The sequence below is a fragment of the Pedobacter rhodius genome (genome assembly GCF_027213645.1).
Taxonomy (GTDB): domain Bacteria; phylum Bacteroidota; class Bacteroidia; order Sphingobacteriales; family Sphingobacteriaceae; genus Pedobacter; species Pedobacter rhodius.
This window is the reverse complement of sequence record NZ_JAPWGL010000002.1, coordinates 980,415-1,090,554: the sequence shown is the minus strand read 5'-3', so window position 1 is coordinate 1,090,554 and position 110,140 is coordinate 980,415. Positions and strand designations below refer to the sequence as shown.

Below are 110,140 nucleotides of genomic sequence, written 5' to 3'. Positions count from 1 at the left end.
AGGAAAGAGGTAGTATCTATCGGTCAATATACTTCATGAGTTATTTAGCCATCGGTCTACTCTCAATCCTTTTCACTTTATATTCACTAAATTAATAATTGTAAACATAGGAGCTATCGGATCGAAAGGACGACTTTTCTTCTGATCTGTTAATGATAGCCAGCTTGCACTGAGCTAAGTCGAAGTGAAGGACTTATATAAATTGTGTTTTAAGCGTTTCGATGCTTCTACAAGCTCAGTACAGGCTGAATTCAACATGACAACAGTCAAAAAAATTGCTTTATGAGACAGTCTCTTTAAATTTATATTTTATTAAATGCCTGGGAACATAGTCTGCGCTTTTTCACCGATTAAAGGCATTGGTTTTTTCTCACCGTTAATGGCACCAATTAAACCGATCAGCCAGATTATAAAAAGCGCAATCTGAAGAATGTATGCAATATAAATCAAGGCACCCACACCTGTTGAAACGATTAGAATTCCTAACACGAAACCCAATCCCCAACCTATAACAGTTGAAACAATTGCAAATAATAAAGTTTGTCTTAATTGATAACTTCCCAACTCGGTTTTATTATCCTTATGCATTGCAAAATAGGCAATTAACCAACCAATTATGGTGAAGTAACTAATAATGCCCGCAGTTTTACCGTTATCGGTTGCTGTGAAATTGTTGTTTGTTTCCATTCTGATTTTTTTTAAGTTTAATTTGCTTAACAAATAAGTTTGAAAACTGTTGTAATTAATGAAAAATAAATTATGGCGTGGTAACGGCGACGGGCAAAATCTTGCCATTAAAGAATTTATGAGCTGTTTTTGCAAAGTCAGCTACATATTTACCCATTTCGAAAGCCAAAACCGGACTCTGATAACCCGGAAAAGCAGCTTCCAGCATTTCTGTTTGTGCTGAACCCAGGGCGAGGCAATTGACTTTAATTCCGGTTTCTGCTAACTCAAAAGCTAAACATTCTGTTAATGTATGTAATGCAGCTTTACTGGCAGAATATGCAGCTAAACCGGGAAATTTCACACTGCCTTGAAAACCTCCCATACTGCCAATGTTTACAATATGGCTACCTGCTTGCATGAGTGGTATAGTGTTTTGAATCATCCTGAAATGGGCGATAACATTGCTTTGCAACATTTCACCCAAATCTTCTTCAGTTGTCTCTAAAAATGGTTTATTTATTAAAGCGCCTGCATTATTAATCAATATATCTATTATGCCTGCGCGTTCTTTTAAAAAGTGAATTAATGCTGCATAGTCGTCATTTACAATGTCAAACTCCACGGGAAGTAGTGTACAATCGGGATTAATGGCTTTTGCAATTTCTAAAAGTTTACGCAGTTTATCGGCAGAGCGGGCAATCGCTACAATTTTATTTTCGTTTTGTAAGCTTAATTCTAAAGCGGTTTCAAAACCAATCCCACTACTTGCACCTGTTATTATAATGTTCATTAAAATGTTAAGATTGTTTTAAAGTTAAAAGGCCGATAGGATAATAATCAGTTGTTTTCATATATTTAATGGGTTTAAAAGCTCAACATTTCCACTTACGTTTTCAAAATCAGCAATGTTATTTGTGAAAAGCTTTCCATTCATTACTTTTGCCGTAGCATAAATAATGGCATCCGGGAGTTTTATTTTATTGTTTTTTCTTATCTCAATCGTCGTATCCACTATAGTATCATTCAGAGGAACAATATTTAACGAATTGATTAATTCAATAATATACAACTCTTCCAATCTGTTTTTAAATGCATATCCAAGCAGTTCCATTTTTGAAATTATGGAAATAGAATAAGTCATGTTTTCTGCAAATACTTCCTCGGGTGTTAAAAGTTTTTTAGATAAATAGATAATAATATTTGTGTCAAATATTATGTTACCACTCATCTCTTAAATCACTTTGCCACTTAGATGGGTCTTTAATATCCTTAAACATTAAATTACCTTCAGTTTTATCAATTGCCTTTTTTAATTTCTGATAAGATCCCCGTGGCTCTTCAGCCATATTCGGCTCCTGATTCTTGATGTCAACATCCTCTACAAAAGATAGAGCCTTAAGCATCTTTTCAAGAAGCGCAGCATTTTGTTCGTTATCTACTTGTACTGTGATGGTTGTCATGAAGTAAAGTTAATAAAATTAAGGGTGTAAATCAATTTTCTATGACCAACTGACTAACCGGATTTTTAATTACATGTAAGCCATCATTAATTAACTTAGTATGTTCTGGTTCCCTGCCGGCTTTAAGTTCTAAATAAATCTGGATTTCCTTTTCCAGCTGGTAATAGATTTTTTTATGATAAATTAATTCTAAAATTTCTAAAGCACAAAGCCAATCTTTTCTATGGTTTAATTTAAGCTGTTCAAAAATATTTTCGAGTTGTTCTAATCCTGTTCCGTTTTCCCTTATCGCTCTAACGCTTTTATATAATTCATGTAATTCGATCGTTTTATTATCGTAAGTAATCTTTTGTGTTTTTGCAGTACTGATAAGAGTAATTTCTTCATAGGCATCTTTATCAGCAGCCCCATTAAAAACAGAAATTACTTTTTCACCAACGGCCATATCATACACGCCCCATTCAGGTTTAAATAAGATATTTCCATTGTTTTCCGTCACGGTACAATCTGTAAATGCAATTAAAAGAATTTTTTCGTTTTCAGTAACTACATCTTTAACCAAACCTTTAACTTGAATTCCGCTTTCAAAAAGTAAATTCGCCTGCGCACCGGTTTTAATGCCTGAAGCTTCAAGTTCATCAGTTGTATAGTCTTCTAAAGGTTTTGCAGCGTTTTTTAATTTACCAACCGGTGATGAAAATCCATCTTTGTGGTAATCTTTTCCATGCCCTGGTAATTGTTTCGCATTAAATGCCAAAGCCGATGGACCAGTCGTTTTTATGAAGGTAAGTTCATCCTTTTCATTAACGCCGATGTCGGTAAAAATGCCACTTACCTGTAAACCAGAACTATAAAGGGCTGTTGCAACATTTTTACAATCAATTGCTTTCATGATGCTTTCCGTTCCACCCCGCCTGAAAGCCATAGTATCTGCAAATTGTTCCAGAACATCAATCAGATTCTGGAAGGTTTCCGTTACAAAAAGCTGAGGTTGGGTTTTAGTAATATCGTAAGGATAATTTACGGTGTCTATATTATACCAAAGCTTCTGTACATCTTTTTGCATACATGATGCACTTTCGCCAATGGAAGAAAGTAAACCGGCACCATAAATTTTTGGATTTTCCAATGTGCCAATTAAGCCGTACTCTACCGTCCACCAATGTAAGCGACCTAATAATGCCATTTCCGATGGCTCGCCCATATTTTCGCTGATGTAACGAAGTTCTTTTTCTGCTTTAGCAATTTGAACTTCATCGCTATCTGCAGTTTCCTTTAATATGGAGAGCTTTCTAATCGCCTCGTAAAGCTCAAAATCTTTTGCGGAAAACATGGCTTTAGCGCCAATTGAACCGAAATAACTCAGGTAGCTGTTATAATCTTTATCGGCTATTATGGGTGCGTGACCTGCGCTTTCATGAATAATATCGGGCGCAGGTGTATATTCAATATGATTAATCTGACGGATATCTGCTGCAATAACCAAAACCCGGTAGGCCTGGTATTCCATAAAAGCGGCTGGCGGTATAAAACCATCAACTGTAACGGCGCCCCAACCTATTTTGCCCAAATTATCATTCATGGTTTGCAAATCGGGAATGTATTCGATACTTAAACCCGCACTTTGCAAACCTTTTATATAAGGATAATACGCAACGTTTTTAAGATAGCTATAATTTTGACGCATTACATAACGCCAAACTGCCTGATCTATAGCGGTGTATTTCTCATAGTTTTGTGCAACAATAAATTGCTTTAAATGCCTAGGTAATCTGGCTACCTGCGCATTATTAAAATCATTAAAATCGCTCATTAAGAATTATAATAAAGTTAGTTGGAGGCTAAGTTAAGTTGTTGATTTAAGCTAAGCAAGAAAGCCAATAGATAAATTAAACAGACAGCCGTAAATAAAGTTTTATTCCTTTTTTGAAAAGCAGAGGATTTGGAATTTTATTTGAAAAGCTGAGTCCGTATTTCACCTGAATGTTCAGTCGGGCTGTTCGCTAAATCTTTTTCGCATAAAAAATGCTTAAAAGGATATCGATGCCATCCCGTTTATTAACCTAAGCTTGTGCAGTGAAAAACCGTTATTTAGTAATTCGCGATGTAAATAGCATTTCATTTCAGTCTCTTAAAGCCGGCCCGCGAACCGATAAAGCAAGCAACGTGGCCGCGAACGGAATAAGCTTAACAGCTGAGCTGGATTTTCAAGATTATTTTGTTTTGATTTTTTTTACACTAAAAGTGAAATAGTGTTGATAAAGATAGCTAAAACCTGCAATAAGCACGGATACAACAACTTTGGAAATGGTTGGATATATATTAAGTATTTCAATAAAAAATTTCTGCAAGGCAAAAGTTAAAAGGATGTTAACCAGGTTCAGATTTAAAAACCGAAGGAGTTGAATATGTGCTTTAACCTCACTGTGTGTAAAAATAACATATCGGTTTAGCAAAAAGCTATAAGGAATGACGATTAAAAAATCTACTGCCAATGCTGCTGTTTCTCTTTTCAAAATGAATAAGGTAAAATCTACATCTTCAGTATGAAATAAATAATGGAAAGAAAGATAGTAAACAATATTGCCTAAAAGCCATGTGCTGCCACCAGTCGCCAGGTAACGAAAGTTATGCTGAGAGATAAACCCTTTAAATGGCGGGTAAAAAAAATCGATAAAAGCTAGAATGAGTTTACGCATTATTGTACTTAAGCCTGCAAAGGTAATTTTTTAAAATATTATTTAGGCGAGGAAATGAATTGATGTTTGATTTTGAAATTAACGGCTGTTTAAAGTTGATTGCTGTGCAACAAAATCAATCACCGCACACCAGCTGTATGATGGATGAGGCTGGATGCTCACGCCAACTGTATTTAATTTATATTTCTGATCCAGCAGATTGAACCGATGGCCTAAAGAAGGAACGCCACAATCCAGCAAGAGATGACAAACAATATCCAGGCTATTCGAATAACCGAAGTCGATATTTTCGCTCATTGTCTTATTCGGGAAATATTTAGACATACGCTGGTTAAATTTATCGCCGTTACTGCTTTCATGCGTATCTAAATTGTTTTTATTTAAATCTATTGCATGGCTGCGGCTTAAATAACTTAATTTTTCATCAGGATAAAACATGGCCAGGTTTTTAGCAACCTTAATGTGCTTAAGCAATGATAAATAATATGGGTTGTTCCTTGCTAATTTTAACTCGTTGTAATTCCTGTACTTTTTAACTTTTGCGTTATAGTTGTTTATATAATCTTCTAAAAAAGTGTAATAAAATTTCTCGCCGTTTATGCGGATGAGGTTCATGTAAAGAATAATATTTTTTTCTTCGCTGGTTAGATAATCGGCATTTACTGCGGTATTTGCCTTTTTAAATTCGGCATCTGTCCAGGTTTGCGCAAAGACTTTACTGCTCAGAATGAAGAAGAAGAAGATTAAACTATAAAAAGGGCGATTCATGCTTGGTGTTTCATGGATAACGCCGATTAAATTTATTTATTTTCAATATAGGCTCATAAAAAAGCCACAGGCGAAAAGACCTGTGGCGCTGCATTCCAATATTTTTCTTTAACCCTTCGTATATTTTAACTCGAATGTACCTTCTGTAATCGTCTTTTTTGTTTTAATACTTGAATCCTGGTTCGGGGCAACAAATTCAAAAGTTCCTTTTATGGTTGTAGACGTAGCAGCTGTAATTGTGATTTTACCGTTCTCCGAATCAGTGAACGAGCCTGTAGGTGTTTTATCCTGTATATAGTCGCCCTGACCCATGCCTTTCTTAAATTCATAAACACCAACACCTTTATAGTCAAAGATGGCCAAAGTCAAAAATTTGTCGCCATTTAAACCAATAATAGTCATTACATTTCCCATGATAGGCACAGAAATTAAATTTGCCTGCGCGGTAAAACCTATTGGTGTTCCATCTACCTTAGCATTCAAATTATTTGTACTGTTCGTGGTTTCCGGGATTTTAACAGGCACTAAACTTATAGTGAACTGCCCTTCTGTAATGTTCTTTGTTTTTGAAATTGCAGTATTTTCCCCTTCAAATTCAAAAGTACCTTTGATTAATTTATCTGCTGAATAGCTGGTGATTTTTATAGTTCCTTTTGAAAGGGCCATATAGGCATCCTGCATGCCGGAATTACCTTCAAGATAAGTTGCAATATTACTATCAGCGATACTGTAAGTACCAATGCCTTTGAAATTATTAATCATTAAAGTAAAACCAATATTTCCTTTGCTGCCGGAGATTTGAATCATGGTTGTTGAGCCTATTGTGTAAGTCTGGGCTGAAGCTAATGTACATTTTAATAAAACACCATCAATTTTTCCGCTCATGGTAGATACTTCCCATTCCGGATGATAGTTTATTTCTTTTTTACAGGATGAAAAGGAAATACAGAACAGGATTAACGAAATAATAGTAGAATTTACTTTTTGCATGAGCGTATTTAATTGTGGTTTTAAAATGACTAAATATAATTGAAAATTTGTGAATATAAAAAGTCGCAGGATAAACCTGCGACTAATATAATAAATCAACTTTGGGTGTTGAAGGTTGTCGAACTTTAGGCTAATAAATTTTTCCAGCTCACGGCCTTACCAACAATATCACCTAAATCTGCAATGGCAACACGTTGTTGCTCCATGCTATCGCGATGACGAATCGTTACCGTATTGTCCTCCAAACTCTGGTGGTCAACCGTGATACAGAATGGGGTACCCACAGCGTCCTGACGGCGGTAGCGTTTACCAATGGCATCTTTCTCTTCATAAATACAGTTGAAATCAAATTTCAACTCCTCCATAATCTCGCGTGCTTTTTCTGGTAAACCATCTTTTTTAGTTAAAGGAAAAACTGCGACTTTATATGGTGCCAAAGCCGGGTGGAGGCGTAATAATGTACGGCTATCCTGTTTATCTTCAGTGCTTAAATCCTGTTCTTCGAAAGCATTAATCATGGTTAACAAGAACATGCGATCTAAACCGATTGAGGTTTCAATTACGTAAGGAACGTAATTTCCGTAAGGCTTTCCTTCTTCATTTAGATCATTGTCGAAGTATTGCATTTTCTTGCCGGAATATTCCTGGTGCTGCGTTAAATCAAAATCGGTACGGCTGTGGATACCTTCAACTTCTTTAAATCCGAATGGAAATTCAAATTCAATATCCGTTGCGGCGTTTGCGTAGTGCGCCAGTTTAACATGGTCATGGTAACGGTATTTTTCGGGCTTAGTGCCCAAAGCTTTGTGCCATTTCAAACGGGCTTCTTTCCAGTATTCGAACCATTTTTTGTCTTCGCCCGGGCGAACGAAAAATTGCATTTCCATTTGTTCAAATTCACGCATACGCATAATAAACTGGCGGGCAATTACTTCGTTTCTGAATGCCTTACCAATTTGCGCAATACCAAATGGGATTTTCATCCTTCCTGATTTTTGAACATTCAAAAAGTTAACGAAAATACCCTGAGCCGTTTCGGGGCGAAGATATACTTCATCACTGCCTTCTGCCATTGCACCAAACTGCGTGCTGAACATGAGGTTAAACTGGCGGACATCCGTCCAGTTTGAGGTTTTAGAAATCGGGCAAATTACTTTGTAATCAACAATTAAATCTTTCAGCTGAGCCAGGTTTTCCGATTTTAAAGCCAGGTTCATTTCCACCTCCAACGCTAAACCTTTTTTTACAAATCTCCAGCTTGCCTCATCAACGAAAGGATATTTAGCATTGTCTAAAATTCCGTTTTCATCTTTAAAACTCGGAATCCAGGCGGCCTGTCCTTCATCGCTTAAACCTAATATTTCCTGTTGAAATGACTCGAATTTAGCTTTGTTCTCAGCAGAGAAATTAGCTAATTCAGCATACAGCTCATCAATTTTATTCTCTAACAACTGGTCGGCACGGTAGCGTTTTTTCGAATCCTTGTTGTCAATCATCGGGTCATTAAAACCGTCAACATGTCCGCTGGCTTTCCAAACTTTGGGGTGCATAAAAATTGCAGAATCAATGCCTACAATGTTTTCATGCATCTGTACCATGGCTTTCCACCAGTATGTTTTAATATTATTTTTCAACTCGGCACCTAACTGGCCGTAGTCGTAAACGGCACTTAAGCCATCATATATTTCGCTGCTTTGAAATACGAAACCGTATTCTTTGGCGTGTGATATTACATTTTTAAATTGTTCGTCGTTATTCTTTTGAGCCATAATGGAGGCAAAGATAATAAAAAGGAGGAGGGTTTAAAGGTATAAGGCTGAAGGTTTTTAACCAGGATTTATGGATTATCGAATTTTAAGATTTTGGTGAAGGACGATGAACTTATATGTTCTTAAATACCTTACAGGTTTAAAATTTTAGAAAAGCAATCGCAGTGCTTATTGGTTTCGTCAATGCTGCTACGTTATGCTTCCTGAAGCGTTCCCTGTATACTGCAATTGCTCTAGTTTGGAAAATGTATTTGCAGATTTTATAACTTTCCTTCACAGCGTCGATAAAGTTGTCAAACGCTTAAAGGTGATTTCCATTGTTATCTCTGGTTTAGATATGCAAAAATCGATGCAGCAAAATACTACACCGATTTTTACAGGTAATGATTTAGTTATTTCTGGCTTAAATGCTGAGGTCCCTTTCCTCTTCAACATTTAATACGCCATCGATTTTTTTGAGATCTGTTATTTTGTAATCGCCGTGAGCAATAATAATTACACCTATTGAGTCTAATTTTTCCGCATTTTTAATGCCCATTTTACCCAACTCTTCAGTAACCCGCTCCATCATGCCGTCTTTAACAGATATTAACCATTTCATTTTCATCTTATTATTTTTTCGATTGGACCAATTGGATCGATAGGGAATTTTGGATTAACCAGAATCGGGGTTCTGTCAATCGGAAACTTTATCAATCTGGTTTTTGTGGGAGCTTGTACCAATCCGGCGCCTACATCTCTTCCCGGTAAAGGTAATGCTTTTGCTGTCGATGTTAATTTTTTCCAGAGGTTGATACCTCTAAGTCCCGTTGCCTGCGCCCATAGTGCGGCAATACCCGCAACGTGTGGTGTAGCCATACTGGTGCCATTCCAGCTGGCATATTTGGTTGGCAGTTTGGTAGAAGAATATACGTTAACACCCGGAGCTACAATGTCTACAGCGCCATAAGTTGGGTAAAGGCCGCCATTAGAAAAACTTGCGATGTTCAAATTTACATCAACCGCACCAACAGCCATTATCGATGGGCAATTTGCCGGATGCATCACTTGTTTCACAACGCCTGGCCTTGCTGAATCGTTTCCTGCAGCAGCGATAATTAAGGTGCCTTGTGCTAAAGCTCTTGCTGCGGCAGTTTCAAAAACAGCTGAATAACCTGTTCCGCTTACCAAGCCCCTTAACGACATGCTCACCACATCGCAACGGTTTGCAATTGCCCAGTTAATACCGGCAAGAATGCCGCCGTCTCCGCCGGAGCCGCCATTGCTTAACACTTTTCCGATGTAAATGCTTGCTGCATAAGCAATTCCGTATCTCTCCGTTGCTGATGGCGAACTTATAGGGCCGCAGGCGGTACCGGTACAGTGCGTGCCATGGCCGTGGCCATCTTGTGTGCTTTCGCCGGTGATAAAGCTTTGATGAACAACGGGGCGACCGGCGAAATCGGGATGATTAAAATCAAAACCAGTATCCAATATTGCAACTTTAATTCCTGCGCCATTGTAAGGATTATACCTTAAAAAACTCGTTGGTACCACATTGGTTGCCTTTAAACCCCAGGTGGCGCCAACCGACTCCACTTCAGATTGTTGTTCTTCATAATTATAATCTTCAACTTCGGTTCCGACTAATACATTTGTCATTTGGTTTACGGCGTCCCGGTAGCCCTCAACATAATTTTGAGTGCTTTCGTCCAGCATACCAATAGCGTAAACTACCCTTTCTTTTTCTACAATCATATCATTGTCTCCAAAGCTGCTGATAGACATTTTTATTTCGGGTTTTTCGTTTACAATGGCAATACCCAATTTATCCAACACGATACCGTCGGTTTTAGCCAGGTCTTTATCTGTGAAAAACTCATTTTCAAATGCTAAAGAACTTGTTAGGTTTAGGCCGCTAATAGAACTAATCTGATCAATAGAATCGGATGTGTTTGACCCTTCAGGTAGTAACACAAGATATCTTCCTGTGTATTCTACCTTTTCTTCTTTTTTTAAATTTTTTGACATGTTTTAAGGTTTTAAATTTTGCCTACTCTATTCCGGATTTTGGGCTTGCTCCTTTCTGTAATTCATTCGGTAAACATTAACCCAAAATTGCGCTACTTGAAACGGAAAAACCTTAGGTAAAACACTAAAAATCAGTCGTAAAACCAACAAAATAAAAAGCCGTAAAAACAACGGTAAAATATGGGGAAAACCCCATCTGTTCTTGATAAAAGTTTTATCAGTTTTGAGAATAAAATTTAACTTTAATTAAAATCTAAAAATTATGAAAATGGAAGGTTTACTTATTTATACAATTGCATTTTTATCCGGGGCAATTGCACTTTACCTACTGCAAAAATTAATCGGGTTGATTGGAAAAGAAAACAAAGGTTATCCGAACACAATGGATGTAAGAACTATTCATGAGCTGGTTGATAATTATCGCAATAACCAATTAGCTGCAATTAATAAGGTATTGGGATTGGATGATGCTTATTCCGTTTCTTTCGGTCTAAGCACCTTGAAAAAATTTATCACGGATATCGAATCTTATAGTAAAAAAGTAGATCCGCGTATTACAGATAGTGTACTTGGCGTACGTTTCTATTATGCAGCATATCCGAAAGATACGGAATGGGATAATTTTGAAGGTGAAAAATTGGTCGGGAAAGATTATGCACAGAAACATACACTGATTATGATACCGACTTTAAAAAAGAAAATCAGCAGCGGAAATCATTTAGATTATGATTTTAACCCTTTAGACAGAAAAACTTTTTCAGCAAATGACCGGGATGAAAATAAACAGGTTGAGATGATGGTTATGTACGCCGAAAGCAGCGATAAACCATCCCGGCAGGTTATGGCGCAAAACCACGGGCAACTTATTCCTCCGGCTGAGGCAGGACAACAAGCTTACTAGTCTTCGGCGATGTCTGATTTTCAAAATTTTTTAAGTAATACACTGCTAGGGGTAGAAGCATTAGCGGCAATTATTGCCCTGTTCTTCTACTATAAAAATGCCGTTCATGATTTTTGGAAATGCTTTGCCCTTTACCTGGTATTCATTTTTTTGTGCGAACTCTTTGGTAAATACGGTAGCAACTGGATTAGTTTTTCGAAGGCCCTGTTTTACAATTACTTTGTAATTCCGTTGCAATTCCTGTTTTTTTATTGGTTATATGCCGTAAAATCGTTGAGAAGAAAAAACCTGTTTATTATTTTTTCGCTTTTATACTTGATTTCATTTATCCCGAGCGAGCTTTACTTTAAAGGCAGCAAAATCATCTTTTCATTTAATTACACTTTTGGCGCTTTTATTTTAATGACTTTAGTTGTAATGGAATATTATAAGCAAATTACATCATCTGATATCCTGAATTTTAACCGGAACAGGATGTTTTATATTAACCTGGGGGTAACCTTATTTTATATCGGTACGTTACCTTTCTGGACATTCTATTATCTGCTGTTAAAATATACCCAAATCTGGACCATTTACTTTGATTATTTCCTGATTTCGGCTATCGTAATGTATATATTATTCTCAATTTCATTTATATGGGAAAAACAGAACTCTTAATTACGATTATACTTTTTAATCTCTTTTTTGTGCTTTTTGTCGTTGCAGTTATGGTTTATATAAAAAAATATAAACTGCGGAAGCGGGAATACCTGAATGAAATTAAAGTCACAAACGAAATACATCAAAGAGAACTTTTAACCACCCAAATGGAAATACAGCAGGCAACCATGCAGCATATTGGCCGTGAACTACATGATAATATCGGACAAAAATTAACGCTCGTAAGTCTTTATACACAACAGCTTGTATATGAAAACAAGGTGCCACAGGAAAATGAAAAAATAGAACAGATTTATCAAATCATTAATTCATCGTTGCAGGATTTAAGGAGTTTGTCGAAAAACCTAACCAACGACAAAATAAGTGAAAATGAAATTGTAACTTTAATACAAGAGGAGGTTGATAATATAAATGCTTTAAAAAAGTGTATGGTAACCTTCGAACATAATTTCAACGCGATAAACCTGGAATTTGTGAAGAAGAATGTGCTGTTAAGAATTACACAGGAATTTCTTCAGAACAGCTTAAAACATGCCCGCTGTAACAACATAAAAATACAGCTTAATTCAAGCCCCGATTTTTTTTTAATGTTACAGATTGAAGACGATGGAACAGGTTTTAATTATGAGGAAACAGCTTCTGATGGTATAGGATTAAAAAATATAAAAAGAAGGGCCGAAATTATCGGGGGACAATTTAGTTTACAGAGCAGTGTTAATTTCGGAACCAAGCTTACGATTATTTTAAATGGCTCAGTATGAAAAAAACAATAGTTATTGTTGATGATCATATTCTCATTGCAAAAGCACTGCAAGGCATTATCGATAACTTTGCAGCCTTTGAGGTGATTTTCGTATGCGAAAACGGAAGAGATCTGATTCAGAAATTAGAAAACAAAAAAAATATTCCTGATATCGTACTTCTGGATATCAGTATGCCCATTATGGATGGTTTTGAAACCGTAAGCTGGTTAAAAGAACATTACCCGGATGTAAAAGTAATGGCGCTGAGTATGCAAGGCGAAGAAAAGAGTGTTATAAAAATGGTTAGCAATGGTGCAAAAGCTTACCTGTTAAAAAATGCACATCCGGTTGAGCTGGAAAATGCGCTCACAAAATTAAATAATGACGGTTTCTTTTACCCTGACTGGGCCTCGAAAATTATTTTTTCCAGCTTAAATAAAAATAAGGATGCTGAAATTAAAATTTCTGAAAGAGAAAAGGAATTTTTAAAATACACGGTTACAGAACTTAATTACAAGGAAATAGCTGATAAGATGTTCTGCAGTCCGAGAACAGTTGAAAGTTACCGAGACCAGTTATGCGAAAAGCTTGAACTTAAAACACGTGTCGGACTGGCCGTGTTCGCAATAAAGAATGGATTTGCATAGAAATGTTTAATTGTTTAACTGTATAAACCGGTTAACTGCTTTTAAAGGATTTAATTGTTAAAATTGTTTAATTGTTAAACTGTATAAATTGCTTACCGTTTAAACTGTATATTGGTTAATTTAAGCCGATTTAAACAAATAACCAATCAATAATTCATCAATTCTGCATTTAACAATTAACCCCCTTGAACAATTAACCAGCTAACTACTTCAACAATTAAGCAATTCAACGATAACTTCAACAATTAACCGGTTAACCAACTTACCATTTAATATTCCATTTTATCTCTTCCATCTTTCATTTTTTCCTACTTTTGAACCATGAAATTTCATCATTTATTTCTGTTGGCTTTTATTGCAATTTTTATCTCCTGCAAACAAGAAGAAAAAGTTCATCATTACATCAAATTTAATAATACAAAAGACCTATATCAGTTTTTAAAATGGTCACCCGGAAATCGTTTTCCACTAATCAGTGCGCATCGCGGCGGACCGATGCCTGGTTTTCCCGAAAATTGTATCGAAACTTTTGCTAATGCAACCACATATAATCCGGTAATTATCGAATTTGATATTGCCTACAGTAAAGATTCGGTGATGGTTATTATGCATGATGATAAATTAGACCGGACATCAACAGGAAAAGGGGCGATCGGTAATTATACCTACGAAGCGCTGAAAACATTCAATTTAAAAGACGATGAAGGCAAGGAAACAAAATTTAAAATCCCAACTTTAGATAGTGTTTTAAGCTGGAGCAAAGGAAAGGCTTTGCTTACCATTGATTTGAAAAAAGGTGTTTCTTATGCAAAAGTGATTGAAAAGGTGAGGCAATATAAAGTAGAAAGCAATTCGATCATTATTACCTATACGGCAAATCAGGCAAAGGAAGTTCATCAGCTGGCACCAGATTTAATGATTTCTGCTTCCGTTCAGAAAAAATCTGAATTAAAAAGATTGAATAATTTAGGTGTACCGAACAATAGAATTGTGGCATTTGTTGGTGTAAGTGCGCCGGATAAAGACTTGTACAAGTTTCTTCATGACAAAGGAATTACAACGATTTTAGGTACGATGGGTAATATTGACAAAAGCGCAATGGCAAGCCCCGCTAAAAATGTATATTACCACCTGGTCAATAATGGCGCGGATATTTTATCAGGAGATAATTTGCCACAGGCATCAGAAGAACTGGATAAGTTTAGGTATAATAAGAAATTAAGTTCTGAGTTTATTAATTAATTTTTAGGCAGTAAAATTAGCCACAACGTCATTGCGAGGCACGAAGCAATCTTAATGCGTTAGATATTATAGCGATAGTTGTAGGATTGCTTCGTGCCTCGCAAGGACGACTTACTTAAAAAACTTTGCGGTCTTTGCGAAAAACATTGTGTTCTTCGCGGTTAAATAAAACAAAATGGGCATTTCAGTAAAAAATCTCTCCAGGCACTACGATAACCAAAAGGCGGTTGATTCGATTAGTTTTGATGCAAAGCCTGGTCGTATTTTAGGTTTTTTAGGTCCGAACGGCGCCGGGAAATCCACAACAATGCGTATGCTCACGGGTTATTTAAAGCCCACATCAGGCGAGGCTGAAATTGCTGATAAAAGCATATTAACCCAAGCCATCGAAGCAAAAAAGCATATTGGCTATTTGCCTGAAAATACACCGCTTTATACCGATATGTATGTTAAGGAATTTCTCAACTTCGTTGGGCAAACTTACGAATTGAAAAATTTAGCTCACCGTGTGGATGAAGTAATCAACATGGTTGGTTTAACGCCCGAGCAACATAAAAAAATCGGAATGCTTTCAAAGGGTTATCGGCAGAGAGTAGGTTTAGCCCAGGCCATTATACATAATCCCGACGTTTTAATTTTAGATGAACCGACATCAGGTTTAGATCCAAACCAATTGATTGGCATCAGGGCTTTAATTAAAGAACTTGGTAAAAATAAAACGGTTATTATTTCAACTCATATTATGCAGGAAGTTGAAGCCATTTGTGACGATATCATCATCATTAACAAAGGTAAAATTGTAGCAAACGATTCACTCGATGGTATAAAAAAAGCGAATAATCAAGATTCATTAGAGGTTATTTTCAGAAAACTTACAGCATAATGTTCAAATCATCTTTAATTTTATCAGGGGCAATTTTATTTTTATCCTTTGCTGCAAAAGCACAGCATGCTAAAATCGGTATCGGAGCCGAAGCTGGTTTTCCATCGGGCAACTTTTCAGGCCTTTCTTCAGTCGGTGCAGGTGCATCTTTAAAAGCCGAATTTCCGCTTTCTAAGGCATTTTCAATTATAGTAAACGGAGGCATCATGAATTTCTTTGGCAGAAACAATCAATTGTTATCCGTTCAGGATTTAACTTACGCACCTTTAAAAGCGGGTTTAAAATATCAGCTAAGTGAAACATTTTATGCTGAAGGACAACTGGGTGCCGCGTTGCCATTAAATAACGGACAAAAAACCCTTTTTGCCTGGTCGCCGGGCTTAGGGAATTTATTTAATCTGCCAGGCAAGCATATGCTTGATTTGGGCATCAGGTATGAGGGCTGGACCGGAAAAAATGAAAGCCTTAGTTTTTTGAATCGTTCGAACACTAAAGGATTTATTGGAATAAGATTCGCCTATATTTTTGGATTGTAGATAAGAAATAAGTCTATGAAATTATAAAATTTTTATTATTCAAATATGATTATCTTCGACATTTAAATCGTATGTACGCAGTATTTAAACGCGAATTATTTAGTTTTTTGAGTTCGATGGTCGCCTATATAACCATCGGCATTTTTCTTTTAGTTTCCGGCCTTTTACTTTGGTTCTTCCCGGATACTTCGGTACTGGATTACGGTTATGCTGAACTTAGCGGTTTTTTTAGTCTGGTACCTTATCTTTTTATGTTTCTTATTCCGGCAGTTACCATGCGTTCTTTTGCTGAAGAACGGAGAGAAGGAACTTATGAACTTTTAATTACGAAACCCATAACACTCTGGCAAATTGTTTCAGCAAAATATTTAGCCTGTTTAGCGCTTGTACTTTTTTCACTTATTCCAACCTCAGTTTACTACTATTCAATTTCTAAGTTAGGTTTGCCGGAGGGTAATATAGACTCCGGCGCGGTCATAGGCTCATATGTGGGATTGTTTTTGCTGGGTTCTGCATTTACCGCAATCGGAATTTTTGCTTCAGCCCTAACCAAAAATCAAATTATTGCTTTTGCCGTTTCTGCGGCGCTATGTGGATTTGCATTTCTGGGTTTTGATTACAGCAGCCAAATCTTTGCTATGCAGAATTTCGAAACCATAATTTCTTCACTGGGCATTAATCAGCATTATCAATCGATTAGTCGTGGCGTTTTGGATACCCGCGACCTGATTTATTTTATAAGCTTTTCTGTACTATTTCTATTTTTAACGAAACTGGTGATTGAGGGGAAGAAATGATGAAAAATAAATGGGTTAGAATTGTTATGGTTTTATTGGCCTTGGTATTATTAAATATTGGCGGGCAATATTTTTTTCATCGGTTTGATTTTACGGCTGATAGGCGTTTTACATTGAATGATAAAACAAAAAAACTTCTTGAAAATACGCAAAACCCCGTAACCATAACTGTTTTTTTGAATGGTGCGCTTCCGTCGGCATTTAAACGTTTACAAGCATCAGTTAAGGATTTATTGTCGGATTACAAAGCTTACGCTAAAGCGGATTTAAAAGTGGTTTTTGTTGACCCGCTGGATGGATTAAGTGCTGCCGATCAGGATACAGTGATTAATAATCTTTATCAGCAGGGTATAGAAGCCACAAACCTGAGTGTGAAAACGGAAAGTGGTTTAACACAAAAATTGGTTTATCCAATGGCCATGATTGAAAGTAATGGTAAACAAATGCCGGTTAAGCTTTTACAGAATCTGGATGCCGGGGGCAGTTATGAAGACAACATAAACCGTTCAATCGAAAATCTGGAATATACTTTTACCGCTGGCCTGAAAAAAGTAATTACCGGAAATAATCCAAGAATTGGTTTTACCGAATCCAATGGGGAACCAACCGATTTGCAACTTTACGATGCCATGCACACGCTTGCAAATAGCTACGAAGTGGGGCGGGTAGATTTGAATACGATAGATAAAGCAGGGTTAGATAAGTTGAAAATAATGATAATCGTAAAACCTCAAACCGCTTTTTCCGAAACAGAAAAATATAAAATTAACTATTTCGTGATGAATGGGGGACGGGTGCTTTGGAGCATAGATCAGGTTTCTGCAGAATTAGATAGTTTGAGCGGGAAGGGCAGTCAAATGGCTTTTAATAAAAGCCTGAATCTTGATGACATGCTTTTTATGTATGGTGCCCGGATTAATTACAATATCATTGCCGATAAAAATGCTGCTGACATTCCCATTTCAACAGGAACAGTTGGCGGTCAGCCCCAGCTTCAATTGGTGCCATGGATTTATTATCCGATTTTACTGCCAGATACTGCTGCAAGCCTGGTTAAAAATCTAGATGGAATTAAGGCGGAATTTGCAAGTACAGTAGATACGATAGGCTCAAAAGGCGTAAAGAAAACATACATTCTGACAACGTCTAATTTCAATAAAGTATTTAACGTGCCGAAATTGTTTTCCTTACAAATGGTTGCAGAACAGCCTGATCCAAAAACTTTTCAAAACCCCTTGCAAAGTGCGGGCGTTTTGCTGGAAGGTAGTTTTCCTTCCGTATTTGCCGGCCGGCCTTTACCTGCCGGTATTTCCCTGCCGTTTACAACAGTGCTAACCAGTAAGCCTGCAAAAATGGTGGTCATCGGCGATGGCGATATTTTCAAAAACCAGGTTGTTGCAAAAGATAATTCACCATTGCCATTGGGTTTTGACCGGTATACACAACGTACCTATGGAAACAAATCTTTGCTGTTAAATATTGCTGATTATTTTGCAGATGATGATAATTTAATTGTTTTGCGTAATAAGGAGCTAAAAATCAGATTGTTAGATAAGGCAAAAATTAAAATGGAGAAAACGAAGTGGCAAATTGTAAATATTGTTGTACCCTTGCTATTGTTAATATTCTTTGCGATTTTTCAACATTATTACCGCAAGTACAAGTACGCTAAATAATTTTTATATTTTTGAAGAAGACTAAATGATATCATGAGATTTATTGTATCCACATCAACTTTATTAAAACACCTGCAAACGGTAAATGGTGCATCCAGCAGCAGTACCGTTTTACCTATATTAGAAAATTTTCTTTTCGAAATTAAAGATGGTAATTTAACCATCTCTGCTACAGACTTGCAAACCAGCATGACTACGGCGCTTGCTGTAGAATCGAAAGAAGAGGGTAAAGTAGCCGTTCCATCAAAAATTTTATTAGATACGCTTAAAACTTTACCAGACCAGCCAATTGCCTTTAACATTGATGATACAACTTTCGCAATAGAAATTAGCGCCGGTGATGGTAAATATAAATTAAGTGGCGAAAACGGTGATGATTTTCCTAAAATCCCTGTTGTAGAAAATGCTTCATCTGTAAATCTTCCGGCTTCAGTTTTAACAGAAGCCATTACAAAAACAATTTTTGCTGTTAGTAATGATGAACTACGCCCGGCAATGACAGGTGTTTTTTGTCAGCTATCGCCTCAGCACATCACTTTCGTTGCCACTGATGCGCACAAATTGGTTCGTTACCGCCGTATGGATAGCAAAGCCGATAAAGCAACTTCTTTTATTTTACCTAAAAAAGCTTTAACACTTTTAAAGGCTGCGCTGCCATCGAATGATATTAATGTTTCCGTTGATTATAACGCAACCAGTGCCTTCTTCAAATTTGAAAACATAAATTTAGTGTGTCGTTTAATAGACGAACGCTATCCTGATTATGAAGCAGTAATTCCTCAAAATAACCCAAACAAACTGGTAATTGACAGAGGTTTATTCTTAAATACACTACGCCGGGTGGTCATTTTTGCCAATAAAACGACACATCAGGTTCGGTTAAAAATTAACGGCAGCGAATTGAATATTTCATCAGAAGATTTAGATTTTGCAAACGAAGCACATGAGCGTTTGAGCTGCCAATATGATGGCGAAGACCTGGAAATTGGCTTTAATGCACGTTTTTTAATCGAAATGCTAAGTAATTTAAGTGGTGATGAAATAACTTTAGAACTTTCTACGCCAAACAGAGCTGGGCTTTTAATTCCTCAAACTAATGATGAGAATGAAGATGTTTTAATGTTGGTTATGCCTGTAATGCTAAATAACAGTTATTAATCTACTGGTTTTTTAGTTTGTTTATAAAAAATGGCTTGGTTTTTGACCGAGCCATTTTTGTTTTACGCCAAATACAACTATCTATGAAAACCTCTACAACTGCTGTCTTAAAATTTTATATATTATTGTTAACTTTTTCTGTTGGTTTCTTATCCTGTAAAAAAAACGATCCCGATGTGGTCGTTAAAGGACAGGCTAAAATTAAGGTAATTAATGCCATACAAACTGATATTAAGCAAGATGTTTATGTTGATAATGAGAAATTAACCAGCATGGCATTAGCCTTTGGAGAAACAAGTGAATACGTAAAGATTCCTTCAGGTACCAGAAACCTGACTTTTACAGGTACAAATAGCTTAAATACCGATACAAATTTGAATTTTACTCCAGCGCTCACTTATAGTACATTTTTGGTTTCAGACAGAAATGGAAACAGGGAAATCGTAAATTACGAAGATAATTTAAGTGTATCAGACATGGCTAATCCTAAAATAAGGTTTATAAACTTAACACCATATTTTAATACAGGCATTAATGTAAGCATACAAACAGGTTCTCCATTTGTAAATGCTTTACTTTTTAAAGAGGCTTCTAATTATTTTACTTTGGAAGCCGGGGCCGATTTAAAATACAATGTTGTTGGTTCAGGCAATATAAAAACCATATTGGCAAGTGAGTTATTACCCGGAAAAATATATTCAATCTGGTTTAGCGGATTAACATCAGCAACTTTACAAGCACACTTAATTGTAGATAATTAGATATTAAGATTTTCGTTAATCATTTAAAATACAAAGGCTATCTTTGTTGATACCTATTATAATTCCGTATGAAAATTAAACCAATTCTGCTGCTCAAAATGTCCGTTTTATTAGTAGCTGTTTGTTTAATTCTATCATGCGTTAAAACCAATAATCTAGACTTTGATACCAAAGTAAGGTTTGTAAACACAATAGATGAGAAACCTCAGGATTTCTATCTAAATGAAGTCAAATCAGCAACAGGCATATCCTATAGTGCGAACAGCGATTACGTGGTTGCAGCAGGCGATAAAGAATACAATATTTTTGCTAAAAACACAACTACCCAGTCGGTAAGCAGTTCTGTAAAATATTCTTTAAAGGTTGGGAGAAACTATTCTGTTTATTACCTGAAAAAATCTGCAATGGACTCTGTGCTTAATGTTATGGAAGATGATTTAACACCTGATACAGCAAATGCAAGGCTTTTTTTTATTAACCTTGGCTATACGCTTGGTTCAAGAGTAAGCATCAGAAATGAAACGTCAAATCCAGTAAACATTACTTTGGGAAACGGCGAAAACTCAGGTTATATTAAAATACCTACCGGAAAAAATTCCAGGCTCTATTTCAATCTTATTGATTCCGCTCAGGTTATCGATACCATTTCTTACACCAACTTTTTTAAAGGTAAAACATACACCATTATAATTGATGGTGTTAATAAAGGTGCTAGCAAGGGAAAGCTTAAGGAGCGATTGATAGCCAACAATTAACTAATTTCATTAATAAATTCAGAATAGTCTTCTAATCAATTTGATATTCCTATTTTTGCCCAAAATCATATAAATGGAATTACTACAACAGCTTTGGGATTTTATTGCCCACATAGATGTTCATTTAGCAGAAATCATTCGCGATTACCAAACTTGGACCTACCTTATATTGTTCTTAATCATTTTTGCTGAAACAGGTTTTGTAGTTACACCATTTTTGCCGGGCGATTCGTTGCTTTTTGCCGCGGGCGCATTAATAGCAGGAGGCAATACCGGTTTAAACATCTGGTTGATGCTTTTAATTTTAATTGTGGCCGCTATTGCAGGAAATAGCTTAAATTATAAGTTAGGGACAGTTTTAGGCTCCGGCGTTTTCAAAGAAGAAAATAAAATATTAAAACTTAAATATTACCATCAATCGCATGATTTTTTTGAGAAACATGGCGGTAAAGCCATCATGCTAAGTAGATTTTTGCCGATTTTCAGAACAATTGCACCGTTCGTAGCGGGTATTGCAAAAATGCCTTTTGGCCGTTTTACTTACTACAACATTATTGGCGGGGTGGCCTGGATTGTTGCTTTATTACTGGGTGGTTATCTGCTGGGGCAAATTCCTATTATCAAAAATAATTTTGAAATTGTTATTCTAACCATCGCAATTGTAACATTTGTTCCGGCAATATGGGCGGCTATTAAAAGTAGAATGCAACCAAAAAAAATTGAAGAGATTATTGAGGGCGATGATTCTAAATAGAAAGCATATTAAGGCGAGATTTATTCTCGCCTTTTTTATTACAATTCTCTTCCAATCGGTAGTCCTTTTTGATACTTCTTTTCCGCATCATTTTCCATTTTCTTTTCTTCAGGCTCTAAATCTATTTTAATAAGGTTTTTTAGTTCAGGCTGGCCTGCATCTACCCAGGCTGAATACCAAAATGAACCAATTTCTAAAATAGCGGAGCGCATTTGTTTTTCCACCATATTATTCATTTTATCGTGATAAGCTTTTGAATAAGCGATGGAGTATTGTTTTAAGATAGCGTGATTCCTTTCACTAAAACTATATTTCTTATCAGAAGGGAAAGAAGCTGCCAGTTGCGCCTCAAATATAAAAACGGTATCAACCAAGCTATGGGTATGCTTAAGTGTTTTCCAGGCTTCTTTCAGTGGGTTTTCGATGTAAATAGCCTTGCCTACAACAAAATTGTAATTGGCAGAAAAGAGTTCTGGTAATCTGCTTTCCCAAAAGGCGTGGATACCAACCTGATTTGTTAATTGTCCGTTATGGTTTGAGGTGGTATGCAAAGGCACGTGTGCATCACCTATATAGTGTCCCAAATCTGCAGAGTATTTCAAAATTCTAATGGAATCCCTGGTTTTAAAAGCCTTTACCAGACTAAAATACGTACGCTGAATTTGCCAGGGAATAATACCGTTCTTGTTTAAATGCTTTTGCCCATATTTAGCTAAGGCATCTTTCCATTTTTCAGGAATACTGTCGATATCTTTTTCATAGTTTTCTACATCCAGATAATGTCTTGGTGCTTCTAAAGTATCTGCATACCGGCGCTTATCCGGGTCAACAGCATGTTCGGTGATGTATTTTATATTCTTTTTGTAGAAGCCAATCATGCCTGTAGGCAAGGTGAAAGTAGCCAGGTTGTTTATTCTCCGGTGGGCAAAGAAACCCCAGGCGGTACAAAGAAAAAGCGGGATGATTAACGCAATTATAATCGTTAATCTTTTCATATTGAAAGATAGCTAAAATGCTTTAATTTTTTGCATGTAGGTTATTTTTCTTCTACTGGTGCATAAGTTACAATATCGATGCCTACGCCATTTGGATCTTCAATTGCAAAATGCCTGTCTCCCCATGGTTCATTTCTTATATCGATCTTAATCTCCACCTTTTTCTTTTTCATGATTTTATAAATCTTGTCCACATCATCAACTTCTAAGGTTAAATACATGCCTTCGCCTTTAAAAGGTTTGTGAAAAAACGGCTGCTGAGTCGGATGGTTTGGTAACAGAAAACTAATTTCAGAACTTTTATCTGGTGTATGCAACAGAAGGTAAAACTCGTTTTCAAATGTTACTCCAAAATTTAACAAACTTGTATAAAAGACTTTGCTTTCCGCGATTTTGGATGTTATTATACCGGCATTTAATTTCATGATGTAATTTTTTTTAGGATTTAACTTATTTTGTGAAAGTACATTGCCTGCAAAAAGCAATATAATTGATAAACTTAAAATCTGCTTTTTCATCTTTATTAAATAATTTAAATGGGCTAAAGCATTCCTGATTTTACCGAAGCTTTAATGCCGTCTTGTTATCCAAAGTTGAATAAAAGCAGCACATTAGGATTGTAAAAATCGGACAAAATTATCTTCCAAAAGCTTTGTTTGGTGTTACACCATAAAGGTTTTTAAAATTTTTGATAAAATGTGCCTGATCATAGTAGCCGTTATCTAAAAAAAGCTTGTTTTGTTTTAAACTCTGCGAAGATGGTTTCGCTTTAAGGATATTTTGAAATCTAACTACCTGGCTGAAAGTTTTTTGAGTATCGCCGATGTAAAATTCGAATAATCTGCGGAGTTGCCTGGTACTTAAACCAACATCTAAATCTTTTTCAATATTAAGTACACCAAAATTTTTCAAAATAATGTCTATGGCATGGTAAAGCCGGTTATCGTATTCTAAATTAATTTCTTTAATATGATTTAAGAAGTATTTATCTAATCGTAATTTTACCTGATATTCAGTTTGATGGGCAGAAAAATTATTATAAATGAATTTGGCAATCTGGGGTACCACTGCATCCAGGTTTTGCGAACGGTTGCTCAAATCAATGGCATTGATTTTAAATAGTGCAGGAAACATTGTCGGTAAAAACCTGATGCCAACATAATGAAATCTGTCTTCCAGCTCGAATTCGGTATATTTTTTGCAAAAACCCATCACAAAGCTTTCTTCCGGTTGATTTAAATCGAAGAAAATATCTATGCATCCATCGGCAACAACCTTATAATTAAATGGTTCATTTAGTTTATGATTGGTTTTTAGTTCCCAGTAACAATAAATGTAAGGTTGTAATTGAATGTCGGGCAAACGCTCTGCATAACTAACCGATTTAGCCGATTGACTTACAGTAGGCTGGATTGGTGTGTAAAGATTACGAATGTCAATAAGGTTTTTCAAACTGGTTCTTATGAAAAAATAATCAAATAATTACTAAAATTAATGAAACATATACTATTCTTTTAAAGCTGCTCTAACTTTTGGCGCAATCTGAGTCCCGAAAATTTCTATCGATTTCATCATAGCTGCGTGCGATGGTCCACCAACGTCCATGTGTGCCGAGAAACGGGTTAAACCAAAGGTTTCTTCCATTGCCAGAATTTTATCAACAGATTCGTTTGCATCTCCGATGATAAGTGCACCTTTACTGTTTCTTCCAGCTTCAAACTGGTTTCTTTGGAACGGTGCCCAACCACGACTTTTGCCAATTCTATTCATTTGTGCCGAGTATAACGGGAAATAATAATCAGAAACTTCCTGGCTGTTTTCGCCAAATAATGAGTGCATGTGAACGCCAACTTCGAATTTATTCATATCATGACCATAAGCCTGATAAACTTTTTTATAGTAGTCGAAAAGGGGTTTAAATTGTATAGGTTGTCCACCGATGATGGCAAACATCACAGGTAAACCCAATCTTCCGGCACGTTCTACCGATTCTGGTGTTCCGCCAACAGCTACCCAGATTTTTAAATTACCGTTAACTGCACGAGGCAAAACCTCCTGATTAACCAATTCAGGGCGGAATCTTCCTTTCCAGGTTATTTTTGGTTCTTTATTTATTTTTAAGAGCAGCTCTAATTTTTCTTCGTAAAGTTCATCGTAATCCTGAAGATTGTACCCAAATAAAGGAAAGGATTCGATGAAACTCCCGCGACCAGCCATTAATTCGGCTCTGCCATTGGAGATTAAATCTATCGTTGCAAAATTTTGATACAGTTTTACAGGGTCTGATGAACTTAAAACTGATACTGCACTGCTTAATTTAATGTTTTTAGTAACAGTTGCTGCGGCTGCCAAAATAATTTCAGGACTCGAAACGGCATAATCCGGACGATGGTGCTCACCAATTCCGTAGAAATCTAATCCTACTTCATCCATTAATTTAATTTCTTCTATAATTTCCTGAAGTCTTTGCTGAGCGGGCTGAATTTCTCCTTTTGCATTAATCTGCAAATCGCCGAACATACCGATACCTAATTCCATAACTGATAAATTATTTAACAAAGTTAACAGGTCAGGGACGGAGGAGTTTTGATGTATGGTAAGAAAAATTTTAACAAAAGAGTACAAGAGCTCAATGAGAATAAAGTTAATAATCTCAAGTGACATGATTTTATGTAATTCGTTTAACGCTGGTCATCGCAAGGCACGAAGCAATCTTAATGCTTTAAGTTTATTCATTTCTATAGCTATAAAATTGATTCACATCTTGCAACAGAGTTGAAACGTCAAATCACCGGACTTCTGACTTTTAACCCCCGACTTACTCTATCTTCTTCCCTTTCATTGCAGTAGAAATCGCTGCATCCATTACACGTTCTGCAAACGGACGTGTAAACTCATTCAGCTCATCGGCTTTTTTAAGAATTGTATCTTTTTCCTGAGAAGATAATGCTGTTTTCAGTGACTCGATATGAACTTTGGTTTCCGAAATTTCTTTCTCAGTTAAATGTTCAGCATGTTTTTCGATGAAACGCTCTGCGGTGTAAAGCAACTGTTCGCCCTCGCTGCGAGCCTCAATTAACATGCGTTGTTCCACATCACTTTTAGCATGTTCAATGCTATCTAACAGCATTTTCTCTACCGTGTCATCGCTTAAACCATAGCTCGGTGTAATTTCGATTTCCTGTTTCACGCCCGAACGTAGTTCGATGGCCTGAACCGTTAAAATTCCATCTGCATTAAGCAAGAAATTGATATCTACTTTTGGCAAGCCCGCAGGCATAGCCGGAATTCCCTTTAAATCAAACTCGGCTAGTTTACGGTTCTCTTTTACCAAATCACGTTCGCCCTGATAAACTGAAATTTTCATGTTCACCTGTCCATCGATAGATGTGGTATATTGGCGACCGGCTTTAGTTGGAACTTTACTGTTCCGGGCAATAATGACATCCATTAAACCACCCATGGTTTCGATACCCAGCGAAAGGGGCGTAACATCAAGCAGCAAAATATCTGAACGGTTTCCCGCTAAAACATCTGCCTGAATCGCAGCACCAAGGGCTACAACCTCATCTGGATTAATATTATCCTGGGGTTTTTTACCGAAGAAATTTTCTACAGCCTGCTTTACAAAGGGCGTACGGGTAGAACCGCCCACTAAAATCACTTCATCAATTTCAGCCGTGGTTAAATCGGCATCTTTTAAGGCATTTTTACAGGCAGTAATGGTTTCCTCAACTTTTGCAGCAATCAATTGCTCGAAAGTCTGCTTATCTAAAGTACACCAGATTTCGCCAACTTGCTCGTTGTATAGATTTTGGGTAGATAGGGCTTTTTTAGCCGCTTCGGCCTGTAAGCGCAGCGTTTGCATCAGGATATTATCCTCCGCAACAACAGTTAAATCCAGGTTATTTTTTTCAATCCAGTAATTTAAAATAGCACGATCGAAGTCGTCGCCGCCTAAATAAGTATTTCCGTTTGTAGCCAAAACTTCGAAAATTCCATTTTGAATCTGAAGAATGGAAACATCAAAGGTTCCGCCGCCTAAATCGTAAACGGCAATGGTTTTTTGCTCGCTTGGATCTAAACCGATTCCATAAGCCAAGCTCGCTGCGGTAGGTTCATTTACAATACGCATTACATCCAGTCCGGCAAGTTTTCCTGCATCACGTGTTGCCTGGCGCTGACTGTCGTTAAAATAGGCCGGAACGGTAATCACAGCCCTGTTAACAGGTGTTTTTAAAGCATGTTCAGCTCTGGCTTTTAGTTCTTTTAAAATTTCGGCAGATAATTCAATAGGTGTATAAAAACGGTCGCCAGCCTGAATTTTTACCAACGCATCAGTATCATCATCAATAATTTTGTAAGAGAAAATAGCTGCATGATCGGCTACATCTTTGTAAGAACGACCTAATAATCTTTTTACGGAGAAAATTGTATTTGCCGGGTCGGTCGTTAAGAATTCTTTCGCCTCGTTACCTACAACAGCTTCGTTCTGATGATTGAAATGTACGATTGATGGTACCAATATTCCTTTTCCAGAATCGTTTATTACCTGCGGATTTTTTTCAGGATTGATAAACGCCACCAAACTATTGGTGGTGCCTAAATCGATTCCGACTATAATTTCTTCCTTTTGAAACGAACCTGTAGCAAGGTTAATTGATATTTTTGCCATGCGGCGAATTTACGGAGATTGTTGCAATGTTTTCGGGTTGAAATGTTTTAATGTTGTAAAGAAAGTCTCAAAGTCCGAAGTCTCAAAGTTTGAAGGCGATACGTTAAAAATCCTGGTTAATCTTATAATCCCAGAATCCTGGTTTAAATCCTGTCTTATCCTGAAAATCCTTAAATCCTGTTTGGAAATGAGCGGTTCGGTAAATCTTCGGTAGCTGTAGTCCTGCTTTTGGTACAAGCCAAACCGAAAAAGTTTGGGCTTTTCCCGTCAATCAGGTTTATAAACAAAGAGAAGATGCTTTTTGGGAAATAAACCACCCCCGACCCCTCCTTATTTCAAGGAGGGGAGCTTGGCAGTGCTATTTTTTGTTGAGTGGGGTACTAACATTAATGATTGATAAAAACTTGCTAAGTACGCATTCGGCATCAGAAGATTTGGCAGCAAAAACTAATAAATTTTGGAGTAACACCACTTCTTTTTTCCACTGAAGTAAGAAATCCTACGAGTGAAGCACTACCTTGAATATCGCACAATCATTCACACGGCTTAGGATTACGGATAAAAATTTGTTGAGTATTTGCAACAAATATTCGCAAGCCTTGATTTATTCATTAGTATTTATTGTTTTTATTTGTGTTCATGAACTCGCAGAAATGCTCGGTCTTGTTTCTTTTTATCAAGAAAAAGAAAAAAGCCTGTCTGGCTAAGACAAAACTACTTCCTATTCTTCTCCTCAATCCACAACGACATATACTTTGTGCTTTGCACTGTATGATGATTTAGAATCTGCCCTATAAAATTATGCTGGCGATGCACCGATAAATTTATTTTTTTAACCAAAGAAATGAAGTCATCAGCAAATTTCATGGCAGCATATCGTTCATTAATAATTCGAACACCATTGTGCTGAGCAGAAAGCCAGCTCGTTTTATCTTCATATAAGACAACTGCTTTTTCAATGAAAACTTCCAGGTCGTCTTCAATAAATCCATTCCAGTCTAAAGCGCCTTTCATCGCTTCGGCACCGATAGATGTTGTTACAGATGGTGTTCCGGCCTGCATAGCGTCAATAAATTTCCCCTTTACGCCGGCGCCAAACTGAATAGGGGCAAGCAAAATCCTGTGCTTTGAAATTGTTTGCTGCGCATCGGCCGCTCTTCCCCGAATAAAAAATCTTTCGTTTTTATTCTCCAATTGCAGCACTTTCTGTGAGGGGTAAGCGCCATAAATATTCATATTGACACCAGGCAATTTCTTCCTTAATGCTGGCCAAATTTTAGTCTTTAAAACCTGAACAGTATTCCAATTTGGTTCATGTAAGAAGTTGCCAATAAAAACAAAATCAGCTCGTTCTTCAATAGGAATCCATTTTTTTATCGTTTCTTCGGTGATTTCATTTTCCAGAAAGGGCAAATAGTAGAGCAGCGAGGAATCAATTTTAAAAGCCTCTGTTAATATTTTCATTTCTACTTCCGAAATGATTAAAGATAAATCGCAACGCAGAATAGAAGCGATTTCCCGCTTTGCGGTATCAGAAAACAAATCAATCTCGGTTTGCTTTTTGTCGCTCTGCTGACGGGCACTTCGCAGGCAATGTAAATCTTCCGTGTCTAAAATCCTGAGCGCAGCAGGACATTCCTGCTGCACGCGCCAGCCATATTGTTCCTCAACCATAAAGCGGTCGAATAGTACAATTTCCGGCATTAAGTTTTTTAAAAATGAATTGAAACTTTCGTCGTTGAGTTTTATTTCCTGCTCTATAACGCGGCTCGAAGAAAAATCATAGCTAAAATCGCTTTTTGATGCTGCCGATGCAAAAGTAACTTCGTAACCCTTGCGCAAAAATAAATCGACCAGTTGAATCATCCGTGTTCCAGCTGCCGATGAAGCAGGTTCAGGCCAGACCAATCCAATAATCAATATTTTTTTTGCGTTCATATGTTTCACTGCAAAATAAGTGCTTTTTTTTGGCTCCCGCAGATAAATGTGATTTTCGCTGATTAAATCAAAATCTGCGCTCATGTTCTAAATCTGCGGGAGGTATTAAACGTATGTTAAATATTCTTAATTTTGCAGCTCAATTACACCACCACATGTTAGGATTAAAATTATTGACAGACCCACGTTGGGCGAATATTGCGGAATCGAATTTAGAAGAAATTTTATCTGATCATGCCTGGTGCGAACAAAAAGCGGCATCTAATGCGATTACTTTAATCACTCAAAATTCTGAACACCAGGATTTAGTTGATGAATTAACGGCCATCGCAATAGAAGAAATGCAGCATTTCCAAATGGTTATTGACATCATCAAAAAACGTGGCTACACGTTGAGTCGTGAGCGTAAGGATGATTACGTTGGTCGGCTGGTAAAGTTTAGTAAAAAAGATGGTAGCCGTAACCAGGCTTTTATCGACCGGCTTTTGTTTGCTGCAATGATTGAAGCCAGAAGCTGTGAACGTTTTCGGGTACTTTCTTTAAGTATCAAGGATGAGGAATTGGCTAAATTTTACCATGAATTGATGGTTTCAGAAGCTGGTCATTACACTACTTTCCTGAACTTCGCCCGTAAATACAGTACTGATGTTGATGTAGAAAAACGCTGGGCGGCATGGTTAGAATTTGAAGGGGAGTTAATCCAAAGTTTCGGAACGAAAGAGGCCATACATGGGTAAGTTGCAGGTTACGGGTTAAAGGTTTTGGGCGTCAAAACCCGTAACTTTTAAACTTTAACTTTTAACCCATTTTTATGGATATTCCACAGCCAAATCACAATATCCTGATAGCTGTCGATTCCTTTTTTCTGGTTGTTGAGTTTTAAGAAACTATCGAAAGCGGCGTCCATATAGCCGAACATTTCGCCGTTATATTTGCGCCAGAATTCCTTTTCAGTTTTAAAATCGGCGAGTACGCCGGCTGATAGTTTATCGTGAAGTCTTTTATAATCATCAGGCGATTTCATTCTGATTTCGAACAAAATATACCTCAGCATTTCGTAATTGGCAGAATATTGATAATTTATATCAGGACTGTTGCTCGCAGTTAAGTAGCCTAAAAGGTTGGCCTCGTCTTCATAAGAAATGCCTAACTGATGTGCAATTTCATGGCAGGAAACATAAGGCTTCACAAAATCGGGGAGATTCATATTCATATTTGCCTCGCCTGTTAAGGGCGCATAGTAACCCTCAATGCCAACTTTGCTAATTATCCACGAATTTAAAACCGCTTTTAAGCAAGGGTTTGCGTAACGAAATAACGAATTTCTTTTTTCCATTAAATCGTAGGCTTTCGCTGAATTGATTTCTAAATCGTTAACGGAGTAAGCCGGGATTTTGGTTTGTTCGATTTTTAAATTATTAGTTTTTTGTACGAAGTAATCGCCCAGTAGGACCAATTCTTTTACGCTATATTTTTCGTTTCCAATGCCTAATTCCGCACTCACACTTGGCCGGCTATAATTTAAACCCCAAACAATTTTAAATATGATGTATAAAATCAAAAAGAAATTTAAAACTTGCAGCGGAACGATAATTCTATCCGCTTTCTTGAAAGTTTTTCTTCTTTTGAAAAATCTGATGATTTTATAAAAAACAAAACCGATTAGTAAAGCATAAACAATATCGCCAATTGCGAAGGGAAAAATGGAGGATATAAACCTTAGTGAAGACGAAATATAAGGATAAATGCCTGTTGAATAATATTTTTGGACAAGGGCAGGGAACAGGCCGAAAAGGAAAATCAGAATTGTTAAACTGATTAAAACCAAAAGTTTTTTATATACCGAATGCTTAAACACTACTAATAGTGGCCTTTTAAAGATTAAATTTCCAAGATAATAATGATGCCATCATCATGGATTTCGTAAACAATTCGGTGCTCATCATTTATTCTGTGAGACCAGGAACCGGATAACTCATATTTGAGTGGTTCAGGTTTTCCGATACCCTCAAAAGGAATTTCTGGCTGGCTTCGTTGCCTGATTTTTTCCAGTATTTTAAATGCTCAACAGCCTTTTGATCATATATTATTTCCATAAATCTTCAACCGCAATTTTTACACCCTTACCGTTTTTGATGTCTTCTCGTGCTAGCAAAATATCCTTTACAAACTCTGGGTTATAAGGGCTTTATTCAGTCTCAAAATCAATTTTCAAAGCTTTCATAACCGCTTTTAGAGCGGTGGCTTGTTCTTCGTTTTTCGGATGTGCAATTAAAGTTTCCATTTTGATATTGCGTATTAAACAAATATAACAAAACTATCTAGCAAAAGTTAGTCGCCTGCCAATCTGGTCAGTTGTGAATTTGCCTTTTTGATAAGCCAGATTTCCCGATACAAAAGTGTGTGTAACACTGGCCTGGAAAGTATCACCATCAAAAGGGCTCCAGCCACATTTGTAGAAATTATTCAGCTTGGTTACTGTCCACGCATCTTTTAAATCAACGAGAACTAAATCTGCCCAATATCCCTCACGGATGAAACCGCGTTTTTCGATGTCGAAACAGATGGCCAGGTTATGAGCCGTTTTTTCAACGATTTTCTCCAATGAAATTTTGCCTTGCAAATGCATTTCCAGTAGAGCAGGCAACGCATGTTGAACCAATGGTCCGCCTGATGGTGCTTGTGTGTAAGGCTGGTTCTTTTCCTCTAAAGTATGTGGCGCATGGTCGGTTGCAATAACATCTATGTTGTCATTTAAGACGCCCTGAAGAATGCCGTTTTGGTCTTCCGCCGTTTTAACCGCTGGATTCCATTTTATAAAATTTCCTTTGGTTGCATAATCCTTATCATTAAACCAAAGGTGATGAACGCAGGCTTCTGCCGTGATTTTTTTATACTTTAGTGGAATGGTATTATCAAACAAAGCAATTTCTTTTGCCGTTGAAATATGTAAAATGTGCAGGCGGGTTTGATAACTTTTTGCCAGTTCAACCGCTAACGAAGAAGATTTATAACAAGCCTCTGCGCTGCGTATCAGCGGATGCATATCGATCGTTAAATCATCGCCGTATTTTGCCTTAAATTCTGCTAAATTATGGCGAATAGTTGCCTCATCTTCGCAATGCGTAGCAACTAAGATTGGCGCTTTGCTAAAAATGTTTTCCAAAGTTTTTTCATTATCAACCAGCATATTTCCTGTTGATGAACCCATGAAAACCTTAATGCCGCAAACGTTTTTCGGGTCGGTTTTTAAAACTTCTTCGATGTTATCGTTACTGGCACCCATGTAAAAGGAATAATTGGCCAGCGAAGTTTCTGCAGCAATGGCATATTTATCGGCCAGTAATTCTTGTGTTAAAGTATTCGGAACGGTGTTGGGCATTTCCATGAAAGAAGTGATTCCACCGGCAACAGCAGCCATACTTTCGGTGAAAATATCGGCCTTGTGTGTTAAGCCTGGCTCGCGGAAATGGACCTGGTCATCGATCATTCCCGGTAAAAGGTATTGGCCTTCGGCATTAATTTCTATTGCATCTGGTGCGGATAAATTTTGACCGATTTTCTCTATAAATCCATCTTTAATTAATACGTCGGCAACAATCTTCTGTCCCTCGTTTACAATTGTGGCGGCTTTTATCAGGTAAGCATTCATGGTTTCAAAGGTAGTATTTTACTATAAAGTATAAAGTAAAAAGTAGTGAGTATCAAGTATCAACTAATGAGTATCAAGTATCAAGTGAAAAGTATCAGGTAGTGAGTTTCAAGTGTGATTGGAACTGAATTGTTTTAAGTGCCGACAACTTTCTGTCCGCATTGCTGTTAAAGTTGTCAACGATCAGCCAGAATTCCGGCCAGATGTAAACCCATCTACCTTACGCCTTCAAACCCTCAACCTTAATCACTATCTTTGTGCGCTATGGCAAAATCGTTCGAAGAATTTAAGTTAAACAGGCAAATTTTAAATGCAGTTGCCGATGCAGGTTACACCGTTGCCACACCGATACAGGAAAAAGCAATTGCACCGGTGTTATCCGGGCAGGACATTTTCGGTATTGCTGAGACCGGAACAGGGAAAACTGCGGCTTTTGTTCTGCCGATTTTAATGCAATTAAAATATGCTCAAGGGGAAAACCCAAGGGCTTTGATTTTATCGCCAACACGAGAACTGGCTATGCAAATTGCTGAACAGGTAAAATTATTTTCGACCTATACCGATTTACGGTCGCTGGTTATTTTCGGTGGAATTGGTCCGAAAACACAGAAAGAACAAATTGCTAAAGGGATAGATATTTTAATTGCTACACCAGGAAGATTTTTAGATTTATATTTAGCCGGCGATATTAATACACAAAGCCTGAAGTTTTTAGTATTGGATGAGGCGGATAAGATGATGGATATGGGTTTTATAGGCTCAATTCACAGAATTTTGGAAATCGTTCCCCGTAAACGCCAAAACCTGTTATTCTCGGCAACGATGAGTGATTTGGTTCAAAAAATTGCCGGGGATTTCTTGAATAATCCACTGGTAATTGAAGCCTCAGCACAGGCTACTCCGGCAGCGAATGTTACACAAACTTTATACTACGTTCCGAATTTTAAAACGAAAATTAACTTACTGCAACATTTACTGAAGAATGATGAGACTTTTAACCGTCTGATTATCTTCTGTAAAACGAAAACGGTTGCCGACAATATTTTCAGTTTTATTGAACGAAGATATGGTGCTGAAAATGTTCGTGTAATCCATGCCAATAAAGGACAAAATACAAGAATCAATTCGATAAATAGTTTTAAGGAGGGTAATATTCGTGTTTTGGTAGCAACCGATGTGGCGAGCAGAGGGATTGATGTAAGTGATGTAAGCCATGTGATTAATTTCGATGTGCCGATTATTATTGAAGATTATGTGCACCGGATTGGACGTACAGGCCGGGCTTTCGCCAAAGGCGATGCAATTACGTTCGCTACCGATGCCGAGAAATATTACATACGTAAAATTGAAAAGCTAATCCGGCAGTATATTCCGGTGGCCGAAATTCCGGAGAGTGTTTATATAGATGAAACGCCATATGAGGAGCGCCAGCATATTGCAAAAGAAATCGACATGCAGAAACGTAAGGAAGACCCCGACTTTCAGGGTGCTTTCCATGAGAAAAAACATGCGGCGGCAATAGAGAAAAAGGTAAGGGAAAAGGCAAAAGCAAAGGCCGGAAAACAAATTAAATCGTTTAAAAAAGGTAAAAAATTCGATAAGAAAAAATAAATTAGTTAATGAACTTCAGGATTACGCCTTTAAATATCATTGGAGCCGTCGGATTAGGATTAGCGGCTTTTAATATTTTAAGTCCGAAAGATAATACACCGCGACATATAGACATGAGTGGTTTTTATTTGCTCATTTTAGGATGCCTGATTCTGGTTACATTTATTACCGATTTGATTTTCCGTTTCACACTAAAGGATTTGAAAAAAATCTGGATTGTAGAGTCAGTTTTCATTATCATTACTGCGATACTGACATTGATAATCCAAAAAATAGCGTAATTCAAGGGTAAAAAAATATGTGTAATTCGTTCATCTGTGTAATCAAACCAAAAATTAAGCATCTTTGCAGCCGAAAAACCGATAATTGCTTGATTAGTTAATCGGTGTAATCAATTTTAAACATGAAAACAGCAGAAATAAAATTAACAGTCGAGTTGGATGAGGCCAATAATCCGGATAACATCCTTTGGGAAAGTACAGATTCCGGAAATGCTGATAAAGTGCCGGCAAAAGCAATGTTTTTATCGGTTTGGGACCATAACTATAAAAATACATTAAAAATAGACCTTTGGACAAAGGATATGCCTGTTGATGAAATGAAACGTTTCTTCTACGAAACTTTGCAAACCATGGGCGATAGCTTTTTAAAAGCTACGAATGAAACTTTAATTGTGGAAGATTTACGCGATTATTGTGCACACTTCGCGGAGAAGATGGGTATTGTTGAGGGACAGTAGGTTAGTTCATTGGTCATTAGTAATTGGTTCATTGAACATAGCCCGAAGAAAATACCAGACAAGTTAATGATAAACCGATGTTATTAAATGTAATTCGTAAATCTAAAATCTTAAATCAAAATGTTAGTTTTAAATAAATTCAGGGCTTGGTTAGGTATCTTATTATGTACTGTAGCAGGGTTTTGTCCGATGTTAAAAGTGCCGATTAAAGGCAACTGGAACTTATATCAATCTGATGCACGTTTGTTTTTGATTACTTATGCGCTACTCGCGTTATCTGTTTTAATCCTATTTATCAGGAAAGCAGGGGCATTTCGTTTTATAAGTTCTGTGATGGCCATCTGGTACGTATTGGCCGTTATTGCCGTTTATTTTACAGCTAACAATTATACAAAATATGGTTTTGCTAATAAACTCATCGGCAGAGTTGTTCATTTCCAATGGGGGTGGATTGTGCTTTTAGTTGGCGTAATTTTTATGCTTTTCAGCACTAAACGCGGCGAAAAAATCATGGCTAAAACTAGCCTTTAAACTGAGCAGTAAGTTTGTTTACCTCATATCCTTTCGCCTTGCAACGGGCAACAATTTCATCATGGGTTTTCTTCGGCATGGTTTGATTACGGCTCATGATGAATAAAAATTTATGGTCGGGGTGGCCGACAACCACGTAAGAATAATCTTCCGCCAGCTCGATAATCCAGTAGTCTACCTTTATCGGCCAAACAAATTGCGCTTGTAATTCGCCATTGTTTCCTTCATCTGATGGAAACATTTTTGAATTTCTTGAATACACTTTCTCATCATTAGGCTTTTTATACGTGGTTAACACATTATAATAACCTTCTTTATTTAAAGTATACTTTGTAGTTGTTTCTCTGCTGCCTTTATCGAAAATTGTTGGTATGGAATACAACGAATACCAGGTTCCCGAATATTTTTTTAAATCTAATTTCGCCACAGGAGCATTTTTTTCCATCGGCAGGTAACTTAAAATTATTAAAAGGACTGAGCAAATCGTTTTCATAACATCAATAGGTTTTGATATTACATACGATACGATTAAATAAATAGTTTTTTAAAATTGGTTTTTTGCTTTCCAAATAAAGCCATCGAGAACATAATGAGTAGCTTGCGGTAGCGCTAAAAGCGGTATTAATAAAGATAATAACTCGTTACCTGTTACTTTGGGTAATGATGAGAAAGGTTTAAAAACAGATTGATGCTCTTTCCAAATAAAACCGTCCCAAAGCCCTTCTTCGAGGTAAGCAAAAGCAATCAGAATGGTAATAAAATAAAATATTCCAAACTTTCCAAAACACAGTTTCATCAATCTGGTTTTAAGCGCATTTTTTTTGAGTTTCTTTTTCTCAAAGAACCATATCAGCGCCATGTAAGGAATACCATGTGAAATAACATTGAGCGTTGTAAAAGCCATATCACCATTGAAGTAAATAATACCAAAATACCAGGATAGAAACGTTCCGATTACAATTAAATTTCTGGGAATATTTAACTTTCTTTCGCTAATAATAATTGTCAATTCTTTAAAAGCATAAATTCCAATTATTAAAATATATGTGAAGCCCGATGCTTTAAGGATACTTTCATTTTTGTATGTTAAAAAATCACCATCTATAAACCAGTTAAAATTTCTTGTGCCACTAAGGTGCCAGAAAATTAGTGGGTATAATGTTGCAGTATAAATTGCGATTTTATCAATTGACGTTAATAAATCGTTATATTTTTCATTTCTGGAATACAGGCGCATAAAGCCGTATTGTTGCCTTATGAAATGATAAACAGCTAAGTAAGCCAGTAACCGCCAAAACCATTGGCCATCAAATTGATAAATTATAACACCGGTAATATAACATAGTACTGGAATTGTAACTAGTAATGCGCTTTGTCTTCTTAAATTATCAGTATTAAAATATGTTCTGTAAAGTGTACTGTAAACATGAGCAACATCGATAAAAACGATTAAAAATACCCAATAAGCCAGTGGGAAATCTTTGGAATTTTGAAATTTTTCAGGGAAAATAAACACCAACAAAAGGGAAAAAAACGCAGGTGATAAAATGAAAATAATATCATTTAGGGCGGAATTTAACCAAGGTTGATTTTCTTTATCTGTTTGCATCTAAAACTTGCTTTGCTGCTTTTATGCCCTGATGAAAAGCTTCCTCAAAGATAGAGATTCCACTTAAATCACTATGCGCAAAGAAAATTTTCTCCTCGATTGGTGTGCGTGCCTTTTCCAGGTTCTCACTCCATATAAAGTTTTTAGTTGGCGCAATCATGCCGTGTCCCCATATCCAAAAATCTATGTTTTCAATTGCCTGGGTTATTCCTGGATGTATAATTTCTAGTTCAGGAACAACAATATCGAGCCATTGCTCATAATTCCTTGAATATGCTGCTAACCTTGACACTGCCGGTTCAAAGTTGCACAATGGTAAGTAATATGTAATTACTTTTTTATCCTCCGAAATTTTTAAGTGTTGTTGCGCTGAATTTACATAACCAACTGATGCCGTATTGTAGGCTACGTTATCCCAGCACAAACCTCTGCCTTTCGATTGTGGTAATTCATTAATGGTAATATTTGCAATTAGCCATGGTGAATAACTGAAATAACTGTATTCAATTGGTCTATGCAAGTTTTTTAGTAGGCGATTATTTACATATTGAGGTGATGATAAAATGATTTTTTCAGTTTCAATCTTTTCGGTAATATTAGTTTCCGGATTAAAAACTGTTGCCAGCATATTTCCATTTGCAGTCAGATTTATATCGTAACACATTGTTGATGTTTTAATGTGGTCCTTAAGTTTGCCTGTAAGTTGTTTCATAATCCAGCCATTTCCTTCCGGCCAGGTTAATATAGCATTTTGTTCTGCGTTTGCTGCTTCTCCTCTACGAGATGCAAAGTAATGCAATCCAGCCCAGGCAGATATTTTATCTAACTTTTGCCCATAATCATCCTTACAGGCATAATTTAAGTACCAAAGCAAATATTTTGAAGTGTATCCTTTTTCTTCGAGATAATCTTTGAATGTAATTTTATCTAGCTCCCGGTAATCCTTGTCGGCGGAAGAAGAACTTATGGGGATATTAAACAAAAATTTTCCATCGCTGCCTTTCGTATTTTTCAGCTTGCTTACTAGATACAGGAAATCTTTAATTTGCAGTTTGTCATTTGCTGGTACGCCAAAATCTGGAATTAAACCATCTTGCCATTCACCGTTTATCAATAACCTTTCTTCTGGCTCGAATGTCAAAAAGTAATCGTTGTAATAAGGGATTTTGTTTTCGAAATGAGTAATTACATTTATTTCTTTTAAAAAATCAATAAGCAAATCGTCATCATTGTTGGCAACTGTAATATAATGGGCACCTAAAGGGTAGGAGGAAGTTTTGTTAGTTCCAAAATGTGAATTTCCACCTGGATGGTTTTCTAATTCGAGAATTTCGAAATCCTTTTCACCATTTTTCTGGAGCCACCTTGCGGCCGATAGTCCGGAAATTCCACTTCCAATAATTAAAGTTTTTACTTTTCTAGAACTACTAGGTTTGGGTAGCTTAATTTTATCACGTAATATATGACCAGCTTTTGAGTCAGGACCATTCAGGGCTCCTTTAATGTTGTATTTAGATTTAATTTTCTTTAAACAGCCATTTAGGAAAATCCCACCTGTAATTAAACCAACCCTCAGTAAAAAAGAGCGCCTTTTTAAATAGGTGGTTAAGTCACCTTTATAAAACGTTTGCCCACTCATCTTCAAAGTATTTTACCAGAATCTGGTTGTTTAATTTGTTAACTTCTGTTTCTACTTTACCCATATCCTTTGGAAAAAAAAGCATTAGGTTAACACTTTCCCTTGAAACAAATTTTAGTCCCGGAATATAATTTTGAGGTTTTTTGTATGGGTTTTCAGGTTCAGTTGCTAAAATATAACCCCATTCTCCGAAGGATGGAACATAGTTATGGTATGGAATGGTTTTTAATCCCACACTTTCTAAAGTTTTATTAACTGTCCAGAAAGATTTTGGTGCAACATAGGGTGAAGTTGATTGCACTACCATCAATCCTTTTGGTGCAAGAATGCCTTTAACCAATTTATAAAAAGCATTTGTGTATAGTTTTCCTACGGCATAATTTGACGGGTCTGGAAAATCGATTACAATAAAATCAAACTTTTTTTGCTGAGCCTTAATCCAGCTAAAGGCATCAGCGTTAATAACTTTTACTTTTGGAGATAATAATGAGTTTTTGTTGATATCCAAAAGTATTTTGTTTGACTGAAAAAGGCTGGTCATGCCTTTATCCAAGTCAACTAAGGTTACAGAATCGATATTCTGATATTTAAGAATTTCTCGTACTGCAAGTCCATCGCCACCGCCCATCACCAAAACACGTTTGGCAAAAGGCAATGCCTGAAGTCCTGGATGAACTAAAGCTTCATGGTATCGGTATTCATCATCAGAACTGAACTGCAAATTCCCATTCAAGAAAAGTCTTAAAACCTTATTTTTCTTAGTTAGAATTATTCGCTGATAAAGCGTACTCTTGGAATAAATAATGGTATCGCTATAAGTTTGGCTTTCTGAAAAACTTGTTATTTTATCTGCATAAACAAAGCCAATAAGTAGCGTAATTATACTCAACATGGAGGCGCTCTGCAGGTATTTGGAGGCTCTAATTTCTTTTTTGAAACTGACACAAACGATTAGCGCTACAACGACATTTAGCACGCCAAACATAAACGCTGTTTTTACCAGGCCCAAATGCGGAATTAGTAAAAGCGGGAAAATTAAAGAAGCTAGCAGAGCACCGATATAGTCGAATGTAAAAACTTTTGAAACTAAATCTCTAAACTCATATCGGTCTTTCAAAATTCGCATCAGTAATGGGATTTCTAATCCAACAAGAATGCCGGTAAGACTTACAAAACCATAGAGTACAATCCGAAATGATGCGATGCTTTCAAAAACCAAGAATAGAACTGTTGAGCTGAAACCCCCTATCAAACCAACCAAAATTTCAATTTGGATGAACCAGGAAAGAATATTTTTTTCGAAATACTTTGAAATCCAGGAGCCTATACCCATTGAGAAAAGGTATACGCCAATTATTGTAGAAAATTGTGTTACTGAGTCACCAAGTAAATAACTGGCAAGTGTGCCTGCAATTAACTCGTAGATTAAGCCGCAGGTTGCTACAACAAATACAGAAATTAATAAAAGTGCCGGTAGCTTTTTATTCATGCTAACTGTGTATGGCAGAGCTAATAATAAGCGCTATTGCAATAATAAATGCTGCAAAAACCACCGCTAAAGCCATGTTTTGCTTTTCTAAAATTTCTTTCCAAATATTTTCTGGCGTAATTTTTTCTATAATCCAGAACGCTAGAAAAAGTACAATTATTCCGATAATGGAATAAACCAAAGATGCAATAATGTACTTCATGTTGATTAATTCATTTAAACTCATACTGTTTTCTATTTATGATAAAATCTATTTATGTGACCAGAGTTAGATTTATTTCCGGTAAACTCTGTATTTTTTTCAACATCATCTTTGTAAAAGGCTAAGCCTGTTAAGCCACTATAGCTATAAAAACCGATTAGGATTAGAATAGCTAAAAGATAATATTTAATGGGTTTTAGATTCATTTATTCTTCATTTACAAAAGGTGAATAGTCGCTATTATTCCATCTGTTTTTTTCAAAATTTCTCATCATGTACCAGCAAACAGCAGGGTAAATACACAGAAGAAATATTGTGATAAGGGTATTACGCCACATAGTAACATTACTTGTGGCTTTAATATAAAGGTTGTTTCTATCTATATCTCCTGATGAAGGATAAACGTTTAAATGATATTTCCCTTTGGGTATTTCTGATAAAAGAATAGATTCTTTTGTTGAACCTTCGCTCCAACTCTCGCCTTCTTCATAGCCATGGTAATATTCAATACTTTTACTTACTTCCCAAGTTCGGTTATCACTTTCGTTAACCAAAACTATTGTTGTTTCGAGCCAATTGTTATCAACGGCAGATGCAATTTCAAATGATATGTTAGATGATTCATCATCTATAGTAAAGGCAGGCGTAACAAATGATTTAAATTCATTAACATCTTGTGTATTATTGTGACTAATTAAGAAATCATCATTTAAAAGTTCTTTTTCAGGTTTTACTATTCCGAGTAATAAGTGTATCAGGAGAACGAGTACAATGGCTATTCCTGTTATTTGTAATGATGAAGTCCATCTGTCATAGTGTTTAGATGGCTGGTTCGCGCCAATTCCAATTCTTTCTGGTATTAATTTTTTGTCAATGCTGAATGTTTCTGCAATAATTGCCGGCTCCAGATATTCGGCAATGTAATAATCTTTAATCCTTTTACCGTTAGACGTTTCTTCTGCAACAACCATGTATGGCGGCGCAATATATTCCATCGCTTTTACCTTCTCATTAACGACATCCCAGTCAACTTCGCCAAGCATGGCCGTTACAATGGGCGTGTATTTATTGAAGAGTGCATATTCAACATCCTTATAGCCCAAACTCGTTCCGTATGAAATCGGGTCTTGATAGTCGGCAATAAAATCTTTGCCACCAATTAAGTTCCAATGGCCATCAAATTCTGATAAAGTAATATATCCTTTATCTATACTTGTTAATATATATTCACGCCAATGATAAATTGTTCCAACCTCTCTTTTTTCGAGGTAAGCAATTACTTTAAAATCAGTATTGTGGATGTTGGCCGTGCTGCCAAGTTTTAGTAGAGGGGTTTTTTCAGGTTTACTGAGTTGCTTATTTAAACGCGAAAAACCTTTTGCAATAATGTGCAGGTATGAAAAACAAAAAGTACATACTGTGTACTCGCTTTTTGGCAAATCATATAGAATAATACTTTGTTTGCAAACAGGACAATCAATAGTTTCTGATAATTTGAAAAATGATTTTGTTGGTTTATCCATCAGCGAACAATTTCAGTTTTCTTTAATTCTTTACCGTCAAAAAAACTTAGCACTGATTGATAGATTACTTTAACTTTTTGAGTATTATCTTTTTGGTAATTCGATAAAAAAATATCAAATGTTGCCAGATTAAATTCGGGCCAGGTATGTATTGATAAATGAGATTCTGTCAGACAAATTACTGCCGTGAAGCCGCCATTTGGGAAATCGTGATAAACTTCGCCAACTTTTTCCAAACCGTTTTCAGTTATTAATTTATTGAAGAGATTTTTACAATCATCAAAAGAAGAGAGTTGTTCGGTGTTATCAGATTTAAATTCTGATAAAATATGTAACCCTGGATTATAGTTCATTTGAGCGTTTAGTATAATCAAAATTATAAATTTTTTTAACCTGCAAAAAACTTATAAAAATAATTTTTTAATTAATCAGCAACAAAACAATCATCAGCATCGCCTTCCAAAGGGATGTAAATCCGTTCCCATTCAATACCATCCAAAATTTCCCAGGTGTGCCCATCGCCCAGCGTATCATTGGCGATTAAAATTATTCCCGGTTCCAGAATAAAAGTTTTTCCGCTGGTTACTGTAAACTTCAATTTGCCTTTAATGGTGATAACAAACTGTCGCCGTGGCGCAGCATGTGGAGTTTTTTGCAGGGAAATGTCTGTTTGAGCGAAAAAATAATTGGCTTTAATATGCTGTCTGATGGGAATACTTCCTGTTTCAAAGTCGCATTTGCCATCTTCGATATTAATTAAGCGAATGGCTTTTAAGTAATTTGTGGTATCGGCTTTATCTGATGGTGTATTCATGCTAAAATTTTAATTCTGTTTGTCCTTTTTGGGCAATTTCCCGTTCGTGTTGCAATAACCACTGTTTTCGCCACAGGCCACCCGCATATCCAACCAGTTTGCCATTGCTGCCAATTACCCTGTGGCATGGCACCGCTATTGCAATATTGTTCTTTCCGTTTGCTGCAGCAATTGCTCGAATGGCCAAAGGGTTATGTGATGAAAATTTGGCATAAGAAATTGTTTCTCCGTAAGGAATGGATAATAAGTTTTGCCAAACAGCTTGCTGAAATTCGGTGCCTTTCTGTTTAATCGGGAAGTTGAAATTTTTTAAGTTGCCATTGAAATAGTCTTGTAATTGCTTGGAGACATTTTTGGTCAGTTCGTTTTCCGTTAATCCATCTATATCTTGCTCGGCAAAAGTAACGGCATACACAAAGTCATCATCGGCAAGGATGGTTATTTTGCCAACAGGCGATTCGATGATTGATGCATAGTGATTTTCCATTGGTAAGCCACAGATTTTGTATTTGATAACCTAATCCAATAATAAAAAATAATCTGCGAATCTGCGGCTTAAAATTATTTTCTGTGGAAGTTTAAATCTAAAATTGTAATTCTAAAATCGTAAATCTGATTGCAATATTACAACAATCCAACAATTTACCCTCGCAATATTTATCAATAAAAGTATCTTTGCGGTTATGCAACTGGCCAGAGAGGTTAAATATTTAATCCACAAGGAAGTACTGTTAGAGTGGCGCTCCAAATATACCATCAATGGTGTATTGTTATATGTGGTTTCAACGATTTTTACCTGTTATCTTTCTTTTGTAAGTCTGAGTGAGCGGGAAAGATTAACCTGGAATGCACTCTTCTGGATTATCATGCTTTTCGCATCAATCAACGGTGTGTCTAAAAGCTTTCTCCAAGAAACCAAAGGGCAACAACTATACAGCTATTTATTAGCCAGCCCTGCTGCGGTACTCATTTCGAAAACAATTTATAACACCTTATTGATGCTGGTCCTTACCACTGTGGCACTGTGTTTCTATACATTGGTTTTCAATGACTATACACCACCCGATTTACTATTGTATTACGTTGCTGTGGTGTTAGGAAGCATCAGTTTTTCAACGGTTTTTACCATGGTTTCGGCCATCGCGAGTAAAGCCGGGAACGGCGGGATGTTAATGGCGATTTTAAGTTTTCCAATCATCATTCCGGTACTTATACTTTTAATAAAATTGGCCAAAAATGCTGTTGACGGCTTGCCTTGGGAGAATAGTTACGATGAAATCGGAATGCTGCTGGTTGTAAATGTACTCACGGTAGCAACCTCTTTATTGTTATTTCCTTACCTTTGGCGGGATTAAAAATAGAAAATGTAAAATGGATGATGGAATGGAAAACAATCCTTGATTCGCTCATTCAAAATTAATATATATGAATAAAGTTTGGTGGAAAATTTTAGGTTCAGTGCTGGTCATTTATACCGCAATTGCAGGTTTATTGCTTGGCGTGCCTCGTTTACCTATTTTAAATGAATCAATCCGGAATTTATATTTTCATGTTCCGATGTGGTTTGCCATGATTGTATTGTTTTCGATTTCTGTTTTTTACAGCGTTAAATCCTTAAGCTCTAAAAGTGAAATTGATGATATCAAAGCCGTAGAAAGCGTAAATGCAGGCATTATTTTTGGCTTGCTGGGCTTGGTAACCGGAGCCATCTGGGCAAAATATACCTGGGGGCAGTTCTGGAGTTTCGATCCGAAACAAAACTTCGCTGCCATTTCCGTTTTACTCTATTTTGCATATTTAATTCTTCGAAATGCGATAGATGAGGAACAAAAAAGAGCCAAAATTTCGGCCATTTATAACATTTTCGCTTTTCCGATGATGGTGGTTTTACTCTTCGTTTTACCACGGTTAAAAGATTCTTTACACCCAGGCAATGGCGGTAACCCGGGCTTCAACAGTTACGATTTAGATAGCCGCATGCGCATGGTGTTTTACCCGGCATGTTTGGGCTGGATTTTAATCGGTTACTGGGTTTATACCATCCGTTTCAGAATACGCTCAATAGAAGTTAAACAACAAGCAAATTAGATTAAGGCGCGAGGGTATATGATTAAAGGCAATTTGCAGAATCTTTACACTTTGTACTTTATCATTCGAACATACAACTTTCAAACATTACAATAAAAACAAAATGAAAAAGATATTATTTTCACTACTATTAACGCTTGCCACCGTTCAATTATTTGCTCAGGATAACGGTGTAGAAATGGCCGATAAGTTGCGCAGCGATGGTAAAATTTACGTTGTTGTGCTGTGTATAGTCATCATTTTGTTTGGTTTGCTGGCTTACCTTTTCTCGATCGATAAAAGATTAAAAAAAATCGAAAAAGAAAACTTTCCTAAAAACTAAGTTTAAACAGTTTAAACCTATTTTTCCTGTTAAAATTGATAGGTGTTGGCTTTACACTAAGTATTTTTTCATTTGGATATATGCGGTTTTTTTAGGCAATTTTGCGCCATACTTAATTCATAAAAAATAAATAATGGCTAATCTAGCAGACGAGAACAAGTTTTTTGCTGATGTATGCAAGAACTTTGACAGTGCGGCTCAATTCACCAATCATCCGGAAGGTTTATTGAACCAGATTAAAGCGTGTAACAGTGTGTATCGTTTCCAATTTCCTATTCGTCGTGGAAACGGTTTCGAAGTAATTGATGCGTGGCGTGTAGAACACTCGCATCACATGAGCCCAACCAAAGGTGGTATTCGTTACAGCGAAATGGTTAACGAAGATGAGGTTATGGCGCTTGCAGCTCTGATGACATACAAATGTGCCATCGTAAATGTTCCCTTTGGCGGTGCAAAAGGTGGTATCAAAATTAACACCAAACAATATAGCGTTGCCGAGTTAGAAACCATCACCCGCCGTTATACTACAGAATTAATTAAGAAAAACTTTATCGGTCCTGGTATCGACGTTCCTGCACCGGATTATGGTTCAGGTGAACGCGAAATGAGCTGGATTGCAGATACTTATATGACCATGAATCCGGGTCAGCTGGATGCTTTAGGTTGCGTAACGGGTAAGCCGATCGCTTTACACGGTATCCGCGGACGTAAGGAAGCTACCGGTCGTGGAGTTGCGTATGCCGTTCGTGAATGCGTAGATGTTGCTGAAGATATGGCTAAAATCGGTTTTAAGGCTGGTTTAGGAGATAAAAGGGTGATTGTTCAGGGGTTGGGTAATGTAGGTTACCACTCTGCTAAATTCCTGGCTGAATTTGGTGCAACGATTGTTGGTTTGTGCGAATATGAAGGTGCAATTTATAATCCTAATGGTTTAAATGTTGATGAGGTTTTTGCCCACCGCAAAAATACCGGTTCAATTTTAGGTTTCCCAGGTGCTACTGACTTCAAAAACTCAATGGAAGGCCTGGAGCAGGATTGCGATATCATTGTTCCTGCAGCTTTAGAAAACCAGTTTACTGAACTTAATATCCGTAACATTAAAGCAAAAATTATTGCTGAGGGTGCAAACGGGCCAACTACGCCGGAGGCGGAAGCCATCTTTACCGAAATGGGTGGTATCATTATTCCGGATATGTATTGTAATGCCGGTGGTGTTACGGTTTCTTACTTTGAATGGTTGAAAAATCTTTCGCACGTTGCTTTTGGTCGTATGGAAAATCGTTATGCGGCTAATTCAAATGCAAATTTGATCGCTACCTTGGAAAATTTAACGGGTAAAACTATTCTTCCTGAACATCGCCTAATGATTGTTAAAGGTGCCTCAGAAATGGAATTGGTAAACTCCGGTTTGGAAGATACCATGATCCACTCTTACCATGAAATCCGCGAAACATTGAAAAATAAACCGGGTACTCAAACTTTGAGAACTGCAGCTTTTGTGAATTCAATCGATAAAATTGCAGTTTCCTATATGAATTTAGGCGTTTGGCCTTAATTAGCTGAAAGCTTAAAGACCAAAGCTTAAAGCGAAAAAACCTTACAGATGTATACATCTGTAAGGTTTTTTATTTTGGAAAAGTACGGTTATGTACATTGCAGTGGAAATTCAGTCGGCTTTCGTTCCAATCTTTTTAAGCCTTATAGATTTTTGCTGGCAAATTTCTTTAGAAAACGAATTTTACAAACCTTTAAATAACTGATACAATGAATTGATATCTTTATTCTTCATTTCCAGCTTTCCATTCATGCTTATTTTTCCGTTGCCAATCGCTTTGCCCTTAATTTCAAGAAAGGTTAAACTGCTGAAATATCGCGTTAAAATGGGTAATGTAATTTGTTTATTCAACCGCTCAAAATTAACGTTTAAGGAAAAGAAATCCCTGGTAGCCACTTTAGTTGTATCGAATTTATGGTATTTACCGGTACTTAAAATAAGCTGTTTATCATCACCGCCAACAAAAACATTATACAAAGGAAATACCGATTTATTAATAACGTTGCTGTCCAAATTGATAATGTTCTTACGGTTTAAGTAGTTTTTCAAACCCCTGGCATCAGCAGAAACATTAACAACAATATTTGGTATTTCCCTTTTTTGCAGCGCTACTTTTTCAACTTTTTCAAAATCATCATTATAATCATAAGTAATTACAGAATCAGTTTGCTGAACGGTATTTATCCATTCGAAATCAGCATATCCTTTATAATACCTAATTAAACTATCTCGCTCCAAGCTTAGATTTTTAAGTTTTAATGTCCGCTTTGGCATCGCTCTGAAATCTGCGTTTAGCCAGAAACTAATTGCGCTTTGGTTACTGATTTGCCTATACAAGGGTTTTTCAGCAGGAATAATTATTTTAGAAAAGAACTCGTCATTAAAGTTAATCTTTCCGTTGTCGAAATTTAAAACGGCAAAGTGTTCGCCATCTGACATAGCAAGGTGATCAGTCGATTTTTTAACTGCATTAAAATTGCTTTTATTCAATTCTATAAAGTTCTTCTGATTCAAAATATCAGTCAGTATCAATTCAAAATCTGCGGATTCATTTGATACAACAAATGCAGCGTGCTTACTGTTATAGTAAATCGCAATATTTCCGGGCTTTGATTTTGCACAATTCAAACCCTCTGATTTCTTCTCGATTTTAAATTGAAGTACATTTCTCAGAAAATTCTCGAATGTGTTGAGGTTTTTTATTTCCAGTCGCGAAAATAATGCTGTTTTTGGTTGGTTTTGAATGGTGTATAAATAGATACTTGCGGGGATTTTTAAGCCATGTTCAAGACCATCAAACTTTGATTTCGCATCTTTTTTTAAATCAGATTTAAAATAAAAACCAGGATTAGAAATCATATTACCAACAAGGCTTTTATAAATATCATCAATACCAACTTTTATTATGGAATTGGTATTCTTCGGAATTGAAACCTGGTTTGCACGGTATTGCCTGTATTTAAAAGTTCCTGCGAAAAAAATAAGCAGTGATAGTAGTATCACTGCTGTTATTTTTAAAAATTTCTTCATGAGCTTATTCCAATAAAAGATTTTGCCACGGAAACACGGATGACCATAGAATTTTTTTCTTTTTATTCAGTGATTTCTGTGTTTCCGTGGCATTGTTATTTAGCTGCATTTTCAATCAACGAGAACAAATACTTTAACGCATTTTCATGCCCGTTTGGAATTTCAGCACTGATATCAGCGGAAACCACATTCCCCTTAACTGGATTTGATTTCATGTAAACATTGCCCATTTTACCCAAGGTTTCATTAAACTTCTTTGCCGTTTCTTCACCACCAATTTCTTCAGTGGGTACTTTGCCCACTAAATTTTTTGCATTAAATAAAAAGCTGAAGTTATTTTTGGCCAGCAGGTTTTTATGTGTTTTGCTAATTGCTGAATTAAAACTATTGTTACTGATGCTTTGCAATTCGGCAAAAGAATTACCAAAAAACACAATACCATCTTTTATCATAAAGTAAATATCAACCGGACTTTTCTTCTCTTCAATTTTATAAATGTTATCGTTTACAGTAACATAATTTTTATTTATGCCGTATTTAATCAATTTATTCATCAGGCGATTATCTTCCGAAGAAAACATAAATAAGAAATCGGGCAAGGTTTCTTTTTTGGTTTTGGTTACTTCCTTTCTGTTGTAATCATCATCATAATCGTAAGTGGTATAAGTAACATCTTTTGTACTTAAACCATTAATTACAAATAAAGCATCGCCTTTAATAACTTGGCTTACAGCCTCTTCATCTAATAAAAGCGAGAATAAATCCGTACCTAATTCAATTTCCTCTTCCATGTTTTTTCCAAGAAACGAGCCGTAAGTTTGCTTCATCAGTTTCGGAAATTCTTCCAGATAGGCCTTGGTATCGATAGAATAACCCATAAAGCCAATTGCTTTGTCGCTGTTTACATATTTCAGGAATTTCTTATTTAATTTCCTGTTCATTATTTTCTTGTAAGCATCGGCTTGTTCTTTAGCCAGTTCTAAACCTGTAGAAATGCGGAAACTGGTTTTATCCATATAAAGTTTCGCATTTAAACTGCCATAACCTTTTAAAATCCCTGACCTTCCATAAGTGCCAAATTCTGGTGCAATTGAGTTATATGCATCTTGTATACTGGAAACCCAAAGTTCAGCAATGGCTTTGTTGTCTAAACTCGCTGAATAAGATTTGTTATTTTCAATAGATTCGTAATTTGAATTGAAAATTTTATCGGCCTGGGCGCTCATCCACACAAAAGCTAATTGCTTTTTCCTGGCATCTTGTTCTGCTCTTTCTTTTTGATATTCATCGTATTGGTCGTCGGCACTTATTGCTGTGGCAACGCTATCAGCCTCACTGCCGGTCGTTGTAAAATTATCATCGGCAGGAACATTAATGTCTGATTTCCGTGTACGTGTTGTTTTTTTAGGTTTAACAGCAGATTTTTTCTTCGCTGTACTTTTTTTCGCAGCTTTCTTTTTCGGATTTTTTTTTGTACCAGCCTTGCTTTTATTAATTGTTTGCTTATTTATTGGCGGATAAACCGTCCAGCCCTCAGCGGCGGGCGGAGCAATAACTTCCACCATGGGCTCGGCTGTACTGACCATAGCAGAATCTGTTGTAACAGTTGCAACGCCATCAACCATTGCGGTCTCATCATAATTATTTTGATACCTGATTTCCTTAATTCCATACTTTGCAGATTTCGCAGAATCGGCAAAAAAAGAACTTCTGATGCTACCGGTAACGAAATACATCATGCGGTTATTCCATTTGATGAGGCCAGTACTATCAGGCAAAATCATCGTTTTCACATCGCCATCAGTTCTAATTTTTTTATCTTTATCGTTAACCAGGTTTTCAAATTTTGTGGCATCTTTTATTGGAATAAGAAAGCAGTTGTAAGTTATACTATCGCTCAACTGATTAAAATAGTACATATTATTTTCCAGGTTTATCCCAAAATCTTCAATGCTGGTAAAGTTTTTATCAAGTGATTTAGAGGTCTCTGTTAATAGCTTTTTGCCTACAAAAGACTCGTTAAAATCTTTTACAAACATTAGTTTGAAAACATTATCACCTTTTATAGTGGCAACCGTGAAAGCATTTGCCGGAATTTTCTTAACCAAATCCTGAGCGTAATTTAGCTTGGCGAGAAATAGGAGGGGGATTGCAATTAGAATTTTCTTCATGTTATTTAGATAGCTGTATTTGATTGGAAACGTTAATTTTTCCATTTATTAAATCCATAATGCTGCTTTTCAGCATCACGGCTTTTTTAGATTTTGACAGATTGGATGCTGAATTTGTTGTACTTATTACAGGAGATTCGAAACGATAAATGCTGGTATAGTTTGCACCGTTGAAAACCGCCTTATCCTTACTTTTTAGTTTATTGAATTCTGTTTTCGCGGTGGCCACAGCCTGGTATTTTCTGGTAAAAGTTTTCGTTGCTTTATTAAAACTGTAAGATGAAGTGTTCGCAGCCTTTATTTTCTGCTGTGCCAAGATGTTTTTTGTGATGTTGTTAATATTTGAGACATCTTTGAAAGTAAAACTAATGGTGGCGATATAGTTATTAAAATCGCTTGTACTTTTTACATTCGAAATCCCTTCCGATTTTTTGAGATAAGCTACAGCTTCACCCAACTCCTGCTGAATTTTTTGTTTACTGGGTACTTTATAACCTTGAACACTGTCCAGAAGCATAACAGATGCTACTTTAGTTTTGCTCTGGCTTAGGTTTATTGTTAAAATAACGTCGCCAGTTCCATTGTTGCGCATGGTAATTTCTTCAATTACCTCGAAGCAAGAACTTAGCATTGGTATTAAAAAAATAAATAGTAAAAGTTTGTAGAACTGTTTAGGGTTCATTTTATCCGATTTAAGTTATCAAAATTGTACAAGGAATTATTATCTGATGCCTCAAACTTAATAATTAAACTTTTAACTTTTGTTTATAGTTGCCTGATAATTCACAATATATTTAGAACAATTATAAATAAACATTTAAAGTATTTTTATAAGCTTAAATCTATCAGCTAATTGTCAATATAAAGACAAGAAAAATGTAAAAGAATGTTCGCTAAGCCTATTTTTCTATCTTTGTTGCCGGCTTTTAGAACAATACATTAAAATGAAAAAAAGTGCAATAATCGGATTAATTACCATTGCGATTTCTGTTGGAATCTTATTTAGCTTAAATGCCAATACAGATACCTATTCTAATTTCAGCGAAGCTGCAAGCTCTGATAAAGAAGAGCACGTGATGGGCTATTGGGATAAATCTCAAGGTACCTATTATGATGCAGTTAAAGATGCCAATCATTTCTCTTTTTATATGAAGGATGAAAAAGGCGTAATTCGTGAAGTGATTTATAGTGGTACAAAACCTCAGGATTTTGAAAAGTCTGAAAAGCTGGTTCTAATCGGTAAAATGGATAAGGACAAGTTCTATGCGTCGAAAATTTTAATGAAATGCCCTTCAAAATATAATGATAACCTTGTTGAAATCAATAAAGATGGTAAGGTTGATGAAGCAGGGAAGTACGGCGAGAAAAAATATAATTAATTAATGGATATTCAATTTATAGGCGAAAACCTGTTGCCGGGTAAAATCGGACAGTTTTTCATTGTGTTGGCGTTTAGTGCATCGTTACTTTCAACAATTGCATACTTTTATGCCAGTCGCGAGAAAAATTTAGAAGATAAATCCTGGAGAAACCTTGGTAGAATTGGATTTTTGGTTAACTGGGCAAGTATTATAGGTATTGGTGTAACTTTATTTTACCTCATTTTAGGTCACTACAATGAGTATAGTTACGTTTACTGGCATTCGTCAAAACAACTTCCAATCTATTATATTGTTTCTGCTTTTTGGGAAGGACAAGAAGGAAGTTTTTGGTTATGGGCTTTCTGGCAATCATTTTTGGGTGGCCTTTTAATTTGGAGAGCTAAAACATGGGAACGCCCGGTAATGACGGTTGTTGCCTTTTCGCAGGTGTTTTTAACATCAATGATGTTAGGGGTTGAGATTTTTGGCGAACGCATAGGAAGCTCTCCGTTTATTCTTTTAAGGGAATCCCTCGATCTAAAATCGATGGCGCCAGTAGTTTTCGCTAATCCTGAAAACTTTGCCAATTATCTAAAATTTATTACTGACGGCAGAGGTTTAAATCCATTATTGCAAAACTATTGGATGGTTATTCACCCACCAACCTTGTTTTTAGGTTTTGCAAGTATGGTAGTGCCTTTCGCTTATGGTATTGCTGCCCTTTGGCAAAAACGATATAATGAGTGGATTAAACCTGCAATGCCATGGACGCTTTTTGCGGTTATGGTTTTAGGAACGGGTATCATTATGGGTTCTTTCTGGGCTTATGAGGCCTTAAACTTTGGTGGTTTCTGGGCCTGGGACCCGGTTGAAAATGCCTCACTAATTCCATGGTTAACCTTAATTGGTGCAGTACACGTAATGATTGCCTATAAAAATACAGGTCATGCTTACTTTACGGCAATTGCCTTGGTTTTCTTAAGTTTCCTGTTGGTGCTTTATGCATCTTTCTTAACCCGAAGCGGAATTTTAGGTGATACTTCAGTGCACTCCTTTACCGATATGGGTATGTTCGGACACCTGATATTGTACAACGTTGTATTTGCTGTTATGGCTATTGTACTTATCGTTTTACGATGGAAAGAATTGCCGATTACAACTAAGGATGAAGAAACGTATTCCCGCGAATTCTGGATGTTTATTGGCGCATTGGTTGTTACCGTGGCCTGTATTCAGGTGATATTTTCTACGTCTGTTCCTGTATTTAATAAGGCTTTTGGAACCAAGTTTTCTCCGCCTATTGATGCCGTTAAATATTATAACCAATGGCAGGCCCCATTTGCGGTTTTAATTACATTAATTTCGGGTTTCTCACAGTATTTAAAATATAAAAGAACCGACCCCCGTAAATTTTACAGCAGTTTAGTTTCTGCTATTTTATTCGCAATTGTTTTAACAGGTGCTTTGGTATATGTGGCAGGTATCTATACCAATACCATGTATATTTTAATCACTTTCAGCTGTTTGTTTGCCATTTTATCTAATGCAACTATATTATACACTGCATTTGGTGGAAAGGCAAAATTAGCAGGTTCTGCAATTGCACATATCGGTTTTGCATTCTTAATTTTAGGTGCCCTGATTTCAGCGGCTACAAACAAGCCATTATCTATAAATACCAATAATTTTATACCTGTTAAGGATTTCGAAAAGACTGAAAAGCCGGGTGAAAACATCATGTTATACAAAAACGAGCCTAAAAAAATGGGTAAGTATACGGTAACATATGTTAGTGATACTACTGAAGCGCCTAATACAATTTATGAACTTAATTTTAAAGTTTATAATGATGAAGGTAAGCTGAAAGAAGATTTCAACCTGCACCCGCATGTTCAGGATAATGAAAAAATGGGTTTGATTGCTTCGCCTGATACAAAACATTATTTAACTTACGATGTGTATACCCATATCACGAGTGCTGCAATTAAGAAAACTTCGCATGATGACCACGAAGGGCATTCTGATGATGAAAATTATAAGGCACCACGTATCGTAAAGGTTTCTGCAGGCGATACCATTCATACTTCAAGTGGTATTGTAACCGTGAAGGCACTGAATAATCAGCCAAAAGCTAAAGATTTAGCTTTAGCTAAAGGCGATTTTGCAGTTGGCTTACCATTAGAAATTAATGCAAGTGGTAAAATTTACAATACCGAACCAATCTTTTTAATTAAAGGAAATAATACCTTCGATTTTGCACGTAAGCTTGATGAACTGGATTTAAAATTCCGTTTCTCAAGGGTGTTACCTGATGAGAAAAAAGTAGAATTGCAGATTTTTGAAAAACCGCAACAGGCTAAAGATTGGGTTGTATTTAAAGCGATTGAATTCCCTTACATTAACCTTTACTGGGCCGGTACAATTATAATGGTTATTGGTTTCTTATTGTCGATTTTTAGAAGACGAAAAGAAGCTAAAACGGCATAGGAAATGAATATTGTTTTATTAGGTTCCGGAAATGTTGCTACACATTTAGCCATTGCATTAAAAGCAGCGGGTGAAAATATTGTGCAGGTTTTTAGCCGGGATTTAACAAATGCCATTACACTTGCCGAAAAGGTAAATGCCGAACCGATAAGCAGCTTTTCGGATATTAACCATAAAGCAGATTTATACATTATTGCGGTTAAGGATGATGCAATCAGCGAGGTGGCCAGCCATTTGGCAGCTGCAGAAGGCTTAGTTGTTCATACATCGGGTACAACAGATGTAAAGGTTCTTTCTGAATTTATTAAAAATACAGGTGTTTTTTATCCTTTGCAAACCTTTTCAAAAAGTAAGGAAGTTAATTTTAAAACGATTCCACTTTGTTTAGAGGCTTCTGACGATAGTCAACTTGAAGTTTTAAACCGATTAGCAAAAAAGCTCAGCAGTAATGTACATGAAGTAGATGGGGCGAAAAGAAAAGTATTACACCTTGCTGCGGTTTTTGCCTGTAACTTTACCAATCACTTATATGCTTTATCAAATCAAATCCTGACAAAAAATGATTTGAATTTCGATATCATCAGACCTTTAATAGCCGAAACTGCCGATAAGGCAATGGTCGATTTGCCGGAAAATGTGCAAACCGGCCCTGCGTTCAGGAATGATGAAAGTACCATAAATAAGCATTTAACAATGCTTGCAGACCTGCCTGAATTGCAGGAAATTTATCAAACATTAAGCAACAGCATTAAATTAGTACATAAATAGTACAATTGCCGCTTTTGCTTATTACTTTTGCAGAATATTATGAGCATTTTTAAACTTAAAATAAATTTTGAAGAAGCAGATCACGAATCAGTAGAATTGCCTATTGCTGCCGGAGAATCTGTTTTAGATGTTTGTCTTGATAACGGAATCGAATTACAACACAACTGCGGTGGTGTTTGCGGCTGCAGTACCTGCCATGTTTACGTAACTAAGGGTATGGATAATATCGAAGAAATTTCTGATAAAGAAGAAGATTTTATCGATAGGGCAGTACGCCCAAGAATTACATCCCGGTTAGGTTGTCAGTGTGTGGTTATCAATGGCGATATCGAAGTAACCATTCCTGATCAATCAGATTTTATGGGCCATTAAAAGTCAGGAGTCTTTAGTCGGGAGTTCGAAGAAATAGAGGCATTAATTAAGCCTTTAACTCAAAAGTCTTTATCCGATTAACCGATTTAACAATTAACCAATTCAACAGTTTAACAATAACAAAAACATGAATAACGATAAATTTGCCTTACCCTTTTACTGGAACGATTACGAAGATATTGCAATGTCATTGTATGAAAAGTTTGGCGATGAATTTGGTGAAACTAAAATATACCGTATCCGTTTTACGGATTTATTAGAGTGGGTGTTGGAGTTGCCGAACTTTAAAGGAACCCGCGAAGAAAGTAGCGAAGGGCATTTGGAACAAATTCAATCTGCCTGGGTGTATGAATGGAGAGATAATCAATAACCCCCAACCCCTAAATGGGAGTTTACATAAGAAAACATGGAGCATGCTAGCACAAGCTATGGTTGGAAAAAGTCCCCTTTAGGGGATTTAGGGATAATAACTACCTTCATTTTTGATGTCGACGGTGTTTTAACAGATGGTTCTGTTCAGGTAACTGATAACGGACAATCGCTTCGTACTTTTAATATCAAAGATGGTTATGCGATGCAATTAGCCGTAAAACGTGGCTATAACGTATGTATAATTTCGGGAGGAGATGGCATAGCAATGCGAAAAAGATTCTTTAATCTCGGCATTAAAGATGTTTTTTTAGCTGCGGGAGATAAAGTAGAGATTTTTAATAAATTCCTTTCTGATAAAAGCATTACCGCAGAAGAAGTACTTTACATGGGCGATGACATTCCTGATTTAAAAGTAATGAAACTGGTTGGTTTACCAACTTGCCCCGCCGATGCCGTTGAGGAGATTAAAGCTATCTCTAAATTCATTTCCCCTTATAATGGCGGTAAAACAGCCGTTCGAGATGTCATTGAGAAAGTGATGAAAATTCAGGGCAAATGGCATGATGAAAATCCAATCGCTGCCGATTCCGGCAAATAAGCTATAAATTTTTGAATAATTTGCTTTTACTTAACAGGTTGTAATGATTATACTGATTGCAACGGTTAAGTTACATAGCGTAATTAAACTTTTAACTTTTTTTGTATTCAAACCAGTCTAAAATTCAACCAAAAATTGAGCATTTAATTGTTCGAAACAAAAAAACAAAAAACATGAAAAAATTAATGATGATTTGTGCTTTGTTATTCTCAGTAATAACTTATGCAAATGCGCAGCAAGGTGGCGGACGTATGGGCGGTACGCCAGAGGAAAGAGCAAAAAGAAGTACCGATATGCTGGCTGAAAAATTAAAGCTTAGCGATGAACAAAAAACAAAAGTTTTGGCTATTTACACGGCTCAGGGTGCTGAAATGGCTAAAGCAAGAGAAGCAGCTGGTGGCGATATGTCGGGCATGAGAGAGAAAATGACAAAAATGAACGATGAAACCAACACTAAAATTGATGCTGTTTTAACTGCTGAACAAAAACCAGCTTTCAAGGCTTTACTTGAAGAACGTAAAAAAGCAATGGAAGCCCGTATGCAGGGTGGTGGCCAATAATTCATTTTTTAAAATAAATAAAATAACAAAAGCGGCTTCAAGCCGCTTTTGTTATTTTAGCGGAAAATTATATTTAAATGCTTCAGAATACCCCAATTATACTTGCCTCTAAATCTCCCCGCCGCCAGGAACTTTTACAATTGATGGGCTTAAATTTTAAAGTTGAATTAAAAGACATTGATGAAAGTTATCCCGAAGGATTAAGTCCTGCAGAAATTGCGGTTTACATCTCCGAAAAAAAAGCTAAAGCATTTAAAGCTGAAGATGAAATTGTAATTACAGCCGACACAATAGTTGCCTTAAATGGAGAAATTTTAGGTAAACCTGAACACAGGGGCCATGCACAGGAGATGTTAAAGAAATTATCGGGTTCTAAACATGAAGTTTATACAGGGGTGACCCTTGTTAAGGGCGATAAAATTCATTCATTCTATGACGTTACCGAAGTAACCTGCAAATCAGTTACGTCCGCTGAAATTGACTTTTACATCGATAATTACAAGCCCTATGATAAAGCAGGCAGCTATGGCGTACAGGATTGGTGGGGAATTGTAGTGGTTGAGAAGATTAATGGTTCTTATACAAACGTAATGGGTTTGCCTACGGAAAAACTTTATAAGGAACTATTGAGACTGACTAAGGCTTAGAAATAACCTGATTTTGATTATTAAATTGGTATGTTATAAAATAGATTGCTTCACTCCAACGCAGGCGCAATGTAATTAAGTTAAGGAGATAACAAAAAAAATAATTATCATCCTAAGCTTGTCGAAGGACAAATATTTTTTGTTTTTGATTACAAAAAGGTCTTCACAGGCTATCATTGACAGATCCAAAAAAAGTCGTCATCTCGACTGAAGCGCAGCGAAATGGAGAGATCTTTGAATTTGATTTTTTTACATACAAAGATTTCCCGGCTTCGCTCGAAATGACGATGTCATTTATATTGATTTTTATGAAATAAATTAGTTCTTAGACTGACATAAAGATAAGTAACTCAATGACATTGACCGCAGGCGGGCTTCACTCCAATGCACAATCCTATACTTCAGTTTGCAATACGTTCTCGAAAGGTCGTCCTTGCGAGGAGGAACGACGAAGCAATCTTATTCAATTAACTTATATATTACAATAAAGCCGATAACACTCCCATTTTTAAATCGTAAGTAGATAGAATTAATTTATTGATTTTCAGTCTGCCCATTATATAGTTCGTGATAAGGGCAGCTATCACACTCATATCAATGCGCAAAGGAATCATTCCGGGCATTTCGGCTCTTTCATCATGCGTAGCATTAATTAATTTTAAGGTCGTTTCAATATATTCATTAAAATTAAACGAATAAGTTTTTGCTAAAGCAATATCTATAGATTGATGCTTCTTCTTTATAATTAATTCTGCAAAAGTTTCAAAGGCACCTGCAGAACCTATCAATACTTCAGGCTGATGCTGCTCACAAATCTCAAATAAATCTGTAAGCTGGTTTTGAATGTGGTTTAGGATAGCATGTTTTTCATCATCTGCAATTGGGTCTGATTTAAAAAATTGCTGCATTAAACGTGCTGCCCCGATATTATAGCTTTTCTTCCAGATTAATTTTTCTGTATCACATAGAATAAATTCGACACTTCCCCCGCCAATATCCATAATCAGCGATAAATCGTTGATGGCGCCACTTAACTTAACACCTTCGTAAATTGAAGAAGCTTCTTCATCGCCGGTTATAATTTCAATCTGAATGTTTGCCTGTTCTTTAGCTGCCAAAACAAAATCTTTTCCATTTTCTGCACTTCGAACTGCAGAGGTAGCAGTTGCCCGCACTTTATCAACCTGATACTCTTCAATTGTTTTCCTGAAGTCCTTTAAAGTAGAAATGCCTCTTTCGAAAGCTACGGGAATAATTAAATTATCGTTTATCCGCCCTTCCCCAAGTTTTACCGGAACATTTGTTTTATAAAGGATTTCAAAATCTTTACCCTTCGGTTCAGCAATAAGCAGATGAAAAGTATTTGTGCCTAAATCGATAACAGCAACACGCATATTGATTTTTTTGAATAAATATCGGGGTAAATTTTAAATGGCCTACAGATTTTATCAATCTATTTGAATTAGCCTTTATACCAAAACCATTTCACCATTTCTTTAAAACTAGCCTTTTTACCATACATTAAGATACCTACACGATAAATTCTTGCGGCAAACCAAACCGTTCCGATAAAACCTATAATTAAGATGGCCATTGATAAGGCCAGTTCCCAGCCCGGTACGCCATAAGGCAAACGAACTACCATGGCGATAGGCGCAGTAAAGGGAATCATCGAAAGCCAGAATGCCACGTTACCATAAGGATCGTTGGTAACAACGCTTAACGATAGCGCATAACCTAAAAGCAACGGCATCATTACGGGCATCATAAATTGCTGGGTTTCCGTTTCACTGTCTACCGCAGAGCCAATAGCGGCGTACAATGCACTATAGAAAAGGTAGCCACCTAAAAAGTAAAACACAAAAACCGCTATAATTTTACCTAAATCGAGGTTTTCAAGACTTTTTTGTACGTTTCCAAAAGGGCTATCACTCCTGGCGGCTGCCTGAAATTGCTGGGTCCCCGGATTTGTACCGGTAACCTGCGAACTTGATGCAACAATTTTCTTTGCATCTTCTTTACTCACGAAAATGCTGACGGCTAACGCTGAAATCGAAAATGTGAGTATAATCCACAATAAAAACTGTGTTAAACCAACCATTGCAATACCAATAATTTTTCCCATCATCAGCTGGAATGGCTTAACTGATGAAATCATAATTTCTATAATCCTGCTCGTTTTTTCTTCGATTACACCACGCATTACCTGTACGCCATAAAGCATTATAAACATAAACATGAGTACGCCCGCTACAAAAGCAATAATGGTACTTGCGCCTGCACTGCTGTTTTCCTCCTTGCCTGTATTGCCTATTTTTTTCGTGAGAATACTTACCTTACTTTTAAGGTTATCCAAATCTGTTTGCGAGATGCCCGATTTCTTAAGTTTATAATCGCGGATTAAATCTTCAATCGAGTCGGAAATTCTTCCATCCAGCGTTAAGCCGGCTTGTTTTGTGCCAATTAGTTCGATGCCTTCTGGTTTGTCTATATTAAAATCAGGCAGGTATAAAATGTAGTCATAATCACTCTTATTTAAATTTTTCTTTAAATTTTCGAATGATTTATCGACATATTCATAGGTTACATTTTTGTTCGATGCCAGTTTTTCTGTTAAGGTTTTATTTTCATTGATAACGGCAACTTTATCGGTTTTGTCATTAATGCCCTTAATGGAAAAGTAAATTATCAATCCATAAAATCCGGCGATAATTAAGGGGGTTAAAAAAGTCATAATCAGGAATGATTTCTTCTTAACCCTTGATAAATATTCTCTTTTTATGATTAGTAAAATCTTATTCATAACCTATCTTTTAACATGTTCAATAAAAATATCATTCATGCTTGGAATTACTTCGGCAAAGTGATTTATGTTAACTTTAGAAATCATGTATGCCAATGCATCGTTCGCCGTATAATTTCCTTTGAGCTTAAACTTTATACATTTACCATCCTTTACGTCGCTTTTCTCCAATACATCAAATAAATTACTGTTATCAAAATTATCATCACCATTAAATTCAATACGATAGGTGTTATTTCGGTATGATGCTTTTATATCAACGACAGCACCATCCAAAATCTTTTTAGATTTATCTATCAGTGCAATATTATCACAAAGTTCTTCAACGCTTTCCATTCTGTGCGTAGAAAAAATAAAGGTTGTGCCTTTTGCATTTAATTCCAGGATTTCATTTTTAATTAAATCTGCATTTACCGGGTCAAATCCAGAGAATGGTTCATCAAGGATAATTAATTCGGGATTGTGAATTATAGTGGCTAGAAATTGTACTTTTTGCTGCATTCCTTTACTTAAATCTTCTACCTTCTTATTCCACCAGCTGCCGATATTGAGTTTATCAAACCAATATTTTATCCGTTTTGTGGCTTCTGCAGTACTCAATCCTTTAAGCTTAGCTAAATACAAAACCTGTTCGCCAATTTCCATTTTTTTATATAAGCCGCGTTCCTCAGGTAAGTAGCCAATCTGATTGATGTGATTAGAATTAAGTTTTTGACCATTAAAAATAACTTCTCCGCTATCGGGCGCAGTAATTTGCGTTATAATTCTGATTAGTGAGGTTTTGCCTGCGCCATTAGGCCCGAGAAGACCAAAAATCTTTCCCTGTTCAACTTCGAGGCTAACGTCATCGAGTGCACGATGACCTGCATATTGTTTCACAATATTTCTTACACTTAGCATAGTTAAAGTTTTGTTTATTAGTACACAAAATACAGAAAAGGTTACATAAATTTTAAAAGAATCCCATGCACATGGCTATGAGTTAAGCCGTTTTCAAAACAGTAATCTGTTGTTTTTTACAGGCAAATAGCTTGCAGTCAGTCTATTATTTTAATTTCCAAACCATTTTCCTTTAATCTTGTTACAAGCTTATTTGTTTTGCATTTGAATCAGCTATTATTAACGTAAAATTAAAAGATGAAACTATCAATTAAATTAATCGCCATAGCTTTTGCTATAGCTTTCGCCTCTTGTAAACACAAGGATAAAAAGGATGATGAATCTGCAACTGAATATGCGGAAGCCAATAAAGAGGAAGCTAATGATATTATTGAATACAATAATGTACTGGTTAAGTATTCAGATAACAATAACAGTTATTTAAAAAGTATGGAGCGTAGTTTAAATATCATTGATAAAGGACTTGAAAATCCAACAGACCCTTTTGCTTTCGCATCTGCTACAACACCGTTTATGACACCAACTTTTAACCTGTCTAAGATTAAACCGGAAACACCGCCATCGGCATTAAACAGTGATGACCAGAAGTTTTTTAAAGAAAATGTGATTGGATTAAAAGAGACTATTGAAAAGATCCAGAAAACTTACGAATCGCTGGATAGTTATATAAGAGCAGAAGATTTTAAAGATGATAAAAGTGTTAAGGGGAAACAGTTGGTTGATTCTATTTATAACATGAGTAAAAAATACTATACCTATGATGATAAAATTTTAATTCGTTTGGAAGCGATTGGTGATGATGCCGAGCGTATTATCTTAAAATCGCATCCCTTAAAAGATTACATCTTTGCATTGAAAGATGACAGGAAAGCTGTACAGGAATTTAATAAATTAATTACGGGCAGTGCAGATGACTACAAAGCTGCTGAATCTAAGATTAAAACTGCGTATGATAAGCTTGTTGAGCAAAATAAAAAACATACTGAAATGGATGCGCCTGATGCCAAAGATTATCCTGGTAAGGACTCTGCTTTCAAAAGGTTTAACGACAGCTTTAATGAATATTTAATTGAAGCCCGTAAAATCATGAGGAATGCATCGGCCTCAGGTAAAATTTCAAAAGATGATGAAGAAAATTTGTTTAGAAATCAGGATTACATGCGTAGTGCCTATAATACTTTTGTTAATTAGTCAGCTTATTTTCATCACATTCTTTCGCGTGAAAATAATAATGGGCTTAATTAAAATTCTATAGCAGAAACAGAAAAACCGATGCTTTCACATCGGTTTTTATTTTAAATATTTATTCGAAATACTCTTTCATTCTATCGAAAAAGCTTTTTTCATTTTTACCCGGTTGTGGCTTAAAGTTTGCCGAATCCCGTAATTTTTCTAAAATGCTGCGTTCTTCGCTGCTTAAGGCCTTAGGCGTCCAAACATTTAAATGAATAATTTCATCCCCTCTGTGATAGGAATTTACTTCAGGTAAGCCTTTTCCTTTTAAGCGCAAAAGTTTTCCGCTTTGTGTACCCGGATCGATTTTAATTTTTGCCTTTCCGTCAATTGTTGGTACTTCAATGCTCATGCCTAAAGCCGCATCAACGAAACTTAAATGCAAATCGTAAACAATATTGTTGCCTTCGCGTTTTAAAGTTTCGTGAGGTATCTCTTCTATGAGAATGATTAAATCTCCCGGAACGCCACCATTTGGAGCCGAATTTCCCTTACCGCTCATGCTTAGCTGCATACCTTCACTTACGCCTGCAGGAATATTTATGGTAATTGTTTCTTCGCCGCGAACAACACCGTCGCCATGGCAAATGGTACACTTAGCCGTAATTTGTTGTCCGCTACCGTTACAGGTAGGGCAGGTAGATGCCGTTTGCATCTGACCTAAAATGGTATTTGTAACCCGGCGAACCTGTCCGCTGCCACCACAGGTACCACAAGTGCTTACCGATGATTTATCTTTAGCACCGGTTCCATCACAGGTTTTACAGGAAATAAGTTTATTAACCTTAATCTTTTTTTCCGCCCCGTGCGCAATTTCTTCCAGTGTTAATTTAACTTTTATACGAAGGTTAGAACCTTTAGCTACACGGCGTCCGCCGCGTTGCTGACCGCCGCCGCCACCAAAAAAGCTTTCGAAAGGATTATGACCACCAAAAATATCTCCGAAATTGCTGAAGATATCATCCATGTTCATATTTCCGCCGTAACCGCCTGAAGCACTACTACCTACACCTGCATGACCAAACTGATCGTAACGCTGTTTTTTTTCAGGATTACTTAATACTTCATAAGCTTCGGCAGCCTCTTTAAACTTGTCTTCGGCAACTTTGTCTCCAGGATTTTTATCCGGGTGATATTTAATAGCCATCTTACGATAAGCTTTCTTTATCTCGTCGGCAGGGGCGCTTTTGGTAACGCCTAACACATCATAATAGTCTCTTTTACTCATCTTTGTTTATAAACATTGAAATGTTTGAAAATCGGAACGTTTTAAAGTTCAAAGGCAAAACAAACACTCAGTTCTTATTATTGCTATAAAATCAGCATCAGTTTGGAAGTTCCAACATTTTAAATTTATAGCCTTTCAACTCTTAAGCGCCCACTACAACCTTCGCGAAACGGATAACATTATCGTTTAAGGTGTAACCTTTTTCTACTTCATCGATTACTTTTCCCTTAAGTTCATCACTTGGGGCAGGAATATTAGTAATGGCTTCGTGAAAATCTGTATCGAAATCTTTATTGATACTCTCTACATCTTTAAGCCCTTTTTGAGCAAGGGTATTTTTTAATTTCGTGCTAACCAATAAAATACCTTCTTTAACCGGTGTAACATCAGTAGCCGTTTCCATTGCTTTTAATGCCCTGTCGAAATCATCTAAAACAGGTAATAAGGAAACAATTACATCTTTACCGGCCGTTTGTAATAATTCTACACGTTCTTTCTGGGTACGGCGTTTGTAATTATCAAACTCTGCATATAAACGCAAATATTTATCGTTAAGTTGTTGAACTTCAGCCTGCAATTTCTCTTCTGCAGTTTGCGTTTCAACTTGTTCGGTCGCTTCTTGAGCATCAGCATTTTCTACATTTTCCGGTGTAGCATTTTCTGATGGATTTTCAGTACTCATTATATTTTCTTCTGTATCGTTATTTTTCTTCTTATTAAACATAATATTATGCTGATTTTTGGGTGGTCATCTCAACTATTTTGCCATAAATTTAAATCAGCCAAGCTGGCAGATTTAACTAACATAATCTGAACAGTTTGACAGCGGATGTATGATTGTCGATTGTTGATTTACGATTTTGGCAGAAATGGAGGAAGTTAGATTAGGTATATTGAAATTTAAAATCGTAAGTCTAAAATCGTAATTCGTTATATGATTTGTGCATCCTCGTGTACAATGCCACTTTCGCATTTGATGATACGTGATGGGAATGTCCGGATGATGTGGTAATCGTGCGTGGCCATCAAAACTGCAGTACCATTCTGGCTGATTTGTTTTAGCAGCGTTACAATTTCTTCTGATGTTTCCGGGTCTAAATTTCCTGTTGGTTCATCTGCAAGAATAATTTCAGGGTCGTTAAGCAGGGCCCTTGCTATAACAATACGCTGCTGTTCGCCACCCGATATTTCGTGGGGCATTTTCTTGATTTTGGAACGTAAGCCAACTTTATCCAGCACATCTTTAATGCGTTCGTTAATCAGATTTTCATCTTTCCAGCCCGTTGCTTTTAAAACGAACTCCAGGTTTTTTTCAATTGTACGGTCGGTAAGTAACTGGAAATCCTGAAAAACAACCCCCAGTTTACGACGTAAGAAAGGAACCTGGGTTTCTTTTAAATCTTTTAAATCGAAGCCGGCTATGTTTCCGTTACCACTTCCAATATGTAAATCGCCATATAAAATTTTAAGCAAACTGCTTTTACCTGAACCGGTTTGACCAATTAAAAAAACAAACTCACCTTTTTCTATATGTAGTTTTACATTTGAGAGTACGAGGTGTTTTTGTTGAAAAACATCAACATTGCTTAAATGAATTACTGCGTTTTCTGCCATTTTATATTTCTAATTTAGCAATCTGCCCGAAAGGCAAATCTTTTACCATTTGCATTATATAGTCAAGCTTATCGCCCAAACCCAATTTATCAAGAGATTTATCTGGTCTGTCTACTCTGAAATAGGCAAGTAGTGTAAACTTGTCATCTCTAAGCTGAACATAATCGGGAATTTTGGCGATGCCTTTTACTTTAATGATGTACATTGTGCCCAAAAATAGCTATTTAAGCTGAAAGCTGAAAGGCAAAAGATTATCGCGTTAAGAAAACCCATCCGGAAAACACTTCAAAATCTTCGTTAAAATAAATCGTATAATAATAAGTGCCAACGGGTAAATCCTTTCCTTCAAATTTTCCATCCCATGGATTATAAATGCCATTGCTTTGATACAGCAAACTGCCGGTTCTGTTTACGATTCTGACTTTTGTATTTGGAAAGGCATCCGTAGCCGGAATAATCCAGGTGTCGTTAACACCGTCGCCATTCGGTGTAAAAGAATTTGGGATAACGATTTTTGGATATACTTTTACAAAAACATCATCAGTACTGCTTAAGCAACCTGAATTTGATTCAGCATGTAAAGTATACGTAATATCAAAAGGCGGATTAGCTATCGGATTTAGTTTTGTCGGGTCATCTAAATAATCGACAGGTGTCCAGAAATAGGTAACATTATCTCCGGTAACTTTTCCATTTAGCGTAACAGATCGTCCATTTAAAATTTTAAAATCTGTACCGGCATCTGCTACGGCATTTTTTATAATGTTAACAGCTACTGTAGCTGTTGCTGAACAGGCACCATTAGATACGGTCACTGTATAGGTAGTCGACTCTTTTGGCGAAGCAAGCGGGTTTGATATATTTGGGTCCGACAGACCATCAACCGGTAACCATTTATAAGTGGTTCCGCCAGAAGCAAATAATTGAACGGGACTGCTCTCGCAAGTACTAACCGAATTGAAACTTGTTGAGGCCTCAACCGGATCTAATACCTGCACCGTTGTAGAAGCCGTATTTGTGCAGCCATTTAGCGTTGCTGTTACGGTATATACACCTGACATATTTAACTGCGCATTGTTAATTAAGGGTGATTTATCAGTAGAGGTGAAGCCATTCGGACCAGTCCAGGTGAATGTTGTACCTTCATTTGCTGAAAGCTGAATATTTGCGCCTATACAAACCGGTCCGTTATTGCTGGCCAGGGTATTTGGCTTTGCGTTTACCGTGATTATTAAAGGGCTGGATGCAACTCTGCAATTTATCGAACCGATATTTTGCTTTTCTGCCGCAACTAAGCGGTATTGATAAGTTCCTTTCGCTGCATTGTTTAAGTTTACTGTCGTTTGCTTTGAATTTTGGCCGGGTATATCCGTCCAGCTTGTTCCTGTATATACCTGCCATTGAAAAACCGGATCGGCATAACCGGCAGAAACATCAGCGCTTAAATTGTAACTGCCTGTTGTGCCTTCACAAACAGAAATGTTTGCAGACCCATTATTTATTGAGGGCGTAATGATTGGCCCGCATGCCCTGAAAGTAATGTCATCTAGGGCGATGTCATTGCCATTTCCGCCCGGACCATTGTTTGTTATTTTTAAAATTAAATCTGTTTGCCCGGTTGTTGTAAAGGTTGTTGCATATTGCACCCAATTCGGCGATGATCCATCAGGGATATCGCCTGTGTTGTATGTTTTTAAAACAGTACCGGCACTGGTTTCTATAGAGAACGTAATATTGGGTTTTATACCTGAATAATTTAGCAGGTTAATAATCCATGCTGCAAATTCGTAGGTTGTTCCGGGACATAAGTTAGGAATAGCAGTTTGGTAAAAAATACCAGGCGTATTTGATGCATTAACAACCATCATGTAACCATTCAGTTCGCCCGAAGTATGGTTTGTAACCTGATGCCAACCTGGTCGCATGCCATTAGTGTTTTTGGCAATTGTATAATCACCATCGCCCGGCGTACCGGCAATAAACCTGTAATTTGTTGTATTAGCGCTCAGGGGTGTACTGAAATTGGTATTTCCTGAGCCGAAATCAATATTGATTACCGGATCGCCCAATGCGCCTGTGCAAACCTGCTGTGCCGATAAAGTAATTGATGTTAGTAATAAAAGTAAAAGCTGTAAAGCCTTAATTTGATGGCGCATCCGGATGAAACAATTTAATGCAATATCTCAATAAAAAACTGAATTGCGTAATGCGCCTGATTAAGTTATAAACTATTTAAAAACTCTATAGTATTTACATTATCCGCATAATCCCAAAGTTTCGGATGCTGGCTTTCGCCAAATTTAAATGTTTTAATTTTTAAAGGAATTTTTGTTATCACACACTGGATCTGATCCGCCTTTTCATTTAGCTTTTCTTCAACATGGGTTATGTTTGCATATTCTTCGTAAAAAAGAACGGCCAGGGGTGATGTCAGGCTTTCGTCTTGTTTGAGTAATAAAAATCCGTTATCAAAATGCTTTGCCGCATTTACCAGATAAATTGACTTGTTGTAATCGTAATTATTGTTGTATTTAAAATGGTTGATTATTGGCTGATAAGTTTCAATCCCTTCATAAAATTCAGCAATGTCATAACCCTCAGGAAAGTAAATTTTAGATACATTTCTACAGCCTAAACCAAAATAATCAAAAATATCAGCGCCTAAATTCTGTATATCTTCAAATGATTCTGAACCATCTAAAACGGCCACGCTATTTCTATTTTTCCGGATGATGTTCGGTACTTTGCTGAAGTAATAGTCAAAATATCTTGATGAGTTATTACTTCCGGTAGCGATAACAGCGTCGAAATCTTTTAAACGCTCCACATATTCTATCCGATCTTGAAAGGTTGGCTCGATAACAATTAGTTGTGCAAGTATTGTTTTAATCAGTTTGTCATCAGATGAAGATAACTTTATCAGCGCTATATTTCCTGTTGCAAGTACACTTAAAACATCGTGCAAGCCAACCATGGGGATGTTTCCGGCCAATATTAATCCGATTTTCTTTGGTGATGAACTAAAATTAATGGTTTGAAACCAGGTATCAATATCAGTTTCATTAAGCATCTCCGAAAAAGAGGTGATAGACTTTTTTATATTTTCCGGTGTGAACCATGCATTGGCGTTTTGTGCCGCATATATGGTGCTTTCTAAAGTATCAGTAGCGCCGGCAAGAAATTTTCCTAAATTTTTAAAGGCAATAATTACTTTTTCCTGAGTTAAAACTGACATATTTAGAATTATTATTAATTGATTATATCTTATATTTGCAGCTGCAAAGGTAAACTAAGCAAAAGAATTAGACGAAGACATGGCAATTAAAATAACAGATGAGTGTATAAATTGTGGGGCTTGCGAACCAGAATGCCCGAATAATGCAATTTATGATGCCGGTACTGCATGGCGTTTTTCTGATGGTACAAATTTAGAAGGCGTTATAGATTTTGGTAATCAACAAATTGAAGCTGATGCAGCGCAGGAAGCAGTTTCTGACGAGGTTTATTACATTGTATCCGATAAGTGTACAGAGTGTAAAGGATTTCATGATGAGCCTCAGTGTGCTGCGGTTTGTCCGGTAGATTGTTGCGTAGATGACGAAGATATCCGCGAAACCGAAGAAGAATTATTGGCGAAGAAAGCCTGGTTACACCAGGAGAATTAGATTTTAGAATTACGGTTTTAAATTTATAAAATATAAGTTCCATAGAAATATGGAACTTTTTTATTTAACGGCATTATAGATTATTGATTTAAACTTATCAGCGATTTCGCCATGTGAAAAAGGCCATTGCTGAACATATATCTGTGCAACAATTTTCTTTTTTGGATCGACCCAATAATTAGAACCAAAAAAACCGCCCCAGCTATATGTACCGATACTTTGCCCGGATTTTTTACTTCCCTTTTCAGTAACAACTTCAAAACCCAATCCGAAAGTATTATCAGTAAAAGCTATGCTGCCAATTTGATTGCTGGTCATTAGTGATACACTTTCTTCAGAAAGTATTCGTTTTCCCTTGTAAATGCCACCGTTTAAAAGCATTTGTAAAAAAATCCCATAATCTTTCGATGTAGAGACCAATCCCGCTCCACCAGCGAAATAACCATTGCCATTTGTAGGATAATTTATAGTTGCACCGGGAAATGTACCATCTTTCCAGGGTTTAACGATGTGTGATTTTGGGTCTTCAGTATAAACAGTTGCCAGTCTACTCACCTTCTCCTTTGGAAGTGCAAAATAGGTATCATTCATACCCAAAGGTTGAAAAATCCTTTCCTTAAAAAAATTATTTAAATCTAAACCCGAAGTAACTTCAACAAGCCTTCCTAAAACATCCATACCTAAACTATATTGCCATCGTTCGCCTGGCTGAGTTGCCAATGGTAATTTAGCTAATTTGTTTATTTCAGTTTCTAATAGTTTCTTATGGGTAACAAAGCCAGCTTCAATGCCCGCTTTGGCATATATTGCATTCATTTCGGGTGAGCCGATTTGAGCATAGCCTAAACCAGAGGTATGGGTTAACAACTCGCGAATCGTTACTTCATGATTTGCAGGTTTTGTGGTGTAGCTCGAATCTGCAGGATTAAACTTATCTAATACCTTCGGGTTTTTAAAAGCCTGGATGTATTTTGAAATTGGATCATCAAGTTTGAATTTTCCTTCATCAAACAAAATCATTACTGCAGTACAGGTCACCGCTTTGGTTTGCGAGGCAATTCTTAAAATATCATCTGTTTTGAATGGCCGGTTTAAATTATTGCCAAATGCTTTGTTGTAAACTGTTTTTCCATCTACGGCAATATTTGCAGTAATTCCTTTTATCCAACCTTTACTAATGTACTGCTTAAATAAATTGTCAATTTTTGATAATTCAACAGTAGAAACCTGTTGTATCCTGGATTGCGCAGCTACAGAATTTGAAATAAATAAAACAACAAAGAGCGAAACGTAGATTATTCTTTTCATCTAAAACAAAAATTATTAATCAATATCGCTTTTGTTCGGTATAATTAAGACAGGACAAGCTGATTTACGCGCAACATGTTCTGCAACACTTCCCATTAAAAAGTGATACAAACCGGTTCTGCCATAAGTTCCGATTACGATGAGGTCAGAACCCCACTCGTCAGATTGTTGAATAATTCCGTGGGCGGCGGTATCAACAACACTTAAATAGACTGTTGTAATGCCGTTAGAAAACTTACTTTCCATTTCTTTTAACAGAATGTGGCTGTTTTCTTCACTGTTATCATAGGTTTCTAAGAATACCGGCGCTAAGGTTAAATCAGGATTAACATTTGCGGGAATCGGTTCGATGATATTTACCAACGCTACCTCAGCACCAAATTTTCCGGCAATTTCATAACCTGCTTTAGCAGCTTTTTCGGAACAGGTGCTGTTATCAACAGCAATTAATATTTTCTTAAAGTTCATGGTGAGCAGATTTAAATGTTATCATCATAAAAATAACAAATTTGCATGCAAAATGTTAGTGGCCCAATGTAATTTATTAGTTTTATAGCATAATTCAATCGAGTAAAAGAATGGAAAATCAATATGGTATTTGCAGGGTAGCTATTGCGCCGTTAAGAGCTGATGCATCGGATAAGGCAGAAATCGTGTCGCAGTTATTATTTGGAGACCATGTTGAAATTATTCAGAAAGAAGAGCGCTGGTGGCTGGTACAAAATGGCTATGACGGTTATGAAGGGTGGATGGATTATAAGCAGTTGGCACCGATTTCCCAGAATGAGTTTGCTGATATGCACGATTGCAGGTTATTTGCACCCTTAAGTTATAACAATGTTTTAAAGGCTGCTGATGGTAGTTTGTATCATTTAAGTGCCGGCAGTAACCTTCCTTTTTATAAGGCTGGTTTTTGCTTTACCGGTGATGAAAAGTTTGAAGTAACTTTTGAACCTCACGATGCAGAAAAAGCAAATTTTGAGCAGGACATTGTCTCAACTTGCAGGTTTTTTCAGAATATTCCTTATTTATGGGGTGGGAAAAATGTTTTCGGTTTGGATTGCTCCGGTTTTACACAAACCGTGTTCAAGCTTCTAAATATTAAGCTAAATCGAGATGCCGCTCAACAGGCAGAACAAGGCGAATTGGTTGGTTTTTTGGCAGAATGTAAGGCTGGTGATGTGGCTTTTTTCGACAACGCGGAAGGTAAAATTACCCATGTCGGCATTATGATGAGCAACGATGAAATCATTCATGCATCCGGTAAAGTAAGGATAGATCCAATAGACGACCAGGGAATTTTTAATAAAGAGTTGGGTAGGTACACTCACAAATTGAGAATTATAAAAAGGTTTGTGGAATAAAGATCAAAGTTGCATCATGGTATAAAATAAATTTTATGGCAACTTCTTTTAAAATAACAATTAATGATCCTTGTGCACAGCAATGGGCAGGTATGCAAGATCATAAGAACGGTAAGTTTTGTACTTCATGCCAAAAGTCAGTTGTTGATTTTACACAATTTTCGGATGTTGAATTAAAAAACTGGTTTGCCAAAGATCAAGGTAAAAGCTGTGGTAGATTTAGGCCAGCGCAACTTAACCGTGTTATTGCTGCCAAATCAAATTTTTCGATCGGAGGATTTAAACCGGGTTTAGTTGCCGCATCTTTAATTGCATTATTAAGTTTTCCTAAACCAACTCATGCAATTCATATTAAATCTTATCCTATCGCTCAAGGTTATAGTAATAAATCGTTTAAAGGTATAGTTCACGAAAGGCCAGAGACAGGCCTAGTAACGATAAGAGGAACGGTGATCGATAAAGATGAAAAAACGCCGATAATTGGTGCAAGTATAAAGGTAAAAGGTTTGTCGATTGGGGCTATTACCGATAAAGAAGGTAAATTTGAAATTGTTTTAGATAGAAATAAATTCAAAAAAAATATTGTGCTGGATTTAAGATATATTGGCTATGAAAGTCAAGATGTAAAAGTAAATTTGTCTGAGAAGGATACAATTCTAATTCGTTTAAAGGCAGGTAGATACATTTTAGGAGGCCTGGGTATTATAAAGCAACCAACGTTTTTTGAAAAAATTTCTCAATTTTTGAATGGATAAAATGTTACAACTCCATCGCCCAAATCATCACCTGTCTGTCATCACCCGTAGAAATTAAATACCTGCCATCATTGCTCCACATCATTTTATTGATGGAATGCGTATGACCAATTCCTGCTTTCTCTAAACTTAAAATTTTGTAAAGTTTGAAATTTTCTGAGTCCCAAAGTTTAATGCTTTTATCCTGACTGCTTGTTGCAAAATAGGGGAGTGTAGGATGGAAAGCGATGTCGTAAACCGTAAACATATGCGCCGGAATGGTTTGCAGCAGCTCGTAAGTTGGTAAGCTCCAGATTTTCAGTTGCGCATCTCTGCTTCCGGAAATTAAATATTTTCCGGTGGGATGATAAGCTAACGAGGTAACCGGCAAAGAATGGCTATCTAAATTTTGTTTGACGCTGTAATCAGCGAGGTTATAAATTTTAATTAAATGATCTTTACAGCCGAAAGCAATTTCGGTTTCATCAATAGAAATTGCAATTGCCCGAACAGTATCGTAAGCCGCTTGAAAGCGATAAACTTCACTAAAATCATTTAATGACCAAACGGCCACTGTTCCATCTTCACCTGTCGTTAAAAGTTCATTTTTGCTTTTTACAACCTGAATGTTGAAAATGGGCTTGGTATGCGCATTAATTCGCGTAATTACTTTTTGCGCATTAAAATCGTAAACACTAAAGGCACCGCTACGTTCGCCAACAAATAATTGATTGTTATAATAGTGCAGATAATAAACAGAACTCTGCACCGGCATTTTGACTTTCACAAAAGCCATCGTTGCCAGCGACCACTCTACAACGCCTTTGTCATTTCCGGCGCTGAAAAATGTTTCAGTTTTATCTGAATTGGCTAAAGCGTATACAGGGTTTTGATGGCCGGAAAGGGTTTTTAGGTGTTTAAGCATTTGAGTTGTAAGTTGCCTGTTACGAGTTATAGGTCAGGATTTAGATTGGGCAATTTGCCCCGCAACACGCAACCCATAACACGTAACTTTATTGATGTCTACTTTCTAGTTTCTTTGCAATATCCTGAATAGACAAGCCTTTTTCTTTCAACAAAAATAATAGGTGGAAAACTAAATCAGATGCTTCTCCAATTAACTCTTCTTCAGTTTCTGCCAATGCGGCGATTACAGTTTCTACGCCTTCTTCTCCAACTTTCTGGGCGATTTTATTCAAACCTTTGCTGCGCATTTTGTTGATGTAAGAACCCTCGACAGGATTTTCGTACCTGTCGGTAATGATGTTCTCCAATTCGAAAATAAAGTTCTGGTTAAATTCCGTTTTAAAACAACTACGGCTGCCGGTATGGCAGGTTGGTCCGGCAGCATCTGCTTTAATCAGGATGGTATCGTTATCACAATCAATAAAAAGTTCTTTAACGTAAAGAAAGTTGTTGCTGGTTTCACCCTTAGTCCAAAGGCGATTTTTAGAGCGTGAGAAAAATGTTACTTTGCCTTCTGCCTGGGTTTTTTCTAAAGCTTCAGCATTCATATAACCCAGCATTAAAACCTCTAAAGTTTTATAATCCTGAATAATCACCGGGACCCCCCATCCCCCTGAAGTGGGAGTTTTGCCAAAGTCTACCAGGCTTACATCTATTTTATTTTCAATCATTTTTTATTTATTTACGCTTTACCCCATCAAGAGGCAAAGTCCCCTTTAATAGATTTAGGGGTTTATATTCTAACCGGAATATGATTCCTCTTCAACTCTTGTTTTAAATCAGGTATCAGAATTTCGCCGTAATGAAATACCGATGCGGCCAACGCAGCATCAACATTCGCTTTTTGGAAAACCTCTGTAAAATGTTCCATGCTACCTGCACCGCCCGATGCAATAATCGGGATGTTAATCATTTGATTTACTTTGCTGAGTAAACCGCAATCAAAACCCGCTTTAGTGCCATCATGGTCCATGGAAGTTAATAAGATTTCGCCTGCACCTAAATCCTCCGCCTGTTTTATCCAGGTTTCGGTTTCCAGTTCCGTAATTAATCTTCCGCCATTTAAGTGGACCATGTTTTTTCCATCAACAAATTTAGTGTCGACGGCTAAAACCACAAACTGAACACCAAATGCTTTTGCCAGTTCTTCAATCAGGTTTGGATTTCTGACGGCTGCAGAATTAATACTGATTTTATCCGCACCTGCATTTAATAAAGCCTCTGCATCTGCCAGTTCTGTTATTCCACCGCCAATGGTAAATGGAATATTCAGTTGACGGGCAACTGACTTAACCATTTCTATCATGGTTTTACGACGTTCGTGAGTAGCCGTAATATCCAGAAAAACCAGTTCGTCTGCACCTTGCTGCGCATATTGAGCTGCCAATTCTACAGGATCTCCAGCGTCGCGTAAATCAACAAAGTTTACACCTTTTACCGTGCGACCGTCTTTAACATCAAGGCATGGGATGATACGTTTTGATAAACCCCCTCCGCCCCCTAAAGGGGGAACTACAAATTGCTCAGCCTGCATGGCTTCATTTATTTTGTCCAAAACAATGTTTATGTTTTTATAAATTTCTTCGTTTCTAAATCTAATAACCTTTATTCCAAAAGCTTCAATTGCAGCCTGTCGTTTTAAATCATTCTCTAAAATTTCTTTTACATCGTGGATGTCGCCATCTAGTTCGATGATTATTTTCTTCTCATGGCAATAAAAATCAGCGATAAAAAAAGAGATAGGATGTTGTCTCCTAAATTTTACTCCAAGTTTCTTTTCCTTAATATATTCCCATAATATTTTTCAGATTCTGTTAATCGGTTTCTTAACTGCTTAGCATTTTCAAAAATAATATTCGATGCGCCATAAAACATCTTTGGCTCGTTAACCTGCAAAAAATCAAAATCATCGTCTTTTAACCCCCAACCCCCTAAAGGGGGCTTTGTCTTTCCATTATTCATGTTTTGTTGAATATAAAATTATTTTGATGGTTAGTATTTACGCTTGCATTTCCACCTCGCTAGTAGCTCCCCCTTTAGGGGGGTGGGGGGTTAAATTGAACTCAAAGCTTTCAAATTCCATTCTTTAATTTCTTCGATGGTAATTCTGTCTTCATAAATTGCTTTTCCAACCACCACACTTCTAATCGGATATTTAGCCAGTTCGTAAATATCATCCATCGAACTTACACCACCTGAGGCAATTAATTTAATCATCGGAGAATGCTCCAGCAGTTTTTTATATAAATCAATGGCTGCGCCGCCTAATTTTCCATCTTTGCTGATATCCGTACACAAGAACCGGAAAAAACCTAAAGCCAGGCATTTATCAACGTAATCCATTAATTTAATTGGCGAACTTTCCATCCAGCCGGAGTATTTAATCACTTCATCCAAAACATCAATGGCGATAACAATACGGTTTGCATAGTTGTCTTTTTTCGCAAACGCTTCACTCAACTGCTGCAAGAAATCGGGATTGGTAATTGCTTGTGTACCCACGATTACACGGTGGATTCCTGCATCAAGTAAATTCGTTACCTGCTCAATCGTACGGATTCCGCCTCCGTACTGTACTTTCATTTCAGTTTTCTTAATGATTTCGAACAGTGATTTCTGGTTGCTGAAATCACCTTTTGCGCCATTCAAGTCAATTATATGGATGAAATCGGTTCCGTTTGAACGGTATTTTTCTATCATATCAGCGATAGAAACGTCATACTCAGTTTTCTGGTTATAGTCGCCTTCACGCAGACGAACAACCTTTCCATCCAAAATATCAATAGCAGGAATTATGTACATTTTTTTAAGTATAAAGTATCAGGTATAAAGTATCAAGTATCTAGCATCAAGTATCTAGTATCAAGCGGGGTTTATTTAAGCATTTTAATTAATTAACTCAGATTTGCAAAGTTTTTTAATATCTGTTCACCGGCTCTACCCGATTTCTCTGGGTGGAACTGAACGCCGTAAAAGTTATCCTTTTGCACCGCTGCCGAAAATTTCAGTCCGTAATTAGCAGAGGCGATGTCAAAAGTAGGGTTATATTCAATAAAGTACGAATGAACAAAGTAAAATTGTGCATTATCTTCAACACCTTTAAATAGCAAATTGTTTTTGTGCTGCACGGCGTTCCAACCCATATGTGGAATTTTGATATTCAACGACTTATCAAATTTTTTAGTCTTAACAGGAACAATGTTCAGGAGCTTTGCATCACCTTCTTCTGAATGCTCGGTAATCAGCTGCATGCCAACACATATTCCTAAAACCGGTTTTTCTAAAGCTTTTATTGCGCTAATTAAGCCGGTGTGTTTCAATTTTTCCATTGCTGCACCAGCATGGCCAACGCCCGGGATAATGATGTGGCTATATTTTTCCAAGTCAGACTCGGTGTTTACCATACCATATTGCACATTTAAACGCTCTAAAGCTGCAGTTAAAGAGAAAATATTGCCGGCACCGTAATTTACTATTCCAACCCCCCCGCCCCCTGAAGGGGGAGTTGAATTTCTATTGTTCATATTAGGTAGCTTAATGTCAGCTTTCATATCACTCATGTTCAAAATTATTTAGGCTCTTTTAGCTCCCCCTTCAGGGGGCTGGGGGGTTATAGTAGCCCCTTTGTACTCGGCAATACCATTTTCTCCGCATCACGTTTAATCGCCATTTTTATCGCCTTTGCGAAAGCTTTAAATATAGCTTCAATTTTATGATGTTCGTTATCACCCTCGGCTTTAATATTTAAATTACATTTTGCCGCATCGCTGAACGATTTGAAAAAGTGGTAAAACATTTCTGTAGGCATATCGCCAACTTTCTCCCGTTTAAATTCGGCATCCCAGACTATCCAGTTACGGCCACCGAAATCAATTGCAACCTGCGCCAGGCAATCATCCATTGGTAAACAGAAACCATAACGTTCGATACCCAGTTTATTGCCTAAGCCTTTAGCAAAAGCTTCACCTAATGCAATTCCTGTATCTTCAATGGTATGGTGCTCATCGATATGTAAATCGCCTTTGGCAATGATTTCCAAATCGACACTTCCATGTCTGGCAATCTGGTCGAGCATGTGATCGAAAAAGTTTAAACCCGTTTCGATTTTTGCTTTTCCGGTACCATCCAAATCTAAATTGATGGTAATATCGGTTTCATTGGTTTTGCGAACATGGTTTATTTTTCTACTTCCGGCTTTAAGCAGGTTGTAAATAGCCTCCCATTTCTGTGTTTCCAGGATGATGATATCTAATAATGTTTCGTGCTTATCTAAAGCCTCAGTAGAACCGAGTGCATCATTCTGGCGAAGAAAAATTGCTTTCGCACCTAAATTTTTCGCCAAAACCACATCATTTAATCTGTCGCCAATTACATACGAATTTTTCAGGTCGTAGTCGCCGCTCAAATATTTTGTCAACAAAGCCGTACCGGGTTTGCGGGTAGGCGCGTTGTCTTTTGCAAAAGTCCTGTCGATTATAATTTCGCTGAAATTTACACCCTCGCCGGCGAAAGTATCCAACATGAAATTATGAATAGGCCAGAAATTTTCTTCGGGATTTGACGGTGTTCCCAATCCATCCTGGTTGGTTACCATAACCAGTTCGTAATCCATTTCTGTCGCAATTTTCGAAAGGTAATACAGGGAGCGGGGATAAAATTTTAGTTTCGCAAAACTATCTACCTGCTCATCATCAGGTTCGATATTTAAAGTTCCGTCGCGATCGATAAATAATACTTTCTTCATCTTTTAAAAATTTTTCAGAATGGTTAACAGCTTATCATTTTCTTCTTTGGTTCCGACGGTAATTCTTAAACAACCTTCACATAAAGTCACTTTCGAACGGTCGCGAACAATGATTCCCTCTTCAACCAAAGTGTTGTAAATTTTAGTTGCATCAGTCACTTCAGCTAATATAAAATTGGCATCGGATGGATAAACTTTTGTGACGATATTCAGTGCATTTAAATCGATAGAAAGCCGCTCTCTTTCGGCAACAGATTCTTTAATCCATGCATTAACCTGATCGATATTTTTTAGCGCCTCGAAAGCTAAATCCTGAGTAGCCTGATTGATGTTGTAAGGTGGTTTAATTTTGTTCAAAACATCAATCACTTTTCGCGAAGAAAATGCCATTCCCAAACGCAAAGCAGCGAGCCCCCAAGCCTTGGAAAAAGTTTGCAAAACAACGAGGTTTGCGTACTCTGTCAACTCCTGAATAAAGGTCTTCTGGCGGGCATAATTTATGTAAGCTTCATCAACCACAACGATGCCATTAAAGTTGGCTAAGATCGTTTCGATGTCTTCACGATTTATTGAATTTCCCGTCGGATTATTTGGCGAACAAATGAAGATTAATTTCGTGTTTTTATCAATAGTTTCTGCAATCTTTTCCATGTCTAACTGGAAGTTCGGTAGCAAGCTCACTTTTCGAATTTCTACATCATTTATATTTGCCGAAACTTCATACATGCCGTAGGTCGGCGGCAATACAATTACGTTGTCCTTTCCGGGATTACAAAAGGCACGGAACAACAAATCAATGGCCTCATCACTACCATTGCCTAAAAAGGTATTTTCAATCGGAACACCTTTGATTTTACTGATGGCATCTTTCAAATCCAATTGCAAAGGGTCGGGGTAGCGGTTGTAATTTGCGGGTAGGGGAGAACCATAACTGTTCTCGTTTGCATCTAAAAATACCGATGCTTGTCCCTTAAACTCATCCCTTGCGGTAGAATACGGCTTAAGGTTTTTTATATTTTCTCTAACTAAATCGTTTATGTCCATTTTTAAGGTAAAAGGTAAAAGGGGTAAAAGGTAAAAGGATGGGCATGCTGCCTTAAACTTCTACTTTAAATCTTCCAGTGTTTTTAATCTAACCGTTATTGCGTTTTTGTGCGCTTGTAAGCCCTCGGCTGCTGCAAGTGTTTCAACTGTGGTGCCAATGTTATTTAATCCTTTGGATGACAGGTGCTGAAAAGTAATTTTCTTAAGAAAAGCATCAGTTGAAACACCTGAATATGCTTTAGCAAAGCCACTTGTTGGTAAAGTATGGTTCGTTCCCGAGGCATAATCACCTGCACTTTCCGGCGTAAGGTTTCCTAAAAATACCGATCCGGCATTGATTATCAAAGGGATAAGGGATTCAAAATTTTCCGTTGCTAAAATCAGGTGTTCAGGCGCATACGCATTCGAAAAAACCATTGCTTCGCTTAAATTTTCCACTAAGACAGCATAGGAATTTTCTATTGCTTTGGCTGCGATCTCTTTTCTCGGAAGTATAGATAGCTGATTTTCAACATCTAAAAGCGTTTTTTCTATGATTTCATTAGAAGTAGAAACTAAAATTGCCTGACTATCAGTTCCATGTTCGGCTTGCGCGAGTAGGTCTGCAGCCACGAATGACGGATTGGCAGTCTCGTCAGCAACTACTAAAACCTCCGATGGACCAGCAGGCATATCAATTGCCACCTTGTTTTGAACCATCGTTTTGGCAGTTGTTACATAGCGATTGCCAGGGCCAAAAATCTTATAAACCTGCGGTACGGTTTCGGTTCCAAATGCCATAGCGGCGACAGCCTGTGCGCCTCCAATCAGGTAGATTCTTTCGATACCTAAAAGCACGGCGCAATAAGCCAGGTAGCAGTTTGTTTTACCATCACTTTGCGGAGGCGAACAAACCACAATTTCTTTGCAACCGGCGATTGTTGCCGGTGTAGCAAGCATTAGAAAAGTGCTCGGTAAAACTGCTGTTCCGCCCGGGATATAAAGGCCTACCTTTTCAATTGCCCTCGATTCCCGCCAGCAAATCACCCCAGGCATGGTTTCTATTTTGTCTTCATTTTTTAATTGAGACTGGTGGAAAACTTTAATGTTCTGATAAGCTGTTTCAATTGCTTTTTTGGCATCGGCCGGAATGGTTGCTGCAATACTTTTCAATTCCTCCGCATCTAAGTAAAGCTTTTCTAATGTTACCTTATCAAATGCTTTTGCAAAATTAATCAGTGCTTTATCACCATCATTTTTTACCGTTTTGATGATGTCTGCAACACGCTCTTCAACCAATTTATCATCTTCAATCTGTCGCGAACACAGTTCCTCAATTTTTGATTCAGATAAATCTTTATAATTATAGACTTTCAATGTTTTATAATTTAAAATTAACTAATAGTTAATGTGAATTTAAATGTTTTTGACTTGTTTTAAGTAATAATTTTCTCGATTGGCATCACCAATATTCCTTCTGCGCCGGCAGCTTTCAGACTGTTAATTTTATCCCAGAAATCTTCTTCAGCAATTACAGAATGAACGGCAACCCAGTTCGGTTCGAACAACGGAACCACCGTCGGACTTTTAACACCCGGCAACAAATCAACAACTTTTTGCAGGTTATCTTTCGATACGTTCAACACCACATATTTATTAGATTTTGCGCTCAAAACCGAACGAATTCTCTGCAGTAATTCTGCAACTTCAGGGTTGTCTAATATCGATTTATTTCCAATCAAAACCGCCTCCGATTGCATCACATCTGCGAACGGTTTTAGTCCGTTACTCTTTAAAGTTCCGCCTGTAGAAACGATATCGAAAATCGCATCACTCAAGCCTAAACCCGGACCAATTTCTACCGAACCGGAGATGGTTCTGATGTCAGATTTTATGCCTTTTTCGGTTAAGAATTTTTCGAGAATTACGGGATATGACGTAGCAATTGCTTTGCCATTTAAGTCTTCCAATTTTTGGATTTCGCTTCCTGTTTGAACAGCGATTTTCAGCGTGCATTTTCCAAAGCCCAGGCGTTGTAGATATTCTACACCGGCTTTGGTTTCGGTGATCACATTTTCTCCAACAATGCCTAAATCGGCAATGCCATCCTGAACGTATTCGGGGATATCATCATCACGAAGAAAAAGAATTTCCAGTGGAAAATTTTGAACGGTTGATATTAAAGAGCTCTTATAGTTTTCGAAAGAAAGACCACAATTTTTTAATATTTCTACGGATTTTTCGTTTAACCTACCCGATTTCTGGATAGCAATTTTAAGTGTTTTCAAAGTATTGAATATAGAATGAACAAGAAATAATTTTACGGAAAAAAAGTTTTGAAGTACAAAACAAACATATCATATCGCCTATTGGCGATGGTGCAAATGTAAGTGATGGTTCAAAGTTAATTTCATAAATTATTTATGCCAGTATCAATACTTTAGCTGATAAGCGCTGGCAAATATAAAGATACAATTGGTAAATCAAAAAATAATGGCACTTAATTTGCCTTTATCGTGTTTTTAAGGTTCCAAATAATTACTTTGTATTAAATTTTTACGTTTTGAAATACTTCCGCTTTCTAATAATTTCTGTTATTCTGTTCATTTCCGCCTGTAATTGGTTTAAATCGCCGCCTGAAATTGGAAAGGTATTGGCTGAACATTTCAAAAATAAGATTTATAAAGATTTCGATACTGTAGCTTACGACAGTGTTTTTGTGAAAACTATGGATGAGCTTTCAAATAATTTCATCAATCCAAAAACGATTAAAGCATTTTATGCAGCTAATAACGATGAACCAAGATTTGTAACCAGGTTTTACGTCAATGGTGAATTAGATTCTCTTGCCGGTTATTTACAGAATAGCACAGTTCATGGCTTAAATCCTAAAATTTTTAATACCGATGAGGTAAAAGATTTACTTCAACAACTCGGTGAAAATAAATTTAAGAAAGTTGATGAGGCTTATCCTGTCCTAGCAAAACTCGAAATTTTAAGTGCAAATGCTTATCTGAATTACACTAATTTCCTAAAGTTCGGCGTTGTAAATCCCCGCAATATTTTTTCCAGATATTATATTAAAGTTAAACGTCCGGATAGTTTAAGTATGTCTAAATTACTGGCGTCCGAGAGTCTTGTTGATACTTTGAATGCGGTTCAGCCTAAATCAGCACAATACAAAGGTCTGCAGGAAGCTTATCTCGGCTCAAACAACCCCAATGAAAAACGAATTTTATCGTTGAATATGGAGCGTTTCCGTTGGAAAATGCCGGAAACAGGTGATAATTATATCCAGGTTAATATTCCTGATTTTAAACTTACCTGGTTTGATAAACTGGATACTGTAATATCAATGAAAGTTTGTGTAGGTGGAAAACGTGAAGATGGCTATGAGGATAAGCTTAAAGCCTTCGCTAAGTCGGGTAATTTGGATGATAAACCAAAGAACCATGAAACGCCTTTGTTATTTAGTAAAATTAACTCGATACAGGCAAACCCAATCTGGAACATTCCGGTGAGCATTGCACAAAGTGAAATTTACTGGATGGCCAGAAAAGATCCTTATTATTTGTCGAACAGTAATATCAACGTTTACTATAAAGGTAAATTGATTGGCGAACCGGATACCATAAACTGGAATAAATATTCAAGAGATAAATTGCCATTTAAATTTAAACAGGGTTCGGGCGGGGGAAATGCTTTAGGGAAATTCAAATTTATTTTTGATAATGGTTCAAGTATTTATTTGCACGATACAAATAATAAAAATGGCTTCAACTTAACAAACCGGGCAATTAGCCATGGTTGTGTACGTGTTGAAAAACCATTGGAATTTGCCGAAAAACTGCTGAATGATGCATACACTTATGATAAATTAAGGGTTGAAGTGGATATGCTGCCAGTTGATACCACACATATGAATTGGTATCGCAAGCGTATGGCCAAGAAAGCGGATACTTTAAAATCTTTTCAATTAAAACCAGCCTGGTTCGGACCAAAGAAAGCGGTTCCATTATTGATCACTTACTTTACCGCCTGGCCACAAAACGATAAAATTGAATACCGCCCTGATGTGTATGCAATGGATGAGAAACTTTGGGTAGCTATGAAAAAGTTTAGATAGAAGCTGTAGATTTGCGGAATGCAGGATAACACCACTTTTAACCATCAAGCTGACATCGTAAATTGTGCCATTCGGTTTATCAACTCATGGTTTAAGCAGTCGAAGTCGATTACAGAAGAGTTGAATGATTTTTTTATCCTTCCTGGAAATAAAGTAGTTGGCAAAGATGTTATCGTGAGTAGGTTAAAGGGGATTTTTGGTCAATCTGATGAATATGTTGGCGGCAGATATGATATCATCGATGTGAATTTCGAGTTACTAAACAAGGGAAAGGGAATGGGCTTTGTAGAGGGCGTTGCGGGTTATCGTGATGTGATTCAAAAACAATCGAAAATTGTAAGCGGACCATTTAAATTATATTTTGCTTTGCATAATGAAAGCTGGAAAATAGTGAACATAGAGTTTCCAGGGTTTACTTATTAATCAACATGATATAACTAATGCTTTCTTTCTTTAATAAAATTGTAGACGTTCTCAATGGGAACAATATTCCGTATATGCTTTCCGGAAGCATTGCTATGGGGGTTTACATCGTTCCAAGAGCTACCCGGGATTTCGATTTTATAATTCATTTACAACCAAAGGATGTTGATGCTTTTGTTTCAAATTTTCAGGATGGATATTATTGTAATGTAAATTCTGTAAAGGATGCAATTAAGCAACAAAGTCTATTCAATATTATTGACCATGCATCAGGGTATAAAGCAGATTTTGTTATTTTGAAGAATGAAGAATTTCGACAAGAGGAATTTAACAGAAGAGTTGAGATGGAATACTTTGGAAAATCAGTATATTTGGTTACTGTTGAAGATTTATTAATATCTAAACTAATTTGGATTCAAGTGTTGCAATCTGCCATTCAAGTTAATGATATTAAAAATCTTGCAGAATTGGAAACCTTAGATTGGGATTATATTAATAAGTGGGTGAAAATTCTGAAACTAGCAACATTTAATCTTTTTAAATAATGAAAGATACATCAGATCATATTAAAGAAATGCAACTTAAATTATGGCTTTCAAAAGAACCAAAAGAAAGATTGCGCCAAATGTTGGTAGATAATGAATCTCTTTATAAATTTTGGGATAATATTAAACCAGTGCCTATTGGTAATATTATCGATAAAAAAAAGGTTTTCCATAGCTGAATCCATAATTTTCCTATCTTTGGTTTTTAATGAATTTCCTTTATCCGGGCTTTCTTTTCGCACTATTATCGGTCGCAATTCCGGTTATCATTCATTTATTCAATTTCCGAAAATTTAAAAAGGTTTATTTCTCTAATGTTCAGCTTTTACAAGAAGTAGAACAGCAAAATTCATCGAAAGAGAAGCTTAAAAATCTGCTTATTCTTTTATCGAGAATTTTAGCCATAATCTTTTTAGTTATCGCTTTCGCCCAACCTTATATTCCTTTAAGCAACCAAAAAACATCTTCATTAAATAATACCGTAAGTATCTATATAGATAATTCTTATAGTATGGAAGCGGTTAATAAGGATGGTAATTTGCTTGATGAGGCTAAAAGACGTGCAAAAGAACTGATAAAAGGTTTTGGTTTAAATGACAGGTTTCAATTATTAACCAACGACTTTGAAGGTAAACACCAACGCTTATTAAATCAGGAAGCGTTTTTGAAAGCACTTGAAGATGTGAAAATATCGCCTTCAAATAGAAATCTCCAGCAAATTTTAAACAGACAGGGAAATGTATTTACAGGCTCAGCAAATAAATACAGTTTTCTGATCAGCGATTTTCAAAAAAACATTGCCACAAACAAAAAGCTGGAAACCAAACCTGATATTCAATATTCTTTTTTAAAGCTTAATGCAGCCACGCTGGCAAATGTTGCAGTCGACAGTGTGTGGTCACTTTCACCAAACCACCAACCCGGGGCAAATGAAAGGCTGGTTGTTCAGGTGAAAAATTATTCTGAAGAAGACGCTGTAAATATTCCTTTAAAACTTACCTTTAATAACCAACAGAAAGCTTTAAGTTCGGCTACTATTCCAGCAGGGAAAATTAAAAGAGATACTTTGAATTTTTCAGGCTTAAAGCCGGGGTGGCAAAAGGGACTTTTGAGTATTAAAGATTTCCCGGTTACTTTTGATGATTCCCTTTCTTTCAGCTTTAAGGTTGATACAAGTTTTCCGGTTTTAAGTATAAGTGGTGTAAATAGCGGAAATTATATAAAGGCGCTGTTTGCGGCTGATAATTATTACAAACTCACGGAAAATGTGGAAAGTAATGTAAGCTATAGCAGTTTCTCAAATTATGGTTTAATCGTACTTAATGGATTGAAAAATCCATCAAGCGGTTTAGCCCAACAATTAAAAACATACTTAAAGGCGGGTGGGACAGTAGCTATATTTCCTGATTTAGATGCAGATGTTCAAACTTATAACGCTTTTTTAAGTGGCTTATCACTGCCGGTTATTCAAAACTTAAACACAACCGCCAGCAAGGTTGATAAAATAGATTTGCAAAATCCAATATTCAGGACTGTTTTTGAAGAGATTCCGAAGAATCTGGATTTACCATCTGCGAATCGTTATTTCAACTTCATAGAAAGCAATTCTGCAAATAAAGAGGCAATACTGAGTTTACCCGGCGGGAAATCATTTTTTTCGAAATTTGGAATCGGCAATGGTTCTGTTTACTTATCGGCAAGTGGTTTAAATACCGCAGATGGAAATTTCGCCCGCCATCCGGTTTTTGTGCCTTTAATGTATCGGTTAGCATTGAGCGGTGGCAGCGAAGATGCTTTGTACTACACTATCGGAAATGAAACTACTTTAAAAAGTAAATACATCACTTTAGGTAAAAACCAGACGCTAAAGCTCAGTTCGAAAAATTTTGAAGCCATTCCTGAAGTCAGACAAGTTGAAGGCAAAACGCTTATTTATGTTGCCGATCAGGTAAAAGCACCGGGTTTTTACAGTTTAACCCTCACCGATTCCTTACTTGCGGTCTACAGTTTTAATAATGGCAGATCTGAATCTGATATGCATTATTTAAGTAGAACTGAACTTGATAATCTGGCCGGGAAAAACAACTTGAAAATTTACGATACCGATAAAGATGCAGTTAGGCTGGTTTCAGGGGCAAATAAAATCGGGCAAACTTTATGGAAACTTTGTCTAATTTTGTCGCTGATTTTTATTGCAGCAGAAATCCTGCTCATCCGATTTTTTAATAACACAAAAAGAACAATATGAATCTCCTTGTAAAGCATGTAACTATTGCCGACCCGCAGAGTAAATTTAATAAACAGCCAGGCGATATTCGGGTAGTTGATGGAAAAATCCAAAGCATAGGTAATTTATCAGCCGAAAAAAACGAAACCGTTTTTGATGCTGAAGGTGCATTTTTAACGCCTGGGTTTTTCGATTTAAATTGTGTTGCCGGCGATCCGGGTTTCGAAACTAAAGAGGATATTCAAACTTTAACTGCAACCGCCAAAGCCGGGGGATTTACAGGTTTGGCATTATTGCCTCAAACAAGTCCGGTTGTACAATCAAAATCTCAGGTTGAATATATTATCAACAAGGCAAAAAATAATTTAGTTGATGTTTATCCGATTGGAGCTTTAAGTCAAAATCGCGAGGCGAAAGAACTTGCAGAGCTTTTTGATATGCAGCAAGCAGGTGCTGTTGCTTTTTCTGATGGAGATAAAGCCTTGCAGGATGATGGTTTTATGAGTCGTGCTTTACAATACGCCAAAGGTTTTGATGCCTTGGTAATGGTATACCCCGAAAATAAATCGATTGCCGGTAAATCGCAGATAAATGAAAGCAAAAACTCCGTGCTTTTAGGGATGAAAGGTTTGCCTGCCTTGGCCGAAGAAATGCATATAGCAAGAGATATTTTTTTAGCTTCATACAATGAAACCAAAATTCACATCAGCAACATTTCGACGGCTGGCTCAGTTGCTTTAATTCGCAAGGCAAAAAAAGATGGTGTTCAAATCTCATGCGATGTTACGGCACATCATTTGGTGTTTACCGAAGAACTCTTAGCCGATTTCGATAGCAATTACAAGGTGAAACCACCTTTACGAAGTAAAAATGATGTAAAAGCCCTAATCGCCGGCTTAAAAGACGGAACAATTGATGCAATTACATCTCAACACCGTCCTGAAGAAATTGAATTTAAAAATGTGGAATTCGAAATTGCACATTATGGCATTATTGCCTTGCAAACTGTTCTGCCACTGTTACTAAAAGCCGGATTAGATGCAAGCTTAATCGCAGAAAAATTAGCAATTAACCCACGCAAATTATTAAATTTAAATATTCCGGTAATTGAAGAAGGACAGGAAGCTAATTTTACCATTTATAACCCTAATGAAAAATGGGTATATAACGCAGTAAGTAACCTTTCCAAGTCGGCAAACAGTCCGCTTTTAGGAACTGAACTTGTCGGGAAAGTAACTTTAGTTTTTAACAACAATCAATACCACGAAAGCTGAAAGACTAAAGCTGAAAGAATAAGGCAGAAAGGCTAAAGCTGAAACCCAATATAAAAAGGTTACAGCAATTTGCCATGTCTTGATACTTGATACTAAATACTTGATACTAACAAAATGGATAATAGAGTTAAAAAAGCGCTGAGCGCCGCAATAAACAGATATGCTGAAACAGAAAAAGTTGAAGCCGGCAGTTTTCAGACAGAATTAATTGCTGCTTTTGAGCTTGATGTTAATTTCTTAGATAAAGCAACTGCTTTTGATGCCGTTTTCGATTCGTACCCAAAATTTGATGAATTAAGAGAAATTTTCTTCGATTTGTTAATGGTAAATTTCTTCAGCAGTGATGTTCAGAAGCTGGAAGACGATTACCTTGAAAGTGATGAGTGGGCAAATATTGAAGAAGAAACCATTGATAGAGGAACTGAACTTTTAAACCTGCTTTTGTATATAAAAGAATGTCATGATGAGGATCTGGATCCGGAATTAGGTGATTTCCTGAAAGAATTTTTATTAGTTGAAGACGATGAATTTCAGGATGAATTTGAAATTTATGAAGAATTAATCAGCAATCAGCAATTGGCTGAAAGTAGTATAGAAGAAATTTGTAAAACTGCAGAGACTTTAAATGTAAGTGAAGAAATGAAAGATTTATTCGTTCCGTTTATGGCTTTTTTCCTTGATACAGAGGGTAGTGCGGAGACGATAAAAGAATTAATTCAATTTAGCCGTAACAAATCGTTCGATTCTGCTACTTATATATTAATAACTACTATTAATAACTAAACAAACTAAACTAAAAATTCAACAACATGGACAAGAGCACTTTAATTACCAAATTATCCCTAAAATATGGTTTTATACTTGCAGCAGTTTCAATTGTAATTTCGTTAACGCTGTATTTTATAAATCCTGTAATGCTTTATACCAATTTTGCATTACCGTTTATAATTCTGATTATTTTCATCGCTTTGCTTGTTTTTTCTGGAATAAGCATCCGGAAAGAAATTGGTGGGTATTGGACATTTGGTGAGGCTTTTAAGTCATTTTTAATAATAGCATTAATTTTGGCCATTACTTCGGTATTATACAATGTTATATTAATGACATTAATCGACCCTGATTTGCCAGCCAAAGCCGCTGCAGCTATTGAAGAATCACAAAGAAGCATGATGGAAAAATTCGGTATGGCTTCTGAGCAAATAGACGAGGCTATGGCAAAAGCAGGTAATATGCAGGAAAAATTAACACCAACGTTTAAAAATTCATTTACGAGTTTTGGTGTATCGATTGCAATGTATGGTGTGCTTGCTTTAATTCTCGCCGCAATTTTAAAGAAGAAAGCGCCGGTAGTATTCAATACAATGCCTGAGCAGGAAGCTTAGTAACAAAACATAAAATTTCCAACGTGCAAGTTTTAATTTGTATACAATTCTAAATTCCCAATTTTTATATCATTTCTGTTTGTAATGGTGCCGGTAAAACAACTGCATTATTCACCGTTCTACCTGAAATGTTAAATTACAGGGAATTTGTAAATGCTGATGAAATTGCACGTGGGATTTCTCCTTTTAATCCAGAAAGTGTTGCTATACAAGCTGGTAAATAATGCTCAATCGAATTGATGAACTACTAAATAATCAGCAGATTTTGCGATAGAAACAACACTTACAACTAAGTCTTACCTTAACACTATAATAAGAGCAAAAGAATCTGGCTATCAAATTACACTTTTGTTCTTTTGGCTTAATGATGTAGAATTGGCCATCGAGCGTGTAAAAATACGTGTATCAGAAGGTGGACATAGCATCCCGGAAGATGTAATTAGGAGAAGGTACTTTAAAGGTATACAGAATTTAAAGCTATTCATTCAAGCAGTAGATTTTTGGTTTGCATTAAATAATTCTGCCGGGCTAAAATTTATTGCGGAAGGAAAGAAAAATGAAATGATTATCTTTGATAATGAATCGTGGGCTAAATTAAAATAATGACTATGAGTGAAAAGATAATGACATTAGAAATCCTTCATGAAAAAATAAGTAAGGGAATGGAGTTAACCTTTAAGAAGTTGGTTGCTTACAAAAAGAAAAACGATGGCGTTTTTATTTTTTCTGACCATGGAAAAATTGTACAGGTAAACGCTAAAGACATAAAATTATAATACAGATCAAAAATTTTTAACGTGCAAGTTTTATCATTTAATTTGATGAAATTTGCACGTTTTATTTTGAACAAACCTCATAGGTTTTAAAAACCTATGAGGTTTAAATCTTAAAGATGGATATATCAGTTGTAGTACCCTTATTTAATGAAGATGAATCGCTGCCGGAATTAACCGCCTGGATTGCTAAAGTGATGGATGAAAATAATTTCAGCTATGAAATTATTTTGGTCGATGATGGTAGTACAGACAAATCCTGGGCAGTTATTGAAGCTTTAAAATTGCAGAATGATGCAATTAAGGGCATCAAGTTCAGAAGAAATTATGGTAAATCAGCTGCATTAAACGTTGGCTTTGAAGCTACACAAGGTGATGTTATCATTACAATGGATGCCGATTTACAGGATAGTCCTGATGAAATACCTGAACTGTATCGCCGTATTAAAGAAGAAAAACTCGATTTAATTTCCGGCTGGAAAAAGAAACGCTACGATCCGATTACTAAAACCATTCCTACAAAATTATTCAATGCTGCTACCCGAAAAATGAGCGGAATTGAGTTAAACGATTTCAATTGTGGCTTAAAAGCGTACAGAAGTGATGTAGTTAAAACCATCGAAGTATACGGGGAAATGCATCGCTATATTCCTGTAATTGCGAAATGGGCTGGTTTTACTAAAATAGAAGAGCAGGTTGTAGAACACAGAGCCCGTAAATATGGAACCACTAAATTTGGTTTCAGCAGATTTATTAATGGCTTTTTAGATCTACTTTCAATATTCTTTGTGGGTAAATTCGGTAAACGCCCGATGCACTTTTTTGGAACTTTGGGTGTATTAAGTTTCCTAATCGGAACGTTCATGTCATTATGGATGATTGGCGTAAAGCTTTATCATATTGCAGCCCATATTCCATATAAAAGAGAAATTACCGATCAACCATTGTTTTACATTGCCCTGGTTGCAATCGTAGTTGGATCGCAAATGTTTTTAACAGGTTTTGTAGCAGAATTAGTTACGAGAAACGCACCTGAGCGAAATCAGTATTTAATCGAAAAAGAACTTAAATAGATGTAAAATGTAAGATGTAAAATGGATTGCCCATCGTACATCTTACATTTTCCCTTTTCCATCTCCAATATGTTTTTCTCCATCATCATTCCGCTTTATAATCGTCCGCAGGAAATTAACGAACTCTTGTACACGTTGACTAAACAAACTTATTTACAGTTTGAGGTTTTGGTTATTGAAGATGGTTCTAAAGAAGATGCAAAATCAATTGTAGAAAGCTATGCTAATAAACTCGATGTTAAATACTTCTACAAACAGAACGAAGGGCAGGGTTTTACCCGAAATTTTGGTTTTGAAAAAGCAAAGGGAGATTATTTCGTAATCTTCGATTCGGATTGTTTAATCCCTCACAATTACCTCGAAATTGTTAAAAACTATCTTTATGAACACGATTTAGATGCCTATGGCGGCCCAGATGCTGCCCACGATAGCTTTACGCCTGTTCAAAAGGCAATCAGTTATGCCATGACATCACCGTTTACCACCGGAGGTATCCGTGGCAATAAGAAACATGTCGGTCAGTTTCATCCGCGTAGTTTTAATATGGGCGTTTCCCGACAGGTTTGGGAAAAAGTTGGCGGCTTTATTTTAACCCGATTAGGTGAAGATATTGAGTATAGCATTCGTATTCATGAGAACGGTTTTAAAATCGGCTTAATTCCGGAAGCTAAAGTCTACCATAAAAGACGGACAAGTTTCAGTCAGTTTTATAAGCAACTTCATTTTTTTGGCCGGGCAAGAATCAATATTTATAAACACTTTCCTAAAGAATTAAAGCTGGTCCATTTTTTTCCTGCGGTATTTACAGTTGGATTTATATTTACAATCCTCTGCAACATATTCTATTGGCCTTTAGGCGCTATTGGTGATTTTATATTGCTAATGTTCTTTTTGTTGATATTTTTTCATTCATGGTCAGTGAATAAATCGTTAAAAGTTGCATTTTTGAGTATTATATCTTCGTTTATCCAATTAACAGCTTATGGCTTAGGATTTATACAGGATTTATTTAAAAGAGTGGTATTTAAACAACAATGATAAACTATTTAAAAGAAAGCACTTTTGCTGTTAACGATGTAATCCAAAAGGCTTGGGGTATTACAAAAAAACATTATTTCTCTATAGCTACGTTATGTTTTTTAATGTTTATAACTGCCAGTGCATCCAGTTTAATGGCCTTTTTTATTAAAGATGTGAGCAGGGTTTTAAGTATCGCAATGGTATTTATTTTTATCATGCTTTACTTTACGTTAAATCTTTCGTTGTTCAAGTATATTTTTCATTTAATGGATGATGAACAAAGCGATGTAAAGATTGTCGATACTTTGCCGACCAGGCAACAGATTATACGCTTCCTGGTGGCCACATTATATTTTGTGGGTTGTATTTTTGGTGTTTACCTGGTGGTTATTTTAATCGCTTTTCCATTTATTTACACAGGGCTGGACATAACAATCGTTAAAAACGTTGCGATATCTGTTGGTATTATTGCGATTTTCATTACCTGGTTACGAATATCATTCTTTCCGTTTTTTATCATCGATAAAAATTGTACACCATTTGATTCTATTAAATTGAGCCTGGCCACAACAAAAGGTAACTTTACTAAAATTTTGTTGCTCCTTGTTGTTTTAGGCGGAGGATATTTAATCTACTTATTACTAAACTATCTACAATGGCCATTGGTTGCTTTTGTGGTAAACATTTTAAGTTCATTTATCATCGTGCCGCTATCAAGCGTTGCCTTAACCGTTGCCTACCGTAAAATTTCGAGTGAGTATCAAGGCGACGAACATCCTGATATTTTGCATAATATCGTTTAATCCCCTGCTCCTAAAAGGGAAGTTCAAAATCAGAGAAAAAATTAATGGCGATAGATAAAAACGATAGAAAGGCAAAGCCCCCTTCAGGGGCCTGGGGGTTTAAAGCAGCATTAAGTAAACCATTTGCCGCATTTGCAGTCTGGCAGATAAGCAAATGGAAGAATAATGCAGTTGCGGCTCAGCAAAAAATTCTTTTAAAACTTGTTGATCATGCAAAGCAAACGGCCTTTGGTAAGGATCATCATTTTTCGGAAATAAAAAACTATTCAGATTTTAAGCAGCATGTTCCGGTTCAGGATTACGAGGGTTTAAAACCTTATATCGACCGTGTTGTTGCAGGTGAAGCGGACGTACTCTGGAAGGGAAAGCCCCTTTATTTTGCGAAAACTTCGGGCACAACATCGGGTGTAAAATACATTCCGCTTTCGAAAGAATCGATGCCTGAACACATTAAGGCTGCACGTAACGCCATACTAACTTATATCAACGAAACCGGGAAAGCTGACTTTGTCAATGGCAAAATGATTTTCTTACAGGGAAGTCCGGTTTTGAATGAAAAGAATGGTGTTAATGTTGGGCGCCTTTCCGGAATTGTGGCGCACCATGTACCTAAATATTTACAGAAAAATCGCCTGCCTTCCTACCAAACGAATGTTATTGAAGATTGGGAGCAAAAAGTTGATGCCATCGTTGATGAAACGATACATGAAGATATGACGCTCATTTCGGGCATCCCACCCTGGGTTCAGATGTATTTCGATAAGTTATCTGAAAAATCCGGGGGCAAAAAGATTGGAGCGGTTTTTAAAAACTTCAGCCTGTTTATTTATGGTGGTGTAAATTTTGAGCCTTACCGGGCAAAAATAGAACAAAGCATCGGTAAAAAAATCGATTCTATTGAAACCTATCCGGCTTCCGAAGGTTTTATTGCTTATCAGGATTCGCAAAAAGATAAAGGTTTGCTGTTACTGGCGGATGCCGGAATATTTTATGAATTTATTCCTGCTGATGAATATCATAATGAAAACCCGACAAGACTATTTCTGGGCGAAGTTGAGTTGAATAAAAACTATGCCTTGATATTAAATACCAACGCAGGTTTATGGGGCTACAGTATTGGCGACACGGTTAAGTTTGTTTCTAAAAATCCTTATAAAATTGTAGTTACCGGCCGGATTAAACATTTTATATCTGCGTTTGGTGAGCATGTAATTGGCGAAGAGGTTGAACATGCGCTTTTATCCGTTGCCAATGAAGAAAATGTAAAAATCACCGAATTTACGGTTGCACCACAGGTTAATCCTGAAGAAGGTAAACTTCCTTATCATGAGTGGTTTATCGAATTTTCATCAGCGCCAACAGATATGGCTGCATTCAGTAAAAAGGTTGATGAGGCTTTGCAGAAGAAAAATATTTACTATTTTGACCTGATTGAAGGTAATATTTTGCAGCCGTTAATTATTCGTACTTTGCAAAAAGATGCCTTTGTAAATTATATGAAAAGTGAAGGTAAGTTGGGTGGGCAGAATAAAGTGCCAAGATTAAGTAATGACAGGAAGCTGGCGGACGTACTAAGTAATTATATTGTTTGATGGTTTTATTGTTATATTGTTTGCATGATTCCCTGTTGCAACTTAAAACAATAACAAATGGAACAGAATTATTTGCAATTGAATCAGATAACCGCCTACAAAAAATCCTTTCATCTTAGTAATTTGATATGGGAACTTACGTCGAACTGGGATAGTTTTGCGAAATATACAATAGGCCAGCAATTTGTCAGGGCTATTGATTCGATATCCGCTAACCTGGCTGAAGGCTTTGGGAGATATCATAAGAAAGACAAAATAAAGTTTTACTATTACAGCTTTGGGTCGGTAAAGGAGTGTTTGGATTGGAATGAAAAAGCAAGGGTTAGAAAATTAATTGACAACGAAACATACACAAAGATTTTTTCAATTTTGGAAATCCTGCCGAAGGAAATTCATCAATTGATAAAATTTACAAACGAAAGGTTAAAGATTTAATTAAGTCTTTGCTTAGTTAATTTTTAATACGAGAGGAATAACAATTGAACAATATGACAATAAAGCAACCTAGTAAGAATATCATCTATTAAGTTCTAAAGGAAGTATAGGTAAATGAGTGCTTAATTTATCAGGAAAGCCAAAAATACAAATTCAAAGATTTCTCGACTGCGCTCGAAATGACGGATTGAGTGCGTATTATTAAAAGTAACAACAACAATTGAACAATATAAAAAATATAACAATACAGCAACCTGTAAAACACATCACCATATTAGGTTCTACCGGAAGTATAGGTACGCAGGCGCTTGAAGTTATTCGGGATAACCCTGCAATCTTTAAAGTTTCAGTATTATCTGCGCTGAAAAATTCGGAACTGTTAATTCAACAGGCAAGAGAATTTAAGCCCGAGGTTGTCGTCATCTGCGATGAATCTCAGTATTCCTATGTTAAAGAAGCATTATCTCCTTTAAACATTAAGGTTTTAGCAGGAGAAGCAGCTTTGTCTGAAGCTGCGGCTTATCCGCAAGGCGATATCGTATTAACAGCATTGATGGGTTCGGTGGGTTTAAAGCCAACTATCGAAGCGATAAAAGCAGGTAAAAACATTGCTTTAGCAAATAAAGAAACACTCGTTGTTGCCGGTGAATTGATAACAAAACTAGCAATAGAGCATAATGTAAAAATTCTTCCGGTCGATTCAGAACATTCCGCAATTTTTCAATGCCTGGTCGGCGAGGCGCAGAATGAAATAGAAAAAATATACCTTACGGCATCTGGCGGACCATTTTTAGGCAGGGATAAGCATTTCCTTTCTGCAGTAAGAAAAGAACAAGCGCTAAAGCACCCAAATTGGGTAATGGGGGCTAAAATTACTATTGATTCGGCTTCGTTGATGAATAAGGGTTTAGAAGTAATTGAAGCAAAGTGGTTGTTTGATTTAGATGTTGATCAGATAGATGTCATCGTTCATCCGCAATCTATCATCCATTCCATAGTTCAGTTTACAGATGGTTCGATGAAAGCACAGATGGGCGTTCCGGATATGAAATTACCGATTCAGTATGCATTAAATTACCCCGACAGGCTAAAAAACAATTTTAAGCGTTTTAACTTTCTGGATTACCCAAACTTTAGCTTCCTGAAAGCCGATATGGAAACCTTCAGAAATTTGGATTTGGCATTCGAATCCTTAAGAAAAGGCGGTAATATGCCCTGTATCTTAAATGCAGCAAATGAAGTGGTTGTAGAGGCTTTTTTAAAAGATAAAATAGGTTTCCTGCAAATGAGTGATGTTATTGAAAGCTGTATGAACGATATAAAGTTTATTGGAAAGCCACAATTAACCGATTATTTAGAAACTGACAAACATAGCCGTATCTTAGCGGCCGAATTAGTAACAAAAAGTACATTTTAACATCTAACACAAAATAGTATAATTAGCATATGAATGGATTGATTATGGCGGGGCAACTGCTGCTCGGATTGTCTTTATTGGTAATACTACACGAATTAGGACATTTTTTGGCAGCCAGGGCATTTGGTATCAAAGTAGAAAAATTTTATCTGTTTTTTGATGCATGGGGTTTTAAACTTTTCAGTTTTAAGAAAGGCGATGTAGAATATGGTGTGGGTTGGTTACCACTTGGTGGTTATGTTAAAATTGCCGGAATGATTGATGAAAGTATGGATACCGAACAATTGGCTCAACCGGCTCAACCCTGGGAATTTCGTTCTAAACCGGCATGGCAACGCTTAATTGTAATGCTTGGTGGTATTATTGTAAACGTAATTGTTGGTATTATTATCTTCTGGATGCTGACATTCAAATACGGAGAAACTTTTACGCCAAACAGTGCCGTGGTAAACGGTATTCAGGTTGGGAAAGTCGCCTCAGATATCGGCTTGAAAAACGGCGATAAAATTTTGGCCATTAACGGCAACAAGGTTATCCGTTTCGAGGAATTGAAAAGTTCTAAAGTTTTAATGGGTAACACCATGTTAACGGTTATCCGTGGAGATAAAACCATTGAAATCAAGGTTCCTGATGATTTCTTGAATAAAGTAGCAGATGGTAAAAGCCTCTTTGCCGAACCTCGTTTAAAAACCATTGTAGATAGTTTAATGGCGGGATATGGAGCAGAAAAAGCAGGTATTAAGGTTGGAGATAAAATAACCGCTGTAGACGGTATACCCGTAAATTACCAGGATGAGGTTAAGCCGCTGGCTTTAAAGAAAAAAGGGAAAAATATAGCTGTATCTGTTAACAGAAATGGACAGCCCCTGCAATTTAATGTGAAGGTAGATACGTCAGGTGCAATTGGTTTTTATGGCCACTTTAATGAAATTCAGCGCAAAACCATTAACTATGGCTTTTTTGCTGCGCTTCCTGTTGGTGCCAACATGGCCTGGAGTACTTTTACTGATAATGCAAAAGGTATCGGCAAAATGATTACTGGAAAAGTAAGTGCCCGTAACATTAGCAGTCCGATTGGTATTGCAAAGGTTTATGGAAGTACTTTCGACTGGGTTAAATTCTGGACGTTAACGGGTTTGATTTCAATGGCACTTGCTTTTATGAATTTATTACCAATTCCGGGTTTAGATGGTGGTCATGTTGTTTTCCTTTTAATTGAAATGGTACAACGCAAGCCCGTAAGCGAAAAAGTATTAGAAAAAGCGCAGATTGCTGGCTTTGTTATTTTGATAAGCTTAATGGTGTTTGCCTTTGGTAACGATATTTTAAAAATATTCGGTAAGTAAAACGAATTTTATATAATTGCCGCAGATGCCTGAATAATTGATTTCTGGTATCTGCGGCTTTTTAATTTATACCCTATGCCCGAGCAAAATATATTTCCTGATTATTTTAAGTTTTACGAACTGCCTGTTCAGTTTCATCCTGATTTGAATGCGGTTAAAACAAAGTTCTATGCATTTAGTAAAAAGTTTCATCCGGATTTTTATGCCAATGAAAGCGAAGCTAAACAACAGGAAGTTTTAGATTTATCAACGCTGAATAATAAAGCTTACCAGGTGTTAAGCAATCCGCGGAAGCGCCTAAAATATGTTTTAGAATTGAAAGGAATTGTAGAAACTGATGAAGGTTATCAATTGCCTCAATCGTTTTTGATGGAAATGATGGATGTTAACGAAGCTTTAATGGATTTGGAATTTGAACCCGATGCCGAAAAGCTGCAACAGTTAAAAGTTGATGTTAATCGTATTGAAAGTCAATTGGAGGAAAAATTGAGTGAATTAACAAAGCAGTTCGACAGCCAGCCTAACGATTCGGCTGATTTACTGGCTTCTATCAAAGATATTTTTTACCGCCAAAAGTATATTGCCAGACTCAGGGAAAAACTTCCTCAATAAAAAACTGTTAATCTGCAATTTCCGCTTACTTTGTACTTCCACGGCAAACTTAGCAACACTAAATTGTAAAATCATTTTTTAGTTTTTGCAGGTTAAGTTGTTTGCGTTACTTTCGAAACAAACAATCAGATACATGAGTTCTCTTTCTATTTTTCGCAAGGTTGCCGTAGCCGAAGGTATTTCTTATTTACTACTGCTTTTCATTGCCATGCCTGTTAAGTATATTTTTCATTATAAAGAACTGGTTAAATACACAGGCTGGGTGCATGGTTTATTGTTTGTACTTTATGCAGCTACTTTGGTTTTGGCCTGGATGGAGCAAAAATGGAAATTTGGGCGTGCCATTTTAATATTTTTAGCTTCTCTTTTACCTTTTATGCCCTTTGTCGTAGACAGAAAATTAAAGGATGAAAGAGCCCTATAATTAATAAGCAATTGTATATATTTATTCTCTGTTTATGAGGGGATATTAATAGAGAACGCTATTTTTACACGACCTCCAATTCATTGAGGCTTTGAAGAAACACCATGTTTAAGTCCATTCCAATTGCACTCGGTTTCAAGTCTATAAAAAATAAAACCATTTGGAGAGATCTAATGGGTAGTAGAGCTTCCTTCTCCTTGGAAAGCAGAATTTTCCATTCAATCAGCGCAGGCTTAATTTTTCTTTCAGCCATTTATTGTCCTTACAATCTATATGCAGGTTTATATGTGGGCGCTTTATCAGCGCTCTTGTTATGCGCATTTTTTGCCTATCAATACTATCGCTCAAGATTCAGGGCAAAACCACACAGCACGATTCTTTTTGCTATTACCGGCATTTTAATTTTTGGAGTTAATTATTTCACTAACTCGGGTATAAACGGTTCAACAGATTTGATATGGCCGGCATATTTGCTATTGTTGCTGGCGATTTCTCCATATCAAGAACATTTGAGGTGGCTCATTATCTATATCACCTGTTTTTTAGGTCTTCATTTGTTAGAATTTTATTACCCCAATCTGGTACAATATCCTTTTACCGCAGGTCAAGGCCAGTTTATAGATAGGATTACAGCATTTCCATTACCAGTTTTAGTCACATACATTATTATCAGATTTATAAGAAAGAGTTATGATAGTGAAAGGCAAATTGCAAAAGAAAAAGCTTTAGCCATAGAGGAAAGTAAATTGCAAATTTTAGCACAGAAGGAGCAGTTGGAGAAAAGTAATAATGAAAAAAATAAGTTAATGTCTATCATTTCCCATGATTTGAGAACACCTTTAATAAATATCCAAAATTACTTGTGGTTGTTAAATGATTTGAAGATTGACAACACAGCCAGACCAATGTTAGAAACGTCGTTACTGCAATCTACAAATGGTGCAGTAGAAATGTTATCTAATTTATTGCATTGGTCTAAAACGCAGATGGAAGGGCTTAATATCAATTTGCAGGACATTAATTTATTAATGGCTTTACAAGGTACCCTGGAAATGGGCCAGTTATATGCCTCAAAAAAAGAAATTTCGTTTACCCATGATATTCCAGCCACTATCAACGTAACAGCCGACGTTGATATTTTACAGCTGGTGGTGCGAAATATAATTACCAACGCTGTAAAGTTTACACCGAAGGGGGGAAAAATTCAAGTAAATGCCGAACTGAATTTAAACTGGTGTAAAATTATTATAACGGATAATGGAAAAGGAATTGCCCCAGAAAAGCAAGAAAAAATTTTTTCCATTAAGGCGGAACCTACTTATGGCACCAACAATGAAAAGGGCGTTGGCTTAGGCCTTATGTTATGTAAAGAATTTATAGAAAAACAAGGCGGTAAAATAGAATTTGAAAGTAGCTTAACGCAAGGTTCAAAATTTTTTGTCTACATCCCTGTTTAGCGCAAAAAATAAACCAATACTAATTCCATACAGCCTGTACCGTGTTTTGTGTATTCCGGAATGATGAGTGGCCCGCCAACTGCTTAACTTAGTAAGTTACTATTTAAAAACCTGCTAAAAGTCTCTTTAAATGTACTGCCAATAGTGATTTCGAAGTTGTTCGATAAAATAATCGAATTGCCGTAAACAGATAAAATATGGTTTTTGGAAATGATATAAGATTTATGAATTCTTATAAAATTCTTATTTTCATATAAAGCATATTCTACTTCCTTTAAGGAAAGTGACGGATAAAGCGGCAATATTGGCTGAAGAAGGCAGGACTGCCGACAATTGGCCACAGCTCAGGGTGAGTGGAGGTATATTAGCCATTAGAAAAGGGACTGATTTAAATTTAGCAAGATTTAATCAGTACTTTAATTCTATTGCTGTGCAAAACATAGCAACACACCAAAAACCGCAGCACGTAACCACGAGTGGCGAAGAAGAAGACAGAGGTGCAATGGCAACCGAACTTAAAAGTACTGCGGCCAGCCTTGATTTAGGTACCAGTGGCAAAGCTGCTTTATCCGGAAAGCCTAAAACCTCCATCGAATTTTTGCGCCATTCGGGCATGAGCGGAAAACAGGTGAGGCATCTTGAAAAAACCGGGGCAGACATCCGTGATAGTTTAAGGGCAAAAATGCCCGAGGGTACCAGATTTGCCGATGAGGTGCTGCATGCTATTATTTTGCCCAAAACCGGGGCGCCAAGAGAAATCGGAGGTTATACCCTCGCAACACCAATGACAAATGCATTTCCTTTATTGGATAAAGGCACAGGTAACGTATCTGTTCTCCGGGAGCATAGATAAAAGGCCTGTTTTATGTTATTCATTTTTTTTAGCTGCTCTTCTATCATTTACTATTTGTTGTAGAGACAGAAAATTAAAAGATGAAAGGGATTATGAATTGAAAAACAATTGGTTAACAGCTAATTTAAAATATTTTTGTGATTTAGCCTTTCGTTACCTACATTTGCAACCCCGTCCAATACATGCCCGGATGGCGGAATTGGTAGACGCGCTGGTCTCAAACACCTGTGGGAAACCGTGCCGGTTCGACTCCGGCTCCGGGTACCAAGCCGGAGTTAGTTCTAATTTTAGATCTAACTCCGGCTTTTTTATGTGATAACAAGCTGTTAATCTGATAGATAAGATGCGCGGCAAGATTGACTTTACCGGTTCGACCTTTATTTTCTAAAATAGTCCATTTTTCTGGAAAGATCGAACCGATGATATAACGTTTTGCCTCAATATCGCCGTTAGAATACAATTTAGTGATTTTTTTGAACCTTTTTAAGGCTTCATCAACGATATCACTTACATCTGTTTTCGCATTGGCTTGATTTTTTAACTCTTTTAGCTGTGCTTCAAGTCTTACAATCTTCTCTTCACACTTAGATTTCATGATTTTATAATCAGTTACATCAATATCATCAGACAACAGCAATGCTCTAATTTTGGTCAGCATGTTATTTTGATCTGAAATCTCAGCAACTAATTGCTTTCTATTTTCATCAAAATTCTTTTTATTATCACCAAAGGTGTCACAGACAACTTGCTTGTACAATTCTGCCATTCCAGGTTTCGGAACAAATTTTTGTAATTCACGAACAAAGTCTTTATTCAATTCTTCAGCTTTAAACCTGGCTTTACACGGAGGCTTGCAATGGTAATAGTAATAGTAGCCGGGTCTGCCTTTAGACGCACTTCCAGTTAACGTACGGCTACAATCTGGACAATATAAAAACCCTCTCAAAGGTAAATTTTCTGGGGTTTGTACTTTCACTTGCTGAACTTTTTTTCGACCGTCTAGAACATCCTGAACTTCCCAAAACAACCTCTCACTTATCAGTGGCGTATGCTTTCCATCCGAAAGAAACATTGCATTGTTTTCATCGGGTGGAACAATAATCTTTCCACAATAAACGGGATTTCGAATGTTTGCCCAAAACGTATTCCTTCTGCATCTCATTCCTCTATCACTAGCTAGTTTCCATACATGATCTGTTGGATATATGCCTGCTGCAATCGTCTCAAACGCCCATTTCATATGAGAAGCTTCTGGCTCAATTAAATCGATATACTTAAATTTATCTTCGCGAATTTTATTTATGTAACCTGCTGGAGCTTTGCCCATCCATCTTCCTTCTAACTTACCTCTGCGCATACCAACAACCACATTCATTCCTCGCCTTATATTTTCAGCTTCAGCCATAGAAATATATACAGCTAACATTATTCGGCTTTCAGGCACTCTCAAATCTAATAGCTGATCAATCGCATTTGGTTCTATATTCAAACCTGTAAGCGTGTCGATCATATTGTAGGCGTTAGCTGTGTTCCTACTAAACCGATCCCATTTGGTAAATAAAATCAAATTGCAGTTCCTGCCCTTGGTCTTTTTTAACTCTAAAAGTAGCTTAGACCAAGCAGGGCGTTTTTTAAATGTCTTAGCAGAATAATCTTCATAAATAACCCGCCCAACTTTTATATTATTACGTTCACAGTATTCATGCAAACGCTGATCTTGATCTCTTTGCGAAAACCCTCTATCTGCTTGCTCATCTGTACTTACTCTGATATATAAAAAGGCGGTTGTTTGTTGTATATTTTTTAAACTGTTTGCTTTATTTTTCAGCTCTGGTTTATGCGTTCTTCTGTCACGATAAACAATTTGATCACCGATGTTTTTTGCTCTCATCACTATCCGTGCTTTTGTTTTTAACTAATTGATTTACAGACAATATAGCAAAATTATACATAAAATCCAAAATTATTTTTACCTCTTCAAACGTTACAGTTGTGCCGTGTTCATTAAGTATTTCTACAGCTTTTTGTGGTGTTATCGAACGTTTCTTATCCTGCATAATTTACCTTGCCTTTCTTTAATCGAAAAGCAATATGTAAGGCTTTGGGTTACATTAAACGCAATAGGTACGGAAGGTGCGAGATTATTTTCTTTTGGTGGGACGAGGTGATGGAATTCCTACCAACTTATTGTGATAGTACTTATCTATATCCGATGAGAAATTTTTCTCAATCCTAAATTTATCGAACTTTTTTATTTTTGTTTGATCGAACTTGATATTACCCTTGTTAAGAAAATATCCTAGCAAACTAATTTCATCTGGAATTTCGATATTTTCCCTTAGGTATAAAGTAAGTCTTTGATCTAAATATTCCATAAAATCGTTCTCGTTCTCAATTATTTCTGAAAATATCATTAAATCGTACAAACTTACTGTCCATGCAAACTCAGTATTTTTATCAATAATGTTTAATTCTTTCAAATCAAACAGGTTGGTAACCAAACCACCTAAATGATCTAATGATATTGAAATTCTATATATTCTTTTACTCTTGTCTGCTATGATTTCCTTCTTGCCTTTATCGTAAAAAATTGGCTTATCACTTTCTTCGATGAACTTTTTTGCCCTGAAACTTTGGCAAGATGCATACCCGACTGTTTCTTTAAGGTTTGTTTTAAGACTTTTAATAGCACCCCTCTTTGCGGAGTCATTCAATGCACCCGCTTTTATTTCTATTAAATAAATGGCAGTTTTTCCGATACCCAGAAGATCCAGTTCAGTTTCTATTAAACCCTTTTTTTCATTTTTATTATTACAATTGGTTGTGCTACCATCATTATTGAACACATATTTAACCCCACCAAAGAATTGTACATTTGGCAAGAATCTTTTGAATAACTCTGCGACTTTGTTTTCTAAATAAACATCTCTTGTATGAGTATATTTGTTTCCTAAATAATGGCTATTATAATATTCACTATCAACACTTTCTATTAAATTTTCTCCGATTTTCAATAAATTTCGGGCAGCAATATTAAAGGCAAAAAGATAATATTTCCCATCTTCCTGTATTATGGGACATTTGAAAATTTTAGAGTCATTAAGCGGCTCAGCTGTAAACAATGGATTTAAGAATTCCGAATTGCCGCCAAATTGAATGCTCAGTGCCTTAACTACATTAATATGTTCAGGATATCGTAATCTAATCTCATATAGGGCTTTGTAAGTAGTTCTGTCATGAATCCAAAAGAGCTTTGGTTTACCATTTTCAAAAGGGAGGTCTGGATTATCTTCTTCAAAAGCTTCCATAGGACTAAGGTTCCTTACCTTAAGATCAGTAGGTGAATTCGAGCGCTTCCAACGTTCCCACCTCATATAATGGGCTGGATGCAATGTCTTATCGCGATAAATAATTCGAATGCAAAATGAGTCCTCTAATTGCAAGAAAGTGTCAAGTATGTCATTTGCTTTAAAGCCATATTTTTCCTTCAAGAAATCATCATGCGGGGCAAATAATTCCCTGAAAACCTCATAAAGATGAGTGACATAACCATCCCCCCGAACAAATAGACTTTCTAAAATCATGGGGTATCGGATGTTATTCTCTAGTTCGCTGTTCTTGCCAACAATCTGCTCTGACCCATAGTACAGTGAAAATCCGGTACGTATCTCTATAAGCTTTTGTATTATTCGATTACCATCTTCGAAAGTTGGTAAGTTATTTTTATTATCATTTGGTGAGGCCAAGCATATACTTTGAGCATACTCTAATGTGACTTCTCCTTTCCCGTCATCTTCAAATTGTTTATCAATTGCATAAGCGCTAATAATTCCTAATAGAGTGAGTTTATCATATTTTTCTATATCTAGGATTACATCTTGGATCTGCTCTTTTAAGTTATGAAAGAATGCTGGCCTATTATGTTTAATATGTTCAATATATTCTAAATGTTCCTGCTCCGTTCGTTTATTATGAATGTAGGTCATATCTCCCTTTTGGGAAATTTTGATTCCATTTTGTTCAAAAGTTCTTGTTGGGCCATTCGCTTTTTTGCTTTTTGATTTCTTTTTACGTCCTCTACTTACAGGCATATCTTATACTTTAAAGATTAAAAATAGACATTTCATCTAAGATTATTTCTCGTACCTACCCCTTTACTTGCGCTTCAACAATTTTTAAGCAGCCCATCTTTACATCATAATCAACCAAAGTTCAATTCACTTTCGGGAGACCAGCGTTGTAGTCCGCGTGGACTTAGCAAAGATGTATTTTTGCATGCAAAAATATCTTTGCTGTCCTTACGGCCAGGACTTCACTCGGAACTCGTGAAGTCTGAACTTTCTTAAATGTGCCGTGTATGCCAAGAAGAAGAGCGACAAATCAAGATGCATTATTAACTAAAAATGTTATCGTGCGGATAACCGAAACTACTTTCAACAAGCTAGAAAAAATGCGGGTTGAAAGTGGCAGCGCTTCCATGGCCGAAGTGATCCGCAGGATTCTTTCAAACCGTAAGATCAAACTATTACATCAGGATAATTCTTTGAATGCTCCAATGGAAGAAATGGCTTTAATTAGAAAAGAGCTTAAGGCTATCGGAATTAATATCAATCAGATTACCAGAACTTTTAACCAAGACAAGGCTGAAACCCATCGGGCATTTTATGTAATGAAAGTGGTAGACCTGTACAAGAACGTTGACGAGAGGGTTGAAAAATTACTGGTTATAATTTCACAATTAGCTGAGAAATGGTTGCAAAAATAAAGATCGGCAAAAGCATCAGGGGCATCTTACATTACAATGAGAACAAAGTTTCTGAAGGAAGTGCTAGCTTGATTTTGGCTTGTGGTTTTGCAGGTGATGTCGAGAAAATGAACATCCAACATAAAATCACAAGGTTTCAGCATCTTACTGAATTAAAGCCTAGCGTAAAAACCAACGCACTACATATCTCGCTAAATTTTGAGGCAAGCGAAAATATTGAAAACGCCAAGTTGCAACAGATTGCCATCCGATATATGGATCTGATTGGCTTCGATGAGCAACCATTTCTAGTTTACAGGCATAATGATGTAGCGCATCAGCATATCCATATTGCCACCACAAGCATCCAACGGGACGGAAAATCGATTAGCCTACATAATATTGGTAGAGAATTATCAGAGCCTGCCAGAAAGCAGATTGAAAAGGAGTTCAATTTAATTGTGGCAGAAAGCAAGAAGTTCAAACCTATTTCCGCGATAAAGCCAGTTGATCCAGAGGTTGTAAATTACGGACATGTCCCAACAAAGCGGGTAATAAGTAATGTTATCACAGGAGTAATGGAAACGTACAAATTTACTTCACTCGCCGAATTCAACGCTGTGCTTAAACAATTTAATGTCTATGCAAATAGAGGTGGCGAGGATACAGAGATGTTCAAAACCAAAGGTTTACAGTATTCCATTCTCGATAAGAAAGGAAATCAAATCGGTGTTCCAATAAAAGCAAGTTCATTTTACAGTAAACCAATACTACGGAGACTAGAAAAGAAGTTTATCCAAAATCACGAAAAAAGGAAACCTTACCGCCAGGATCTTGTGCTCCGAATAGATAAGGTGCTGAACAAATACACTTCTATATCCGAAGCTACCTTGGTACAAGAACTGAATAGAATTGGGATAAATCTTGTCTTAAGAAAAAATGCCGAAGGATTTAGATATGGAACAACTTTCGTTGACCATATCCATAAAACAGTTTTTAATGGTAGCGACTTGGGCAAATCGTATAGTGCTAAAGCGATAAACGTAGTCATCGGAAATGACCAATTGAAAACTTATCTGAAACCTGCTAGCCAACAGAGAACTTATTTAAAAGGAAATACTAATTCCCATCTCGAACCGAATAAACCAACTAACTTCCTTGATACCCTGTTGGGCAAATCACAACCAGATTTTGCACCAACAGTTGGCAACAGGAAAAAAAGAAAACGTAAAGGTATAACCAGATAATTTACTATTATGAATACAGGAGAAGATATACAGGGACTAAGAAAGATTATTGATTTTACAAGGCTCATAAGCTTGTTTATACTGAGCATCCACTTTTATTTAGCCTGTTATGCGGTATTCAAACAATTAGGCTTTACATCTGAAATAACAGACAAAATCATCATCAATGTTTCAAAGACTGGCCTTTTCAAAAGCCATCTGCTCCCGAAAGCTGCAGCACTATTATTTTTAGGCACCTCACTGGTTGGAGCCAAAGGCAAAAAAGACGAGAAGATAAATCTTAAACCTATCCTAACTTATCTCACATCTGGATTAGCTCTATATTTCTTAAGCTTTATTTGCTTCTATATTAATAATTTGGCTATTGTTGTGGGAGCCGCTTACATCGCTATCACTTCGATAGGATATATTTTAATTCTAACAGGTGGGGTTTTGTTGTCAAGACTGATTAAGGTTAATCTTAACAAAGATATATTCAATGATGAGAATGAAACCTTCCCACAGGAAGAGCGACTATTGGAAAATGAGTACTCCATTAATCTGCCTGCAAAATATCGGCTAAAGGATAAGGTGCGAGATAGCTGGATCAATTTCATCAATCCATTCAGGGGAATGCTTGTTGCCGGAACCCCAGGGGCGGGTAAAAGCTATTTTGTTATCAGGCATATTATTGACCAACATATAAAGAAGGGCTTTTCAATGTTCCTATATGATTTTAAGTATGATGATCTGAGCAAAATTGCCTATAATAAATTGTTGAAATACCACAATGGGTACAAAACAAAGCCCTCATTTTACGTCATCAATTTTGATGATCTAAACCGAACGCATAGATGCAATCCTCTTGATCCAGCTGGCATGGAAGATATAACAGATGCTACCGAAGCAAGCCGCACCATTATGTTAGGGCTTAACCGAGATTGGATCAAGAAACAAGGTGATTTTTTTGTCGAAAGCCCTATCAATTTTTTGACGGGAATCATTTGGTTTCTGCGTAAATATGAAGACGGTAAATACTGTACATTGCCACATGTAATCGAACTGATGCAGGCAGATTATGATCCCTTATTCGCGGTATTGCAACAAGAAGAAGAAATTAAAGTACTGATAAATCCTTTTGTTTCCGCCTTTCAAAATAAAGCTAAAGAACAGCTCGAAGGGCAGATTGCTAGTGCCAAAATCGGACTTGCTAGGTTATCATCACCACAACTTTATTACGTACTCAGCGGAAATGATTTTACGCTAGATGTGAATAATCCGTTAGAACCAAAAATTGTATGCGTTGGTAATAATCCACAAAAGATCCAAACCTATGGTGCAGTGCTATCACTATATATTTCTAGGATGATAAAATTGGTGAATAGAAAAGACCAATTAAAAAGCAGTTTGGTATTTGATGAGTTTCCAACAATATACTTCAATAATATGGATAGTCTTATTGCTACTGCACGAAGCAATAAAGTAGCGACGATTTTGGCAGTTCAGGATTTTAGCCAACTTAAGAAAGATTATGGTTCAGAGCAAGCAGATGTGATTTCGGGAATTGTAGGCAATATAATAAGTGGACAGGTTACAGGTAGCACAGCGAAAAAACTGTCTGAAACCTTCGGCAAGATTATGCAAGATCGAACAAGTTTGAGCATTAATAGTTCTGATACTTCAATTTCAAAGTCTTTACAATTAGAGTCTGCGATACCAGCCTCAAAAATTTCATCATTATCATCTGGCGAGTTTGTCGGCATAGTAGCTGACAACCCTGATCAAAAAATAAAGCTTAAGATATTCCATTGCGAGATACAAAACGACCATGAGGCAATTAGAAGAGCGGAAGAAAGCTATAAATCAATTCCAATAATAAAGCACGTTAGCGAAACTGATATTCAGGAGAACTATTTACAGATAAAATCGGATATTGATAAAATATTTCAGGTCGAATTGAATAGAATAAGTGTACTTAATGATCGCGAACATCAAGAGGATGATAATACTTCGGATGGCAAAGCTATCTCGATGTGATAGAGTTGTTATTTAGATTTCAAAAATTCAACTTTCTCTTTTTCACTTGCAAGCAATCTCTCATAAAGTTCTTTATTGGCCTCAAGAGCATCCATCAACTTTTCTATTGGATTAAAATTACAATTAAAAGCATTGTATGCGCCGTTATTAAAACTGTGGTCGTTGAAAGTGTTGAAATAATTTACAACTGCTTCGTCCGAAAATTGCAAGACTGCTTCCTTTGTAACACCCAGAATTTTTGCGATTTTCTCCAAAGTTGAATCCTCAATATCCTCACTTTGTTCAAGTTTACTTACAGCTTGTTGACTTATGCCTAATTCTGAAGCAAGGAAGTCTTGTTTCAACCCACGTAATTCACGAATTCTTGAGATTTTACGACCTAAGTGCATACGGGTATTTTTTTCTGAGGTTTCCATGCGTAAATATATCTATTTTTTTGAAATGGTTAGGAATACGCTTTTTTTAAAATAATTAAGACTTTAGACTAAATTAACGCACGTCACAGATATTAGAGGTTTTGTCTGTTCAAATATTCCGCTATTAGTTTCAAATTACTTTTAAGACGAAAGATTATTACCCTCGCGTTTATAAATTAGCCATGCAGCTGAATACAGTTTTATTAAGTTTTCATAAACCTCTA

Annotated in this window: 118 protein-coding genes, 1 tRNA gene and 2 pseudogenes (1 of these 121 running past the window's edge); 59 read left to right on the top strand and 62 right to left on the bottom strand. The window is 36.6% G+C overall.

From position 1 onward, the window contains the following. Window positions 1–312 precede the first annotated feature (312 nt). From O0931_RS10050 to O0931_RS10000, 11 genes are all read right to left on the bottom strand, one after another. On the bottom strand, window positions 313–687 hold the full coding sequence (locus O0931_RS10050; RefSeq protein ID WP_269415426.1) for a DUF4870 domain-containing protein: 375 nt from the start codon (window positions 685–687) through the stop codon (window positions 313–315). Window positions 688–757: 70 nt separating this feature from the next. Next, window positions 758–1,459 (bottom strand): SDR family NAD(P)-dependent oxidoreductase, encoded by a 702-nt coding sequence (locus O0931_RS10045; RefSeq protein WP_269415425.1) that lies wholly within the window; start codon window positions 1,457–1,459, stop codon window positions 758–760. Between the two features lie 57 nt (window positions 1,460–1,516). Beyond that, the gene (locus O0931_RS10040; protein ID WP_269415424.1) at window positions 1,517–1,897 is read right to left on the bottom strand and encodes a type II toxin-antitoxin system VapC family toxin; all 381 of its coding nucleotides are present in this window, start codon (window positions 1,895–1,897) and stop codon (window positions 1,517–1,519) included. Continuing rightward, window positions 1,887–2,129 (bottom strand): hypothetical protein, encoded by a 243-nt coding sequence (locus O0931_RS10035; RefSeq protein ID WP_269415423.1) that lies wholly within the window; start codon window positions 2,127–2,129, stop codon window positions 1,887–1,889. Before O0931_RS10035 ends, O0931_RS10040 begins: the two co-directional genes overlap by 11 nt. A gap of 31 nt (window positions 2,130–2,160) precedes the next feature. Then, window positions 2,161–3,942: an aromatic amino acid hydroxylase gene (locus O0931_RS10030; protein WP_269415422.1), complete on the bottom strand. Its 1,782-nt coding sequence runs from the start codon at window positions 3,940–3,942 to the stop codon at window positions 2,161–2,163. Between the two features lie 400 nt (window positions 3,943–4,342). Then, on the bottom strand, window positions 4,343–4,828 hold the full coding sequence (locus O0931_RS10025) for a GtrA family protein (protein WP_269415421.1): 486 nt from the start codon (window positions 4,826–4,828) through the stop codon (window positions 4,343–4,345). A gap of 78 nt (window positions 4,829–4,906) precedes the next feature. After that, window positions 4,907–5,596 (bottom strand): CAP domain-containing protein, encoded by a 690-nt coding sequence (locus O0931_RS10020; RefSeq protein WP_269415420.1) that lies wholly within the window; start codon window positions 5,594–5,596, stop codon window positions 4,907–4,909. 108 nt (window positions 5,597–5,704) lie between these two features. Then, complete coding sequence (locus tag O0931_RS10015; RefSeq protein WP_269415419.1) at window positions 5,705–6,586, bottom strand: DUF6252 domain-containing protein; 882 nt, start codon at window positions 6,584–6,586, stop codon at window positions 5,705–5,707. Window positions 6,587–6,711: 125 nt separating this feature from the next. Next, window positions 6,712–8,355 (bottom strand): glycine--tRNA ligase, encoded by a 1,644-nt coding sequence (locus O0931_RS10010; RefSeq protein WP_269415418.1) that lies wholly within the window; start codon window positions 8,353–8,355, stop codon window positions 6,712–6,714. Window positions 8,356–8,758: 403 nt separating this feature from the next. Further along, entirely contained in the window at window positions 8,759–8,956 is a 198-nt protein-coding gene (locus tag O0931_RS10005; protein WP_269415417.1) for a hypothetical protein, read from the bottom strand. A gap of 2 nt (window positions 8,957–8,958) precedes the next feature. Next, window positions 8,959–10,365 carry a S8 family peptidase gene (locus tag O0931_RS10000; RefSeq protein WP_269415416.1) on the bottom strand — a complete coding sequence of 469 codons (1,407 nt, stop codon included), beginning with the start codon at window positions 10,363–10,365 and terminating at the stop codon, window positions 8,959–8,961. Window positions 10,366–10,633: 268 nt separating this feature from the next. Here O0931_RS10000 and O0931_RS09995 point away from each other — a divergent pair, with 268 nt between their 5' ends. The 13 genes from O0931_RS09995 (at window position 10,634) to O0931_RS09935 (ending at window position 21,881) form a co-directional block, all read left to right on the top strand. Beyond that, entirely contained in the window at window positions 10,634–11,266 is a 633-nt protein-coding gene (locus O0931_RS09995) for a hypothetical protein (RefSeq protein ID WP_269415415.1), read from the top strand. 9 nt (window positions 11,267–11,275) lie between these two features. Continuing rightward, complete coding sequence (locus O0931_RS09990; protein ID WP_269415414.1) at window positions 11,276–11,926, top strand: hypothetical protein; 651 nt, start codon at window positions 11,276–11,278, stop codon at window positions 11,924–11,926. Continuing rightward, window positions 11,905–12,690: a sensor histidine kinase gene (locus O0931_RS09985; protein ID WP_269415413.1), complete on the top strand. Its 786-nt coding sequence runs from the start codon at window positions 11,905–11,907 to the stop codon at window positions 12,688–12,690. The genes O0931_RS09990 and O0931_RS09985 overlap by 22 nt, the downstream gene beginning before the upstream one ends. Further along, window positions 12,687–13,319, top strand: coding sequence for a response regulator transcription factor (locus O0931_RS09980; RefSeq protein WP_269415412.1), 633 nt, complete (start codon window positions 12,687–12,689; stop codon window positions 13,317–13,319). The genes O0931_RS09985 and O0931_RS09980 overlap by 4 nt, the downstream gene beginning before the upstream one ends. A 321-nt stretch (window positions 13,320–13,640) precedes the next feature. Continuing rightward, on the top strand, window positions 13,641–14,561 hold the full coding sequence (locus tag O0931_RS09975; RefSeq protein ID WP_269415411.1) for a glycerophosphodiester phosphodiesterase family protein: 921 nt from the start codon (window positions 13,641–13,643) through the stop codon (window positions 14,559–14,561). 175 nt (window positions 14,562–14,736) lie between these two features. Then, window positions 14,737–15,444, top strand: a complete 708-nt coding sequence (locus O0931_RS09970; protein WP_269415410.1) for an ATP-binding cassette domain-containing protein — start codon at window positions 14,737–14,739, stop codon at window positions 15,442–15,444. Beyond that, window positions 15,444–15,980: a hypothetical protein gene (locus tag O0931_RS09965; RefSeq protein ID WP_269415409.1), complete on the top strand. Its 537-nt coding sequence runs from the start codon at window positions 15,444–15,446 to the stop codon at window positions 15,978–15,980. The genes O0931_RS09970 and O0931_RS09965 overlap by 1 nt, the downstream gene beginning before the upstream one ends. Before the next feature lie 71 nt (window positions 15,981–16,051). Then, window positions 16,052–16,777 (top strand): gliding motility-associated ABC transporter permease subunit GldF, encoded by a 726-nt coding sequence (gene gldF, locus O0931_RS09960; RefSeq protein ID WP_269415408.1) that lies wholly within the window; start codon window positions 16,052–16,054, stop codon window positions 16,775–16,777. Then, the gene (gene gldG, locus O0931_RS09955; protein ID WP_269415407.1) at window positions 16,774–18,453 is read left to right on the top strand and encodes a gliding motility-associated ABC transporter substrate-binding protein GldG; all 1,680 of its coding nucleotides are present in this window, start codon (window positions 16,774–16,776) and stop codon (window positions 18,451–18,453) included. Before gldF ends, gldG begins: the two co-directional genes overlap by 4 nt. 33 nt (window positions 18,454–18,486) lie before the next feature. Continuing rightward, a complete protein-coding gene (gene dnaN / locus O0931_RS09950) occupies window positions 18,487–19,611 on the top strand; it encodes a DNA polymerase III subunit beta (protein WP_269415406.1) in 1,125 nt (374 codons plus the stop codon). A gap of 83 nt (window positions 19,612–19,694) precedes the next feature. After that, window positions 19,695–20,372, top strand: coding sequence for a DUF4397 domain-containing protein (locus O0931_RS09945; protein ID WP_269415405.1), 678 nt, complete (start codon window positions 19,695–19,697; stop codon window positions 20,370–20,372). Window positions 20,373–20,440: 68 nt separating this feature from the next. Further along, window positions 20,441–21,127 carry a DUF4397 domain-containing protein gene (locus O0931_RS09940; protein ID WP_269415404.1) on the top strand — a complete coding sequence of 229 codons (687 nt, stop codon included), beginning with the start codon at window positions 20,441–20,443 and terminating at the stop codon, window positions 21,125–21,127. 73 nt (window positions 21,128–21,200) lie between these two features. Next, window positions 21,201–21,881, top strand: a complete 681-nt coding sequence (locus tag O0931_RS09935) for a DedA family protein (protein ID WP_269415403.1) — start codon at window positions 21,201–21,203, stop codon at window positions 21,879–21,881. 38 nt (window positions 21,882–21,919) lie between these two features. On the opposite strand, the gene O0931_RS09930 is transcribed toward O0931_RS09935, so the two are convergent. The 6 genes from O0931_RS09930 to O0931_RS09905 all read right to left on the bottom strand — a co-directional run bounded on the left by O0931_RS09930 (window position 21,920) and on the right by O0931_RS09905 (window position 29,573). Continuing rightward, on the bottom strand, window positions 21,920–22,876 hold the full coding sequence (locus O0931_RS09930; protein WP_269415402.1) for a zinc dependent phospholipase C family protein: 957 nt from the start codon (window positions 22,874–22,876) through the stop codon (window positions 21,920–21,922). Between the two features lie 41 nt (window positions 22,877–22,917). Next, window positions 22,918–23,394, bottom strand: coding sequence for a VOC family protein (locus O0931_RS09925; RefSeq protein ID WP_269415401.1), 477 nt, complete (start codon window positions 23,392–23,394; stop codon window positions 22,918–22,920). A gap of 118 nt (window positions 23,395–23,512) precedes the next feature. After that, the gene (locus O0931_RS09920) at window positions 23,513–24,328 is read right to left on the bottom strand and encodes an AraC family transcriptional regulator (protein WP_269415400.1); all 816 of its coding nucleotides are present in this window, start codon (window positions 24,326–24,328) and stop codon (window positions 23,513–23,515) included. Between the two features lie 54 nt (window positions 24,329–24,382). Next, on the bottom strand, window positions 24,383–25,414 hold the full coding sequence (locus O0931_RS09915; protein ID WP_269415399.1) for an Atu2307/SP_0267 family LLM class monooxygenase: 1,032 nt from the start codon (window positions 25,412–25,414) through the stop codon (window positions 24,383–24,385). 280 nt (window positions 25,415–25,694) lie between these two features. Further along, complete coding sequence (gene hscA / locus O0931_RS09910; RefSeq protein ID WP_269415398.1) at window positions 25,695–27,551, bottom strand: Fe-S protein assembly chaperone HscA; 1,857 nt, start codon at window positions 27,549–27,551, stop codon at window positions 25,695–25,697. Between the two features lie 714 nt (window positions 27,552–28,265). Then, window positions 28,266–29,573 (bottom strand): glycosyltransferase, encoded by a 1,308-nt coding sequence (locus O0931_RS09905; RefSeq protein ID WP_269415397.1) that lies wholly within the window; start codon window positions 29,571–29,573, stop codon window positions 28,266–28,268. Between the two features lie 71 nt (window positions 29,574–29,644). Here O0931_RS09905 and O0931_RS09900 point away from each other — a divergent pair, with 71 nt between their 5' ends. Further along, the gene (locus tag O0931_RS09900; RefSeq protein ID WP_269415448.1) at window positions 29,645–30,226 is read left to right on the top strand and encodes a MiaE family protein; all 582 of its coding nucleotides are present in this window, start codon (window positions 29,645–29,647) and stop codon (window positions 30,224–30,226) included. 47 nt (window positions 30,227–30,273) lie between these two features. Here the strand turns inward: O0931_RS09900 and O0931_RS09895 are convergent, their stop codons facing one another. From O0931_RS09895 to O0931_RS09880, 5 genes and pseudogenes are all read right to left on the bottom strand, one after another. Beyond that, a complete protein-coding gene (locus O0931_RS09895) occupies window positions 30,274–31,347 on the bottom strand; it encodes a DUF3810 domain-containing protein (protein ID WP_269415396.1) in 1,074 nt (357 codons plus the stop codon). Window positions 31,348–31,370: 23 nt separating this feature from the next. Next, window positions 31,371–31,493: a Txe/YoeB family addiction module toxin gene (locus tag O0931_RS09890; RefSeq protein ID WP_269415447.1), complete on the bottom strand. Its 123-nt coding sequence runs from the start codon at window positions 31,491–31,493 to the stop codon at window positions 31,371–31,373. Then, the gene (locus tag O0931_RS09885; protein ID WP_269415395.1) at window positions 31,436–31,585 is read right to left on the bottom strand and encodes a hypothetical protein; all 150 of its coding nucleotides are present in this window, start codon (window positions 31,583–31,585) and stop codon (window positions 31,436–31,438) included. The genes O0931_RS09890 and O0931_RS09885 overlap by 58 nt, the downstream gene beginning before the upstream one ends. Continuing rightward, window positions 31,576–31,773 (bottom strand): annotated as a pseudogene (locus O0931_RS20095) (DUF2683 family protein). Before O0931_RS20095 ends, O0931_RS09885 begins: the two are co-directional and overlap by 10 nt. Window positions 31,774–31,806: 33 nt before the next feature. After that, a complete protein-coding gene (locus O0931_RS09880; RefSeq protein ID WP_269415394.1) occupies window positions 31,807–33,141 on the bottom strand; it encodes a dihydroorotase in 1,335 nt (444 codons plus the stop codon). 264 nt (window positions 33,142–33,405) lie between these two features. On the opposite strand from O0931_RS09880, the gene O0931_RS09875 reads away from it, so the two are divergent. The 4 genes from O0931_RS09875 to O0931_RS09860 all read left to right on the top strand — a co-directional run bounded on the left by O0931_RS09875 (window position 33,406) and on the right by O0931_RS09860 (window position 36,022). Then, a complete protein-coding gene (locus tag O0931_RS09875) occupies window positions 33,406–34,752 on the top strand; it encodes a DEAD/DEAH box helicase (protein WP_269415393.1) in 1,347 nt (448 codons plus the stop codon). 8 nt (window positions 34,753–34,760) lie between these two features. Continuing rightward, window positions 34,761–35,033 carry a hypothetical protein gene (locus O0931_RS09870; protein WP_269415392.1) on the top strand — a complete coding sequence of 91 codons (273 nt, stop codon included), beginning with the start codon at window positions 34,761–34,763 and terminating at the stop codon, window positions 35,031–35,033. Window positions 35,034–35,155: 122 nt separating this feature from the next. Next, window positions 35,156–35,491 (top strand): gliding motility protein GldC, encoded by a 336-nt coding sequence (gene gldC / locus O0931_RS09865; protein ID WP_029288764.1) that lies wholly within the window; start codon window positions 35,156–35,158, stop codon window positions 35,489–35,491. 120 nt (window positions 35,492–35,611) lie between these two features. Then, the gene (locus tag O0931_RS09860) at window positions 35,612–36,022 is read left to right on the top strand and encodes a hypothetical protein (protein WP_269415391.1); all 411 of its coding nucleotides are present in this window, start codon (window positions 35,612–35,614) and stop codon (window positions 36,020–36,022) included. Here the strand turns inward: O0931_RS09860 and O0931_RS09855 are convergent. From O0931_RS09855 to O0931_RS09815, 9 genes are all read right to left on the bottom strand, one after another. After that, window positions 36,012–36,515 (bottom strand): lipocalin family protein, encoded by a 504-nt coding sequence (locus O0931_RS09855; protein WP_269415390.1) that lies wholly within the window; start codon window positions 36,513–36,515, stop codon window positions 36,012–36,014. The two genes, O0931_RS09860 and O0931_RS09855, sit on opposite strands and share 11 nt — an antisense overlap. A gap of 51 nt (window positions 36,516–36,566) precedes the next feature. Next, on the bottom strand, window positions 36,567–37,631 hold the full coding sequence (locus O0931_RS09850) for a hypothetical protein (RefSeq protein ID WP_269415389.1): 1,065 nt from the start codon (window positions 37,629–37,631) through the stop codon (window positions 36,567–36,569). Continuing rightward, window positions 37,618–39,270 carry an FAD-dependent oxidoreductase gene (locus O0931_RS09845; protein WP_269415388.1) on the bottom strand — a complete coding sequence of 551 codons (1,653 nt, stop codon included), beginning with the start codon at window positions 39,268–39,270 and terminating at the stop codon, window positions 37,618–37,620. Before O0931_RS09845 ends, O0931_RS09850 begins: the two co-directional genes overlap by 14 nt. After that, a complete protein-coding gene (locus tag O0931_RS09840) occupies window positions 39,248–40,759 on the bottom strand; it encodes a polyamine aminopropyltransferase (RefSeq protein ID WP_269415387.1) in 1,512 nt (503 codons plus the stop codon). Before O0931_RS09840 ends, O0931_RS09845 begins: the two co-directional genes overlap by 23 nt. 1 nt (window position 40,760) lies before the next feature. After that, window positions 40,761–40,985, bottom strand: a complete 225-nt coding sequence (locus tag O0931_RS09835; protein ID WP_269415386.1) for a DUF350 domain-containing protein — start codon at window positions 40,983–40,985, stop codon at window positions 40,761–40,763. Between the two features lie 182 nt (window positions 40,986–41,167). After that, window positions 41,168–42,484: a DUF4178 domain-containing protein gene (locus O0931_RS09830; RefSeq protein ID WP_269415385.1), complete on the bottom strand. Its 1,317-nt coding sequence runs from the start codon at window positions 42,482–42,484 to the stop codon at window positions 41,168–41,170. Then, a complete protein-coding gene (locus O0931_RS09825; protein WP_269415384.1) occupies window positions 42,484–42,837 on the bottom strand; it encodes an S-adenosylmethionine decarboxylase family protein in 354 nt (117 codons plus the stop codon). Before O0931_RS09825 ends, O0931_RS09830 begins: the two co-directional genes overlap by 1 nt. 71 nt (window positions 42,838–42,908) lie before the next feature. Beyond that, window positions 42,909–43,298: a cupin domain-containing protein gene (locus O0931_RS09820; protein WP_269415383.1), complete on the bottom strand. Its 390-nt coding sequence runs from the start codon at window positions 43,296–43,298 to the stop codon at window positions 42,909–42,911. A 1-nt stretch (window position 43,299) separates the two neighbouring features. Further along, complete coding sequence (locus O0931_RS09815) at window positions 43,300–43,785, bottom strand: methylated-DNA--[protein]-cysteine S-methyltransferase (protein ID WP_269415382.1); 486 nt, start codon at window positions 43,783–43,785, stop codon at window positions 43,300–43,302. Between the two features lie 196 nt (window positions 43,786–43,981). Between O0931_RS09815 and O0931_RS09810 the strand changes: the two genes are divergently transcribed. The 4 genes from O0931_RS09810 (at window position 43,982) to O0931_RS09795 (ending at window position 47,263) form a co-directional block, all read left to right on the top strand. After that, entirely contained in the window at window positions 43,982–44,653 is a 672-nt protein-coding gene (locus O0931_RS09810; protein ID WP_269415381.1) for a heme exporter protein CcmB, read from the top strand. A 70-nt stretch (window positions 44,654–44,723) separates the two neighbouring features. Next, on the top strand, window positions 44,724–45,386 hold the full coding sequence (ccsA, locus tag O0931_RS09805) for a cytochrome c biogenesis protein CcsA (protein WP_269415380.1): 663 nt from the start codon (window positions 44,724–44,726) through the stop codon (window positions 45,384–45,386). Between the two features lie 103 nt (window positions 45,387–45,489). Further along, complete coding sequence (locus O0931_RS09800; protein ID WP_269415379.1) at window positions 45,490–45,708, top strand: CcmD family protein; 219 nt, start codon at window positions 45,490–45,492, stop codon at window positions 45,706–45,708. A gap of 133 nt (window positions 45,709–45,841) precedes the next feature. After that, the gene (locus O0931_RS09795; RefSeq protein ID WP_269415378.1) at window positions 45,842–47,263 is read left to right on the top strand and encodes a Glu/Leu/Phe/Val family dehydrogenase; all 1,422 of its coding nucleotides are present in this window, start codon (window positions 45,842–45,844) and stop codon (window positions 47,261–47,263) included. 183 nt (window positions 47,264–47,446) lie between these two features. Here the strand turns inward: O0931_RS09795 and O0931_RS09790 are convergent, their stop codons facing one another. The 3 genes from O0931_RS09790 to O0931_RS09780 all read right to left on the bottom strand — a co-directional run bounded on the left by O0931_RS09790 (window position 47,447) and on the right by O0931_RS09780 (window position 51,646). Continuing rightward, window positions 47,447–48,766, bottom strand: coding sequence for a hypothetical protein (locus O0931_RS09790; protein WP_269415377.1), 1,320 nt, complete (start codon window positions 48,764–48,766; stop codon window positions 47,447–47,449). 122 nt (window positions 48,767–48,888) lie between these two features. Next, window positions 48,889–50,964 (bottom strand): hypothetical protein, encoded by a 2,076-nt coding sequence (locus O0931_RS09785; RefSeq protein ID WP_269415376.1) that lies wholly within the window; start codon window positions 50,962–50,964, stop codon window positions 48,889–48,891. Between the two features lies 1 nt (window position 50,965). After that, window positions 50,966–51,646, bottom strand: coding sequence for a hypothetical protein (locus tag O0931_RS09780; protein WP_269415375.1), 681 nt, complete (start codon window positions 51,644–51,646; stop codon window positions 50,966–50,968). 262 nt (window positions 51,647–51,908) lie between these two features. Between O0931_RS09780 and O0931_RS09775 the strand changes: the two genes are divergently transcribed. From O0931_RS09775 to O0931_RS09740, 8 genes are all read left to right on the top strand, one after another. Next, complete coding sequence (locus O0931_RS09775; protein WP_269415374.1) at window positions 51,909–52,343, top strand: cytochrome c maturation protein CcmE domain-containing protein; 435 nt, start codon at window positions 51,909–51,911, stop codon at window positions 52,341–52,343. Window positions 52,344–52,346: 3 nt separating this feature from the next. After that, the gene (locus tag O0931_RS09770) at window positions 52,347–54,812 is read left to right on the top strand and encodes a heme lyase CcmF/NrfE family subunit (protein WP_269415373.1); all 2,466 of its coding nucleotides are present in this window, start codon (window positions 52,347–52,349) and stop codon (window positions 54,810–54,812) included. 3 nt (window positions 54,813–54,815) lie between these two features. Then, on the top strand, window positions 54,816–55,580 hold the full coding sequence (locus tag O0931_RS09765; protein ID WP_269415372.1) for a Rossmann-like and DUF2520 domain-containing protein: 765 nt from the start codon (window positions 54,816–54,818) through the stop codon (window positions 55,578–55,580). A gap of 39 nt (window positions 55,581–55,619) precedes the next feature. After that, window positions 55,620–55,952 carry a 2Fe-2S iron-sulfur cluster-binding protein gene (locus tag O0931_RS09760; RefSeq protein WP_269415371.1) on the top strand — a complete coding sequence of 111 codons (333 nt, stop codon included), beginning with the start codon at window positions 55,620–55,622 and terminating at the stop codon, window positions 55,950–55,952. Between the two features lie 127 nt (window positions 55,953–56,079). Beyond that, window positions 56,080–56,322 (top strand): Fe-S cluster assembly protein IscX, encoded by a 243-nt coding sequence (iscX, locus tag O0931_RS09755; RefSeq protein WP_269415370.1) that lies wholly within the window; start codon window positions 56,080–56,082, stop codon window positions 56,320–56,322. A 36-nt stretch (window positions 56,323–56,358) separates the two neighbouring features. Further along, on the top strand, window positions 56,359–56,922 hold the full coding sequence (locus O0931_RS09750) for a KdsC family phosphatase (RefSeq protein ID WP_269415369.1): 564 nt from the start codon (window positions 56,359–56,361) through the stop codon (window positions 56,920–56,922). Window positions 56,923–57,095: 173 nt separating this feature from the next. After that, on the top strand, window positions 57,096–57,482 hold the full coding sequence (locus O0931_RS09745; RefSeq protein WP_269415368.1) for a DUF4890 domain-containing protein: 387 nt from the start codon (window positions 57,096–57,098) through the stop codon (window positions 57,480–57,482). Between the two features lie 77 nt (window positions 57,483–57,559). After that, entirely contained in the window at window positions 57,560–58,129 is a 570-nt protein-coding gene (locus O0931_RS09740; protein ID WP_269415367.1) for a Maf family protein, read from the top strand. Window positions 58,130–58,608: 479 nt separating this feature from the next. Here the strand turns inward: O0931_RS09740 and O0931_RS09735 are convergent, their stop codons facing one another. From O0931_RS09735 to O0931_RS09725, 3 genes are all read right to left on the bottom strand, one after another. Beyond that, on the bottom strand, window positions 58,609–59,523 hold the full coding sequence (locus tag O0931_RS09735; RefSeq protein WP_269415366.1) for a Ppx/GppA phosphatase family protein: 915 nt from the start codon (window positions 59,521–59,523) through the stop codon (window positions 58,609–58,611). Window positions 59,524–59,591: 68 nt separating this feature from the next. Continuing rightward, window positions 59,592–60,932 (bottom strand): ABC transporter permease, encoded by a 1,341-nt coding sequence (locus O0931_RS09730; RefSeq protein WP_269415365.1) that lies wholly within the window; start codon window positions 60,930–60,932, stop codon window positions 59,592–59,594. A gap of 3 nt (window positions 60,933–60,935) precedes the next feature. Then, window positions 60,936–61,832 (bottom strand): ABC transporter ATP-binding protein, encoded by an 897-nt coding sequence (locus O0931_RS09725; RefSeq protein ID WP_269415364.1) that lies wholly within the window; start codon window positions 61,830–61,832, stop codon window positions 60,936–60,938. A gap of 237 nt (window positions 61,833–62,069) precedes the next feature. Here O0931_RS09725 and O0931_RS09720 point away from each other — a divergent pair, with 237 nt between their 5' ends. Continuing rightward, window positions 62,070–63,023: a DUF3829 domain-containing protein gene (locus tag O0931_RS09720; protein WP_269415363.1), complete on the top strand. Its 954-nt coding sequence runs from the start codon at window positions 62,070–62,072 to the stop codon at window positions 63,021–63,023. A 112-nt stretch (window positions 63,024–63,135) separates the two neighbouring features. Here the strand turns inward: O0931_RS09720 and dnaJ are convergent, their stop codons facing one another. The 6 genes from dnaJ to O0931_RS09690 form a co-directional block, all read right to left on the bottom strand. Next, window positions 63,136–64,293 (bottom strand): molecular chaperone DnaJ, encoded by a 1,158-nt coding sequence (gene dnaJ, locus O0931_RS09715; RefSeq protein WP_269415362.1) that lies wholly within the window; start codon window positions 64,291–64,293, stop codon window positions 63,136–63,138. A gap of 142 nt (window positions 64,294–64,435) precedes the next feature. Further along, window positions 64,436–65,017, bottom strand: a complete 582-nt coding sequence (locus O0931_RS09710; RefSeq protein ID WP_269415361.1) for a nucleotide exchange factor GrpE — start codon at window positions 65,015–65,017, stop codon at window positions 64,436–64,438. Between the two features lie 206 nt (window positions 65,018–65,223). Further along, window positions 65,224–65,907: a cell division ATP-binding protein FtsE gene (locus O0931_RS09705; RefSeq protein WP_269415360.1), complete on the bottom strand. Its 684-nt coding sequence runs from the start codon at window positions 65,905–65,907 to the stop codon at window positions 65,224–65,226. Window position 65,908: 1 nt separating this feature from the next. Further along, window positions 65,909–66,112, bottom strand: a complete 204-nt coding sequence (locus O0931_RS09700; RefSeq protein ID WP_269415359.1) for a fructose-6-phosphate aldolase — start codon at window positions 66,110–66,112, stop codon at window positions 65,909–65,911. A gap of 46 nt (window positions 66,113–66,158) precedes the next feature. Further along, a complete protein-coding gene (locus O0931_RS09695) occupies window positions 66,159–68,063 on the bottom strand; it encodes a T9SS type B sorting domain-containing protein (RefSeq protein ID WP_269415358.1) in 1,905 nt (634 codons plus the stop codon). Window positions 68,064–68,128: 65 nt separating this feature from the next. Then, window positions 68,129–69,142, bottom strand: coding sequence for an acyl-CoA reductase (locus O0931_RS09690; protein ID WP_269415357.1), 1,014 nt, complete (start codon window positions 69,140–69,142; stop codon window positions 68,129–68,131). Window positions 69,143–69,221: 79 nt separating this feature from the next. On the opposite strand from O0931_RS09690, the gene O0931_RS09685 reads away from it, so the two are divergent. After that, the gene (locus O0931_RS09685; protein ID WP_269415356.1) at window positions 69,222–69,572 is read left to right on the top strand and encodes a 4Fe-4S dicluster domain-containing protein; all 351 of its coding nucleotides are present in this window, start codon (window positions 69,222–69,224) and stop codon (window positions 69,570–69,572) included. Between the two features lie 60 nt (window positions 69,573–69,632). Here O0931_RS09685 and O0931_RS09680 read toward each other — a convergent pair whose 3' ends face one another. Together O0931_RS09680 and O0931_RS09675 are read right to left on the bottom strand one after the other, a co-directional pair. Then, window positions 69,633–70,880 (bottom strand): serine hydrolase domain-containing protein, encoded by a 1,248-nt coding sequence (locus O0931_RS09680; RefSeq protein ID WP_269415355.1) that lies wholly within the window; start codon window positions 70,878–70,880, stop codon window positions 69,633–69,635. 15 nt (window positions 70,881–70,895) lie between these two features. Beyond that, window positions 70,896–71,348: a universal stress protein gene (locus tag O0931_RS09675; RefSeq protein WP_269415354.1), complete on the bottom strand. Its 453-nt coding sequence runs from the start codon at window positions 71,346–71,348 to the stop codon at window positions 70,896–70,898. A gap of 110 nt (window positions 71,349–71,458) precedes the next feature. Here O0931_RS09675 and O0931_RS09670 point away from each other — a divergent pair, with 110 nt between their 5' ends. Together O0931_RS09670 and O0931_RS09665 are read left to right on the top strand one after the other, a co-directional pair. Beyond that, complete coding sequence (locus O0931_RS09670) at window positions 71,459–72,244, top strand: C40 family peptidase (RefSeq protein ID WP_269415353.1); 786 nt, start codon at window positions 71,459–71,461, stop codon at window positions 72,242–72,244. A gap of 35 nt (window positions 72,245–72,279) precedes the next feature. Beyond that, entirely contained in the window at window positions 72,280–72,999 is a 720-nt protein-coding gene (locus tag O0931_RS09665) for a carboxypeptidase-like regulatory domain-containing protein (RefSeq protein WP_269415352.1), read from the top strand. Between the two features lie 4 nt (window positions 73,000–73,003). Here the strand turns inward: O0931_RS09665 and O0931_RS09660 are convergent, their stop codons facing one another. The 11 genes and pseudogenes from O0931_RS09660 to hisG form a co-directional block, all read right to left on the bottom strand. Continuing rightward, entirely contained in the window at window positions 73,004–73,903 is a 900-nt protein-coding gene (locus tag O0931_RS09660) for a WD40 repeat domain-containing protein (protein ID WP_269415351.1), read from the bottom strand. 88 nt (window positions 73,904–73,991) lie between these two features. Beyond that, the gene (gene hisIE / locus O0931_RS09655; RefSeq protein WP_428982665.1) at window positions 73,992–74,615 is read right to left on the bottom strand and encodes a bifunctional phosphoribosyl-AMP cyclohydrolase/phosphoribosyl-ATP diphosphatase HisIE; all 624 of its coding nucleotides are present in this window, start codon (window positions 74,613–74,615) and stop codon (window positions 73,992–73,994) included. A gap of 62 nt (window positions 74,616–74,677) precedes the next feature. After that, complete coding sequence (hisF, locus tag O0931_RS09650; RefSeq protein ID WP_269415445.1) at window positions 74,678–75,478, bottom strand: imidazole glycerol phosphate synthase subunit HisF; 801 nt, start codon at window positions 75,476–75,478, stop codon at window positions 74,678–74,680. 57 nt (window positions 75,479–75,535) lie between these two features. Beyond that, window positions 75,536–75,685, bottom strand: a pseudogene (locus tag O0931_RS09645) (endonuclease domain-containing protein); the annotation flags it as partial. A gap of 20 nt (window positions 75,686–75,705) precedes the next feature. Beyond that, on the bottom strand, window positions 75,706–75,906 hold the full coding sequence (locus tag O0931_RS09640; protein ID WP_269415350.1) for a hypothetical protein: 201 nt from the start codon (window positions 75,904–75,906) through the stop codon (window positions 75,706–75,708). A 90-nt stretch (window positions 75,907–75,996) separates the two neighbouring features. After that, complete coding sequence (gene hisA, locus O0931_RS09635; protein ID WP_269415349.1) at window positions 75,997–76,746, bottom strand: 1-(5-phosphoribosyl)-5-[(5-phosphoribosylamino)methylideneamino]imidazole-4-carboxamide isomerase; 750 nt, start codon at window positions 76,744–76,746, stop codon at window positions 75,997–75,999. 92 nt (window positions 76,747–76,838) lie between these two features. Continuing rightward, window positions 76,839–77,468, bottom strand: a complete 630-nt coding sequence (gene hisH / locus O0931_RS09630; RefSeq protein WP_269415444.1) for an imidazole glycerol phosphate synthase subunit HisH — start codon at window positions 77,466–77,468, stop codon at window positions 76,839–76,841. Between the two features lie 86 nt (window positions 77,469–77,554). After that, the gene (hisB, locus tag O0931_RS09625) at window positions 77,555–78,688 is read right to left on the bottom strand and encodes a bifunctional histidinol-phosphatase/imidazoleglycerol-phosphate dehydratase HisB (RefSeq protein WP_269415348.1); all 1,134 of its coding nucleotides are present in this window, start codon (window positions 78,686–78,688) and stop codon (window positions 77,555–77,557) included. 3 nt (window positions 78,689–78,691) lie between these two features. Beyond that, on the bottom strand, window positions 78,692–79,732 hold the full coding sequence (gene hisC, locus O0931_RS09620) for a histidinol-phosphate transaminase (RefSeq protein WP_269415347.1): 1,041 nt from the start codon (window positions 79,730–79,732) through the stop codon (window positions 78,692–78,694). A gap of 60 nt (window positions 79,733–79,792) precedes the next feature. Continuing rightward, on the bottom strand, window positions 79,793–81,088 hold the full coding sequence (hisD, locus tag O0931_RS09615; protein ID WP_269415346.1) for a histidinol dehydrogenase: 1,296 nt from the start codon (window positions 81,086–81,088) through the stop codon (window positions 79,793–79,795). 59 nt (window positions 81,089–81,147) lie between these two features. Continuing rightward, window positions 81,148–81,999, bottom strand: a complete 852-nt coding sequence (gene hisG / locus O0931_RS09610) for an ATP phosphoribosyltransferase (RefSeq protein WP_269415345.1) — start codon at window positions 81,997–81,999, stop codon at window positions 81,148–81,150. Window positions 82,000–82,274: 275 nt separating this feature from the next. On the opposite strand from hisG, the gene O0931_RS09605 reads away from it, so the two are divergent. From O0931_RS09605 to O0931_RS09510, 20 genes are all read left to right on the top strand, one after another. Next, entirely contained in the window at window positions 82,275–83,837 is a 1,563-nt protein-coding gene (locus O0931_RS09605; protein ID WP_269415344.1) for a L,D-transpeptidase family protein, read from the top strand. 18 nt (window positions 83,838–83,855) lie between these two features. Next, window positions 83,856–84,260: a hypothetical protein gene (locus O0931_RS09600; RefSeq protein WP_269415343.1), complete on the top strand. Its 405-nt coding sequence runs from the start codon at window positions 83,856–83,858 to the stop codon at window positions 84,258–84,260. 17 nt (window positions 84,261–84,277) lie between these two features. Beyond that, complete coding sequence (locus O0931_RS09595) at window positions 84,278–84,805, top strand: hypothetical protein (protein WP_269415342.1); 528 nt, start codon at window positions 84,278–84,280, stop codon at window positions 84,803–84,805. After that, a complete protein-coding gene (locus O0931_RS09590; RefSeq protein WP_269415341.1) occupies window positions 84,805–84,984 on the top strand; it encodes a hypothetical protein in 180 nt (59 codons plus the stop codon). The genes O0931_RS09595 and O0931_RS09590 overlap by 1 nt, the downstream gene beginning before the upstream one ends. A gap of 29 nt (window positions 84,985–85,013) precedes the next feature. After that, entirely contained in the window at window positions 85,014–87,053 is a 2,040-nt protein-coding gene (locus O0931_RS09585; RefSeq protein ID WP_269415340.1) for a BatA domain-containing protein, read from the top strand. Next, window positions 87,050–88,306 (top strand): dihydroorotase, encoded by a 1,257-nt coding sequence (locus O0931_RS09580; RefSeq protein WP_269415339.1) that lies wholly within the window; start codon window positions 87,050–87,052, stop codon window positions 88,304–88,306. Before O0931_RS09585 ends, O0931_RS09580 begins: the two co-directional genes overlap by 4 nt. 114 nt (window positions 88,307–88,420) lie before the next feature. Further along, window positions 88,421–89,089 carry a hypothetical protein gene (locus tag O0931_RS09575; protein WP_269415338.1) on the top strand — a complete coding sequence of 223 codons (669 nt, stop codon included), beginning with the start codon at window positions 88,421–88,423 and terminating at the stop codon, window positions 89,087–89,089. A 26-nt stretch (window positions 89,090–89,115) separates the two neighbouring features. Then, the gene (locus O0931_RS09570; RefSeq protein WP_269415337.1) at window positions 89,116–89,688 is read left to right on the top strand and encodes a DUF4199 domain-containing protein; all 573 of its coding nucleotides are present in this window, start codon (window positions 89,116–89,118) and stop codon (window positions 89,686–89,688) included. Window positions 89,689–90,036: 348 nt separating this feature from the next. Next, on the top strand, window positions 90,037–90,291 hold the full coding sequence (locus tag O0931_RS09565; RefSeq protein ID WP_269415336.1) for a hypothetical protein: 255 nt from the start codon (window positions 90,037–90,039) through the stop codon (window positions 90,289–90,291). A gap of 5 nt (window positions 90,292–90,296) precedes the next feature. Next, on the top strand, window positions 90,297–90,464 hold the full coding sequence (locus tag O0931_RS09560) for a hypothetical protein (protein WP_269415335.1): 168 nt from the start codon (window positions 90,297–90,299) through the stop codon (window positions 90,462–90,464). 116 nt (window positions 90,465–90,580) lie between these two features. Further along, entirely contained in the window at window positions 90,581–91,534 is a 954-nt protein-coding gene (locus O0931_RS09555; RefSeq protein WP_269415334.1) for a glycosyltransferase family 2 protein, read from the top strand. A gap of 69 nt (window positions 91,535–91,603) precedes the next feature. Continuing rightward, the gene (locus tag O0931_RS09550) at window positions 91,604–92,572 is read left to right on the top strand and encodes a glycosyltransferase family 2 protein (protein WP_269415443.1); all 969 of its coding nucleotides are present in this window, start codon (window positions 91,604–91,606) and stop codon (window positions 92,570–92,572) included. Then, entirely contained in the window at window positions 92,569–93,357 is a 789-nt protein-coding gene (locus O0931_RS09545; protein ID WP_269415333.1) for a hypothetical protein, read from the top strand. Before O0931_RS09550 ends, O0931_RS09545 begins: the two co-directional genes overlap by 4 nt. Window positions 93,358–93,401: 44 nt before the next feature. Further along, a complete protein-coding gene (locus O0931_RS09540; RefSeq protein ID WP_269415332.1) occupies window positions 93,402–94,949 on the top strand; it encodes a GH3 auxin-responsive promoter family protein in 1,548 nt (515 codons plus the stop codon). A gap of 57 nt (window positions 94,950–95,006) precedes the next feature. Beyond that, window positions 95,007–95,384 carry a four helix bundle protein gene (locus O0931_RS09535; RefSeq protein WP_269415331.1) on the top strand — a complete coding sequence of 126 codons (378 nt, stop codon included), beginning with the start codon at window positions 95,007–95,009 and terminating at the stop codon, window positions 95,382–95,384. Window positions 95,385–95,604: 220 nt separating this feature from the next. Then, window positions 95,605–96,801, top strand: a complete 1,197-nt coding sequence (locus tag O0931_RS09530; protein WP_269415330.1) for a 1-deoxy-D-xylulose-5-phosphate reductoisomerase — start codon at window positions 95,605–95,607, stop codon at window positions 96,799–96,801. A 29-nt stretch (window positions 96,802–96,830) separates the two neighbouring features. Then, window positions 96,831–98,147, top strand: a complete 1,317-nt coding sequence (gene rseP, locus O0931_RS09525; RefSeq protein ID WP_269415329.1) for an RIP metalloprotease RseP — start codon at window positions 96,831–96,833, stop codon at window positions 98,145–98,147. Between the two features lie 75 nt (window positions 98,148–98,222). Continuing rightward, window positions 98,223–98,759, top strand: coding sequence for a Fe-S protein assembly co-chaperone HscB (hscB, locus tag O0931_RS09520; protein ID WP_269415328.1), 537 nt, complete (start codon window positions 98,223–98,225; stop codon window positions 98,757–98,759). Between the two features lie 133 nt (window positions 98,760–98,892). Continuing rightward, complete coding sequence (locus tag O0931_RS09515; RefSeq protein ID WP_269415327.1) at window positions 98,893–99,183, top strand: DUF3817 domain-containing protein; 291 nt, start codon at window positions 98,893–98,895, stop codon at window positions 99,181–99,183. Window positions 99,184–99,659: 476 nt separating this feature from the next. Then, window positions 99,660–100,640 (top strand): sensor histidine kinase, encoded by a 981-nt coding sequence (locus O0931_RS09510; RefSeq protein ID WP_269415326.1) that lies wholly within the window; start codon window positions 99,660–99,662, stop codon window positions 100,638–100,640. 83 nt (window positions 100,641–100,723) lie between these two features. Here O0931_RS09510 and O0931_RS20135 read toward each other — a convergent pair whose 3' ends face one another. After that, window positions 100,724–100,981: a LytTR family transcriptional regulator DNA-binding domain-containing protein gene (locus O0931_RS20135; protein ID WP_428982664.1), complete on the bottom strand. Its 258-nt coding sequence runs from the start codon at window positions 100,979–100,981 to the stop codon at window positions 100,724–100,726. Between O0931_RS20135 and O0931_RS09505 the strand changes: the two genes are divergently transcribed. Further along, a complete protein-coding gene (locus O0931_RS09505; RefSeq protein ID WP_269415325.1) occupies window positions 100,924–101,493 on the top strand; it encodes a hypothetical protein in 570 nt (189 codons plus the stop codon). The two genes, O0931_RS20135 and O0931_RS09505, sit on opposite strands and share 58 nt — an antisense overlap. Window positions 101,494–101,677: 184 nt before the next feature. After that, window positions 101,678–101,760: transfer RNA gene (locus O0931_RS09500), tRNA-Leu, on the top strand. Here the strand turns inward: O0931_RS09500 and O0931_RS20130 are convergent. The 3 genes from O0931_RS20130 to O0931_RS09490 form a co-directional block, all read right to left on the bottom strand. Continuing rightward, window positions 101,711–103,384 carry a recombinase family protein gene (locus O0931_RS20130; protein ID WP_428982668.1) on the bottom strand — a complete coding sequence of 558 codons (1,674 nt, stop codon included), beginning with the start codon at window positions 103,382–103,384 and terminating at the stop codon, window positions 101,711–101,713. The two genes, O0931_RS09500 and O0931_RS20130, sit on opposite strands and share 50 nt — an antisense overlap. After that, window positions 103,362–103,550 (bottom strand): hypothetical protein, encoded by a 189-nt coding sequence (locus O0931_RS09495; RefSeq protein WP_269415324.1) that lies wholly within the window; start codon window positions 103,548–103,550, stop codon window positions 103,362–103,364. Before O0931_RS09495 ends, O0931_RS20130 begins: the two co-directional genes overlap by 23 nt. A gap of 84 nt (window positions 103,551–103,634) precedes the next feature. Then, on the bottom strand, window positions 103,635–105,584 hold the full coding sequence (locus O0931_RS09490) for a hypothetical protein (RefSeq protein WP_269415323.1): 1,950 nt from the start codon (window positions 105,582–105,584) through the stop codon (window positions 103,635–103,637). 266 nt (window positions 105,585–105,850) lie between these two features. On the opposite strand from O0931_RS09490, the gene O0931_RS09485 reads away from it, so the two are divergent. From O0931_RS09485 to mobC, 3 genes are read left to right on the top strand one after another with little or no spacing between them, the layout of a single operon-like run. Then, window positions 105,851–106,258, top strand: coding sequence for a plasmid mobilization protein (locus O0931_RS09485; protein ID WP_269415322.1), 408 nt, complete (start codon window positions 105,851–105,853; stop codon window positions 106,256–106,258). Next, window positions 106,243–107,484, top strand: coding sequence for a relaxase/mobilization nuclease domain-containing protein (locus O0931_RS09480; RefSeq protein ID WP_269415321.1), 1,242 nt, complete (start codon window positions 106,243–106,245; stop codon window positions 107,482–107,484). Before O0931_RS09485 ends, O0931_RS09480 begins: the two co-directional genes overlap by 16 nt. Window positions 107,485–107,493: 9 nt before the next feature. Continuing rightward, window positions 107,494–109,500 carry a conjugal transfer protein MobC gene (gene mobC / locus O0931_RS09475; RefSeq protein WP_269415320.1) on the top strand — a complete coding sequence of 669 codons (2,007 nt, stop codon included), beginning with the start codon at window positions 107,494–107,496 and terminating at the stop codon, window positions 109,498–109,500. 8 nt (window positions 109,501–109,508) lie between these two features. On the opposite strand, the gene O0931_RS09470 is transcribed toward mobC, so the two are convergent. Together O0931_RS09470 and O0931_RS09465 are read right to left on the bottom strand one after the other, a co-directional pair. After that, a complete protein-coding gene (locus tag O0931_RS09470) occupies window positions 109,509–109,916 on the bottom strand; it encodes a helix-turn-helix domain-containing protein (RefSeq protein ID WP_269415319.1) in 408 nt (135 codons plus the stop codon). 141 nt (window positions 109,917–110,057) lie between these two features. After that, a protein-coding gene (locus O0931_RS09465) for a hypothetical protein (RefSeq protein WP_269415318.1) crosses the window boundary here: on the bottom strand, window positions 110,058–110,140 show its 3' portion. Its footprint extends 502 nt past the window's final position; only the last 83 of its 585 coding nucleotides appear in the window; its start codon lies beyond the right edge, outside the window; it ends in the stop codon at window positions 110,058–110,060.

Coding starts and splice junctions, on each gene's coding strand:
- O0931_RS09580 (WP_269415339.1), top strand. CDS start 87,050: ATGAATCTCCTTGTAAAGCATGTAACTATTGCCGACCCGCAGAGTAAA.
- hisF (WP_269415445.1), bottom strand. CDS start 75,478: ATGCAGGCTGAGCAATTTGTAGTTCCCCCTTTAGGGGGCGGAGGGGGT.
- O0931_RS09485 (WP_269415322.1), top strand. CDS start 105,851: ATGCCAAGAAGAAGAGCGACAAATCAAGATGCATTATTAACTAAAAAT.
- O0931_RS09740 (WP_269415367.1), top strand. CDS start 57,560: ATGCTTCAGAATACCCCAATTATACTTGCCTCTAAATCTCCCCGCCGC.
- hisIE (WP_428982665.1), bottom strand. CDS start 74,615: ATGATTGAAAATAAAATAGATGTAAGCCTGGTAGACTTTGGCAAAACT.
- O0931_RS10020 (WP_269415420.1), bottom strand. CDS start 5,596: ATGAATCGCCCTTTTTATAGTTTAATCTTCTTCTTCTTCATTCTGAGC.
- mobC (WP_269415320.1), top strand. CDS start 107,494: ATGAATACAGGAGAAGATATACAGGGACTAAGAAAGATTATTGATTTT.
- gldG (WP_269415407.1), top strand. CDS start 16,774: ATGATGAAAAATAAATGGGTTAGAATTGTTATGGTTTTATTGGCCTTG.
- O0931_RS10030 (WP_269415422.1), bottom strand. CDS start 3,942: ATGAGCGATTTTAATGATTTTAATAATGCGCAGGTAGCCAGATTACCT.
- ccsA (WP_269415380.1), top strand. CDS start 44,724: ATGAATAAAGTTTGGTGGAAAATTTTAGGTTCAGTGCTGGTCATTTAT.
- O0931_RS09535 (WP_269415331.1), top strand. CDS start 95,007: ATGGAACAGAATTATTTGCAATTGAATCAGATAACCGCCTACAAAAAA.
- O0931_RS09830 (WP_269415385.1), bottom strand. CDS start 42,484: ATGGATAAACCAACAAAATCATTTTTCAAATTATCAGAAACTATTGAT.
- O0931_RS09880 (WP_269415394.1), bottom strand. CDS start 33,141: ATGAATGCTTACCTGATAAAAGCCGCCACAATTGTAAACGAGGGACAG.
- O0931_RS09750 (WP_269415369.1), top strand. CDS start 56,359: ATGGAGCATGCTAGCACAAGCTATGGTTGGAAAAAGTCCCCTTTAGGG.
- O0931_RS09590 (WP_269415341.1), top strand. CDS start 84,805: ATGAAAGATACATCAGATCATATTAAAGAAATGCAACTTAAATTATGG.
- O0931_RS10000 (WP_269415416.1), bottom strand. CDS start 10,365: ATGTCAAAAAATTTAAAAAAAGAAGAAAAGGTAGAATACACAGGAAGA.
- O0931_RS09550 (WP_269415443.1), top strand. CDS start 91,604: ATGTTTTTCTCCATCATCATTCCGCTTTATAATCGTCCGCAGGAAATT.
- O0931_RS09915 (WP_269415399.1), bottom strand. CDS start 25,414: ATGGAATTAGGTATCGGTATGTTCGGCGATTTGCAGATTAATGCAAAA.
- O0931_RS09780 (WP_269415375.1), bottom strand. CDS start 51,646: ATGAACCCTAAACAGTTCTACAAACTTTTACTATTTATTTTTTTAATA.
- hscB (WP_269415328.1), top strand. CDS start 98,223: ATGCCCGAGCAAAATATATTTCCTGATTATTTTAAGTTTTACGAACTG.
- O0931_RS09860 (WP_269415391.1), top strand. CDS start 35,612: ATGTTAGTTTTAAATAAATTCAGGGCTTGGTTAGGTATCTTATTATGT.
- hisB (WP_269415348.1), bottom strand. CDS start 78,688: ATGAAGAAAGTATTATTTATCGATCGCGACGGAACTTTAAATATCGAA.
- O0931_RS20130 (WP_428982668.1), bottom strand. CDS start 103,384: ATGAGAGCAAAAAACATCGGTGATCAAATTGTTTATCGTGACAGAAGA.
- O0931_RS09875 (WP_269415393.1), top strand. CDS start 33,406: ATGGCAAAATCGTTCGAAGAATTTAAGTTAAACAGGCAAATTTTAAAT.
- O0931_RS09840 (WP_269415387.1), bottom strand. CDS start 40,759: ATGAATAAAAAGCTACCGGCACTTTTATTAATTTCTGTATTTGTTGTA.
- O0931_RS09925 (WP_269415401.1), bottom strand. CDS start 23,394: ATGAAAAAGCAGATTTTAAGTTTATCAATTATATTGCTTTTTGCAGGC.
- iscX (WP_269415370.1), top strand. CDS start 56,080: ATGAATAACGATAAATTTGCCTTACCCTTTTACTGGAACGATTACGAA.
- gldC (WP_029288764.1), top strand. CDS start 35,156: ATGAAAACAGCAGAAATAAAATTAACAGTCGAGTTGGATGAGGCCAAT.
- O0931_RS09870 (WP_269415392.1), top strand. CDS start 34,761: ATGAACTTCAGGATTACGCCTTTAAATATCATTGGAGCCGTCGGATTA.
- O0931_RS09770 (WP_269415373.1), top strand. CDS start 52,347: ATGGATATTCAATTTATAGGCGAAAACCTGTTGCCGGGTAAAATCGGA.
- O0931_RS10050 (WP_269415426.1), bottom strand. CDS start 687: ATGGAAACAAACAACAATTTCACAGCAACCGATAACGGTAAAACTGCG.
- O0931_RS09965 (WP_269415409.1), top strand. CDS start 15,444: ATGTTCAAATCATCTTTAATTTTATCAGGGGCAATTTTATTTTTATCC.
- gldF (WP_269415408.1), top strand. CDS start 16,052: ATGTACGCAGTATTTAAACGCGAATTATTTAGTTTTTTGAGTTCGATG.
- O0931_RS10045 (WP_269415425.1), bottom strand. CDS start 1,459: ATGAACATTATAATAACAGGTGCAAGTAGTGGGATTGGTTTTGAAACC.
- O0931_RS09570 (WP_269415337.1), top strand. CDS start 89,116: ATGGACAAGAGCACTTTAATTACCAAATTATCCCTAAAATATGGTTTT.
- O0931_RS09540 (WP_269415332.1), top strand. CDS start 93,402: ATGGCGATAGATAAAAACGATAGAAAGGCAAAGCCCCCTTCAGGGGCC.
- O0931_RS09675 (WP_269415354.1), bottom strand. CDS start 71,348: ATGAACTTTAAGAAAATATTAATTGCTGTTGATAACAGCACCTGTTCC.
- rseP (WP_269415329.1), top strand. CDS start 96,831: ATGAATGGATTGATTATGGCGGGGCAACTGCTGCTCGGATTGTCTTTA.
- O0931_RS09600 (WP_269415343.1), top strand. CDS start 83,856: ATGCAGGATAACACCACTTTTAACCATCAAGCTGACATCGTAAATTGT.
- O0931_RS09680 (WP_269415355.1), bottom strand. CDS start 70,880: ATGAAAAGAATAATCTACGTTTCGCTCTTTGTTGTTTTATTTATTTCA.
- O0931_RS10010 (WP_269415418.1), bottom strand. CDS start 8,355: ATGGCTCAAAAGAATAACGACGAACAATTTAAAAATGTAATATCACAC.
- O0931_RS09970 (WP_269415410.1), top strand. CDS start 14,737: ATGGGCATTTCAGTAAAAAATCTCTCCAGGCACTACGATAACCAAAAG.
- O0931_RS09670 (WP_269415353.1), top strand. CDS start 71,459: ATGGAAAATCAATATGGTATTTGCAGGGTAGCTATTGCGCCGTTAAGA.
- O0931_RS09745 (WP_269415368.1), top strand. CDS start 57,096: ATGAAAAAATTAATGATGATTTGTGCTTTGTTATTCTCAGTAATAACT.
- O0931_RS09900 (WP_269415448.1), top strand. CDS start 29,645: ATGTTAGGATTAAAATTATTGACAGACCCACGTTGGGCGAATATTGCG.
- O0931_RS09595 (WP_269415342.1), top strand. CDS start 84,278: ATGCTTTCTTTCTTTAATAAAATTGTAGACGTTCTCAATGGGAACAAT.
- O0931_RS09700 (WP_269415359.1), bottom strand. CDS start 66,112: ATGTACATCATTAAAGTAAAAGGCATCGCCAAAATTCCCGATTATGTT.
- O0931_RS09545 (WP_269415333.1), top strand. CDS start 92,569: ATGATAAACTATTTAAAAGAAAGCACTTTTGCTGTTAACGATGTAATC.
- O0931_RS09490 (WP_269415323.1), bottom strand. CDS start 105,584: ATGCCTGTAAGTAGAGGACGTAAAAAGAAATCAAAAAGCAAAAAAGCG.
- O0931_RS09775 (WP_269415374.1), top strand. CDS start 51,909: ATGAAAAAAAGTGCAATAATCGGATTAATTACCATTGCGATTTCTGTT.
- O0931_RS09765 (WP_269415372.1), top strand. CDS start 54,816: ATGAATATTGTTTTATTAGGTTCCGGAAATGTTGCTACACATTTAGCC.
- O0931_RS09945 (WP_269415405.1), top strand. CDS start 19,695: ATGAAAACCTCTACAACTGCTGTCTTAAAATTTTATATATTATTGTTA.
- O0931_RS09845 (WP_269415388.1), bottom strand. CDS start 39,270: ATGAGTGGGCAAACGTTTTATAAAGGTGACTTAACCACCTATTTAAAA.
- O0931_RS09885 (WP_269415395.1), bottom strand. CDS start 31,585: ATGGAAATAATATATGATCAAAAGGCTGTTGAGCATTTAAAATACTGG.
- O0931_RS09640 (WP_269415350.1), bottom strand. CDS start 75,906: ATGAATAATGGAAAGACAAAGCCCCCTTTAGGGGGTTGGGGGTTAAAA.
- O0931_RS09815 (WP_269415382.1), bottom strand. CDS start 43,785: ATGGAAAATCACTATGCATCAATCATCGAATCGCCTGTTGGCAAAATA.
- O0931_RS09760 (WP_269415371.1), top strand. CDS start 55,620: ATGAGCATTTTTAAACTTAAAATAAATTTTGAAGAAGCAGATCACGAA.
- O0931_RS10035 (WP_269415423.1), bottom strand. CDS start 2,129: ATGACAACCATCACAGTACAAGTAGATAACGAACAAAATGCTGCGCTT.
- O0931_RS09515 (WP_269415327.1), top strand. CDS start 98,893: ATGAGTTCTCTTTCTATTTTTCGCAAGGTTGCCGTAGCCGAAGGTATT.
- dnaN (WP_269415406.1), top strand. CDS start 18,487: ATGAGATTTATTGTATCCACATCAACTTTATTAAAACACCTGCAAACG.
- O0931_RS09495 (WP_269415324.1), bottom strand. CDS start 103,550: ATGCAGGATAAGAAACGTTCGATAACACCACAAAAAGCTGTAGAAATA.
- hisH (WP_269415444.1), bottom strand. CDS start 77,468: ATGAACAATAGAAATTCAACTCCCCCTTCAGGGGGCGGGGGGGTTGGA.
- O0931_RS09555 (WP_269415334.1), top strand. CDS start 90,581: ATGGATATATCAGTTGTAGTACCCTTATTTAATGAAGATGAATCGCTG.
- O0931_RS09470 (WP_269415319.1), bottom strand. CDS start 109,916: ATGGAAACCTCAGAAAAAAATACCCGTATGCACTTAGGTCGTAAAATC.
- O0931_RS09940 (WP_269415404.1), top strand. CDS start 20,441: ATGAAAATTAAACCAATTCTGCTGCTCAAAATGTCCGTTTTATTAGTA.
- O0931_RS09810 (WP_269415381.1), top strand. CDS start 43,982: ATGCAACTGGCCAGAGAGGTTAAATATTTAATCCACAAGGAAGTACTG.
- O0931_RS09905 (WP_269415397.1), bottom strand. CDS start 29,573: ATGAGCGCAGATTTTGATTTAATCAGCGAAAATCACATTTATCTGCGG.
- O0931_RS09735 (WP_269415366.1), bottom strand. CDS start 59,523: ATGCGTGTTGCTGTTATCGATTTAGGCACAAATACTTTTCATCTGCTT.
- O0931_RS09730 (WP_269415365.1), bottom strand. CDS start 60,932: ATGAATAAGATTTTACTAATCATAAAAAGAGAATATTTATCAAGGGTT.
- dnaJ (WP_269415362.1), bottom strand. CDS start 64,293: ATGAGTAAAAGAGACTATTATGATGTGTTAGGCGTTACCAAAAGCGCC.
- O0931_RS09560 (WP_269415335.1), top strand. CDS start 90,297: ATGAGTGAAAAGATAATGACATTAGAAATCCTTCATGAAAAAATAAGT.
- O0931_RS09665 (WP_269415352.1), top strand. CDS start 72,280: ATGGCAACTTCTTTTAAAATAACAATTAATGATCCTTGTGCACAGCAA.
- O0931_RS09575 (WP_269415338.1), top strand. CDS start 88,421: ATGGATAATAGAGTTAAAAAAGCGCTGAGCGCCGCAATAAACAGATAT.
- O0931_RS09480 (WP_269415321.1), top strand. CDS start 106,243: ATGGTTGCAAAAATAAAGATCGGCAAAAGCATCAGGGGCATCTTACAT.
- O0931_RS09850 (WP_269415389.1), bottom strand. CDS start 37,631: ATGCAAACAGATAAAGAAAATCAACCTTGGTTAAATTCCGCCCTAAAT.
- O0931_RS10005 (WP_269415417.1), bottom strand. CDS start 8,956: ATGAAATGGTTAATATCTGTTAAAGACGGCATGATGGAGCGGGTTACT.
- O0931_RS09855 (WP_269415390.1), bottom strand. CDS start 36,515: ATGAAAACGATTTGCTCAGTCCTTTTAATAATTTTAAGTTACCTGCCG.
- O0931_RS09995 (WP_269415415.1), top strand. CDS start 10,634: ATGGAAGGTTTACTTATTTATACAATTGCATTTTTATCCGGGGCAATT.
- O0931_RS10040 (WP_269415424.1), bottom strand. CDS start 1,897: ATGAGTGGTAACATAATATTTGACACAAATATTATTATCTATTTATCT.
- O0931_RS09820 (WP_269415383.1), bottom strand. CDS start 43,298: ATGAATACACCATCAGATAAAGCCGATACCACAAATTACTTAAAAGCC.
- O0931_RS09695 (WP_269415358.1), bottom strand. CDS start 68,063: ATGCGCCATCAAATTAAGGCTTTACAGCTTTTACTTTTATTACTAACA.
- O0931_RS09990 (WP_269415414.1), top strand. CDS start 11,276: ATGTCTGATTTTCAAAATTTTTTAAGTAATACACTGCTAGGGGTAGAA.
- O0931_RS09985 (WP_269415413.1), top strand. CDS start 11,905: ATGGGAAAAACAGAACTCTTAATTACGATTATACTTTTTAATCTCTTT.
- O0931_RS09705 (WP_269415360.1), bottom strand. CDS start 65,907: ATGGCAGAAAACGCAGTAATTCATTTAAGCAATGTTGATGTTTTTCAA.
- O0931_RS09720 (WP_269415363.1), top strand. CDS start 62,070: ATGAAACTATCAATTAAATTAATCGCCATAGCTTTTGCTATAGCTTTC.
- O0931_RS10025 (WP_269415421.1), bottom strand. CDS start 4,828: ATGCGTAAACTCATTCTAGCTTTTATCGATTTTTTTTACCCGCCATTT.
- O0931_RS09800 (WP_269415379.1), top strand. CDS start 45,490: ATGAAAAAGATATTATTTTCACTACTATTAACGCTTGCCACCGTTCAA.
- O0931_RS09935 (WP_269415403.1), top strand. CDS start 21,201: ATGGAATTACTACAACAGCTTTGGGATTTTATTGCCCACATAGATGTT.
- O0931_RS09690 (WP_269415357.1), bottom strand. CDS start 69,142: ATGTCAGTTTTAACTCAGGAAAAAGTAATTATTGCCTTTAAAAATTTA.
- O0931_RS10015 (WP_269415419.1), bottom strand. CDS start 6,586: ATGCAAAAAGTAAATTCTACTATTATTTCGTTAATCCTGTTCTGTATT.
- O0931_RS09785 (WP_269415376.1), bottom strand. CDS start 50,964: ATGAAGAAAATTCTAATTGCAATCCCCCTCCTATTTCTCGCCAAGCTA.
- hscA (WP_269415398.1), bottom strand. CDS start 27,551: ATGGCAAAAATATCAATTAACCTTGCTACAGGTTCGTTTCAAAAGGAA.
- O0931_RS09685 (WP_269415356.1), top strand. CDS start 69,222: ATGGCAATTAAAATAACAGATGAGTGTATAAATTGTGGGGCTTGCGAA.
- O0931_RS09795 (WP_269415378.1), top strand. CDS start 45,842: ATGGCTAATCTAGCAGACGAGAACAAGTTTTTTGCTGATGTATGCAAG.
- O0931_RS09835 (WP_269415386.1), bottom strand. CDS start 40,985: ATGAGTTTAAATGAATTAATCAACATGAAGTACATTATTGCATCTTTG.
- hisA (WP_269415349.1), bottom strand. CDS start 76,746: ATGTACATAATTCCTGCTATTGATATTTTGGATGGAAAGGTTGTTCGT.
- hisC (WP_269415347.1), bottom strand. CDS start 79,732: ATGGACATAAACGATTTAGTTAGAGAAAATATAAAAAACCTTAAGCCG.
- O0931_RS09725 (WP_269415364.1), bottom strand. CDS start 61,832: ATGCTAAGTGTAAGAAATATTGTGAAACAATATGCAGGTCATCGTGCA.
- O0931_RS09710 (WP_269415361.1), bottom strand. CDS start 65,017: ATGTTTAATAAGAAGAAAAATAACGATACAGAAGAAAATATAATGAGT.
- O0931_RS09980 (WP_269415412.1), top strand. CDS start 12,687: ATGAAAAAAACAATAGTTATTGTTGATGATCATATTCTCATTGCAAAA.
- O0931_RS09825 (WP_269415384.1), bottom strand. CDS start 42,837: ATGAACTATAATCCAGGGTTACATATTTTATCAGAATTTAAATCTGAT.
- O0931_RS09930 (WP_269415402.1), bottom strand. CDS start 22,876: ATGAAAAGATTAACGATTATAATTGCGTTAATCATCCCGCTTTTTCTT.
- O0931_RS09975 (WP_269415411.1), top strand. CDS start 13,641: ATGAAATTTCATCATTTATTTCTGTTGGCTTTTATTGCAATTTTTATC.
- O0931_RS09585 (WP_269415340.1), top strand. CDS start 85,014: ATGAATTTCCTTTATCCGGGCTTTCTTTTCGCACTATTATCGGTCGCA.
- O0931_RS09660 (WP_269415351.1), bottom strand. CDS start 73,903: ATGCTTAAACACCTAAAAACCCTTTCCGGCCATCAAAACCCTGTATAC.